This window comes from Thermanaerothrix sp., from assembly GCF_056331585.1.
The window spans coordinates 14,721-95,898 of the sequence record NZ_JBWGPQ010000007.1; the positions used below are offsets into that span (position 1 = coordinate 14,721).

The window sequence follows — 81,178 nt, forward strand, 5'->3', positions numbered from 1 at the left end:
TTGTCAATCCCAACAAACGAAATACAATCCATCTAACTTTTTGGCTTATAATTCTCTTTTTTGTTCAGACCGCTTTTTGATACACCCCCATGGGCACTGGGTGAGATGAGACATAAGTTCCGCAGGCAATCAACACGGGGTGTGCAACGATGGGCAGGGCGCTTAACTTGGTTCGGACTTGGGATGCGGTATAACTATAATTGATCATCATAAAACTAATATCAAACCAGACGGGGGACCTCCAGCATGCTTAGCCACTGGGATCCTAACCACCGCCCGAAGGAAAAAAACATGCCCAACGTCACTCATTGTTTCGCCCAGGTCGAGAACCTGCGCAAAGAATGCCGCTACCCAGGGGCCGCGCCGATCTTCACCACCTTCTGGCAGCAACAGCCCGATCCCCGCGTGGGATGGCACCTGGCATTCTGCCAGCGCCAACAGGGGTGCCTGGATCAAGCCAAGGCGGTCGCGCGCAAGGCCTTGGAACTGGCGCCCGGTGATCCCTACATCCAATCTGAACTGGGGTGAGTGCTTGACGAACGTTACATCAAGCCGCCTGGAAAACCGGTGATCTGGGGTGCGCGCTTTTCGGGGCCCGCCAAATCCCGGACCTGAATCCCCAGGCCTTACTGCTCAAACTGGTGAGCCAGGCGGTGATGAAGGTTGCTCAAGATCGAGGCAGTGGGCAGTGGTCGAAGAATGGTCGGCGCGGCTCGCCCTGGGGATTTGGAGAAAGAGGCGCGCGAGATCAACGGCAAGAAAACCATGTCTGAGCGCGAGGTGTGGTACATCCAGCGGGCGCAGGCCCTGCTGGAACTGGGGCGCTATCAAGAAGCGCTTGAAACCGCCCAAGCCGGATTGCCAGACGTTGCCGACGAATTCTTCCTCCAGCGCATCACAGCCCAAGCGCGCTGAACTAGGCGGCCTGGGCGAGGGCATCACCCAATTTTGGCGCCTGCTCAATCACCCCTGTGCGGACTGGTCCTTGTATGCCGACCTGGCAAGCCTAGAAGCCCGCACTGGTCAGCAGGATGAGGTATAGCGCCATTTTTGCGCTGCGCTGCTTTCGACCAACCAGGGGGTGGAATACAAATTGGGTTATCTGATGGCGCTAGCCGACCTGGCGTTGAAACTTAACCAACCCGAGGTAACAGCGCTACATGTCGCCCGGGTCCAAGCTGTGCGGATGGAAAAGGGGTGGAAGGTGCCGCCCGAAGATCAGGAAGCTGAACAGCGCGTGCGCCAGGCTCTTGCCGAACAGGTCTCGACCTGGCCCGATTTACCACAAGATAGTAAGGAGCTGGAAGCGCGTTGCCGTCAGATATGGAAGGAAGGCCAGACCCGCGGCCTGACCTTTTGTACCGGTATGGTGAAAGAAGCTCCTGAGCAACGCCAATACACCTACATTCAACCGGACGGGGGCGGGGAAGAGGTCTTTGTGCTGGCGCGCGACCTGCTGCACGAGTGTCAAACCAAAGGTTGTCGCGTGCGCTATGCCCTAGAAAAAACTTTGACCGTAAGAAGAACCGCGAGGCTTGGCGCGCGGTGCAGGTTAGCCGCCTGAGAGAGACCTGATCCGCGCTTTCTGGCGCGGCGGTTAGGTTAACTCTCTCCAAGCCACAACAGCGCTACCCCTAGCACGACGCCCAGTGTTGCCAGGGCCTGGGCACGGGTGGGCTTTTCGCCCCGCCACAGGCTGAGACCCAGCACGAAGAGGGGCGAGGTGTCAGCCAGGGCTTTGACCACCGCCGGGGCTGCCCCTTCCAGCGCGTAGAGCAGCACCAACCATTGTGCGATCACGACTGCCGCGCGCAGGGCTAGCCCACGCATCAGACCGGCTGGCAAACCACGCCAGCGGGGGCGGCTTAGCGGCCAAGCCAGCAGGGCAATCACCGCGGCGCGAATGAGATAATACGTGGGTGGATTGGTGTAACCAGCGGCAAACAGATGTTGGGTGGGGTAGAGGCTCAGCCCGAAGAGCGCCGCTGCAACCAGGGGGTAGGCCAATGCGCTTGGGGCCGGGCGTGGACAAGCGCACAAAAGGGAGGGAGCGGCGTTTTGGGCCCGAGTGATAACCAGCACGGCCCCGCTACACAACACAACTCCCAGGATTTGAAACCAGCCCAGCGGTGGCGAGATCGGGCTGAGGAATGGCGCTGCTAGCAGAGTGAAAAGCGGGGAAAGGGCGAGGAGCGTGCTGGCAGTAAGGACATCCAGGCGAACGAAGGACTGAAAATAGGCGTAATTGGCCACGGCATCCAGTCCGATGGCGAATGCTAACCACCCCAGCGCGGGGGGTGAGACCGCTAGGAAAAAATAAAACGGCGCAAAGGGGAGCAGCCAGGCCAAGATCAGGGCAAAATTGAGCCCGAAAATGGCGCGCAGGGTCGTCTGGCGCAAGAGGGAGCGTGCCATGAGGTTAGCCAGCGCGCCTCCCAAGGCCGAGAGCAGGGCCAGGAGCAAGCCGTTCATCCTGGTATAATCCCCTTTACATGAGCATCCGTCTTTCGCGCCGTGAGTTTTTGCGCCTGATGGGCTTGGGCCTGGGCGCACTGGCTTTTCACCCCAGCGGGGGTGTGCTCCAGGATGCCACGCAAGAGGACTTGCTGCGGGTGACCGTGCGCTCGGTCAGCGTTTATAGCCAGCCCTCGGACCAAAGCCGCATCCGCTTCCAGCGCTACCGCGATGAACTGGTCAATATTTACGCCGAGGTAGAGTCGGAGGCCGGTCCGGCCCATAATCCGGTTTGGTATCGGGTGTGGGGTGGCTATATTCATCGCGCCAATACCCAACGTGTGCGGATTCAATATAACCCGGTGCCGGCGGAGTTGCCCGCAGCGCTCGTCCTGGCTGAGGTCACGGTGCCGTATACCCAGGCGTTGCGCTATACCCGCGCCCAGGGCTGGCAGCCATTATACCGCCTTTACTACGAATCCACACATTGGGTGGTAGGGATTGACGAAGGTCCAGATGGCAGCCCCTGGTACCGGCTCAAGGACGAACTGCTCGAACTTGAGTACCACGTCCCGGCGGTGCACCTGCGTCTGTTCAAGCCGGAGGAGTTCGCTCCCATTTCACCTGAGGTGCCGGCGCATCAGAAATGGATCGAAGTCTCAATTGCCCGCCAGAGCCTGACTTGCTACGAGGGCGAGACACCGGTCTTCCGGACCAAAATTTCCTCGGGCCTATTTCGCTCGCCACCGGGGGAAATCCCCTGGGAGACACCCAAAGGGGAGTTTAACATCTTCTCCAAGATGCCTTCCAAACATATGGGCGAGGGACGTTTGACTGGCAATCCGGAGGACTACGAATTGCCAGGCGTGCCCTGGACGTGCTTCTTCGAAGCCACCGGAGTGGCGTTCCACGGCACTTACTGGCACACCGACTTCGGCACCCCGCGCAGCCACGGGTGCATCAACATGCGCACCGCCGAGGCGCGCTGGCTCTACCGCTGGACGACGCCGGTGGCTGGCCCGGAGGACATTGAAAAGCGCGGCTACGGCACACGAGTGGTGGTGATCTGAACAGGCAAAAATTCCCCTGCCCTTGTCAGAAAAACGACTATGTTATAATACCCCCTGCCGCGATACCTCACGGCATATTTTTAGGATGAAGGTCTATGAGTCCAGAGGAAACGACCAAAACGAAAGTATGCCCCATTTGCGGGGCCCGCACGAGCGAAGGGGCAACGCGCTGCCTGGTCTGCGGCCATACTTTTACTCCCGAGGGCGGCAAAAAAGGCAGTCTGCTACAAGGGCCGCGCCTGCCCGAGATTACCCTCTCCCTGCCGATTGCATTGGGGCTGATGGTGCTCTTGCTCGCCATCGGCGCCGGGACGGTCTTTGCCGCCTTGCAGAGCACCGGGCGGGTCGTTGAACCGACCGCCACCCCCACGCTGACCGTTACTCCCACGATCACCTTTACCCCCACGGCCAGTCCCACGCCGACCCTGGAGCCGACGTTCACCCCCCTGCCGCCAATTGAGTACACCGTGCGCAGCGGCGATAACTGTATCACCATTGCCTATACCTTCGGGGTTTCGGTCTCCAGCATTATTGCCTTGAACAACCTGCCGGTGGCCTGTGATAACCTGGTGGTGGGGCAGAAATTGCTCATTCCGCAGCCCACGCCGACCCCTTCACCCCAGCCCACCAACACGCTCAGCCCGGCAGAAGCCACCGAGGCAGCCTGTCAGAAACTCGAATATACCGTCACCGCCAACGATACCCTGAGCATCATTGCCGCGCGCTATAACGTCTCGATGGAGTCCATTAAATCCTACAACGGCCTGACCAACGACATCGTCTATGAGGGGCAAGTTCTGCAGATCCCGCTGTGTGAGCGCCTGCCAACCCCCGGCCCGACTCCCACGCCAACGCCACCCCCGCCCTATCCGGCGCCCAACCTACTCCTGCCGGCCAATGGCGCCGTCTTCACCGCGGCGAATGACACCGTGACGTTGCAATGGGCGGCTGTGGGCACCCTGCGCGATAACGAGGCCTACGCGGTGACCATTGAAGACCTGACCGAGGGCAAAGGGCGCCGCCTGGTGGAGTACGTGACCGATACCAAGTTCATTGTCCCGGCGGCCTTCCGCCCGGTGGATACCGTCCCGCATATCTTGCAGTGGTTCGTGGTGCCGGTGCGCCAGACGGGGACCTCACTTGACGGCAAGCCCATTTACGAACAGGCCGGCGCGCCTAGTGCGTTCCGTGTGTTTGTCTGGTGGGCAGCGGGCGCAGTCACACCAGCACCCTAAGTGAGACATACAGCGGTCGAAACAAAAGGCTGCCCATTTGATGCGGCAGCCTTTTTGAGCTTTGCTTGCAAAGAGAGCAACTCGGGTTATCCCTCTTGCTCCTGCAAGAAACGCACCGCCATCATCGCAGCAGCAGCTCCCATTCCAGCGGAGGTCACGACCTGGCGAAAGTGCGGATCCATCACCTCACCGGCGGCGAACACCCCCGGCACGTTGGTGCGCATTAACGCATCGGTTTTGATATAGCCCTGCTCATCCAGGTCGAGTTGGCCGCGGAAGAGGGCGGTATTAGGCCTGTGCCCGATGAAGATGAACACGCCATCGGTTGGACGCTCCCAGATCTCGCCGGTTTGCACGTTCTCCAAGCGCACGGCTTCCACGGCGGCATTGCCGCGAATCTCACGTACAACGGTATTCCAAATGAACTGGATCTTGGGGTTTTCGCGGGCGCGGCGCTGCAGGATGGCGCCGGCGCGCAGTTGGTCGCGGCGATGGACAATGGTCACCTGGCGGGCGTAGCGGGTGAGGAACAGGCCTTCCTCCAGCGCGCTATCGCCCCCACCGACCACGATCACATCCTTATCTTTGAAGAACCAGCCATCGCAGGTGGCGCAGTAGGAAACGCCGCGCCCGGTGAATTCGGACTCACCGGGCACCTCAAGATGATTGGGACTGGCGCCAGTGGCGATGATCAAGGCACGGGCCAGGTATTCCTTGCCGTAGGTGCGCACACGGAACGGATGTTGAGAGAGGTCAACGGCTTCGGCGGTATCAAATTCCAGGCGGGCACCAAAGCGTTCAGCCTGTTTTTGAAATAACTCGCCTAACTCCATCCCGCCCACCCCTTCGGGAAAGCCGGGGTAGTTTTCAATGGTGTGGGTCAGCGCAGCCTGCCCTCCTAATTCGGTACCGGTAAGCACCAGCGGCGCCAGTTCAGCCCGTGCAGCATATAACGCCGCCGCCAGACCGGCCGGGCCGGCGCCGAGGATGATCACATTTTCAACCGGGTTGGACTGGGGTGACGACGGTGAGGCGATTGCGCCCAGATTGATCTCCATAGTTCACGCTCCTTGAGGAAATTTTGGATGTATTGTATCCGAACAAATTACTCTTATTTAGATGCACCTGGTACTGACAAGGTGACACTTATTCCGTCACCCCGCGGTCGGTGATCTGCAGGCCTTCGTCCAGGATGGCAAAGCCCTCGGCCAGTTGTTCCGGGGTGATGATCAGAGGTGGGATGATCAGGATGACGTTCCAGTGGGTATAAAGGAACAGGCCGCGTTCGAGCAAGAAACGGCGCAAGGCGGTCATCTCCGGGCTGGTGCCGTTATAAGGGGCAAGCGGCTCGCGCGTCCGGCGGTTACGCACCAGTTCAATCGCCCCGAAGAGGCCGATCGAGCGTACCTCGCCTACCGAGGGGTGGCGATCCATCAGTTCGGCAAGCATCTCGGCCAGCATCTCGCCGGTGGCGCGGGCGCGTTCCACCAGGTGGTCTTCTTTCATCACCTCAATGGTAGCAATCGCCGCCGCCAGGGAGATGGGGTGTCCGTTGTAGGTCAGCCCGCCTTGATACACGCGTTCGTTGTAGAAAGCGGCAATCTCCGGCTTCATTGCCACTGCCCCTAGCGGCGCGTAACCCGAAGTCAACCCCTTGGCCATAGTCATCAGGTCGGGCACGACGCCATAGTGATCCACGGCGAACCAGGCGCCGGTGCGCCCAAACCCACTCATCACCTCATCGCAAATCAGCAGGATGCCGTAGCGGTCGCATAAGGCACGCACCCCTTGCAGGTAACCTTGGGGTGGGATGATCACGCCGTTAGTGCCGGTGATCGTCTCGATCAGGATGGCGGCGATGGTGTTTGGGCCTTCGTAGTGGATGATCTCTTCGAGGTGGTTGAGATAATCCTGAGTGAATTCGGCTTCAGGCAGGTCGGGCTGGGTACGGTGGAAGGTGGAGCGGTAGCGGTAAGGATCCAAGAAATGCACCACCCCAGGCATCGTTAGCGGTTCCCAGGCCAGGCGGCGCGGGTCGCCGGTGGCAGCAATAGCGCCGTAGGTTGCGCCGTGGTAGGAACGGTAGCGGGCGAGGATTTTCCAGCGCCCGGTGTAGCCGCGTGCCAGTTTGATCGCGTTTTCGTTGGCATCGGCCCCGCCCAGGGTATAGAGGAATTTGGTCAGGCCGGGCGGGGTAATCTCGGCCAGCAGTTGGCCCAACCGGGCGCGCGGGCGGGTGGCCATGTGCGGCCCGGCAAAGGGCAGTTCACGTGCCTGGCGAACAATGGCCTCGATGACCCGTTCATCCCCGTGGCCGATGTTGACGCACATGACCATGGAATTGAAATCCAGGTAGCGCTTGCCGTGGATATCCCAGAAGTACACGCCCTTGGCATGGCGGACGGGGATCGGCTCAACCTGAGCCTGGGCGGCCCAGGTCCAGAAGTTGTGTTCCAGGCACAACGGCACAAGTTCAGAATCGGGGAGTTCGGACATAAAGTGGAACCTCAGGAAGAATGGACTTTAGTGGCTCTTATCCCATCGGATCGGGTGGCTTAGCCGCGGTTAAGTGCCTTCGGCTAACTGCATCAGGCTCTCTCGATCAATCAGTACCAGTTCAGTGCGCGTGACATCAATGATTTTGCGGTCTGCCAGGTAGTAGAGCGTGCGGCAGGCGACTTCGCGCGTGGTGCCGATGCGGGCGGCCATGTCGTCCAAGGTCAATATGCGCGGAATGGCCGGGCCCTCGGTGCTCTGGAAATGTTCCAGAAGTAAGCGTGCCAATCGCGCCGTTACCGGTTGAAAGGCCAGGCGCTCCAGCAGGACATTGGCGCGCAACATGTAGCGCAACATTAACCGCGCTAACGCCCAGCCAATTCCCCCTTTGGCCAGCAAGGGTTCCAGGGTCGAGCGCGACCATACGACCACCATAGTGGGTTGATTGGCCTCCAGGGAGACGGGCAGGGGCAGATCGGCCTCAAAGAAGGCTGGCCCCCAAAAGATATCGCCCGGAACAAAGGTAGTGACGATCAGGGGGCGTCCTTCGGTCGAGATCTTGATGGCTTCAATTTCCCCCTCCAGGATGAGAAAGAGGTACGGCCAGCAATCCCCTTGGGTTGCCAGATGTTCTTCTCTAGACAGTCTGCGCACCAGGGCGTGTTGGGCCAGAAAGGCTCTTTCTTGCTCTGAAAGGGGCTCAAAAAAGGGATGAGAGGCAAATCTATCCGCGAGTTTCATCACGATAATTCTATCTTAGGTTTTGCGTTAAGTTAAAGCCTTGAGGGGATTCATTGTGCTATGTTTCACATGAAAAGGAGGGCTTATGCTGAACAGAAACAGATGGGTATTTCTGGTGGTTATTTTACTCGCCGGGCTTGGGTTGGTGGACTGTCAGTCTGAGAGTAATCCCTGCCGCCGTGAAGGGACTTCACTGCCTTATTTAACGGCGTTACCCACTGAGGTGCCTCAGAGGACGGCGACACCCGGACCTACACCCACGCCCATCCTGGTCGAGATTAGAGGGAAAAAGATTGCAGTGGATAAGGTAGTAGAAGGCCCGCTGTGCCATGATACTTGGCGCGGTACCGTTTATGTAACCTGCAACGTGCAGGTGAGGGCGTGGGAAAAGCGGCCTGATTTTTTGAAAGGGTGCAATCTAACCATTGAACCGGGCACCGTGGTCTATGTGGCGGCGCATAACGATGCCGCCTATTACAACGGTTGTTCCTGCCACTTCGGCGAATAGTTCTATCTAATCCTTAAACTACGAGGAGGTTGTCATGAAGAATCGTCAGACGTTGGGGGGCATCCTGGCGCTCATTGCGGCAGCCATGGGGATCATCGGCCACATTGTGCTTTTCCTGCAATGGTATCGCATCGGGATGAGCGCCGAATCGGCCGAGCCCGGGTGTGAAATTCTGCTCAAATACATTCATCCGGCCATGGCCGATTTCGGCCTGCTGGCAGGGGTGCTGTTCGCTGTGAGCGCCTACGGCTTTTTCAGTGGGCGTAACTGGGCGTTCTTCCTCACCACGATTGGGCTAGTGCTAGCGTTGTTGGGATCGTGGTTTGTCAATGTGCCCTACATGGCCGCTGGCTTGCCCCCGGTGTACTTCCCGCTCTTCTGGCCTTACCTGTTGTTGTATTTTCTGTTCTTGCGCCTGGTCGGTAGGGTCACCTGGCGGCAAACACTGCTCGCACTCTTTACTGGCATGGCTTATATCTTCTGCTGGATGAACGGGGTTTCGAGCACTAGCCGTATCCTCACCCACGGCGATCCGATCTTCACCTTGGTCCAACGCTTGCATTGGGTAGCGATGATCGGTTGGGCAGTGGTGACGATTGCCGTGATTCATAAACCGCGCGAGTGGGTGCGGGTGACCGGCCTGGTGGCGGCGACAACCGAATTGGTGGTTGGCATTCCCCTGGCGGCGGTAACCGCTCAGCAGTTGGGGCGCTTCTCGCTCTTTGCGCTGGCACCGCTGGCCAGCCTGGGTTTGCTGATCCTGTTGGTGCTTCCCAAAGCCTGGGACTATTTTGTTTCCACCGGCCAGTAACCGGTGTGGGTAACCGTGTCCCGAGCACACGCTTCTGCTCGGGGCATAAATGTTTTCCTTCCCGGTTAGTGCAATTTAACTTTGGTCAAAGCCCTAGGACGGCTTTGTGATTATTCTAACAAATAGGGCTTGACGGTACCCCAGGGCTAAAGCGAATGGGAGATTGACATATGCGCGAACTCGGCAAACGCTTGGCGTATCTGTTCTCGTCCACGAAAGGGTTAATTCTGGTCGCAATTGCCGTGATTGCGCTGGAAACAGCGCTGTTTGGCCTGCTTTCCGGCCCCATGGCCGAAATAGGGGTGCGGGATTGGGTGATTAAGACCTTGGGGATGCGCCTTTTACCCGCGGAACGCGAGGGGCGCATCATTATCCTCTATCACACGATTGCCATGGCCGTCATTGCCATTGAAACATATCTGCTCACGGCCTTGGTGGGTATGGCGTCTTTCTATCGTACCGCCGTGCGCCTGCTGATCACGGTGGGATATTTGACGGCCATGATCTTCGGCTTGGGCTTTGCCTATTGGGGGCATAACTGGGCGTTTCATGGCCTATATCTGGCCGGTCTGACGTTGATCTTCTTTGCCGGAGTGCTGTTGTGCATCGGGTTGTGGCCATGGAACAAGGCTTATTTGGTTCGCGATCCGGCCTACGCTCATACCCGGAGCGGCATAGATCTGGAACGGGTGGCTTTTTTTGCTACGGCGCTTACCACGGTCATCTCAGCGCTCTTCGGGGCGGTGCCGGGGGCCTATTATGCCAACGGATTCCAGACGTTTTTGGCCGAGGATATCCTCCGTTGGCCGGAGAAAACCGGCTTGCAGTACGCCGTTATTGGTCATTTGCATATCATGCTGGCGCTGATTGCGATTATGCTAACCCTGATCATCGGGCGGTGGGTGGATTTCAAGGGCATTTTGCACAAAATTGCCATGCCGCTGATGATCCTGGGTATGCTTGTCCTCAACCTGGGGGTCTGGGGCGTGGTCACGCCGCTGGAACCCATTGCGCATATGATCATCTACGTGGGGGCAACGCCGGCGATGCTGGCGGCCCTGATGCTGGTAATCTTTGGGTGGGATCGCTTGATCCGCGAGGGCACCCGCGATGTGCCCAAGCCCAATGTGTGGCAAAAATTGCGCGCCCTGTTGCGCGATCCCTTGTGGTTTGGGCCGCTGTGGCAAATGGTGTTTATGAATTTCACGGTTAGTGGGGTAGGCATTTTTGTCGCCGTGCGCCTGGATGAAATCTTCCGCCAGTGGCCAGCGCGCGAAGAGCGTTTGATCCTCACTGGGCACTGGCATGTGCTCTCGGCCATTATTGCGACCATCATCCTGCTTTACTACGGTGACCTGATCGGCTTGAAAGGATGGGTGCGCCGCCTTTATGGTTGGGGAATTATTCTCTTCTCTGATCTGGCGTTTGCGGCAGTTACGGTCTATGAACTCAAACGCCTGGTGGTTAGTGAGGCTCGTCAGCAGCCGCTGGTGAATACTGTCTTGCAATTGGTGGATATTGGGCTGGGGATGGTGTTGGTAATCCTGGCGATGTTGCTCATCTGGCGGTTGCTGGATCTGTTCCGGCGGGAGGGACGCTGGACGGCTGAAGCCGCTCAAAAAGATCCGGTGGAAATGGAGGTCGAGGCATGAAACGGCCGATGCGGTGCGGGTTTCGGGCACTTTGGGCACGGTGGGGAATAATGCTTACGTTGATGTTGGCGGTAACTGCCTGCCAACCAGTGGTGGCAGCCACGCCGCTGCCGGATTACGACACCGGGGTTGACCCTGAGGCCTGGATGGTGGTGCCAGCAGGGCCGTTTTTGGCAGGTCAGTTTAGCACCCCAACCCATCTTGCACATGCCTTTGCCATCATGGTCACGGACGTTACGGTGGAACAGTATGTGCGTTTTCTTAATCAGGCCCTGGCCGAGGGCGCACTGCGCGTTCAAGGTAATCATGTGGTGGGGTTTTATCCGGGTGATCCGTTTCACAGCGCCAAGCATGAAGAAGAAATCCCGCCTCAAGATTACGTTTACGTCCCACTTAATGAACCTGATGCCCCATTTGTTTATGCTGAGGGTGTCTTTACGCCCAAAGCCGGTTATGCCCGTCACCCCATGACCTACGTCACATGGTTTGGGGCATGGGGATACTGCCGCTATTACGGCTACCGCCTACCCAGTGGCTTGGAGTGGGAAAAGGCCGCCCGCGGCGAGGATGGACGCCCATACCCCTGGGGGTGGGAGCTTACCCCGGCGAATGCCAATTACTATCGCAGTGGCGATCCCTTCGAAGCGATGCGCACGGTAGGATCGCGCACTACGCCGGTCGGCTTTTACAACGGAAAGATCTACGATGGTTTTGCAACCCTGGATTCGCCCAGCCCGTATGGGCTTTACGACATGGCAGGCAACGTATGGCAGTGGGTAGGGGACATTACCGAAGGGATGCACTACCGGTTCATGCGCGGCGGTTCCAAAGATAGTTATCCACCTGATCTGCGGGTATGGGCGACCAACAACGCCACGCCGCGATATCTTGGGCCGGGGACGGGTTTTCGCTGCGTACGTGAGCCTTGATCGCGCGGTGGAGAGGAGAAGGTCGACGATGGTGAAAGAGCGCATTCGGCAGTATTTTTCTTTGATCAAACCCCTGCAAACAGGACTGCTTTTAGCCACCGGTCTGGCGGGGTTTATGAGTGCCCGCTGTCCGATCTTTAACCTGGGAACACTGCTGGGGTTGGCGGGCAGTCTGTTCCTGACGATCAGCGGGAGCACGTTGCTCAATATGTGGTGGGATCGCGATATTGATGCCAAAATGGGGCGCACGTGTCGCCGCCCGCTGGCCGCCGGCGCTTTATCCCCAACGGAAACCTTGTGGGTGGGGACAGCCCTTTCGGTGGTGGGGGTAGGATGGGCGTGGTGGCTCTATCCTGTTTATGGGGGATTGGTCTGGGCGGGCTGGTTCTTCGATGTGGTGGTGTACACGCTGTGGCTCAAACGCCGTACCTGTTGGAGTATTGTGTGGGGCGGCGTAGCTGGGGGCATGCCGGTGTTGGCCGGGCGCACCCTCGGCGTAGGTCAGGTGGATACCATTGGTATTCTGCTGGCGCTGGCAGTGCTGTTGTGGATTCCCACCCATATCATGACCTTTTCCCTGCGCCACGTTGAGGATTATCAAGCCGCCGGCGTGCCAACGTTTCCGGCCCGCTACGGCGCCGCCGCCACGCGCGCGATCATTTCGATTTCCAGCCTGCTGGCGTCCGTGGCGATTACCCTGGCAGCAATATTGTTAGGAATGGCCTGGGGTTACCTGCGTTTGCTGGCGGTTCTCTCCGGCGGGTTGGTGGTATTAGCCCTGGGAGTGTGGTTCAAACCCACCGAGCGGGTCAATTTCAGTTTATACAAGTATGCCTCCTTGTATATGTTGGCGGCGATGTTGCTTTTAGCGTTATAGGCAATGACAGCGGTAACTTTGACCTCATGGGCTTATCGCTTTGCGCTTCTGCTCACGGCGGTGATAGCAGGATGGCAAATCGTCTATGGCCTTCCTGAGGACGCTCCTTTGCCCCTGGTAGCATATACGGTGGGGTTCGGGGTTCTCTTGTTGGCATGCTTGTGGCTGACCCTGATGGGGCTTGAGATATTTCAACATCCCTTGGCGGCGGTTGTGGCGGCACTGGTGCCATTAAGTTTTTCATTGGGTTTGGTGGGGGAATATTGGCCGCAGGGGGTACCCGTTTTCCTCGCCTTTGCGTTGGTGGGGATGATCGGTATTGCTTACAGCCGTATGGGCAAGGCATCGTCGCGGTTGGGTGTGCTTATGGTTGCGCTGGTTTACGGTGTGGCTGGTCTGGTCACTGTGGGGGTGCCGGTGTGGGCGTGGGGACAGGGCCTGGCCCGACCGAGCATTCTGGGAATCAGTGCCGGGGCCGTGCTGATTGGCCTGAGCGGACTAGCCCTGCTCGGACAGCGTTTGCGATGGATCCCGGACCAATGGGAAGGGGTCGCACAGTTATTATCTTGGTCGTTATTGCTAACCCTGGTATTCTTGGTGATCGGGTTTAATCTGCGTTAGGCCTCACCCCAAACGCATCTCACGTTAGGGAGGAAGACATGGAGACTTATCCAAAGCAGTGGCATCCGGTACGCGGCATCGCTATTGTGTTCTTGGCGGTTACTGCGCTGTTTACCTTGGCCAGCGGTTTGGGCACGTCTTGTGTGGCGATCAACCCGACCGGTTTCGGGCCTTCGATGGCACCGCTGGCGCGCTATCAGTGGCTCTATATGCTCTTTATGGTAATCACCACACTGCTGGGCGTGCTGGGCACGGTGGCTGTGGTGCAACTGATCCGTAGGCGCAGGAGGGCGTATCGCCTGGCGCTGGTTGCACTCGGTGGTGGAGCGGTGATTGGTGTGATTCATATGCTCGTCTCGCGGGCTTTGCGCGGAAAATCCATGCCGGTAGATGCGGTGGTCTACATCACTGTCTTCACCCTGGCTGTGTTCCTGATCCTGGGAGGGCGAAAATGGCGCGGTATCTTTGAGCCGCAGGGAACACCCCCCACGGGTGCCGGTGGTTCTCTGCTTGCCGCATTGACCCTAGTCGTTGGCGGCGCCCTGACGCTAGGCCTGCCGCATCTCATGGCCGCCACCCATACCTGGAACGGGGTCAACTGGGCGGCAAGTTTTCCGGCCCTGACCCTGGGTATGGGTTTGGGTCAAATAGCGATGGGACTCAGCATGCTGGGCTGGCGCGTTCTTCGCCAACTACGCGATAAGCGCTTGCTTACAGAAGGCAGGGTTTCCACGGTCTCATCTTCCTAACCAAAAGCCTTTGGTTGTCTTTGTCGTCGCGCCCGTAAATGTCGGGCGCGACGATGTTTTCCAAGGGGTGAGGCTGAAAATCACCCCTTTTTCCTCCATGATTATACAAAAGGGCTATACAAAGTCGGTATATTATGCTAAACTCTGTACAACAGATCGGCAGATGTTTCGGCGCTACCCAAAGGAGGAACCGATGCCCACCATTCTTGAATTATCCGATGAACCCAAATACACGATCAAAGCCGTAAGTGCCCAAACCGGCGTGCGCCCGGTGACCTTGCGCGCCTGGGAGCGCCGTCATGAGGTGCTCACTCCCCACCGCTCGGAAAACCGCTATCGGCTGTATTCCGAGCGCGATGTGGCCATCCTACGCTGGCTCAAAGACCGCACCGATAGTGGTCTCAGCATTAGCGAGGCCGTGGCAGAACTACGGCAAATGGTGCGCAATGGCCTGTGGCCGGAAGCCGTGCCTACTGCGCCGCAAGCCAAGACGCAGGCCACAACGGTTGGCCCGGAGGTCTATGCCAACCAGTTATATAAGGCGTTGATCCGCCATGATGAGATGCGCGCGGGGGAACTCTTCCGTGAAGCCCTGGCCGGCTACGATTTGCCTGTCCTCTTCGAGCAGGTGCTTGTCCCCTGTCTAACCCAAATTGGCGAGGCGTGGTATCGCGGCGAGATTCGCGTCACCACTGAGCACTTTGCCAGTTCATTTTTGCGCGGGAAGTTGCTGACCTTGTTCCAAACCTATCCCATTCGCCGCGGTAGCGCCTATATCATGGTAGGCGGCGCGCCGTATGAACAGCATGAATTGGGCAGCCTGATGTTTGCCATCCTGCTGCGCAGCGAGGGTTATCGCGTGGAGTACCTCGGCCCAGACATTCCCCTCGATGATCTGGTGGACTATGCGCGCGAGGAACGCCCGGCACTGATTGTCCTGACGGCCTCATCAGAGGAATCCGCATTGGCCATGCGCCGCCTCCAGGAAAAACTGGCCCGTCTGCGCCCGGCGCCACTGTTCGGCTACGGCGGCGCCGCTTTTAACCAACGGCCGGATTTAGTCCAGCGCGTGCCGGGCATCTACCTGGGTGCAACCCTCTCAATTGGGGTTGAGAAAGTCCGTACCCTGTTTACGGCTGTTTCTCGTACCGGGCGTTAGAAAATCAGGTCTACCAACCTTATACGCAGGTCATACACGAGCCGTTGCGCGTGGTAAGATAACGCTAATGATCTTATTGGTTAAGTTAGCGTTGTGATAAAGAGTCTAAATGAACGCCTCCGAGATAAACCACGATCCGTATACCCCGGTCTATAACATTAAGGCGGTCTCGCGTTTAGTGGGGTTGTTGCCAGTGACTCTGCGCGCCTGGGAGCGGCGTTATGGTTTGCCGCGCCCTAACCGTGGGCATCAGGGATACCGCCTTTATTCCGAATATGACCTGCGCCTACTGCGCTGGCTCAAGCAGCAGGTGGAAGCTGGATTGAGCATTGGTCGCGCGGTGGAATATTGGCACGAACTACGGGCGCTGGGGCGCGATCCGGCTGCGGAACAGCTCGCTCCTGCAGCAGTGATCGAATCCGTCTCGCCTTCTTACCTAGCCCAGGAACTTTATGCCGCCCTGACCCGTTTTGATGAGGAAGCCGCAGCAGAGGTGGTGCGCCGCGCGTTTGCGCTCTACACGGTAGATCAGGTGCTCACCGAGGTCATCCAGCCAATGTTGGTGACGATCGGTGAGGCGTGGCATCGCGGTGAATTGCCGATTGCGGTGGAACATTATGCGACGCAGTTTTGTTTACAACATCTCATGAGCATGCTGGCAGCCTCGGCACCCCCTAGTCGTCCAGGTGTCATTGTAGCGGGGTGTGCCCCTGGTGAGCTGCACCAGATTGGCTTGTTGATGCTGGTGGTTATGCTGCGTTGGCGGGGATGGGATGTGAAATATCTGGGCCAGGATCTTAAACTCGAGGGCATGGCTGAAGCCCTGGCTCTGCTTAAACCGCGCTTGTTACTCTTTACCGCCACCCGCCCCGAGTCGGCGCAGAATCTGCTCGGCCTGCCCGATGCCCTGGCGCGCTTTCCGGAGCCTAAGCCCTGGGTAGTGTTGGGCGGGCAGGCGTTTGAATCCCTGCGCTTACCGGAGAACGTTCCGGCTATTTACCTTAATGCACCCCCTTCGGAGACGGTGCGCCTTATCGAACGTCTGATGCAGGAACATACCCCACGCAGAAGGATCCACTAACCATGTTGCGTCAAAATCGCCGCTTATTCGCCATTTTTCTAATCGTCTTTATTGATTTACTCGGCTTTGGGTTGATCCTGCCCCTGCTGCCCTATTATGCCGAAACCTTTGGGGCAACCGATTTTCAGGTTGGCCTGTTGGTGGCCGTGTATGCGGCGGCACAATTCATTGCCACGCCAATCTTAGGGCGCCTCTCCGATCGGGTTGGGCGGCGACCGGTTTTGTTGATCAGCATTGCCGGCAACCTAGCCGGTTTTATCGTTCTAGGGCTAGCCCGCTCGCTGGGCATGCTCTTTGTGGCCCGGGTGATTGCCGGCTTCACCGGCGGTAACATCAGTGTTGCCCAGGCCTACATCAGCGATGTGACCGATGCGCGCAGCCGTGCCCGCGGCCTGGGCCTGATCGGGGCAGCGTTTGGCCTGGGCTTCATCATCGGTCCGGCGCTGGGTGGCGTGCTCTCGCAGTGGGGTTTTGCCGCGCCCGCCCTGGCTGCGGCAGCCCTTTCGACCCTCAACTTTATCCTGGTGATGGCCTGGTTGCCCGAATCGTTGACGGAGCAGGCGCGTCGGGATGCCCGGGAACGGCCGCCGCTGACCCTGGGGGCAATGGTCGAGGCCTTGCGCAAACCCCTGGTTGGGCCGTTGCTCCATACGCGCTTCTTTTTTGCGATGGCTTTTTCGACTTTCCAGACCATTTTTGCACTCTATGCTCTGCGCCGTTTCAATCTCGGCCCGCGTGAAACGGGCTACATTTTGACCTATGTAGGCGTGCTCTCTGTATTGGTGCAGGGCGTGGCGGTAGGAAAACTCACTCAGCGTTTCAGTGAACGGGCGCTGATTCTGGCGGCCACTGCTCTGATGGCGCTCTCGCTATTAGGGTGGGCATGGGCGCCAAGTGTGCCGATATTACTGGTAATCCTAGCCCCCACAGCTTTGAGCGGCGGCGTGCTCAATACGGTGATCAACAGTGCGATTAGCAAAGTGGTTGCCCCCACCGACGTCGGGGGGACACTGGGCATTGCTTCCGCCCTCGAAGCGCTCACCCGCATCCTTTCCCCGGCATTGGGCAGTTTGCTATTGGAACAGTTTGGACCGTGGGCGCCGGGGCTGGCCAGCGGCGTTTTGTTGCTCTGGCTAACCACTTACGTGTGGCGATATGTCTATCGCGTTGCCGCGGCGCCGGCGGAAGTAACAATCAGGCCAGACTCGTCTCCCCAACTGGAGCGTCTGTCGGATTAACCATGCCTGAATTCCGCATCCGTTACAGGGTGAAAGCACCCCTTTCGGCAGTAGTCAAATTTCATGAGCGTGAGGATGCTTTAGCGCGCCTTACTCCGCCTCCGTTACGGTTGGACGTGCTCGCGCGCGAGCCGCTGGCCGAAGGATCGCGCCTGGTTTTTCGCCTCGGTTTGGGGCCATTTGGGATAACCTGGGAAGCCATCCACCAAGATGTGGGTCTGCAACGCGGTTTTACTGATGAGCAACGGCGTGGTCCGCTTCAATTCTGGCGGCATCGGCATAGGTTTTTCCCTCAATCTGACGGATATACGGTGATCGAGGAGCACGTTACTTACGCTTACCGCCCGGGTTGGCGTTCGCTTTGGACGTGGCTGGTCTTTTCACCTTTGGGGTTACACCTCTTATTTGCCTACCGCCGTTGGGCGATAAGACGAGCACTGGAACAGGCATGATGGACGGATACGTATGGCAGGGGGCATAACACGTCATCCAAGGGAGACGCGCACTGCCCTTATCATAGGGGCGGGGATGGGGGGACTAACCGCAGCGGCGCTGTTGCTCAAAGCCGGCTGGCGGGTGGTCGTTCTAGAAGCCCAGACCTACCCGGGCGGCTGTGCAGGGACGTTTTACCACCGTGGTTATCGTTTCGATGCCGGGGCAACGCTGGCAGGTGGCTTTGAACCCGCCGGTCCACACACTCGTCTGGCTGAGACTCTCGGCCTGACCTGGCCGGTGCAGCCGCTTGACCTCGCCTGGGTGGTTCACCTCGACGGGCATCAGATTCACCAATGGGCGACGCGCGAAGCGTGGCGTGAGGAGCGGGCACGGTATTTCGCCGAGGGAGAGTCCTTTTGGCAAACTCAAGAACGCCTGGCCGATGTGGCTTGGAGAGTCTCTCAGCGCCACTTTCCCTGGCCGCCTCTAACCCCCAATGATGTCGTTGCCCTTGCGCGCGCTACCACTCCTGCGGTCATCAGGGCGGTGCCAATGGCTTTCAGGTCCGTAGCGCACCTCTTGCCCCGTTCAGCCTCTTCTCAACTACGCGTTTTTTTAGACGCTCAGTTGCTCATCTCCGCCCAAACCACAGCGGGTTCGGCCAATGCCCTATATGGCTGTGCGGCGCTCGATCTACCTCGGCGCGGGGTGTGTTACGTGCGAGGGGGGATGGGAAACCTGGCGGAAACGCTGATAACCTGGATTCGCGCGCACGGCGGTGAGGTGCACTATCGTCACCCGGTGGAGCGTGTGGTGGTGCGGAATGGACGTGCTGTGGCGGTGGTGACCAAGGCTGGGGCCATCTTTGAAGCCGATGTCATTTTAGCCAATGTGACGCCGTGGTCATTGCGTCAATTGCTCAACGGCGCGGTACCACCTGTGTTACGCCGAGAAGTGCAGCATCGCCCACCGACTTGGGGCGCCTTTACCCTTTATGTGGGAGTGCGCGCCGAAGCCTTGCCGCCTCGTACTCCAACTCACCATCAGGTCATCCTGGATCCTGGGGCACCGTTGGGTGAGGGCAATTCGGTATTCATCTCTATTTCACCGGCTGACGATCCTACCCGCGCGCCGGCCGACATGCGCGCACTCACCCTCTCGACCCACACAGCGGTGGCGCCGTGGTGGCGACTTGACCCCGAAGCCTATCTGCGGCGGCGCGAGGCTTATACCCAACGCTTGCTGGAGGCGCTTGAGGTGGTTTTTCCGGGGATAAAACCCGCACTTCATCTCTGTTTGCCAGGCACACCCCGCACGTTTGCTTTTTATACCCGCCGTTGGAGAGGGATGGTGGGCGGTTTTCCTCAAACGTCATTATGGCAGGCCCGTGGTCCTCAAACCGGCTTGCCCAACCTGTGGTTGGTGGGTGACTCAATCTTTCCGGGCCAGTCTACGGCAGGGGTGATTTTAGGGGCAGCACGGGTGGTCGGTCATCTGCTGGGTTATTCGGTCTTGGCATAAAGCCTTCGTCTTGTATGGTTATTTTACAATCCTTATACACCAAACGGTACTGCGGATGGGGGTGTGCTATAACTAGGTTATCAAGGAATCTGGGAGGCTTTTTGCTATGTCTAAACGCATCATTGTCATTGGCTCCGGCTTTGGTGGGTTGGCGGTGGCCATTCGTCTGGCCGCACGGGGGTTTCAGGTCACCATTCTAGAAAAGCGGGATAAGCCCGGCGGACGGGCGTATGTGTATGAACTGGACGGCTTCAAGTTTGACGGTGGCCCAACCGTAATCACGGCGCCGTTTCTTTTCGATGAATTATTCGAATTGGCCGGGCGCAAGCGCGAGGATTATGTCACCTTCGTGCCTGTTAACCCCTTCTATCGCATTTTTGACCCGGAAGGTCGCGCCTTTGACTACAATAATCAAAACGATTTCATTTATGCCAACATTGAACGCTGGAACCCAGCGGATAAAGAGGGGTATCGGCGCTTCCTAGAGAGCACCCAGCCGATCTTTCAAAAGGGGTTTTTGGAATTGGCGGATAAGCCTTTCACCCATCTGACCGATATGCTTAAGGTGGCGCCGGATCTGGTGCGACTGCAGTCCTACTTGAGTGTTTATCAATATGTGTCACGCTTTATCCAAAACGATTTTCTGCGCCAGGTCTTTTCGTTTCATCCCCTGCTCATCGGTGGGAATCCCTTTGATTCCAGCAGCATCTATGCCATGATCCACTACCTGGAACGCGAATGGGGGGTTTACTTTGCCCTGGGTGGTACCGGTGCGCTGGTCACTGCTCTAGTGCGCTTGTTTGAGGAATTGGGTGGAACTCTGGTGTTCAATGCCGAAGTAGATCAAATCCTGGTGGATGAACGGCAGCGACAGGTGCGCGGGGTGCGCTTGAAGGATGGTACCATCCTTCCGGCGGATATCGTCATTTCCAACGCGGATGTGGCATTTACCTACCGGTACCTGATCCCTGAGGCCCATCGGCGCAAGTACACCAACCGCCGCCTTGAGCGCATGCGTTACAGCATGTCGCTGTTTGTGATTTACTTTGGAACCCGGCGGCGCTATCTGGACAGTCGCCTGGCACACCACAACATCATCCTCGGCCCGCGTTATAAGGGCTTATTGGATGACATCTTCAAACATAAGGTTTTGGCCGAGGATTTTTCGCTTTATCTGCACATGCCGACCATCACCGATCCCTCACTGGCACCAGAGGGACATGAAGCGTTTTATGTCCTTTCGCCGGTACCGCATCTGGGCGGGAACGTCAATTGGGAAGAGACCGCCGAGCCGTACAAGAATCGCATCCTGGAATTTCTGGAAGATAACTACCTGCCCGGCTTGCGCGAAAACCTGGTGGTGGAGCATTACATTGACCCATTGCACTTCCGCGATGTGCTCAACAGCTACCTGGGCTCGGCCTTCTCGGTTGAGCCAATCCTGACCCAATCGGCCTGGTTCCGTCCGCATAATCAGTCCGAAGAATTTTCCAACCTTTACTTCGTGGGTGCCGGCACCCACCCCGGCGCTGGCTTGCCGGGCGTAGTGTCCTCGGCCAAAGTCGTGGAGAAACTGATCCTGCAATCGCGCTAATTGCCGGAGGAAGTTACCATGCTTCAGAATGCCCTGCAACGTTTGCCCGCGGTTACCCACCCTCAAGAAGCCTTTCGCCTTACCGAGGCGGTGATCAAGGCACATTCGCGCACCTTTTTCTTGGCCACGGCGTTGTTGCCGCGGCGCGAACGACAGGCGATCCGCGCGCTGTATGCTTTTTGCCGCGCTACCGATGACTTGGTGGATTCGCAATGCGCTGGACGTGCCGACCTGGAACGCTGGCGGGCGCAGGTGGCTTTGCCCCCTGAAGCCCAGGCGAATCCTCTGCTCTACGCCTGGGCTATCGTACGTCAGCGCTACCATGTAGACCCCCGTTATGAGCAGGACCTGCTAGATGGGGTGGCGATGGATCTGGAACACTGCCGCTATGCCACCTGGGAGGAATTGCGCCTTTACTGCTACCGCGTGGCTTCGACGGTGGGATTGCTTTCCATCCCGATTATCGGGTTGGTGCGCGGGGTGACCTTTGAGCAGGCCGCTCCGTTTGCCATTGAATTGGGCATTGCACTTCAACTCACCAACATCCTACGCGATGTGGGCGAAGACGCGCGCAAGGGACGGGTGTATCTGCCGCTCGATGATCTGGCCGCCTTTGACCTGACCGTGCAGGATATCTTGGATGGGGTAATGGATGCGCGCTTCGTTGCGCTGATGCAGTTTGAAATCGCCCGCGCGCAGGCACTCTACCGCCGCGCCTTGCCGGGCATTCGCCTCTTGCACCCCCGTGCCCGCCCGGCAGTGGGAGCGGCAGCGTTGCTCTACGCGGCTATCCTGGATGAGATTGAGCGCCTGGGCTACCAGGTGCATACCCGGCGCGCGCACACCTCCACGTGGCGTAAACTGCGCCTCTTACCCACCATCTGGGTGCAAATCGGGCGTTTGCCACCCCTCGAACGTGTTCTCGCCACCTCGCTGCCCCTATAATTAATTGAATTAGTGCGGAATTAATGCGGCGTGACTCCACGCCCCCAATGCCGAAAGTGAAAACAGCACCGTGTATGCGGACGGCGCGTTACACCTCACCGATTTTGGGGTTATACTAATACGAAGATGTCAGACAAATAAGCGAGGTGGCCCATGGGCAGTGAAAAACCGATTGAGTGGCTGATCAACCCGCGTGCTCGCGCCGGTTTTGATCCTCAGGTCGTGCAGGCATTAATCCCGCCGGAGGTGCCCTGGCAGGCGCGGCGCTTTCATCGTCAGTTGCCGGGCTACCGTATGAGCCCGCTGGTGGGCTTGCCCAACCTGGCGGCGCGGCTGGGGCTGGGGGGCATCTGGGTGAAGGATGAATCCCAGCGCTTGGATTTGCGTTCGTTCAAGGTGCTGGGTGGCTCATACGCCATTTACCAGTGGGTGCGCCAGCGCCTGGGCATCACCGACCGCGAACTTTCGTTCGCCGAACTGACCAGTGACGAATTGCGCGAGCGTCTGGGCGATATTACCTTTGCCGCCGCCACCGATGGCAACCACGGTCGTGGGGTGGCCTGGGCGGCAGCGCAGATGGGCTTCAAGGCGGTTATCTACGTGCACAAATTGACCTCACAACAACGTATTCAAGCCATTGAGCAAACCGGGGCAAAGGTGGTGGTGATTGATGGTACCTATGATGATGCCGTGCACCAGGTTAACGAGGATGCCCAACGCTACGGCTGGGTGGTCATCTCGGATACAGCCTGGGAAGGCTACGAAGACATCCCTAAGTGGGTGATGCAGGGCTATACCACCATGCTCAGCGAGGCACAGGAGCAACTGGCTGCGCAGGGGTTGAGCAAGCCCACGCATGTGTTTGTCCAGGCTGGTGTGGGTTCACTGGCGGCGGCCACGCTGGGCTATTATGCCAATTTGTTCGGAGCGGAGCGCCCGTTGGGGGTGGTGGTGGAGCCAACCAAAGCAGCCTGCCTCTACCTCTCGGCACAGATTGGAGACGGCCAGCCGCACAAGTTCGAGGGCGAGCTGGACACGATCATGGCCGGGTTGGCCTGCGGTGAACCCAACCCCATTGCCTGGCAGGTGCTGGAGCGAATCGCCGATGTGTTTGCCATTTGCCCGGATTACGTCGCGGCCAAGGGCATGCGGGTCTATGGGATGCCTCTGCGCGGTGACCCGATGATCATCTCCGGCGAATCGGGTGCGGTGACGCTGGGGGCGCTGCTCTTCATCATGGAATACCCCGGCGCGCGTGAACTGCGCGATTATCTCAGCCTTGGCCCGAATTCGCAGGTGCTGTTGATCAACTCTGAGGGCAATACCTCACCGGATGACTTCCGTTATGTGATGTGGGAGGGCGGTAACCCGGTGCCGGATGAGTACAAGATCTTTCGCAGCAGTCTGCGTGGTGAGTAGGGGATATTGCATCTATCCGGGTGATGCTCCGGCGTCCTTGCCAGCCGAATCACCCCTCGCCGCCCAGGGGGTAGGTGACCTTTTCGGCTACAATTAACACCTGGCGGGTGTGTTTTTGTGGGTGGTGGCGCCTGAACGTTGCAGGCGCAATGCCGGGATCTGACGTCGTCAATTGCAGCCGGAGTGCCGATGAGTTTTGCGGTAGAACTGTATTTCGATCCCACCACGGACGCTATGGTGCGCCAGGCCTGGGATTACCTGGCCGAGGCTGGGGTGAGCACGGTAATGCGTGAAAGCGGCTACCGCCCCCACGTGACTCTTGGAGTCAGTGAAAGCCTGGATCTGGATGGCGCCGGTATTGCCTTGGAAGCTCTGGCCAGGCGTTACCCCCCTTTTGAGCTGACGCTCTCGAGCCTGGGGGTTTTCCTCGCCTCCGAGGCAACCGTCTTTCTGGGGGTCACGGTGACTCAAGCCCTGCTGGCATTGCATGCCGAATTTGAGGCTTGTATTCAGCCCTATGTCCGGGGAATTTGGGATCATTACCGCGTGGATGCCTGGGTGCCCCATTGCACCCTGGCGTTTAACTTACCCCCCGCGCGGGTGCCTGAGGCGGTGGCAATCAGTCAACAGATCCTTCTACCCATCCGGGCCCAAGTCGTTGCACTGGGAATCACCGTGCTTTCTCCCGCTTCCAGCGAATTGCTGCGCCTTTTTTCCCTGGGCGATCCGCCGATTCTCGTCGTGCCCTGAGCTGCTCACACCTATCCAGGTTTTGGAGGTGCCCGATGCGACAAGTTTCCCGCCGATTTACAGGATGGATGCTGGTCAGTACAGCTGTCCTAGGCCTCTTGATCAGCCTGATGGGGGTGGTGGGAGTATGGTGGGTGCGCCCACCGCTGACCCGTGCGCTGACCTCAAGCACCGGGTTGGCCATCGGTGCTCTGGAAACCACCTCACAGGGATTGACAGTGGTGGCGCAAGCCCTCGACCTGGCCGATAGCAGCGTGGCCCGCCTGGAAGAGGCATTTACCACTCTGGTGACCTCGTTGGGCAATACGGTTGATGCGCTGGATACGCTGGTAACGCTGAGCGGGCGTGGCTTGCCAGCCACGGTACAAGCAGCTCAAGTGTCCCTGCGTGCCGCCCAGACCAGTGCACAGGTGCTGGAAGGGATGCTTTACGCGGTAACGTCAATTCCCTTCTTTCCGGGCCAACCCTACAACCCTGAGAAACCTTTGCATCAATCTCTCGGAGAGGTGACCACTAGCCTGGAGGGGCTGAATACGTCCTTTACCACCCTGGAGAAAAGCCTTGAGCAAACCGGGAGCAACTTGGGGCTGATTAAGACCGAGATCAAGCGCATGCAAGAGGACATTCAGCACATCCGTGAGAGCTTGCAAGGGACACGGGATGTGGTCAGAAAATACCAAGATGCTGCCACGCGCCTGTTGGAACGTCTGCACTGGCTGGAGGTTAACCTGCCGCGGCTGACCACGCTGGCGGCTATTGGCCTGACCATCTTCCTGATCTGGTTGGGGTTCAACCAGGTTGCCATGCTTTTGCAGGGCCTGGAATGGCTGCGCCGCAATCTCTCGATAACGGATGCCTGAGTCAATGACTTTTTCCAACGTCATCATCAAAGGGTGACATTCCGCACTGGACGGCAGGGGGTAAATCCTCTAAAATTCTATTCGTTCTTTTGAATGCAAATCTTAGCCCAAGGTGACTTGCATATGGATGAAACCCCGGTGGTAACCTCTTTCGACGGTGCTGTGCTTCAGGCCCAGGTGCACGCCCTGGCCACGTTGATTCAGGAAACGAATGTGTATCAGGCTTTTGTGCACGCTTATAAAGCTGCCAGCGAGGACGCGCAGGTGCAACACCTGGCGGCTCAAATCCGCGAGCACAACCGGGCACTACAATGGGCTGAGGGCGATTTTTTGGCTCATCAGCAGGCACTGGAAGCATTGCAGGCAGAGATGAACTCACTCCCACTGATGCAGACATACCGTCAGGCCGAGGCCGATTTGGTGCGACTATTCGCCGCCGTGGATCGGGAAATCAGCACGGCGTTGGGTGTGCCATTCGCGCGCAATGCCCGTCGCAGCGGGTGTGCCTGTGGTCGTTAACCCTTTTAATATCAGGAGGCAAGGATGACATTGAGCCCCGAGATTATCGCGGCAGCGTGGGCGTTGGGCGAAAGCCTGCGTCAGCATCCGTTGGTTCAGGCTTATCACGAGGCGGTGGTGCGTTTTGAAGCCGACCACGAAGCCGTGGACTTAGAACGCCGGTTATATGCGTTATATGCCGATTTGATCCGCCGCCAGGAGGAGGGCGAAACCCTCTCTCGCGCTGAGGTGCAGTTCTTCAATGATCTTAAACAGCGCGTTTATCAACATCCCACCATCCAAGCGCGCGAGGCTGCCCTGTCCGCTCTCAAACCCTACCTGGCGAGCGTTGCCGATGAATTGACGCTGCGTCTGGGGGTGGATTACACGGCGGTTGTGCTCGCTGCCGGAGATGAGGAAGCAGTCTGAGAAGGTTGGACAGGAGGGAACGCCGATGCTCGATGTGAAAGTCTTAGGACCCGGTTGCGCCAAATGTTATGCCCTGGAGCGGGCTGCGCGGGGCGCTCTGGAACAATTTCTGCAGGAGCAACCCGGTCTACCCGTGGCCTTTGAGCATATTGAGGATGTCTTGGCCATTGAACAGTATCCGGTGCTGTTCACCCCGGCCCTTGTGATCAACGATAAGGTTGTGTGTGCCGGGCGAGTGCCCAAGCGGGAGGAAATCCTGGCCTGGTATTGCCAAGCCGTGAATGCCCGGGGCGGGAATTGAGTATAATAAATCTGTGCGAAAGAAGGTTTTTCTGGCTCTGATCGGAATGCTGGTGGGGGCAGGTTGCGCGGTGGTGACCCCTTCCGCCCCGCTGGCAAGCCCGACTGCCCTGCCCCCGACCTCAACGGTCACCAGGTTACCTTCTCCCGGTCCCACCATCCTGGTATCTACGCCAACGCAGATGCCTTCGCTTGTGCCAACCACGATGGTGGGTGCGCTGGTTCGGGGTGATTTAACGGCGGTGATGGCTTATACCCGCCAGGCGGTGGAGAACAACCAACCCGCCGCTCTGGCCGATCTAATCAGCGCCGAGGGGGTGGGGTTTGCACCGTTTGCCGTGGGCGCGAACCCACCTGGCTATAACAATGCGGCAGAAATCATAGCCGCGCTGATGCCGGCTATGGCGGCTGGAAATCCCACCTGCCGCGGTTATAACTCAACTTATGGAGAAAGTCCCGCCAAAGCCTTGGTGGTGTTTGAGAATCTGGATCTTGATTGGGAAGCCCTAAACTTAGACACCAAAGACATCGTCGCGACCGGTTTCATCTTCTATCGCCGTGCAAGCGGCTGGGAATTAACCTTCATTGTGCCCCTGCCCAATTGGGCCTGGGAGACCCTGGTGACCACCTTGCAGCCCTGCCCGTAGATCATTCAGGGAACGGGGACAACACGGTAAATACGTAGGCCTTTGTCGTCGGAGATGTACATGGCTCCCCCCGGGCCAAAGATGACATCGGCAGGACGGCCGTAGGTAGCGGCATCCGCACAAGGCCTGCCAGGGGCGCGGAAGCCGGTCACAAACGGCTCGGCGGCAATGGGCTGGCCGACCTCGTTCAAGAGGATGCGCTCCACTTTGCAGTCACGGATGTTGTCGACAGTGGTGTTCCAGGAGCCGTGATAGGCCACATATAGACTCTGGCGGTAGGCGGGTGGGAAGAGCGTGCCCTCGTCCAGGGTCATCCCCAGGGGGGCACTATGGGCTAGGGCGGTAAAGCGCGCTGGGACCGCCTGATCACAGGTCAGCCCGGTGGGTAGGGCAATGCGGGTGTCTTGAACCTCCGGCCCGCTCACCACTCCCACACCAGGGGTGTAGCAGTACGGCCAGCCATGCCAGGCACCGCCTTGTACCGGGATGACGATTTCCTCCGGGGGTAAGTCATCGCCCAGCCCGTCACTGCCGTTGTGATCGGCCCACAATTCACCGCCCGGTGTCCACAGAAAATCCACGCTATTGCGCAGCCCCCAAGCCCACAATGGGCGGCGGCGCGGGTCGGGATCAGTAGCAAAGGGGTTATCCCCCGGAATGCTACCATCAGGATTGAAACGTAGGATGGCTGCGCGACGGGGATCATCCTCAACACAATAATTGCAACTGGAGCCCGCGCTGACATAGAGTTTTCCATCCGGTCCGAAGTGCAGGGTACGACTGCTGTGACCAACTGGGGCGGGGATGTTGTCGGTGATCAGTTCGCGCGTTTCCAGGCTGCCATTGCCATCCCCATCACGCAGGCGCTCGATGCGATTCCCTTCGGCGACGTAGAGCCAGCCGTCACGCCATTCCAGCCCATGAGGTAGGTTCAAATCGCTAGCGACGATCTCTATGGTATCGGCGCGACCATCGCTGTTGCGATCAGGCAGGCGGGCAATCTGGCCGCTGTTCATCAGGCTGACGTAAAGCCAGTCGTCCGGCCCGAAGGCCATGAAGCGCGGGCGTTGGGGCAGGTTCTCAGCGAAAATGCGAATGGCAAACCCGGGTGCTACCTGTAAACGCCGCGCCGCCTCATCTTCGGGGGGCAAGGGCGGGGCTTTACTGACCAGCGGCAGATAGAGCGTCATTCCCCCACCGCTTTGTGCTGCTGCCGAGCGGCCCACGACCGTCCACCCAATACATAGAATTACAACGATAATCCACCACCGCCACATGTCCTGCCTCTGCTCTCACACACCGAGCAATAAAAGTTTAAACACCGCTGCGCGGTGTTATGCGATTTATTGCATCTATTTTATCCTAAAACAACGGGGCTTAGGGTTGCACTTGTAACGTAGCCAGGCGGTCAGCCAGGGCAACAAAGTCCTGCCAGCCCCAGTTGCGCCCGCTTTTGAGCGGGTATTCGCCGCGTAAATTCAGTCGCCATTCCTCGGGGATGGCCTCTATCCCGTAGAGGGCACCGGCCAGCGCGCCAGTGACGGCACCAGCGGTGTCCGCATCCGCACCCAGGTTGACGGCTTGGATCAAGGCGTCGGCGAAGGAATGGCTGTTAAACAGACTCCAAATGGCAGTTTCCAGGGTATGGCGCACCCAACCGGTGTTGCGCAATTCTTCGCGGCGGCGGCGCGGGGCCAGGCGGATGGCGTAAGCCAGGCCTTCGGGCAACGGCGAGGCCAGAGTAAAAGCGGTCTCGAGGGCCTGTTCCAGATCGGCGCCGCGGATTAGACTGCCAAGCATGGTGTTCAGAAAGACACACGCAGCTACGCACTCGGGGTGACGGTGGGTGACGCGGCATTGGGCAATGCTGGCCTCGCGCAAGGCATTCGTGTCGCGCCAATAGGCCAGTGCTACTGGCCATGAACGCATCAGGGCGCCGTTGCCGGCGCTTTCGGGACGCTCGCGCCAGACAGCTTCGGCGGCGGTGTCCCAGGGCTCGCCCGCGATTAGACGGCTGAGCACGGCCTGGGTATGGATGCCGACATCGGGCGGTTCGCTGGAATACCAATCAGCAAAGCGCTGAGCCAGGTCGTCGGGTTCCAAGTGGCCGCGCTCCACCAGGGTGGTGGCGACGGCCAGAGCCAACTCGGTATCATCGGTAAAATGTCCGGCCGGCAACCGTCCGGGCAACATGGTGCGGATCAACGCTCGCGGGTGCGAGGCCAGGCCAAACTCCAGCGGCATACCCAACGCATCCCCCACGGCGGCACCCACGGCTACACCGCGCCAGCGGGATCGTTCAAGCCCTTCTTCGCTCATGAAAACCTCTTCTTAAAAACCCAAATGGAGATGAGGACGAGGACAGGGATAATTCTAATCGGAAACGCCGAATTGGGGGAAAAATTCCTGCACCTGACGGCGCACAAGGTTGATGTCGGCACGGGTTTGAATCACCTCGCGATTGTAGGCAGCGGCGCGCTGACGTAATACAGGATGTTCCAGCGCCAACACGACTGCCTCGGCAATGGCCCGTGGCTGGCGCAGGTCCACCATTAGGCCGTTGACCCCGGGGCAAATCCATTCGCGCAGACTTTCCAGATCCCCCACAACCGGAAAACAGCCCCATGCCATGGCTTCTAACAGAGTGTTGGGGGTACCGTCATGGGTAGCCAGGGAGATCATGACTTCGGCACGGGCAAAGAGATCCCATAATTGCCCTTGAGGCAGAGATGGAAGCAGTACGACTGCCTCATCCAGGCGCAGGCGGCGCACCCACGCCTCGGCCTGAGGTTGACCGGCCATACCTGGACAAAGGAACCTTACATCGGACAGGCGCTCCCGCACCAGGGGGATAATTTGAAAGAACAGGTCGCTCAACACATACTGGCGGATGCCGCGCGGGTTGAGCACCCAGTGGGTTTCATCACCTTGCAGGCGGGCTGCCCAGGGCTCGCCCAGCGGGTTGCGTTGTGTCGGCAGGCGTTCTAAGTCAAGCCCGCCGTTACCCGGCACGACTAATGTGGGGCGTGCCGGGTCAAACCCCCAGAGGCGAGCCAGACGCAGGTCGCGACGGCAGTCGGTGATCAAGCCGTTGGCACGGCGCAAAGCGCGGCGAGTGAGTCGCCTCATCCAGGGTGAGCCATAGGCATGCAGGGTGAGGTCATTCCCCCAAATCGAGAGTACCAGCGGCAGGGTCAAACCGGCCGCTGTGGCTAACATGCCCTCATAGGGAATGCGCAGGGCATGGACAAGGTCAGGCTGCCACTCTTGTACCAGGCGGCGTAGGCGTGGGGCATAGAGAGACAGGCTCAGCGGTCCCAGCCAGTAACGCAGGATTTGCAGGGGGTGACGCAGGTTCTTGCGAAAGGTCGCGCGTCCCTGTCCTCCAGAAGCCGTCCCCCCGGCGGCGCTAAAGGCCACCGGCAGTACCGCGAAATGCGCCACTTCGGGCGGGGCCGGGCAGGGGTAGGTGGAGACCAGGCTCAAGCGCCATCCCAGCGGGCGCAACATTGCCAGCCAGGCGCGGGTGATCGGACTGCGGCCATCGGCGACCAGCATCAGGTGCATGACGGACCTCCATGGCGGTACTCCCAGGCCAGGTAGATTGCCTGCATAAAGGCAGCCACCATGGTATCCAGGTTGATTTCCTCGCTCACGATGCGAAACGATTCCAACCCCATCTGGCGCAGACGAGCAGGGTCAGAGAGCGCATTGGCCAGCGTCGCCGTCAGCGCGGGCAGGTCATCGGGGGGTACATGCCAGCCGTTACCCGAGCGCACCAAGTCCTGCTGGGTGCCATCCCCCGCTGCAACGATCACCGGTAAGGCGTGCGCCATGGCCTGCTGCACCGCCAACCCACCGGTACCGGGCAGAACGAAAAGGTCGGCCTGCTCAAAAATGGGACGGAGGGCTTCACCGTGAACGGCGCCCAGGAATTCTGCCGCGGGATAAACCGCCTGAGCGAGTTTTTCGAGTGCCGGGCGCGCCGGCCCATCGCCGACGAGGTACAAACGTGGTTGAAGCGCGGGGGGCAGGGCGGCACAGGCGCGAATGAGCAGGTCTACCCGCTTGCGTGCCTGCAAACGCCCGACGAAAAGCACGGTGGGGCGTCCTTGGGGATAGGCGGGCGGGCGCTGGGGCGGGACCCAGGTAGGACGCGGCGTGGCGGCATTAGGCGCGACCACAATCCGCTGGGGGTCAAAACCGAGCGCCGCGTATTCAGCGGCACCGCGCCGACTGTAGGCAATAAGGGCATCAAACTGGGCTAGAAAACGCCGCCGCCAGGCGCGGCGCAGGCCGGCCAGCAGGGGCAAGCGGCGGGTTTCGGGAGCACCCAACCCCCAACCGATCACCACACCCCCGTGACGGCGCATCCACCGCACGCCCCAAGGCGTGCTGAGGTAACGCGGGTTGGCTTCGACGATCAGCACCTGGGGTTGAAAGTTTGTTAGCCAGGCCGACCAGCCTGCTTGCCAACAGAGATAGAGCGGGCCGTCGAGAAGGTGGACGTTGCGCGCCGGAAAAAGGGTGGCTCCCTCCACGGCACGGGTGCTCTCGATCGCTTCTTGTGGGCGTGGTTGGCCGGTAAACAAGCCCAGCCCGCCCTCGCACACGTGCGCCAGCGCGGCAAAGAATGGCGCGCGGTAAGTAGGGAATACGCGCTGCTGCACGCCAATCCGCCAGGGAATGCGATTCACGCCGTCCATAATCGGATCTGGGAGCCTTGGGGGGTCTTTTCGATTTCCAAGCGGGCAGGGAACTGATCCTTCAATTCGTCCAAGTGAGTGATGACCAGGATCTTGGCGAAATCTTGGCGCACCAGGCTCAACGCCTCGATCAGGCGTTGGCGGCCTTCCTGATCCTGACTGCCAAAGCCCTCGTCAATGACCAGCGTTTGCAGGCGCGCGCCGGCCCGTAGGGCCAGCACCCGCGCCAGCGCTAGCCGGATGGCAAAGTTGATGCGGAACGCCTCACCTCCGGAGAACATTTCATAAGGGCGAATGCCGGCGCCATCGCGGATGATGATATCCAGGGTTTCTTTTTCTCCTTCTTTGCTTTTATATTCGCGCTGGGTTTCGAACGCCACTGACATCATGCCGTTGCTGAGGCGTTCGAGCAGTTGGTTAGCCTGAGTTTCGACTTCGGGCAGGGCTTGCTCGATCAGCAATGCCGGCACGCCGTCTTTGCTGAAGGCTTTTTCCAGTGTCTTAAGGCGTGCGATCAGTCGCTGGGTTTCATCGCGCTTTGCAGTGAGTTCGGCACGGCGTTTTTTGAGTTGCGGCAGTACCAGCACCTTTTGCCGCGCCGCACCAACTTCATCCCGCAGTTGGTTCTCGCGCAATTTCAGGTCGCGCACTTCGCGTTCCAGCGCCTCAAGGTCGGGCAATTCGGCGGCGTCGCGCTGGTAACGCGCCGCGGCATCGTGATATTGGGCTTCTAACGCGGCGACCTCGCGTTCACGCTCTTCACGCTGTACCTCCAGGTGGACAATTTCACGTTCCAGGATGGCGACCTCGGCCCGCGCCTTTTCCAGATTGCGCAGGGCTTCTTCGCTAGCGCGCAGGGTTTGCTCACGCAGCCGCGCCGCTTCGTGCCCCTGTGGGTCGTACCCCAGTTCGCGGCACTGGGCATCTAGGGCGGTCAGTGCTGCCCGCGCGGTGAGGGCAAAACGTCCTTCCTGCAAAAGGGCGGCGACTTCGGCCAAGCGCGGCGCTGTGCTGGTCTGCCAATCCTGAATCTGCCGGCGCGCCAAATCCAGGCGCTCTTCTTCTTGGGCGACTTGCATGGTGAGGTTTTTTACCCGCCGTTCGACATCTTCTAACTCGCGTATTCGGGTTTCGAGGGCGCGCATTTCGTCACTGAGGGCCTGAATGCGCGATTTATTGGAGCGGAAGCGATCCCCCAGAGCTTTGCCTTCCTGCTGCAGTTCCTGGATCAGGCGCTGGCGTTCGGCAGGAGGTAGGGGCTGGCCGCAAAGGGGACAAATCGCCCCGCTCACCACCTGCAAGTTCTCAATGCGCGCCTTGATCTCATTCATCTGCACGGTGAGTAATTTATTTTCAGTTTCGAGTTCGGTTTTCTCTTGGGTGCAGGCTTCCTTTTGGCGTTGAAGGGTCTCGCGGGTGGCTAAACGCGCTTCCAGTGCCTCCAATTGCTGACGCCGTTGCGCGCGGTTCGCCTCCCAGGTCGGTAGCACAGCCTGGAGGAGGTGGATCTCGCGCTCTTGTTGTTGCAGAGTGTGGTATTCGCTCTCCAGGCGGGTCTGTTCTACAGCGATTTCCTGGCGCAGGGCCTGACGCTGGGCGTCTAAATCGCGGAAGCGCGCGGCCAGTGCATCCCAGGTCTCCAGGTCGCGCCGCGCGGCTTGCCATTCGGCATAGGCTGCCTCGATCTCCGTGGCCTGGGCGAGCAGGTTTTGGGCGGCAGCATGTTGAGCGCGTCGCTCGGCTAAAGTAGCGAGGTGACTTTCCAGGGCCTGCTGGGCTTTCTGCCACTGAGCCTGTAGAGTTTCGACCAAGCGACGTTGCTCGGCCAGCGCAGCGGCTACTTTTTGCGCCGAGGCCAGCACATCCTCGCGGGCGCGGCGCAGTGCTTCGGCCTGTGCTAGTTGGGCTTCTAAAGCCGTCAGGGTGGTATTGCGCTCGTTTTCCTCAGCCAGTTCGCGTTCAATCTCTTGGATCTGGCCGTCAATCAGCGCTTGCTCTTGCTCAGCCATCTTGCGCTGGTTTTTGGCCGTCTCTTTGTAGGTCTCCCACACCTCCAACCCCAGGATGCTCATCAGGATTTGCTTGCGTTCGCTGGGGTTTTTGATCGTGAACTGATCGGCCTTGCCTTGAAGGAAGAATGAAGCATTGATAAAGGCCTCGTAATCCATGCGCAGCAGATGTTGAATGCGCGCCTGGGTATCTTTGAGTTTGCTCTCGGTCAGGGGTTTCCAGGTACCGTCCGAACCACGCACGAAGAATTCCAGCAGGGTGGTTTTACCGCGCACCCGTGCCCGCTGGACGCGGTAGAGATGTTCCTCATACTCAAAATCGAGCACCACCTCGGCGCGATCGCTCTGATCATTGATAACGGCATCATGCTCGGCACGCGCCTTGCCGAAGAGTGCCCAGGTCAGAGCATCTAGCAAGGAGGATTTGCCAGCACCGTTATGCCCACTGATGCAGGCCAGATCAAAGGCGGTGAAATCCACCTCTTGAGGTTGCCGATAGGAAAGGAAACCCTCTAAGCGCAGTCGAACCGGGATCATGTATCCTCCTGGGATGACAATGGAATGCGTGAGACCAGGACTTTGTCAATACGGCGTCCATCCATATCTACGACCTCAATACGTAGCCCGTTCCACTCAAAGGTTTGGCCAGCGGTGGGGATAGCCCCTAACTGGCTAAGGATGAAGCCGGCCAGAGTTTGATACCCAACCCGCTCTTCATCCGGCAAGGATTCGAGGTTGAAGACCTCCTTGAAGCGGTCAATAGGTAGTAAGCCGTCCATAAGCCAGGAACCATCCTCGCGCTGCACCAATAGCGGTTCCTCGCTCTCGCCAGCCTCGCCCAATTCGCCCACGATGGCCTCAAGCACGTCGTAATGGGTAACCATGCCCAGCACCCCACCGTATTCGTCAATCACCAGCGCCAGTGAAACGCGGGCGCCTCGCAGAGCTTCGAGCACTTTGAGCACCGTCATGCTATCGGGGACGAAGAGTGGGGGCTTTAGCCAGGGCTGCAGATCGAACTCGCCGCCGCGCAGGAACTGTGCCAGCACGTCCCGCGCCGAGATCACCCCCAACACGTTGTCCAAATCGCCCCGTGCAACCGGGAAACGGGTGTGGCGACTGTTAAGCACCTGTTGCACAATCTCCTGTGGGCTTTCATCCAGGTCAAGCCATTCGATCTCAGTACGCGGGGTCATAATGGCATCCACGGTGCGGTCGCCGAGGCGAAAGACACCCTCGACCATGCGCTGTTCGCTGCTTTCAAAGATGCCCTCCTGGGTGCCTTGCTCGATCAGACCGCGGATATCTTCCTCGGTAAATTCGGGTTCTGGGGCCGGCCGGACACCCAGCAGGCGCAGGCCGGCTTCAGTTGAAGCACTGAGCAGTTTAACCAGCGGCGCCGTCAACTGTGCAAGCACGACCATGGGACGGGCGACGGCAGTGGCAATTTTCTCCGGGTAATAGAGCGCCAGGCGCTTGGGCACCAACTCACCCAGCACCAATGAGAAGTACGTGGTCAGCAACACCACCATGGCTAAGGCGAGGGCCTGGCTGTAGGGTGCCAGGGCGGGCCACTGCGCCAGCCAGCGCGCCAGATCACCGGAGAGGGTGGCACCACCCAGGGCACCGGCCAGAATGCCGATGAGGGTGATGCCGATTTGGATCGTAGAGAGGAACTGGTTGGGCGATTCGCTCAGCGCGAGGGCGGTTTTCGCCCCTTTTTCACCCTCTTCGGCTTTTTGTTGCAGGCGCACCTTGCGCGCTGAAACCAGCGCCATCTCGGACATTGCGAAGAAACCGTTGATCAAGATAAGCAGAAGGATGATGAGGATTTCTAAAATACGACTACCTTCTTCCATTCCGAAATAAGTATCCTTCCCCCGGTTAGTCCAATAAATTCTCAGCCTGTGCCAGCACGCGTTCGGCCAGGGCTTGCAGGGCTTGAATTTCTTGCGGTGGTAAAGAGAGCGACTTCCAGTAAAGTTCAAGTAATTCCAACGGAGAGCGTTGGGCGACGGCGGTATCGCCGGCCAGGCGCAGGCGCATTTCGGCGCGGGGTTGACGCACCAAATGCACTTCTAAGGCCGGCTCGAGCCATTTGCGCAAGGCGTTTTCGTCCAGCAAGGATTCCCAGGCACGCGGGTATTCCAACACCAGGCGCACCACGGCCCCTTCTACCTCGGACGGTGCAGGCAGACACTGGCGGATATATTCCATGAGCACACCGGGCAGAGGTTTTTCACCGCTTGTGTTTTCTAATGACTCGAGGTTGATGCGTTTATCAATGAACTTGCGCCCGTTAAGGCGTTGCCAGGTGTAGCGGGTGGCGCGGCGCTCAACCTCAACCATCACGAAACCCTTTTCATCGGCGGCCTCGCCAAAATCTACCCGCTCGATCGAGCCGGCGTACACCACCGGGGGATAGCCGCCGGGGTTCAAATCCTGGTGCTTGTGGATATGGCCCAGTGCAACGTAATCCACGGCGGGGTGCACCAGCAGACCGCGCGGCAGGACAAAATCATTGCCTAGCATGATCAGGCGTTCACCGCCATAAACAGCTCCTTCCACCGAGGCGTGGGCGGTGATGATTAGTGGAAGGTCCGGGTCAGCCTGAGCTAGAAATCGCTCCACAAGTTGGGACAAAATCTCCTGCAGGCGTTCATAGACGCGCTCGGGTTCGCGCCCGCTCAATTCTTCCAATCCCATCAGGTTGGAGCGTGAAATCCAGGGGATGGCCAGTACTTGCAGGGGCAGTCCCCATAAATCGGTGGGCTTGAGGAAGGTCGGGCGGTTGAGGACGCGCACGTTGGGCACGTCCAGCGTTTCATATTCCTGCAGGGTGTGGGCGCGTCCCAGCGCGGGCGAGATATCGTGATTACCTACGAGCATCAAGGTGGGAATGCCAGCACGGGAGAGGCGGATGATGCGCTTGCCCCATTCGCGCTGGAAGGTTGGCGCGGGGGTGCGGTCTTTGTAGGCATCACCGGCGAAGAGCACCAGGTCTACTTTCTCGCGGATGGCGGTCTCGACAATGGTGTCTAGAGCGGTCAGAAAATCCAGCACCCGGACGGGCAGTCCAGTTTGGGGGTCTTGGCGTCCGCGGTTGGCGATATCAATGTGAGCATCGGCAAAGTGAAGCACACGCACCATAAATCTCTCCCCTTTAAGGCTGCAATTGGAGCGCTTGGGCCAGTTCCACCGCCGGAGCAAAGCCGGGATGATAATCCAGTGCGGTACGGACGTCATCGGCGGCGCCGGCGGTATCGCCCAGCGCCAGGCGGGCGCGCGCCCGCCAGATGAACGATTCCTCAATATAAGGCTGGTCGGCGGCGCCGATGGTGGTCTCGGCCAGGCGGATGACATCCCAGTAGCGCCCGGTGTAGTAATAGGCAAAGTACGGCCCGGTCTGGTACCACATAATACGCCAGGGGCGTTTATCCTCGGGTAGGTTGGCCATCAGGGTGAAAGCCTGGTCGTAGGCACGCGCCGCGCCAGCGTAATCCTGTAAATTGACCAGGTTGGTGCCGTAGTTAAAGAGAGCGAAGAACTGCTCCAGGCCACTCAGAACACTGGCTTCGTATGAGGCAATCTCCATGGCACGGCGGTAACTCGCGGTCACATCCGCGTATTGCCCCAGCGCAGCCATCAGGTCTGTCTCACGGTCGGGCGGATAAACGACCAAAAAGGTGTAATTGAACGAACGCCACTGCCACAGTAAATCGTCATAGGTGATCGGGTAGTCGGGTGAGAAGTAGGCATCCTGGGTGATAAAGCGTCGGGCAGCCTCTTCGTAGCCGCTGACCACAGTGTAGTGCCCCATCCAACCCAACCGGCCATTGTAATCGCGCAGGTAGACCCCTTTTTCAATCACCACCGGGAAGCCTGCCGCCAGGAGGTTTTTGAGCAGTTCAAGCGTCCCACCGGCACGCACCAGCGCGCGCAGGTCGGTGTAGTTTTCGACATAATCTGCCAGTTCATAGGGCATGACATTCTTGTCCTTCTCGAACGGCTTAACCACCCGCCCGATGTCGGTGCGGTCGCCCTGCCAGCCCCAGTAGGAAAGCGCAATGGCTAGGGTAGCGGGGGCACAATAATTCCACAGCCCATGCTGGTCATAGTAACGCCCACCACTGATGTGCACCTCAGGTGGCAAAGGAGTTGGGGTGGGGGTGGGCATCGTGGTGGCAGTAAAGTGGGGATGGGGCGCCTCGCCGGAGGGGCGCGTTGGGGTTGTTGTGGATAGCGGGATGGGGCTAAGAAGTACGGGCGTGGTGGGCAAGGTGGAAGCGGGCACGAACACGGCTTCCTGCGGGGGTTTGAGGGCATAGCGCACCTGCACCCGCCAGGCTTCCAGATGCCAGAGCACCCGTTCGCGCACGTTAGGAATCATCCACAGCCCCCCCAGGCTCAGCCCGCCAATGAGCAGAAACACACCGGTCAGCCGCCAGAATTTGGACACATATCAGATTATAACATGGGAGGTAGATGCACTTTTTGGGGAGCCAACCCCGCCAAACCACCGCGCCCGATTGACAGCCAGCCCAGAGGAAGGTATGATTAAGGCGCGTTCGGGTGGGACCGGCGCGGCAGAAACCGCCGAACCCTGTCAGGTCCGAGAGGAAGCAGCAGTAAGGCGGCCCTTCTGGGCGCCGCCGGCAAGCCTGCCCGACGCAATTTTTTGCTCTGATCATCCGCATGGAAACACCCCCCATCTGCAACTACGAAGGTTCTGATTACCAGCGCTCGTTCTGGGAACAGGGCGGGCGCGCTTATGAGGACGCGGTTGAAGCGCTGGCTCTGCGCCGTCTGCTACCCCGCGAGGGCGGGCAGTGGCTGCTCGAAATCGGCGCCGGCGCTGGGCGCAATACCCCGCGTTACCATGGCTACCAGCGTGTGGTGCTGCTGGATTACTCCCGTACTCAATTGCAGCAGGCGCAGGAACGCCTGGGCCGTGACGGACGCTACCTCTACGTGGCTGGCGATGCCTACCGTTTACCTTTCGTCAGCAGTTTCTTCGATGCAGCGACCATGATCCGCACCCTGCACCATATGGTAGAGCCACTGCGAGTGCTGGAAGAGGCGCGGCGGGTGCTCCGCCCGCGTGGAATCTTCATCCTCGAATTTGCCAATAAATGCAACCTCAAAGCTATCCTGCGTTATTGGCTGCGCCGCCAGGTATGGAGCCCTTTTACCCCCGAGCCGGTGGAATTCGCCCCGTTGAATTTTGACTTTCACCCCGCCACCGTGCGCACCTGGCTCAACCTGAGCAGCTTTGCCATCGAACGGCAGTTAACCGTCTCGCATTTCCGAATCGGGGTGCTCAAACGCGTGGTACCGTTGCGGTTATTGGTCTGGCTGGATGGCCTGGCGCAGTGGACAGGGGATTGGTGGCAACTCTCGCCCAGCGTCTTTGTGCGCGCCCGGGCGCGCGGTGAAGGTGTGGTAACCCCTACTTTTGCCTTCCGCTGCCCGGCCTGTGGGCACGAACCGCTGCCCGATACGCCACCGGCTATCACCTGCCCGACCTGCGAACGCACCTACGCGGTGGAAGACGGTATTTACGACTTTCGTCTGCGCTAGGCGGCGGTCTTCTCCAGCACCCAGACGTGAGAAAGGCCGAAAACGCGCAAGGGCGTCTTTTCCAATCCCTGCAAGAATCCCCGTAGGAACCTCCCCAGCTGCGGGAAGCGGGCGATGATGTTATCGTACGCGCCGAAGATCACCGTGCGCTGCACTACGCGGAGCGGCAGGCCTTCCAGCAGGCGCGCCAATTCGCGCGCGGTATAGACGCGAACATGCGGCGCCAGGCGGTCGCGCCAGCGCCGCGGCAGGTAATTCACTAGTGGGATGTTACCGAAATAGTAACGCCCGCGCCAGTAAATACCGTGGGTTTCAAAGGGATAACCGCGGTTGGGGCAGAAGAGCACCAGCCGCCCTCCTGGCGCCAATACCCGCGCAATCTCGGCCAGGGTTTGACGGTCATCGGCCACGTGTTCCAGCACCTCGTGGCTTAGGACGAGATCAAAGGACGCAGAGGCAAAGGGCACGTGCTCGCCCGCACCGCACACCACCCGCGGATGACGGGCATACGCTTCACGGGTGCGCTCCCACTCGATATCCAGCCCCACCGCTAGCGCCGCCGTCTCGGCCAGGCGGACCAGGTATTGCCCCACCCCACAGCCATCCACAAACACTCGTCCCCGCTCGCGCCCTGCCGCCGCTGCCAGGATCATTTGCAGGCGACGTTCCTGGCCAGCGCGCCAGACATACGAGGGCGCACCGCGCAGGGCAGCCTTATCGGGATCAAACATTGGGAAGGACGAAGGGGAAGGATGATTCACGTGTGTGCCCAATGAATAGCAATGGTGCCCATCATTTTATAAGTAAACCGCACCTCCGTAAACCCCGCTGCCACCAACGCTTGCGCCAGTTCCGGTGCGGCGAGGAAGGTGGCACTGGAATGGGCTAGATACTCGTAGGCATCGCGCTGGCCGGTGAGTGCCCCGCCCAGCCAAGGGATCATCTTGAACATCAGCACATCACGCAAAGGGCGCAGAGGATGTGGCGTGGGGCGGGTGGTTTCCAGGATCGCCACCTGCCCACCGGGCTTGAGCACGCGTGTCATTTCGCGCAGGGTCTGACCCAAATCGGCTACGTTGCGCAGTAAGAAGGCACACACCACGGCATCGAAGGTACCGTTGGAAAAAGGCAAGGCTAGGGCATCCGCCGCACACCAGACCGGCGGACGCGGAAAGCGCCGCCGTTGTCCTAGTTGCAGCATAGGTAGGGTGAAATCGGCCGCCACCACGTGAGTTGTGGGCGATTGACGCATCACTTCGCGCGTCAGGTCACCGGTGCCACATCCGAGGTCGAGCACACGCGCCTCATCCGGCAGGTGTAAACCACGCACAGCCTCGCGGCGCCAGCGCACATCGAAACTGCCAGTCATCAGGCGGTTGGTCAGATCATAACGTGGGGCAATCTGCCCGAACATGCGGCGGATGCGCGCAGCACGCTCCACCGGATCGGTGTTACTCATCATTTGTTAACGGCACCCAGGCCAGAATCGTGGTGCCGGCGCCGGGCTCGGAGATGATTTCTATCTCACCGCCGGCCTGGCGGGCACGGGTACGCATATTCGAAAGGCCATGTCCGATGGACTGGTTGACCTTGTCTGGGTCGAAGCCACGCCCATCATCATGCACTTCCAGCAAGACGCGGTCAGGGGTCTTCCACACCGAGACCGCGACATGGCGGGCCCGAGCGTGCTTGGCAATATTGGCCAGCGCTTCCTGGCAGATGTGGAACAATGCCACCGCTTGCAGTTCGGGCAGGCCGGCCAGATCGTCCTCGGGGCCTTGTAAATCTACGTTCAGCAACGTGTTGGCATGAAATTCTTTGACCAAGCGGCGAATGCCCTGCATCAGGGTCTCATTTTGGAGTTGGCGCGGGCGCAGGTCAAGGATGTAGGCACGGATGTCGCGAATGGTGCTATCAATATCGCGGATGGCCTGCTCGATGCGCTGCAACGCCGCCTGGGGGTCTTGATGGATCAAGAGGCGAGCGTGTTCCAGCGTCAGCCCCACAGCGTAGATGGACTGAATCACACCGTCATGCAGGTCCATGCCGATGCGTTCGCGCTCTTCCAAGATGGCCAGGCGACGACTTTGCAGGTTCAACCGCACATTCTCAATCGCCAGCCCAATCCAGGAGCTGATAGTTGCCAGGAACTGCATCTCAAGGTCGTCCAGCGGGCGAGCGTGGCGGCTGGCTACGCACAACACCCCCAGCACGCCTTGACGGCCTCGGATGGGCAGGCAGGCTACCTGGCGGAAATTCTGCAACAGCACCTGCGGGTGCACGCCTTGCCCATCGGGCGGGGCAGGTGAGAAGACAACCGGCTGATCACGCTTGGCGACCTGGCCAACAATGCTCTCGCCAAGTGCGAATTCTTCGCGTTGCCAGAGTGCTTCCACCATTGACCCGCGATGGAGCATGCGCTGCAAGGTGCGCCCACCTTCCTGACGCAGATACACCTCCCCTACTTCTAGTTGGAGGTAATCCAAGACCTGGGTGAGGGCTTTATCCAGAATCTGATCAATGTCTGACGATGTCGCTAAGGTTGATGCCAGTTCATTGAGCAGTGCCAGGTTCTCGTTGCGGCGGGTGAGGATACGGTCGCGCTCGACCAATTGGCGGTAGATGCGCGCGTTGGTGATCGCCACGGCGGCATAAGCCGCCAACATTTCGATCAGTTGCTCATCTTCCGCGCTGAACTCCGGCGCATCGCGCTTGTTGGTGAGGTAAATCTGCCCTAACTGGCGGTTACCCTGGCGGATGGGCACGCCCAGGAACGACGTCATAAAGGGGTGATGGGGGGGGAAGCCCACACTGCGCGGATCGTTGCTCACATCGGGCAGGCGGATGGGCCGATCACTGCGCATCAGCGCCCCGATCAGCCCCAAACCGCGCGGTGGGTGTGCCATGCGGCGGATTTCCTCTTCGCTCATCCCCACCGGGATAAAGGCTTCCAGTTCACCGTTGGCGCCAATAACCCCCACGGCAGCATACTGGGCATTAACCTGCTCGCAAGCCAGGCGGGCAATCTTTTCCAACAGCGATTCGAGCGAAACGTCGCGTACCAATTCCAAACTGGCGCGGTGCAGCGCCAGCAACCGTTCTTCCAATTGTTCCCGGGTTAGATGGGCTGTGCTCATAGGATTCCTTTGGCTTTCACTATTTTACTGGTCATTGTCCGTTTTCGTCAACTTTGTTACCCTATTCACAAAACCCTCACTCCCGTAAACCAGCCATCTTCAAACCCTTTTCGTCATCTCTTCATAAATTCTTCACACCCTTTTGCTATCCTTACGGCTGCAAGATAAGACAATACCCTTTATAACGGAGGTCGCTAGTATGAGTAAGAACATTCTATTATTCGGATTAGGCGCTTTAGTGGTGGTGGGATTGCTCTTCGGAAGCGTCGCCTGGGTGTATGCCCAAGCACCGACCCCGACCACAACCCCTTCTACCAATGAAACCACCCTTGTGGCCCCCGGCTGGGGCTGGGGGCGACACGGCTGGGGCATGATGGGCGGACGAGGTATGTTTGGTGCGTGGGGCGGCTACTTGCAGGATGAGATGCTGACTGCCCTGGCCAATAAACTGGGAATGAGCGCGGATGACCTCAAAGCCAGGATTCAGGCCGGCATCACCCCGGCGCAATTGGCCCAGGAAAAGGGTCTGACCGCGGCGGAGTTCCGCACCCTGATGCAGGAAGCACGCAATGAAGCCCTCGACCTGGCAGTGAAAAACGGCAAACTGACCGCCGAACAGGCCGAGCAAATGAAACAGGGCACCTGGGCTTTGGGTTCGTACCTCAAAGATACTTTCTTCGCCACGCTGGCCGAAAAATTGGGCCTGACGACAGAGCAACTGCAAGCCAAGATTGATGAGGCCCGCAGCGCTACCTTGGACCGCGCTGTCCAAGAGGGCAAACTGACCAGCCAGCAGGCCGAATGGTTGAAGCAGAACGCCCCGCAGGGCGGCTTGGGTGGCTTCGGTTGGGGCTGCCACGGTGGTCCGTACGGTGGACGGGGTTGGGGCTGGTAAAAGTAGACCAAGCCAACCCCCACGCGTCACCCCCGCTGACGCTGCAAGAGCGGTTGCCGTACTCCCGGCAGCCGCTCGCGGTTATTAACAGTTATCCATAAGACAACATTTTATCCCGGTGTGCTCAATGAGCCATCAGGTAGTGGGCTAAACGTTTTGCTAAGGCGACGATGGTCAGGATAGGGGGAAGGCCAGGAGATTGGGGCAACACACTGGCATCGCACACATAAAGATTGTCAATCTCGGTCATCAGATCCGAATTGACAATACGACCAATGGCTGCCGTGCCGCCAGCATGAGCGCCTTGAGGCAAAGAATGGCGAATTGAATCGGGCCGCGCACCGGCGCGAATTAAGATGTCCTTGGCCATCTGGGTGCCTGTCCTGAGTTTCTCCTGATCCGCCAGAGTGACCGCTTTTGAAACTGTGCTATTGGCAAATACCTGGCCTGAAGCCTCATCAGAGATCTTTGTCATTAGTCCGATCAGACGGTTAGCTGGTAACGTGTAGCCCTCGATTCCAAGCTCAATCAGGCGCACCTCGCGGGGGTGGTTGATATAGGTCGAAAGCAAGAATCCCTGTTCCGCATGGTGTTCCAGATCCACTAGCGCCATTTGCGGCTCGTTGAGCATGCTAAAGTCTTCGGTTACCCCGTAGGTATTGACCAGCAAATCCACAAACAGGTTACTACCTGCCGCGGTAATCCCTGTCTTTTGAAGGATGATGGGTGTCCCAATGCCACCTGCGGCTAAGATAATAGTTTCGGCATAAATCTCGGTTTCACCGTGGGGACTTTTCACAGCAACGCCGATAGCCTTTCCATTGTGGGTTAGCACATGTTGGACGGTAGTGTTAAATATCACCTCAGCCCCCAGTTGTTGGGCTTCGAGCAGGTAGTCTAATGCTGTCCACTTTGCGTTTTTTGAACAGCCAAGTGAGCAATGTCCGCAGGCCTTGCAGATTTCCGGGTCTATGAATTTAGGCATGGCTTCCATGTGGTGCCCCAGAGCCTGAGCAGCGGCGCGGATGCGGTGACCACCGGGGGATAACAAATGCTCTGGGAGAGGTGCAACCCCCGTTTCATGCTCGGCTTCCGTAAACTCCTTATCCAGATTTATGCCATAATTTGCTAACTCACGCTCAAGACAGCGCACACCGTTACCAGCGGAGACCATGGTGGTACCTCCAGCCATAAGAGTACGCCAAAGAATAATGCCTTGCTTGGATTTTTTGGGAATGCGGATAATCTTATTGGCATCAAAGAATGACAACGCACTTAGGAACGTACCCACTGAGGTCTCAATTTTGCCCCTCTCAATGATCATCACCGATTGCCCCCGTTTAGCCAACTCACGGGCCACCGTTGCGCCACCTGCGCCCGAGCCCACAACCAAGTATGGATAAGTTGGATTTGACATGGTGGTTTACCTTTCGAATCTCTTGGCCATAAATCCCCCCTCTCCCCCATACCATGGATGTTTTTGGGGTCGAAGATGATACATCTCAAGCATAGCACGAGATGGGGGTAATTTCAATAATTTGTCTAGACATTATTTCTGTTTTGTTGAGGTTTCCCTTACACTTCTGCAAGGCCAGCGGAGAGCGCGCTTGACACCAACCTGAGGCTATGCTAAATTAGTAAGCGTCAAACTCGCTTCCCCGTTATCCGTGTGAATTTAGCATAAAAAGGAGTTGCCGCCTTGACCAAGTCTCGCACTCAACTCATGGTGGAGCGGTTACGTGAACTGCAGGCATCCTCGCCCGATATCGAAGCTTCGGCGGTAGTCAGCCTGGATGGGCTGACGATTGCCTCGGCGCTCCCCCAGGGCGTGGAAGAGGATCGCGTCTCGGCTATGTCGGCGGCGATGCTCTCGCTGGGTGAACGCATCGCCAATGAATTAGGGCGGGGAGCCCTGGATCAGGTGTATATCAAAGGCCAAAAGGGCTATGTGGTGCTGATGTCGGTCGGCGAAGAAGCCGTGCTTACCGCCCTGGCGCGCGAACAGGCCAAACTGGGCTTGATCTTCCTGGACATGCGCCGCGCCGCCGAAGACCTCGCCAAGTTGATCTGAGTCCTGACCATGGAAGCAATCCCGAAAAGCGGTTATTACTATCCCAATAAGATCGCCCGCATTGCTCTGCTGGCGCTAGAAGACGTCATGGGGAAGAACGGGGTTAATGCCATCCTCAACCTGGCTAATCTTCAGCACCTGATTGATAACTACCCCCCAGATAACCTGGAACGCCAGTTTGACTTTGCCGACTTCTCGGCCATCAATGGCGCACTGGAAGAGATGTACGGTCCACGCGGCGGCCGTGGGCTGGCTCTGCGCGCCGGACGGGCAACTTTCCAAGACGGCCTGCGCCATTTCGGCGCCCTGGCCGGCGTAGGTGACTTAGCCTTTAAAGTCCTGCCACTGCAGGCGAAATTGCGCATCGGCCTGCCAGCAATGGCCAAGATTTTCAGCACCACCAGCGATCAATACTCCACGGTGGAGGAAAAAGATACCCACTTTGTCTACACCATTCACCGCTGTCCGGTCTGCTGGGGGCGCAAGAGCGACCGCCCCGATTGTTATATGGCGGTCGGCCTGCTCCAAGAGGGCCTAAAATGGGTCTCAGGCGGACAGGAATTCCGCGTTAATGAGTCTAAGTGCATTGCCATGGGCGATGCGGTGTGTGAGTTCATCATCTTCAAAGAGCCGCTCGGCTGAGCATGCGCGAGACCCTTGCTACACTGTTGATTGTTGAAGATGACCTGGACGTGGCCGAGATGCTAGCCACGTTTTTCGCCGCGCAAGGTTATCGCGTATTAACGGCTAACTGGGGTGAGGACGGGGTGACCACGGCCATCGAGCAGATGCCCCACCTGGTGATCCTCGATATTCGCTTGCCGGATATTGATGGGTTTGAAGTCGCGCGGCGCTTGCGGTCACAGCGCCGCACCCGCCACATCCCGATCCTCTTCCTGACCGAGAAGCGCGAACGGCGCGATAAACTGCAAGGACTCCAATTGGAAGCCGATGACTATATCACCAAGCCTTTCGACATCCGCGAACTGGGGTTGCGAGTTCGTAATGCCCTGCAACGGGCCCGACGCGAATCGCTCACCCACGCGGTGACCGGGCTGCCACAAGGCGTGCTGGTGGATGAGGCCCTGGCCCAGTGGCTGGCCAGCCAACCTGCTCCGCCGCTGTGGGTGGTGGGATTGCGTCATTTGGATGCCTTCCGCGAGGCCTATGGCTTTATCGCCGCCGATGATGCGCTGCGGGCTGTGGCGCTACTGTTAGGACGGCAACTTTCCAGCGGCTCTGAGAATACCGTCTTCTTGGGGCATCTGGATAGCACGGTGTGGGTGTTGATTGGTGCCCCTGAAGCCAAAAGCGGCTTTGGCGAGCGCCTCACGCGGCAGTTGGAACAAGCCCTGCGGCTCTTTTATCGCAGTGATGACCTAGACGCCGGGCGCTTCGAAGGCGCGCGCCTGGATGTGGTGGTCAAACCTTTTGCCTCGCCAACCACCCCGACCACCGTCACCGCTTTACGTACGGCCTTGTTGGGGCTGATGGAGACCGATAATAAATGAGAATCACCCTGGTCATCCCCACTTACAACGAAGCTGAAAACCTGCCCCACCTGGCCGAAGCCCTGTTTGATCTTCCCCTTCCTGAACTGCGCCTGCTGGTGGTGGATGATGCCAGCCCCGACGGCACCGGGCAAATTGCTGAAGGTCTCAACGCACGCTGGCCGGGGCGGGTGCGCGTGCTACACCGCGCAGGCAAACTCGGTCTGGGCACGGCGTATATCCAGGGCTTTCGCCTGGCTATGGACGAGGCTGACGCCATCGGCCAAATGGACGCCGATTTTTCGCACTCGCCAGTCAAGGTGGTGGAATTGGCAGCAGCGCTTGAGACCTGTGACCTGGTGATTGGGTCACGCTATGTGCCCGGCAGCTCACTGGACGAACGCTGGCCATTCTGGCGGCGCTGGCTCTCCGGTTTCGGCAACGCTTACGCGCGCACCATCCTGAGCCTACCGCTCCGGGATGTCACCGGTGGCTTCCGCTTGTGGCGGCGCGAGGCGTTGCAGCGCCTGCCCTTGGAACGCGTGCGCTCGAACGGTTACATCTTTCAGGTGGAAATGGCTTACCTGGCGCACTTGTACGGGCTACGCATCCGCGAAATCCCGATTCATTTTGCTGACCGACGCTGGGGGCAATCTAAGATGAACCTGCGCATCCAGATCGAAGCCGCCTACCGGGTATGGTTACTGCCGAGCCAGTACGCCGATGTGCGACAGCAGCAGAAGTCGGTTCAGAGCAGACCCTCCTTGCGTTAACCTTCCAAGCGGTGATACGCCTGGAGCACCCGCCCCCATTCCTCTAAACTGAGCGTCTCGGCACGGCGGCGCGGGTCAATCTCCGCTCGCTGAAGCAGGGTTTCGACCCGCGCGGGCGGCCACCCCAATCCTGCCGCCAAGGCGTTGCGAAGCGTCTTGCGGCGCTGGGCAAACGCTGCCTGCGCCAGGGAAAAGAAGGTCGGCAATTCCTCCGCCGGCAAGCGCGGCTGGGGGTATAAATCCACACGCAAAATGGCCGAATCCACCTTGGGCGGCGGGTAAAATGCACCAGCCGGGATGCGCCCAACCGGGCGAGGTTGGCCGTAGACCTGCACACTGAGCGCCAGCAGGCTCAAGTCTCCCGGCGCGGCGCAGATGCGTTCGGCGACCTCGCGCTGCACTGTCAGCACCAGGCGCTGGGGGCGCACCGTGCCCTCCAATAAGCGGCGGATGAGCGCCGACGTGATGTAATAGGGAATATTGGCCACCACCAGCAGGGGATTGGCGTCCACCAGCCAGGGCGCCAGGTCGAGGGTCAGGATATCACCTTGGAGCAGGATGACGTTGCTTGCCCCTGCCAACACCTCGTGCAGAAGCGGGATCAGCCGTCCATCCAGTTCTACCGCCACCACGCGTCGGGCGGTGTGAGCCAGGTAACGGGTCAAGGTGCCCAGCCCGGCCCCAACTTCTAACACGGTGGCGTGGGGGGGAATTTCCGCTGCGGCAACAATGCGCTGCAAGATGTGGGGGTCATAGAGGAAGTTTTGCCCCAACGACTTTTTGGGCTGCAGGCCGTGCTGACGCAGCAACTGCGGCACGTTGAGCGGGGGCAACGCTACGGCAGGATCCATGGGATGGCACTCGGTACCGGGGTGAGAAAATAGATCGTCACATACTGATGCCAGGGCTGGTAGTCGTCATCGCTGTAGCCCAGGTCAATCCAGTAGCGCCCGGGTATGCCTCCACCGACATCGGCCACCACACCGATGCCATAACCGGGCACGTACAGGCGCTGGCCCAACATCCAGGAATACCAGGCGCGGGTCACAGCAATAATGCCGTGTTGGAGGGGCAACCCACTGGCGGTCGCGGTCGAACAGCGCGAAACGCCCAAGCGGCAGGGGGAATAGGACGTGGCATACACGGTCACCGCACGCCAGTATTCCAACGTGCCCTGCGGGGTCTCCAGGGTGCGGATGACCACTTTGGTGCCGTAGCCCATGCGCTGGGGCTTGGGTTCCTTGGCCACCCAGCGTGCCTCCAACGTTCGTCCCACTTCCTGACCATCCTCATAACGCACGCGCAGGCGCGAGACTTCAATGCCGTATTCACCGGGCGCGATCACCCGGCGCTGGTCTAACTCGGTTTCAGGGTCGGGCTCATATTCATTTTTGAAGGGCAGTATCTCTTGTTCTAAAACCACTTCCTCGCGCACGCGCACTACGCGGATCCAACCATCCACCGGCACGGGCTGATCCTCTGCAGGTTGGCTGTAATCCAACCCTTGCAGGGCGATACCAGCGGCGGCCAGGGCATCGCCTACCGTGGCAGCAGCGCTACGCAGAGTCAGGGTTTGTCCATCCACCTGGATCTGAAGGGAGCGCGCCCGTTGCAACGTCACCATCAAATCGGGGGTGAGCGGCGTTTCGGGCGCCGGGCTGATCTGATCCCCCGGATTCAGGTCTAGCGCGCATTCGGCCAGCGCCTCGCTCAGGGTGAACGCCGCCGAGTAGCAAACCCCTGCTGTGCCATCGGCCTGCCAATGGATGGGTACGGCGCGGCGCACCATCAAATGATAATCCGGGGCGGGGGGCAAGGGCAGATAGGGGTCAACCATCTGTCCGTCCCGGTAAATGCGGTCACCGGGGAAGAGGCGCACGCCCGCCTGTTCGAGCAGATTGGCTGGGATGCGTTCGACGCTGCGCAACGCAATGCCCTGCTGTTCCGGCCAGACTGTCAAGGTCACCGGGCGGGCATGTTCCAGGCTCAGCGTGCCCTGCCACCAGGGTGCCCACAGCGGACGCGCCGGCAGCCAGCGATCACCAGACTGGGGCGATGCCACCGCCTCTAACACCTTGCCCAGGGTGAGCGCGCGTGTGCGCACCACCCACCAGGTGCCATCCACACGCAGGGGGATGTCACGCTCCAGCCCAAACCAGAGCAACGCCCCGCCCGCCACCACGCACAGCAGGCCGAGGACCAGCACACGTTGCCAGGAATGCCTGAGGAAGGCTTTCATGTCCCTTATTGTACCTTGAAGGCGGTTAGCAGGGTTCATCTAGGGATTTAGGTAATCCCCGCGCTGCCGCACCAACGCCGGCAACTGCGGCGCAAAGGTACGCAAGTTGGTGCGCAAGGTGGCCGCTGTATCGGCGCGGGGCGCCAGGAAGGTGACCGTATCATCGCCGCAGACCAGGTTCTCGGGGATGGTCCACTCCCCCACGATTTGCCACGCGGCGGGTAATTCTTCCGGAAACCAAGCGGTGTAAATCATCGCTACGTCAGCCTGGCGGGTGAGGTCGGATATCATCTGAGGCCCAAAGGTGCCGTTCAAACGGGCCAGGGTAACCTCTCGCGTCGCCAGCCCGGCCAGATCCATCACGTGGGCATCGGTAAAGTAAGACACGGCGCCGATGTCGTTCAGCACCACCGTGCTCTGGTTGTAAAACTGGCGCACAAAGCGCGCCATCTGCACCTGCTGGTAATAAATGTTCGTGGTCGCGCGCGGCGTGTTCAATGTCATGTAGCCGCCGGCCAGCACCGCCAGCGCTAAGACCAGCGCCACTACCAACGCCTGGGCCGTGTGCGCTAGGGCCGGCGTGGAGAACCAGCGCCGCAGGTCGAGGGTGAAGAGCGGTCCGGCTAAGACTAACAGGTTGCTCGCCACCAGGTAAGCCTGATAGCGCATCATCGAGCCCACCGCGGCCAGGGCGAGGTGGAGCAGAGAGGTGCCCAACACCACCAGCGTGAGCATCACCTCACCATTCAGACGCTGGGCGCGCTTCCACTGGGTTATTAGACCGATCAGCGATCCCAAGAGCAGGAAGCCCATCTGCGGCGCTAGGGCCAGGTTAGTTAAAAACCGCCTTAGAATGAGCAAGAACAGGCTGGCCGGCCCCAGTCCGCTACCCAATGATCCCTTGACCAGCACTGAACTGGGCAGGAACCACCAGCCCTGCCGGACATACCACAGGCCAAGCGCGGCCACCGGCAGTGCCGCCAGCGCCACCAAGCCCACCCCTAGCCCCCAGCGGCGGCGTAAGATCAACAGTCCTGCCGTCACCACCACCAGGAATAATCCCTCGTAGCGTACCAGCGGCAATAGCGCCGCTAATCCTAAAAGCAAGCCCCGCCTCTTTGGCGCCTGAGGGGTCTCCCAGACAGTTTCCAGGGCCAGCAGGAACGCCAGCATGACCACGGTGTGTAGAATATGTTCCATGCCGCTAAGGACCATGGGCACAAGGGGCATAGCGACGATCAGTAAGCACAACGCCAGCACCCGTTGGGGGACGGTTAACCCACGGCGACGCAAGAAGCGTTCGCCCAGGATCAGCAGTGCTACCCCCAGCGCCAGGTTGTACCAAAAGGGCAGGCTGACCCGGTTGCCGACCAGGCGCATTCCCAGCGCCAGCATGGCCGTCCACAGTGGCGAGGACGAGGAAGCCGAGAACGCGTAACGCGTCACCCCCCACACGCCGTGAAAGGCCAGGTTTTTGGCCATGGCCAGGTGAATGTAAGCATCGTCTTGGGCGTAGATGAGATGACCATCACTACGCCGGAGGGCGATCAGTGTGGTCACTGCAGTAAGCAGGCCGAAAACGCCCACTGGGATCAGCCAACCCCAGATGTTACGCGAATGCGAAGGCGTTTCCTTTTGACTCATCACCCGAATTTTACTATCATAAATACATGAGAATTAGCGATTGCCTGCGACTGGATTGATGTAAAGGAGTTGCGCCCATGCCCCCTTTACCCTTTAATCTTCCTCCGGTACCACCCTTACCGTTTTATATCCATCCTCTGGTGTTTTGGACCATTGTGTTGATTGTCGGCATCATTTTTGCCATTACTTTTATGCGTTTCTTGTTCGCACCAGCCGAAGAGAAAAGCAGTGCTCTGGTGATTTTCATTCTGATGGTTGTGGGGGTGGTGCTGATCTACCTAGCGGTTCTGAATGCGCCGCAGATTGTCTATCAATTCAAGCGTCTAACGGCGCCCATTTTCCGCTGGTGAGGGGGGGGCTCCGCCGTCATTGCTGTTCAGGTCGCCGTAGGCCAGGAACAGCGCCATCTGGGTGACGGCGGCATAGGTGGCTTCGAGTTGTGCGCTCAGGCTCAAGCCGGCGGCAATCTCCGGGTCGCCCAACCGTTTCAGCAGAGGTTGGGCAATGGTTGGCGATTGCATCTGGAACGGCAGATGATCAAGGTCATCATGCAGGCTCCAAAATGTCTCCCAATCGGCCTCCAGGGGTTGGGGATGCTCCCGCCTCAGGGATGTGGGCTGCATCGCACGCCGTGCTGTGTTCCCCGGCGTTATCCCGCGCCGTTGGCGCAACTCTTCCAGGATCTGGTCCTGGCTGCGCCCCCGCATGCGGAAAAGCAGGAAGGGATCTTCATCGAAGCGTTCGCCCAGGATGTAATGGGTGGCGGCGATGTGCTTGCAAGGGTTCGCCGAGTCTGGGCAAGAACACGAGGTGAAGAGGTCACCGCGGGCGATCGGGAAGAGGTTCACCCCCGCTGCGGCAAAGGCTTCTTCGATGTTCGGGGGCATCTCGCCGGCCAACAGTTGCGCCGCAAAGACGGCCTGATCGGCTAACACATCCAGTACCTTCTCCCACTGGCGCGGCGTCAGTGGGGTCAGACGAATGGTGACTTTATAGGGACGGGGACGGGTGCCTTGGACTAGGGCTTCAATACCGCCCTCGCGCTCTTCGATCTTCAAAACCTGGCCGGTGCGGGCGTAGATTTGGCCGCGCTGCAGGCGGCGCAGGTCAGTGATCTGCTCCAGGGCTTGAATCCAACGCCGTGACCACCAGTTTTTACCAAACTCACCACGCGTACTGATGGCTTTGATGCCGCCCCTGGCTTTGCGCGGCTGCCGCGGCCCCCACGCGGTAAACTCATGATCCTTAGCATCATGATATTGGCTCATACGTGGCTTTCCCCTGCGGGCGTAACATCACCAGATCACGCAACTGCTCGTTGCTCAATTCGGTCAACCAGGACTCATCCTCGCCGATAATGGATTGGGCCAGGCCCACCTTGGATTCGATCAGGTCATCAATCCGTTCTTCCAACGTGCCCTGGGTGATCAATTTATGCACCTGGACGTTGCGCGTCTGTCCAATGCGGAAGGCGCGGTCGGTGGCTTGGTTTTCCACCGCCGGGTTCCACCAGCGATCAAAGTGGAAGACGTAGGTGGCACGGGTAAGGTTCAACCCCAACCCACCCGCTTTGAGCGAGAGGATGAATACCGGTGGGCTGTGGTCATCCTCTTGAAAACGGCGTACCATCTGCTCGCGCTGGCGTGGCGGTGTACCACCGTGCAGGAAGTAAACCGGAACGTTTAGGTGGAGAGGGATTGCCTGGGCCAGCAGTTCCCCCATCTCGGCAAATTGAGTGAAGACCAACGCACGATCGCCAGCGGCGATCACCTCATCCAGCATCTCAATCAGGCGGTTCAGTTTGCCGCTGCGCCCGTTCAACATGGCACTATCCCGATGGGGATCCAGCGGCTGGTGCAGGAACTGGGCAGGGTGATTGCATACCTGCTTCAATTGGGTGATCATGCTCAGGATCAGGCCGCGTCGTTGCATGCCCTCACTTTCTTCGATCCGTACCAGGGTCTGGTCCACCACCGCCTGGTAGAGGGTGGCTTGCTCTTCGCTTAAAGTGCAATACTGCTTAATCTCAATCTTCTCAGGCAGGTCCTGGATAACACGCGGATCGGTCTTGACCCGGCGCAAGATGAACGGGGCAACCATACGCCGCAAGCGTTGGGCCGCCTCGGCACTACCAAAGCGCTGCACCGGCAGGACGAACTCACGGCGGAAGGTTTCCAACGACCCCAGGTAGCCCGGGTTGAGGAAATGCATGATAGACCAGAGGTCATCCAAACGGTTCTCAACCGGTGTGCCGGTTAGCGCCACCCGGAACCGGGCTTTAAGGCGGCGCGCAGCCTGGCTCTGGCGCGCCGAGGGATTCTTGATATTTTGCGCCTCGTCCAGAATCACGCCAAACCATTCCAGCGATTCGAGCAGGGCCTGATCCTGGCGCAGCAGGGCGTAACTGGTAACCACCATGTCCACCGTTTGGGCTGCCTGATGGAAGGCCTCTTCGCGCAGGCGGTTCGGCCCTTGATGGATCAGCAGGCGCAGGGAGGGAGCAAAGCGCTCCGCCTCGCGCTGCCAGTTGGTGACTACCGATGTGGGGCACACCAACAGCACCGGGGCCGGCAACTGCCCGTACTGCTCTTTCTCGTGCAGGAGTAGTGCCAGGGTCTGGATGGTCTTGCCCAGCCCCATGTCATCGGCTAAACACGCCCCCAACCCGTAGCGGCGGAGGAAGGCCAACCACGAGAAGCCCACACGCTGATAGGGGCGCAATTCGCCGCGCAATGAACGTGGTGGGGGTAGTTCGCTCAGGCGCTGGGGTTCTTTAAGCCGTTCCAGCCACTCGGCCAGCCAGCCCTCCGCCTGCACGTCGTCCACCGGCAAATCGTGCACCTGAGCGGTGCCCAGCGCCAGGCGGGTGGCTTCGAGCAGGGTGACCGGCGCGCTCTGGCGTTGTTTTTCCCAAAAGCGGATCGCGGCCTCGACCTGTGCGCTATCCAACAACACCCACTGGCCGCGTACCTGAACCAGCGGGGATTTGAGTGCCACCAGCGTTTCAAACGCCTCGCGGGTGAGGATGGTATCCCCAAGCGCAATTTCCCACTCAAACTGCACCAGCGAGCGCAAGTCGAGCAATCCTGTTCCCGTTGAGGGTGACTGGGCTGTGGCCGGCTTGAGGCGCACGCGCACCCCCAGGCGCGCCCCGCGCTGGTTCCACCACGGCGGGGTCAGGATGCCAAACCCGGCCTGTTCCAGGATCGGCACCACCTCGCGCAGGAAGCGATAGGCCGCCGGCGTATCCAGGCTGATGCCGGTAGGATGGCGGGCGGCCAGGCTGGTGAGAATGGGCGGGAAGAAGCGTGCGGCATAACCCAACCCCGCCAGTAGTCGCTCCTGGGGGGCAATCAAGCGGTCGCTCAGTTGGGCCAGTTCGCGCGGGGACTTGAACCAGATATCCTCGGCCGAGATGAGCAGACTGGGGTCACTGCGCGATTGGAGCAGGTAGTGCAATTCCCAGGTGCCTTCGGCGCTGGGTTGTTCGGATGCAGGCGGGGCTTCGAGCAAAAATGCCACGCGGAAGTGCTCATCGCCGGCCACGTGCAGGTTGCGTAGCCAGGCCTGCAGGGTGCTGTGGAGGGCGCGTACCTGAGCCAGCGACGCCCGCACCATTGGGTCAGGACAGAAGAGTGCTTCCAGCCAGCGATCCTGCACCTGATCGGAGTCCGGGGGGATAAGGGGCATCTGGCTGCGCCCCCAGGTGCGAACCAGGGTATCGGTGGCATAACGGATGAAGTCATCTAACAGAGCCCGCGGCGAGGGGAAAAACGGCCGGCCACGGGGGTGAGGGCGGCGCTCGGCACGGCACAGCGGTGGCATGGCTTGCTCCAGGCGATCTAAACGCTGGGCATCGTTGGGGCCATCCAATACCGGCAGCCAGCGCGCCAGGTAGTGCCCGCGCGGGCCGTCCGGTGGCTGTAAGGTGGGCAGGTATTTCTGCTGGGCCAGGATCTCCAGCACCAGGTTACACACCACCTGCCAGTAGCGCGTATCGGCGCCGAGGCGAAAGACACCCACCACGCCCTCGGTAGGGAGAGTCGTTAGAATGGTAAACGCCTTCGCCAGTGGCAGGGTAAGACCTGTCACCTGCCATTGGCGCAGCCGGGGCGTACTGGCCTGATCCATCTCATAAAGCGGGTGAAGCGTGGGTGAAGGCCAGGGCCGCTGATCATCCGAAGGCAGGTGCAAGACAGCGGTTGCCGGCTGGGCTTCGGACAAAGGGGTGCCTTCGCCCAGGCGCTGGCGCAGAGCCCCGGGCGGCACGCAAAACGGATGCGAGGGCGTCTTCGCCGCGGCATGGTCACCCGGTGCGGGCAAAGCGGTCAGTGCGGCAAGGTCCTCGGCCCAAAAGAGCACCTCGCCCGAGTCGGCCTGGCGTTTAGGCGGGCGCCAATGCGTATGCAGAACCCACATAAGGGTATTTGGCCATCCTTAATTGAAATCTGAAGGGGAAGAACCCACTTGAACCAAGGGTGAACCTAAAACGTTAGAGGCTTATTTTCCTACCCGTGCTTGGGGCGACCAAAACCCGGGCATTGTGCGCGAAACAAGGATGAAGATCAATAAGTTCAATCATACACAAGCGCAAAATAGACTCTGCGCAGGAAATTTCATTCTGGTTGGTTCTAATTATAACTCACTCTCGGCTTGTCAAGGGGGAAGGTGGCGCACAAGACGCCCAAGCGGGGTCCAAAGACCCTATTCCCACCCCAGCAGCCAGGCCCAGAGCGCGCCGCTCACAGTCAGGGCTATCAGGTGCGTGCCGTTCCCCGTCCATACTAACCCTACCACGTCGTCGCCCACCGCCAGATCGGCCAGGCGTTTGCCATTCAAAGCTAGGATTTCGACTCGCCGCCCGACCTGCGGCCGTTCGAGGTTGGGGCGGGCCAAGACTCCCCGTAGAGGCAGGTAGGCCTCATCCCCGCGCGCCGTCACCGCAGTGGGGGCGTGCCCGCCGCCGGGCACATCCCAGAGGTAAAGGCGCGTATTGTTCTGCGCGGCGTGAGTGAGTAAGGTGTGGGCATCCACCCAGCCGATCAGAGCCTGTTCAGGCAGGTCCAGAACCACGGCACCCCGGATGAGATCCACCACCCGCACCCTCATGGCGCTGGCCTCAAAGGTGGGCATGACCTCGAGCGCCACCCAGCGCCCCTGCGGGCTGAATGCTGCCAGCGCCGGCGCGGGGAAGGTGGTGCGCACGGATTCGCTCTCGCCCTTTAACCACCAGGTACCCTCAAGGCCCTTCTGCCACACTAACAGGGTGCCGGCCTCCTCACGCCCGGGCACCCCGCTGGCGGCGGCCAGGGCGCGTCCATCTGCGCTCCACAGCACGCGGGTGATCACCTGGTAGGAGGGGAAGCCTTCCAGTACGGCCTCTTCCACCCCTTCCGGTAGGCGTACTACGCGCAGGCGCGCGCCATCGCCGTAGGCGAGACGGCGGCCATCCGGGGAGAATGCGGCCCCCTGGGGACCGCGCCGGGCGCCGGGCAGGGTCAGCGTCAGGTAGCCATCGCTCCGACGGTAGAGCAGACTGGAATCGTGAGGTGGATAGGCCAACAGCACCCATTCGGCATCCGGGCTGAGCACCGGGTGCTGGAGGGGGGCCTCGAAACGCAGGGTGGGCTGGTCACCCGCAGCCACCGCCCACAGCGCCGCCCCGCCGGTCGTCAAATCGGCGGCAACCCAGCGTCCATCCGCGGAGGTCGTCAGGGGTAACTGCGGCCAGTTTACCGCAACGCGGTAGAGCACCTGCTCGACGGCCTCGCGTTGGGCATATGGCCAGCGCGTCAGGCGGCCATCGGCGTAGAAGAGGAGCAGCACACCCTCATCGGCGGAATCAAAGGTAAGTGCCAGAGGAGGCGCCCCCTCGTGGGAGAGGTCTGCCAGGCGGCGGCGCGTGCTCACCTCCCACACCTGGGTGGGGATGTCTCCCATCCCGGTTGCGCCCAGAGCGGCCAGGCGCGTGCCGCGGGTCGAATAGACCAGGCGCTGGGTGGGCAAGAGGTAGGGCGGCGGCGCAAAAACCGCCGCAGCGCCCTCAAACTGCCCCAGGACGGCTGCGCTCCGCCCGTCCAGCAAAGTAACACCGTCGTTCGTACCCACTGCCAGCGCTCGCCCGCCGGGTGTCCAGGCCAGGGCATAGGAAGAGAGGCACTCCCCCGCTGCTTGTAAGCTCAGGCGCGGTTCACCGCTGACGCGATCCAGGAAGCGCGGGCAGGGTTCGCCCAGCGCGGCCAGGAGCACTGCTTGTCCGTCGGGCGTCCACTGCGGCCAAGGGGTGGTTGAGGAAGAGATCCTTGAGTTCGGGACCGAGACAACCGAGCCGCTGGTGAGGTCGAGGAGGAAGATGGGGTCGCTTTGTCCCGGGCGGATGCACTGTACCGCTAGCGTCTCGCCCCGGGGTGACCAGGCCAGGCCGCAGGTGAAGGCGTCCGGCGCGGTGACGGGGTAGGTTTGCATGGCGCCATTCGCCAGGGTGAGGACGGCAACCCGGCCGTTTTCCAGCGCCGCGGCAACCGCGATCCCACGGGGATGAAGGGCCAGCGTCCGTAAGGGGGCCCCGAAGTCGCGGTAGCCCCGTTCACGCAGTTCCAAGCCGCGGTCGGTGGGGCGGAAGGTGTACCATGAGAGGCCGTGCGCCCAGCCCAGCACCAAGCCCTGGCCCTCGGGGAGGAAAGCGGCGGCCAGCAAGCCACCCCGACCCAGGGCAAAGGGCTGACCTACCGTAAGGGCCGGGGCAGGGGATAAGGCGGGGGTGGGGGGCGCGGCAATAGGCGCCATGGAAAGGGTGGGGGTAGGTGGCTGGGGTGAAGGCGAAGAAGAGGGCGTCGGTGCGGTGCAGGCGGCAAGCATAAACACAATTAAACCCCCGCTCCAAAGCCATCGGTGAACTCTTGGAAATTTTCGGATAAGTCGAATCATTGGGAATACGGGATCAAATGTCTGTACCAAAAAATTATATTGATGATTAAGCACGATGAAAAGATGACCCCTGGTGACTTGCAACACTATCCTGTTTTCATCATAATTAAAGATGACATAAGTGTTTCCCGAAAGGGCAAACCCACTGCGAGGTGGGGGCGCAAAGTCATGGACCTGCCTGGCACGGCAGGCCGCCAGACTGCCGAAGGAACGTGTTCCCGTCGGCAGTTTTTGCCTTTTTAATCCCCGTGGTTTTACTCGATAAGGAGGTGTCACGATGAAACGTACGTTGTGGTCGGTTCTGGTAATCCTGGCGCTGAGCAATTTAGCCACCCTCGGCGCTGCCCCGCCTGCCCCCAAGGGCGATCCTATGATCGGGATCAACGTCCTGCTCAAGACGGAGGTCACGCCGAATGTGCTCAACGACCTGGGCCAGTACGGCAAGGTGCGCGATGTGGTCACCGAGATTAAAGCGGTTACATTGCAGGCGCGCGCCAGCCAACTGTCGCTCATCCGCGGTTTGCCCTACGTCGCCGCGGCCAACCCAGATGCCGAGCGCCAGGGCGCCCCGGTGGATACGGTGGCAGTCGAGGACTTCGCCAACGGTTTGAGCACCTGGGACCTGGATGCCATCAACGTGACCGACTTCGGCTTTAATAACCGCCAGGTGGCGTATGACGGCTCGGGTGTCTATGTGGCGGTGCTGGATACCGGCCTGCTCGATTCGTGGCGGCAGTACTTCCCAGAGGAGCGCATTGCCACCGAGTACGCCATTTCCTTTGGCGGGGGCGGCGGGGAGATGGGCTTCGTCTCCACCCAGCCCAATAAATGGGAGCACGACCAGAACTCGCACGGCACCCACGTGACCTCAACCATCATCGGCTACAGCCTGCGTGGCATACCGGTCAACGGGGTCGCGCCCAAAGCCAAGATCATCCCAGTCAAGGTGCTCAACCAGAACGGCTCCGGCTGGTCCTCGGTGGTGGCGCGCGGCATCGTCTACGTGGCGGATCTCAAGGCCGGCCCGCTCGCGAACTACCCGGTGGTAATCAACATGTCGCTAGGCGGCCCGGAACTGGATGCGGTGGAGAAAGCGGCGATTGATTATGCCATCTCCAAGGGCGTGATTCTGGTCGCTTCGGCCGGCAACAGCGGAGAGGCCGGCATGGGCTACCCCGGCGCGTACGCGCCGGTGATCTCGGTTGCCGCCTCCGGCTGGGTGGGCGAGTGGGTTGGGGGACGTACGTGGTGGTATAACCGCAATGTCCCCGACCCAACCAATGCAAATGACTATTACATCACCGACTTTTCCAGCCGCCAAAAGCCTGGCCAGGACTTGGACGTGGCGGCGCCCGGCTCGTGGGTGGTCGGCCCGTATCAACTCCAAAGCGGCAAGATCTCGTACTACTTCCTCGGCGGCACCAGCATGGCCAGCCCGCACGTGGCCGGCATCGTGGCGCTGATGGCGCAGAAGAACCCCGCGCTTACCGCCGCTGATGCCGAGAGCATCCTCGAAGGCTCGGCAATTTACCTTGCCCCTGGCTGCCGCACCATTTACACTCCCTACGGCACAACTGAAGAGGTATGCTGGGGTGCGGATGCCACCGGCGCCGGCTTGGCAACCGCCGATGCCACGTTGGCGGCAACGCCGTAACCCCAACCTATCCCTGGGATAGGCTGACCCGCCGGGCCGACCCCCAGCGGGTCAGCGTCGTTAATTGATAAAATGCCAACGTTTTGTTAATAAAATTCTTGCATTCTTAGGGTATGGTATAGGACGAAGCACTTATGCCCGAATTCATCTTGGAACGAAAGGAGAGGTAACCGATGGGAAAGGTTATTGGTATTGACTTAGGCACCACCAACAGTGTGGTCGCTGTGATGGAGGGAGGCGAGCCAGTGGTGATCACCACGGCTGAAGGGTCGCGCTTGTGCCCTTCGGTGGTGGCGTTCACCAAGACGGGCGAGCGCTTAGTCGGCATTCCGGCCAAGCGCCAGGCCATCATCAACCCTGAAAACACGGTTTATTCGATCAAGCGCTTCATGGGCCGCCGCTTTGAAGAGGTGGAGCAGGAGCGCAAGATGGTGCCCTATCAGGTGGTGCGCGGTCCGGCCGGCGACGCCCGCGTGCGCATCCCGGTGACCGGGCGTGAATACACCCCGCAGGAGATCTCGGCAATGATCCTGGCCAAACTTAAGGCCGATGCCGAGGCATACCTGGGCGAGCCAGTGACGCAGGCGGTGATCACCGTCCCGGCCTACTTCAACGACAGCCAGCGCCAGGCCACCAAGGATGCCGGCAAGATCGCTGGGTTGGAAGTCCTGCGCATCATCAACGAGCCGACAGCGGCGGCACTGGCCTACGGTTTGGATAAGAAGAAGAACGAGAAAATCCTGGTCTGGGACCTGGGTGGTGGCACGTTCGATGTCTCCATTCTGGAAGTCGGCGAGGGCGTCTTCGAGGTTAAGTCCACCAGCGGCGACACGCACCTGGGCGGTGATGACTGGGATCAGCGCATCGTCAACTGGGCGGTCGAGGAATTCAAGAAGGAGCACGGGATTGACCTGCGTGAGGACCGCCAGGCACTGCAACGCCTACGCGAAGCGGCGGAGAAGGCAAAGATCGAACTCTCCAGCATGATGGAGACCGAGATCAACCTGCCCTTCATCACCGCCGACGCCAGCGGGGCCAAGCACCTGCAACTGCGCCTGACCCGCGCCCGCTTTGAGCAGATGACCAAGGACCTGCTCGAGCGCTGCATCCCGCCGTTCGAAAACGCATTGCGCGATGCCAACCTGCGCCCGGACCAATTGGATGAGGTGATCCTGGTTGGTGGCGCCACCCGCATGCCTATGGTGCAGGACCTGGTGCGCCGTCTAACCGGCAAGGAGCCTAACAAGAGCGTCAACCCCGATGAGGTCGTGGCCATCGGCGCTGCCATTCAGGCTGGCGTGCTCTCCGGCCAGGTCAAGGACATCCTGCTGCTGGATGTGACCCCGCTCTCGCTGGGTGTGGAGACGCTGGGCGGCGTGATGACCGTGATCATCGAGCGCAACACCACCATCCCGGTGCGCCGCTCGCAGATCTTCTCCACTGCCGAAGATAACCAAACCGCGGTGGACATCCACGTCCTGCAGGGTGAGCGACCGATGGCGGCGGATAACATCAGCCTGGGCCGCTTCCGCCTGGATGGCATCCCGCCCGCACCGCGTGGCGTGCCGCAGATCGAGGTAACCTTCGATATTGACGCCAACGGCATCCTCAACGTCTCGGCGCGGGATAAAGCCACCGGGCGCGAGCAGAAGGTGACCATCACGGCCACTACCAACCTCTCGAAGGAGGAGATCAACCGCCTGATCGAAGAGGCGCGCAAGCACGAAGCCGAGGATCGCCGCCGCCGCGAACTGGCCGAGGCGCGCAACATCGCCGATAACGCCATCTATCAGGTCGAGAAGACCCTGCGCGAGCGCGGTGAGAGCTTGCCTGCCGACCTGCGCCGCGAGGCGGAGGACAAGGTCAACGACCTGCGCCAGGCCATGAACGGCGACGACATCCAGCGCATTCGCAACCTGACCGAGCAGGTCAACCAGATTTATGGGCGCCTGCTCCAGGTCACGCCGCAGGCCGCGCCCAGCGGTGACGGCCAGGCGCGCCAGTCCACTACAGAAGGGGACGTGGTCGAAGGCGAATTCCGCGAGGCCTAAGCCTCCCGCTTTTCCCCACAGCGACCCCCACCGCTCTCCCCCGAGGGCGGTGGGGCGTTTTTTGTCACCTAACGCACGGTGAAGTGGATTTCGGCACTGGAAGCCCGGTTGCCAGCCAGGTCTTCGGCAGTGACCTGCAGCGTATGATCGCCGCGGACGGCTTCCCACAGCAGGACGTAAGGAGGGGAAAAGGTCTCACCGATCATGCGCCCGTCCAGGTGCCAGATCAGGCGGTGTATCCCGTAGGTATCGCTGGCTTCGGCATAGAGGCCGAGCACGCCGTTGGCCGGGCGCAACAGGGTCTCACCCGCGCGGGGCAGGCGCACCTGCACCTCCGGTGGGGTGTTATCCACCGTCACCTGACGCAGAGCCGTCTCCACCCGCTGATCCTGGTGCACCAGCGTCAACCGCAGGATGTAAACGCCGTCGGGCAGGGTGGTGGTCTCCCAGGTGGCGAGCACCCCCTCATCCACCGGCGCTTCCCCCGTGGCCAGGGTGACCCAAGCCCGCGGGTTCAAGCCTTCTCCCACCTGGACGCGGTAAGCGGCAAAATCGGGGGCCGTAGCACTACCCTGCACCGTCACGGTTCCCCGGACGTAGGCCAGGGGTGGCGGCTGGCTGAAGCGCACCTGCGGGTTGCTCGGTGCACTGGGAATATTGTCGTATTGGGTAGGGGGTAAGGGTAAGCCGGCCTGTGCCGCCCAGGTGGCGGCTTCGGGCGGTACCACCATATAGACGCGCTCTTCAATCAATTCCGGCGGGGTGAAAGCCGTCGCCAGGCGTCCGGTCTCGCGGTTTACCGCGTAACGGCGGTAGAGGTTATCGTACTGAGTGGGTAAGTTCTCGCTGAGGAAGATCTCCCGCACCACTTGAGGACAATCGGCGGTCGGCAGCAGGCCGGAGGGGTCGCAGACATTGAGCAGGGTGATCCCCGGTGGGGTCGGCCAATCCTGCGGCGGCAGGTCGCGGTGGAGATAGCGCATCAATCCCTGCCACAGGCCAGCCGCGAGGGACGGGCTGAGCGCAGCCCCCGTTTCACCGGCGCGGTAGCCCACCCACACCGCCACCAGGTAGTGCGGCGTGTAACCGACCGCCCATACCGTCTGCCCATCCTCCACCTGCCCCACTTTGACCGCGACAGGACGCCCAAGGGAAAGCATTTCGGCGTTTTCCAGGCGCTGGCGGCGCGCTTCGCTATCGCCGAGGATGTGATGCACCAGGTAAGCCAGTTGGGCGCTGATCAGGGGGCGCACGGCGGGCGTTTCACCATCCAACCACAGCGTGCCATCGCTGCCTTCCAGGCGCAGCACACCCAGCGGCTGTGAGGCCGGCCAGCCGTCCACATGGTAGCCCAATCCCAGGGTAGCGAAGGGCAGGTAGGCCCGGGCAATTTCGGTTAAGGTGAGTGGGGCGCCCTGGGTTAAGAAGGTCGTGGCCTCTATCTCGGTCAGGGGCAACCCCAGAGCGCGAGCGGTTTGCACCACCGTAGGTACACCAAGTTGAGCCATCACCTTGTCCAGGGCCGCCCGATCATCGCCCACCAATGCCAGGCGCAGGCGCTCTGGCCCGTGGTAACGCGCAGCGGAGACAACCTCTGCCTCGGGAGTCGCAGCGGGGATGTCCCAGACCAGGGTGGCCGGGCTCATCCCGCGGGCAAAGGCGGCCAGCGCCAGGAAGGGGGTGAGCAGGCTGCCGCTGGGGCGGCGGCTGAGGGCGGTGGCATAACGCCCCTGGGCATCCATTTCAACCAGTGCCAGTGTCTCGCCCCGGTTCACATCCACGATGATGGCACCGCCAGCCAGCGCGCCGGGTTGAGGGGGAAGCAGAGCTGTCGGCAAGAGGGGTAAATCACGTGCCGCCGCACAAGAAGCGGCTTCAGCCCCACTGCTTGCTGACAGGTTTTGAAAATAAACCCGCAGAGCGCAGGCCAGTTGCACTTGCAGATGGCGATCCAGCGTCGTAAGCAGGCGCAACCCGCCACGCTCCAGCACCTCGGCCGGGTAGGTGACTGCCAGTGCCGCCTGCACCTGCGCTACAAAAGCATCGTCCAGCGTGGCGGGCGTCTCGCGGCGCGGGAGCAAGGTGGGAGGATGTTGCCGCGCCTCGTCGTAGGTGGATACATCAAGCACCCCTGCCTTCAGCAAGCGCTCCAGCACCTGTTGCTGGCGTTCCAGTGCCGCCTCAGGGGTGTCTAGCGGATTGAGGGCAGGGCTTTCTAACGCCGCCAGTAAGAGCGCCACCTCGCCGGCGTTCAGGTCGGTCGCGGTCTTGCCGAGGTAGCGCAGGGCAGCTTGCTCTGCACCGTAGATTCGAGGACCAAAGCGGGCACTATTGAGGTATGCCGCCAGCACCTGCGCGTGCCCGTAACGGGTAATCGCTTGCCAGGCCAGCAGGCGCATGCGCAACGTCCGCCGCAGTGAGGGCGGTTCGCGCCAGAGCAAGAGATCGTTGACCAGACGCTCGGCGAGGGTTCGCGGGTTGGGGTCAAGGCTGAAAACAAACCCCGGGTTGGTCCAAAAATCGGGCTGGTGCAGAGCGAGGATGGATTGCACCAACAGAGGACTGAACGCTTCGGGCGAGCCCGGTTCCATGGTGCGAAAGCGCCGCGCCCCCATGCCGCTATCCAGTGCCGCCAGCACCTGAGTGCCGCTACGGTCATACAGACGGGTGGGCTGGATGAGGCGCCCGGTATTTGGCGCCAACAAGGCGCTCAAAGTTTCCATGGAAGGCAAGTCGGCAGTGAGGACGGCGTAACCCAACGCCAGTCCCAGGCTGAGGATTACCACGCTCAGGGCGACCACCAGCGTGATGCCCATCCCAATCCGTAAAACGCGCCGACTGAAGGCACGCCGGCGGCGGGCTTGGCGGATACGGCGAGCTTGCAGGATATGATGGACCCACAATGCGCGCATGCTGGTTTTCTTAGCGGGTGGCGGTGACCGCCCGGGTTGGGGTGGGCGGGGTGTCGGTCTGGGTGAGGGAATGGAGTAAGGTGGGCGTGGGAGTAGCCAGGCGCGCCAGGGCTTGCTGGGCTTGGGTGCGCCAGGCGACGGGCACAGCCTCTTCTGGGAGGGTGAGCAGGCGCTGCCAATCGGCATAAGCGGCACGCGGGTCTAAGGGTTCCACAGCCTGGGCGCGCCAGTAGTATACGGCGGCTTTATCGGCGTCATTACGTGCCAGTCCCTCAGCCTTGCTCAATTGCATGTAGGCGTCGCCATAGGCTTCCAGGCCTAACAGTGCCCGCCCGCGTCCCAGGCTGGCCTCAAATGAGCGCGGGTTGAGGTTGAGCGCCTGCTTGAAATCATCCAATGCGGCTTCATACGCTTTGGCTTCCAGGTTGATCTCGCCGCGCTGCAACCACAGAGCCAGGTTTAGGCGGTCAGCGACCAGAGCGCGGTCCAGCAGGGCTAGGGCTGGCTCAACGCGCCCTTGGCGGGCATAGGCTTGTGCCAGCCAGCTCAGCACCTCGGTATCGGAAGCGACAGGCCCGTAGGTCAAGTACACTTCCAGGGGCGGAATAGCCAGCGCGGGCTGGTCCTGTAAGAGATAAATTTGCCCCAGCAAGCGGTAAGCCGGCAGCAAGGTCACATCGCGTCGTAACGCTTCCTGCGCCTGGGCTAACGCGGTCTCCAGGTCGTTTTGGCGCAGGGCAATCCAGGCGCGGTAGTAAGCTATCCAGGGTGACTCGGGGATCAGGTTGGCAGCCTGCTCAAGGTAGTTGGCAGCCCCTGCGTCATCCCCTTGCGCGACAGCCAGGGCAGCCAGTTCGAGGTAGGCTTCAGCCAGGTTGGGGTCAAGGCGTAGGGCCTCTTTCAGGTTACGCGCGGCTTCATCGGCCTGGCTGGGGTTGGCGCCGAGCAAGGCGCGCGCCCGTCCAAGGTAGGCCGGGGCGTAGTTTTTATCCACCTTGAGCGCCGCATTGAAGGCGTCTAACGCCTGGGCATAAGCGCCTTGTTTCAGGTAAATTTGCCCGATCAGGGCGTAGATATCGGGGGCGGGCTGGATTTGTGCGGCCTGATCCAGGTATTGGATGGCACGATTATCATCCCCCCGTTCGAAAGCGCGCACACCCAGGCTGTAGGCTTCAATAATCGGATGAGGGGTGCGCCCATAGGCGGGGGTAGGGGTATAGATGGCTTCCAGCGCCGCCCAGGGCGGGGTAATGGTGGGAGTGAAGGCAGGGTTGGGGGTGGCATTAGTTTGTCTCTGTGGCAAGGGGGTAGCAGTAGGGAGGGGCTGGAAGGAAATGGCGGCGCGGGTAGGCTGAGCGCGCTGGCGGAGGCGGTTCACACTGAAAATTCCCGCGGTCACTAATACCAGGACCAGCACCACCAGACCGCCGTAGAGGGCGATGCGCCGCCACAGGTGATGGGTGGCTTCATCGCGCGGTTTTTCCAGTTCCACCTGCCAGGCGCGGCGTTGTAGGGCTGCCGGGACGACCAGGCGCTCGTCACGCGGGAGTGCGCCCATCAGGATCAAACCCCGCCGTGCATCCTGGTTGTCGGGGTCAAGGCGCAGAACTTCGCGCAGGCAGTACAGGCGCTCTTTGGGCGTCTCCACCGCGGCGCTCATCCACAGCCAGTACTCGGGCTGGTTGGGATCGCGGCGTAATAACCGCGTCAGCAGGTCGCGGGCGCGGGCACGCTGTCCCTGTGCCAGGGCGTTGCGCACTTCGGCCAGGATTTGCTCATCTACCATGCTGGTGAAAAGTGTAGCACAGCCTTCCCGAGCGGGCAAGGAAGGCAGACGCGGGAAATGGAAACAGGAACGAATAAATGAATTATGGCTTTGGTTATGGAACAATCAGAGCAGGTGGGGATTAGGCTAATAATGCCAGTGTTGCACGTTTCGTACCTTTTGAATACAATACAAACCAAGACTTGAATCGAGAAGTTGGGGTCAACGATTTCGGCTACGCCAATGTCATACCAGCCTGGTGGTTAAAGCCAAAACCCAGATAACACGGGGCGTGGGGATACCGCAACTTTATTCTCTGTAAGGTGATTTTAATTATCGGATTATTGATGACCCTTCCCCTATATTTTCACAACGGCACGGAGGTAATGTCATATGCCTACCTCATTCCGCATGTTTGGTTTCGGTCTGTTGCTATGGGCGTTGCTCAGCCTGGCGTGCGGCCTGTTGCCGCGTCTGAGCCTGGAGACGACTGCGCCAACCCCATCGTCTGCCTCGCCCTCCAACCTGCACGGCACACTAGCTGCCCTGCAGACCCAGGTCGCCCAATTGCAAGCGACCTACCCTCCTGAAACAACGGCCTCACTGGTTCCCACGCGTCCGTTGGAGACCCCGCTCCCGCCTTCCTCATGGCAAGCCGTGACCCTGGGACCACTGCGCCTCAATGTGCCGGCAGAGTTAGCCCTCCAGGTGGATGTAGAAGCCGTGCCCGCTGTTGACGAAACCGAGGCGTTTGGCCCTTGGGAGGTGGCTCCAGCCCACTGGCGAGCACGCTTGTGGGATTATCCCCTTATCGAGCATGCTCATGAACCCTGGATTTGGGTTTACCCGGCGCGCGACTATATGCAAATGAACCCCGATGCCGACCGCGCGATCCAGACGTTAGGAGTACTGCTAAACCAACCGTTTGTGCTCAACCAGCCCGAAGACCTGCCGCATCCCGTATTTGCGAGCATGGCGGCGCGGGTTATCGCCACCGATGTGCAACGCCTGGATTTCAGCGGTGGGAGCGGCCTTCGGGTAATCACCTATTACGCGCAGAATGTCACCCCCATCGAGAACAGCGACCTGCTTTATGAGTTTCAGGGGCTCAGCGCAGATGGTGCCTGGTATATTGTGGCCACCATGCCCCTCAGCCACCCCGGCTTGCCGGCGGCAGATGTGGGCGTGCCTGACCTCAACGATCCTAATGCAGATTGGATGGGGTATTATGCCGCGGTGATGGCTTACCTGGAACGCCAGCCAGCCACCTCGTTCACGCCGACCTTAGCCTCTCTCGATGCGATGTTCCGCTCCCTCCAGGTCATGCGCTAAAGCCGGTGGCCGGTCACGCTCAGGACAATGCCGAGGGAGGGGCTGGGTAGAGGCTTCATCCAGCAGCAGGTCAATCCGCCCGGTGGCGCCGTCCAGGCGTATGCGCTGCCCATTATGCAGGCGCTGGGTGGCGCGATCCACGCCGACGACCGCCGGCAGGCCATATTCCCGCGCTACCACCGCGCCGTGCGTCATCATTCCACCCACCTCCATGATCAATCCGGCGGCAGAGAGGAAAAGCGGCGTCCAGGAAGGATCGGTGCCGGGGCAGACGAGGATCTCGTCCGGTTGGAGATCGGCTTGGCGCGGGTCAAAGACAATGCGTACCCGCCCCTCGGCGATGCCTGGTGAGACTGGGCTACCCCACAATGTGGTCTCGCTTTCTTCTTTTACGCTTATTCCAGCGTAAAACGCGCGCCCATCACTGAGTAACAGGCGTGGCACCTGACGCCGTCGCATTTCGCGTTCATAGACCTGCCGCCGCTGAGCAATGCGCTCGTGCCAAACGGCACTGCCGGGGTCGCGGGCAAAAGCGCGCAGTTCGTCCAAGGTCAGGAAAACTAGGTCATCCGGTTGGCTCAACACCCCCTGGGCACACAGCTCGCGGCCAGCGGCGAGCAAGACCTCGCGGATCGCACCCATCACACGCACCAGGAAAAATTTGGGGTATTCGCGCAACCCCAAGAGTCCCCGCACGCGGCGGCCGAAGAAACGCACCAGGTGAACCTTGAGCCATCCCAGCGGCCTAGGGCGGATGCCGGCTTCAAGGAGCGTCAGGGCGTGGTGAGCGCGGGCTTCGCCCTGGGCAGTGACCTGATCGGGGATGGGTTGCTGCTCATTCCAGTTCAAATACGTTTGGAGAATGGCGAAGATCGGAGAGGGGTCTTCGTTCCACCGCGGGCGTCCGAGGTCAAACTCGGCCAAGCCGCGGCGGCCGTAGCGGGCTAAAAATTGGCTTACCTGCTGTTGCGTCTCCGCGGCCAAGTGGCCGGCCCGATACGCCGCAGCCAGGGCTACCGGGGCAAGGGTAGTGAGTTCCTCCCGGGCAAGGGGGTTTTGCCTCAGCGCTTGGGCCATCGCCCATAACGCCAGATCCATGGCTGTGGTCGGGTTATAGGGCAGGGAACGTGTCAATTCCAGCACCAACGCATCCCATTCCTGCCGTGATCGTCCCTGCGTGCCGGCGGGGATTTGGGCCGCCAGCAAGCGCAGCAGGTTCAAGCTCCCGATCCCGGTGGCGACGATGGCGATGAGCAAGCGCACCTTGCCCGGCAAAGCGTGGAATAAATGGGAAATGGCATCGCTCAGAGCCTCCAGCTTAGCCCGCGGGTCCGTCGGAAGACGCTGCAAGTCGGTTTCCAAGGTGTTAAGGAAGTCTTCAAAGCGCGCGATGAGCGCTTCTCGGCGATGATCTGGGGTCAGAAGGTTTAGGAACACATTACCCAATAGCGGCAGGCCGAAACGCAGCAGGCGCAGGCGGGTGCTGAGGCGCACAGGGGTATCCCACCCGATCTGTGGGTCATCCAGCAAGTCCTGCACCGCCTGCTGGGTCGAAGGTTCAATTAGGCCCAGCATCAGGGGTACAAAGCGCCGCCCGACCCGCGTATGCAGCAGGGGGGTCAGATTAACCCATAGGCGTTCACCCGCGACCCACACAGCGCGCTGGGTGGTTGGGGTAAGGTGGTAACCCAAGAGCCGTCCTCCGGCGACGAACAAGTGCAAGATGATTTCTCGCCCCAGGGGTGTGATAGGGTCTAACATCCCCTGCACGGCGCCCATGGAGAAGAGCACGTGCAGCGGTTGTTCAGGTAGTCCATCCGGCAAAGGGTATAACGCGGTGATCGGACGAGACTGGAGGATATAAAAAAGTCCATCTACCCAGGCCCACTCGATATCTTGAGGGAAGTGGTACAGAGCTTCAATGCGCTGGCCCAGTTGTGCCAGGGTCAGAATGGCTTCATCGCTCAATGCTTGGACTGGGGGTGTTGCCTCAGGCGGCGTGAGCCTCCCTACTGCCGCGAAGGGGACTTTGCGCCCCAATGATTTCTTGAGGATGCGCTGAGCACGAGTATCCACCACATACTCATCGGGCTCCACCCGCCCCGAAACCAACGCCTCGCCCAGGCCAAAAGCCGCATTGATCACGACCTCGTTGCGCTTTCCGGTCAGGGGATTGGCGGTAAACATGACTCCCGCCACCTGACTGGGCACCATCACCTGTAGAATAACCGCTAGTGCCAGGTCGTGCTGGGGGACGCGATGGTATAAGCGGTAGCCAATGGCACGCGCCGTCCACAAACTACTCCAACAGCGTACCACGGCTTGGAGCAGGGCATCTTCACCTTGCACATTGAGAAAGGTGTCCTGCTGACCGGCAAACGAGAGGCCGGGTAAGTCTTCGGTAGTCGCCGAGGAGCGCACCGCCAGCGAAGGTCGCCCGGCCTGCCGATACCACCCCTGGATGGCGGCGGCAATTTCGGTTGGGATCGGCGCGGCATGGAAGGCCTGACGAATGGTCACGGAGAGAGCTTCTAGGTCGGCAAGGGGAACGTTCGGGTCGGCCTGCCAGGCCAGGGCAAGCACAGCTTCGAGGTGGTTGGCGCGCACAAATTCGCGGTAAGCCGCGGTGTTCAACACCACGCCATCTGGCACGGGCAATCCGGCTTGGATAAGGCGTGCCAGGTTTGTCCCTTTACCGCCGCTCAGGTTCAGGTCTAAGGCTGCGGAGGAGGTCAGGGGCAGCAGGTAAGACATGGACATGTGAATTTACGAAGGGTACGCAAGATTAAAATAGTGTATCAGGGTACACTTGCGGTTTAGGGAAAGGGAATTTTCAACCACGACTCTGGCTTATGTGGCGCTGGTTGTTGCGATGTTTTTCGTCCCAATTTGGCAGCAAATAAGTGAGCAATTAAGTGAGATTTAAGGCGCTCAATCACGGCTTCTTTTTTGAGATTCGCAAATTTAGCCATCCCCCAGGCCGCGCGAAACTGGACGATTCTCAAAAATTTATGTTATACTTGGACGGCTATCCGCTCAGGATAGCCTATCATCTCTCACGCGGTCAGACCAATCCTGGCGTGCCCCGGTTGGGGTGAGGGAATGGGAGGAAGCCGCGGAGGAATAACGCCAAACCGAAAGGAGTTTTTGTAATGGCTAATGTCATTTCCATGAAGGCTCTTCTCGAAAGCGGGGTGCATTTTGGCCACCGCACCAATAAATGGCATCCGGCGATGCGCCCCTACATTTTCACCGAGCGTAACGGAATCCACATCATTGATCTGCAACAAACTGTCAAAGCCCTCAATGAGGCCTACAAGGTGGTCGTGGATACGGTATCCAAGGGTGGAACGGTGCTTTTTGTGGGCACCAAACGCCAGGCTCAGGATACTATCCGCGAGGAAGCTCAGCGCTGCGGCATGCCCTATGTGGTCGAGCGCTGGCTACCCGGCACCCTGACCAATTGGATTACCATCTATCAGCGTATCCTGGAATTGGATCGGTTGGAAAAAATGCGCGATAGCGGCGAACTCCAGGCTCGCACCAAGAAAGAACGCCTGCTGATCGAGCGCGAGATCGTCCGCCTACAGACCCGCCTCAGTGGTCTGCGCACCATGAAGCGCTTACCCGACTTACTTTTCGTGGTGGATGTGTGCCGTGAAGCCACCGCTGTGCACGAGGCCAATCTCAAGAACATTCCGGTGATTGCCTTGGTGGACACTAACTGCGACCCCACCGGGGTGGACTATGTCATTCCTTCTAATGATGACGCTATCCGCGCTATCAAACTGCTGGTAGGCAAAATTGCCGATGCCGTGCTTGAAGGCAAGGCCCTGCGCAAAGAGGAAGCGGTGGAAGAGGAGGTCGAGCCTACCTTTGCGGTTGCATCTACCGCCGTTCGCTACACCATGCTGGATGAAGAAGAAATCGGCGATGAGGATTTACTCGGTGATGCGACACTGGCGAAACTGAGCGGCCGCCCTGCGCGCAAGGCGATTGAGGACGAAGAAGAGGAAGAAATCGAAGACATTGAAGAGATCGAGGCTGAGGACGAAGAAGAAGCCTGAGCCGATCATACATCGTTATTTGCAAATCTTTGGGTGAGAGGATTAGATCGTATGGCAACCATTACTACGGACATGATCAAGCAACTGCGCGAGGCGACCAATGCCGGCATTTTAGACTGCCGCAAGGCCCTGGAGCAGGCTGAAGGCGACTTTAAAAAAGCGGTGGATATTCTGCGCGAGAAGGGGTTGGCTTCCGCCGCCAAGCGCGCCGACCGCAAGGCGTCTGAGGGCGTCATTGAACTGTATTCCCATGGCAATGGGCGCGTGGGCGTGATGGTCGAGGTCAACTGCGAGACCGATTTCGTCGGCAAGAGCGAGAAATTCCGCCACTTTGCCCACGAATTGGCCCTTCAAATCGCCGCCAGCGCTCCGCTTTACATCCGCGAGGAGGATATTCCGCAAGAGGTGCTTGACCACGAGGCACAAATCGCCGCGGCCAAGGCGCGCGAAGAGGGCAAGCCCGAGCACATTATCCCCCGCATTGTCGAGGGGGCCCTGAATAAATTCAAGGATGAGACGGTGCTCTTGCGCCAGCGCTACATTCGTGATGAGAGCCTGACCATTCAAGATCTGCTCAACGATGTGCGCGTCGCCTTGGGTGAAAATATTGTCATTAGGCGCTTCGTACGCTGGGCGCTGGGCGAAACAACCGAAGAGGCGTAATGCCATCTCGGAGGCCAACCGTTACGGTTGGCCTCTTTTTTGACTGGAGGTGTCTGCGCAATGGAAGGATTGAAGTACCGCCGTATTCTGCTCAAACTGAGTGGGGAGGCGTTGGCCGGACCACAAGAATATGGCATTGATCCCAAAGCCGCCGATGATATTGCTCAACGCATTCGCGAGGTGCGCGAGATGGGGGTGGACGTGGCCATTGTTATCGGCGCTGGCAATCTGTGGCGCGGGAAGGTTGGGCTGGAGGCTGGGATGGACCGCGCCACTGCCGATTATATGGGCATGCTTGCCACCGTCATGAACGCACTGGCGCTAATGGATGCTCTGGAACGCTTGGGCGTGGTGGTACGGGTGCAATCGGCAATCGAAATGCACGCCGTGGCCGAACCGTATATTCGCCGCCGCGCCATCCGCCACCTGGAAAAAGGGCGTGTGGTCATCTTTGGTGGCGGCACCGGCAACCCCTACTTCTCCACCGATACCGCCGCTGCTCTGCGCGCGATGGAGATCAACGCCGATGTGCTGATCAAAGCCACTAAGGTGGATGGCGTTTACGATAGCGATCCCAAACGCAACCCCAATGCCATTAAATTCGACCGCCTGACTTACATCGAAACCCTTAACCGCCGCTTGGAGGTGATGGATAGCACCGCGATCAGCCTGTGCATGGAGAATAAACTACCCATCTTGGTACTCAACCTGTGGGATCCAGATGCCTTGCGCCTCTCGCTGTTGGGTGAGATTCGTGGCACCCTAGTCCACGCTGGCTAACCTCAATCCCAAACGGGTGGCCTAAAATCTTTCGCCCCTTCCCGCGCAGGGCGGTGTCGAGTACAATCCAGAAAACCGTTGCACTGACTCAGGGAGATGACATGGATGCCCTGCCAAAGATTCGCACCCTTGCCGTGATGACCGCTGGTGGTGATGCTCCGGGGATGAACCCCTGCATTCGCGCTGTGGTGCGCACAGCTTTACATTATGAGATGAAGGTTTTGGGGGTGATGGGAGGGTTTGATGGCCTGATTCGCGGGAACCTTATACCCTTGGGTGCGCGCGATGTGGGGGGTATCCTGCAACGTGGCGGTACCATTTTGCAAACGGCGCGCAGTAAAACCTTTCTGGAACCCGCAGCTCAACAGGAAGCCCTGCGCCAATTGAACGCTGCCGGTGTGGATGCCCTGGTGGTCATCGGAGGCGGGGGCAGTCAGCGGGGCGCTTTGGCTTTGCACCAACGCGGGGTGCCGGTAGTGGGTGTACCGGCCAGCATTGATAACGACATCTACGGTACCGATATCTGCATCGGTGTAGATACGGCGCTCAACACGATCGTGGATGCCATTGATAAGTTGCGCGATACGGCTTCATCGCATAACCGCGCCTTCCTGGTTGAGACCATGGGGCACGAATCGGGTTACTTAGCGTTACAAGCCGGCATTATTAGCGGCGCAGAACTGGTGCTCATCCCTGAAATCGAGACCTCGGTGGAAGCGGTTGCCCAGGCGATTCAAGACGCCTACCGCCGTGGCAAGACCCATGCTATCATCGTGGCAGCGGAGGGCGCCCGTCCTTCGGTGACCCAACTGGCCAGCCAGATTGATGAGATGGAGGTGGGCTTCACCATGCGTGTGACCATTCTGGGGCACATTCAGCGTGGGGGCAAGCCCAGTGCCTTCGATCGCCTGCTGGCCTCGCGCTTAGGTACCAAGGCGGTGGAATTCCTGCACCAGGGACGTTTTGGTGTGATGGTGGGGTTGAGCGGTCGCGAGGTTGTGGCAGTGGATCTGGCTGAGGTAGCTGCCCGCAAGCGCGATTTGCCGCTGGAATATTACCAAATGGCAATCACGCTAGCGCGCTAGAACGAGATCTTACCCCCATAGAGGGGGTTATACGTTTTAAAGGGTTTTCATCGTCCTTACCCGCCACCTGCCGATGGAAAAAGAGTTCTTCTCATCATGACGTACGAATTAAGCGCACATAAAGACGGGGATATGTAGAAAGTACAGGTGTGGAGTGAGTTTTCCCCTGGATACATTAACCGGCGTTTATTCCCGCGGTGCGCTGATGCCGTTGTTGCAAGCGGCGCTGGCTCAGGCACAATCGTGTGAGCAACCACTGACGTTATTTTTTCTGGACCTGGATGATTTTAAATCCATCAATGATGCTTTCGGCCATGCGCGCGGCGATGTCATTCTGGCCGAATTGGGGTCGTATCTGCGTGCTTTTGTGGGTGATCGGGGCCAAGTTGTGCGCTATGGCGGGGACGAGTTCTTAATCATCCTACCGGCTGTGGATTCCGACGCGGCGGTGGCGCTGGGGGAAGCCCTGGTCACCGCCATTCAGGAACAAGACTTTGATGGTGACCCTCCCTTGCGTCTGCGCCTGAGCCTGGGCGTAGCGTTGTTTCCGCAAGATGGGATGGATGTGGAAACACTGCTCGAAGTGGCCGACCGCCGCCACTATCAGGCTAAACGCAGTGGTAAGGGGCACGTGGTGGGGCCGAATAACCCACCGGCAGAATGGCACCGCCACCCTTTAATGCCACCACGACTGATCGAGCGCGAGGCGGCACTGGATGCTCTGCGCTCATGGCTCAACGATTTAGAGGTGCATCATCATGGGGTCCTGCGCATTGAGGCGCCCCCTCGGGGTGGTAAAACGCGCTTTCTGGAAGAAGTGCAGCGCCTGGCGCGTTTACGCGGATTGGCCGTGCTGGCGTTGAGCGGTAACCCAGCCCGTTCGCGCCGCTACTTGGGGGTGCTCAATGAGGCGGCTCGCGCCTGGCCGTTAGAGGTGCTTCCCACCCAGGGATTAACGCCATTTTTTGCCGCTCTCTTTCGTGAAGTGGCCCGGCAGAATGCACGTGGGCTGCTAGTCACCCTGGACAACCCGGCCTGGATGGATGCGGCTTCACTGCAGGCAGTCCGAACGTTGCTGAGTGAGGCTACCCCCTGGCCGCTTGGGATTGCTTACACCACATCGGCCATGGCCGGCGATTTCCGCGCACCGCTGTTTCGTGTGATCCAGTTGCAACCGCTTTCGGAATACGGCACGCGCTTGTGGGTACGCCAGATGTTGCAGATGGAACCCCCAGCGGCAATTCTAGCCTGGCTACATGCGGCGAGCGGTGGCTTGCCCGGGGCGCTGGAAGACCTGATTGAGGGATTGATGGCACATCAGGTGCTGCTACCCACCGCAGAGGGGTGGCGATTCCAAATGTCATCCGCCTGGCCGACGTTCAATCCGGCGCAATTACGCCCGGTGCGTTCGTCCCATAACCTGCCCGAACCGCTGCTTTGGCCGCCCCTGGTGGGACGTGAAGAGGAGATATGGGCGTTAGAACGGCAACTGTTCCAGCGTCGCCTGGTGGTCGTGCTCGGCCCAGGTGGAGTGGGCAAATCCCGTCTGGCAATGCAGGTGGCTTGGGAACACCTGGAAGATTTTCCGGATGGGGTCTTTCACTATTCGGTAACAGGAGATCGTTCCCTGGATGAGGTGGCCATCGGTTTGGGCGAGGTGCTAGGCCTGACGTTTCAAACATCCTCCATTTCTCCCTGGGATCAGTTGCTTGAGCACCTGCGTACGCGTCACACATTGCTCTTGTTGGAAGATGTGGAACAGCATCCTGAACTACGCACCTTCTTTTGGCAATGCTTGAATAGGGCACCGCGGGTCTATCTTCTGGCAACCAGTCGTGATGCGTTGTATCTACCGGCGGAATGGCTCTTTCCACTGCGAGGATTAGCCTGCCCTCCTTCGTCGGCCATTGAGGGATTGGAGGCCTATCCAGCCGTGCAGTTGTTCCTACAGCGAGCGCAGCAATTGCAGCCTGCTTTTGGCATAGCTGTGGATAATCACCAGCACGTGGTTGAACTCTGTCAGATGAGCGGGGGATTACCCCTTGCAATTCAGATTGTGGCTTCCTGGGCTGCTTCGTTGGGTCTGGCCGAGGCTGCTCATCTCATCCGCCAACGTCCACCCTGGATGGAGCAAGGCGGGACGGATCGTGCGGGCGAGCAACGCTTACAGAATGTCTTGGATGGATTTTGGAATCTCTTTTCCACTGAAGAACAGCGCGTTTTACTGCGCTTGAGTGTTTTTCGCGGAGGTTTTACCGCCGAGGCGGCAAGGGCGGTTGCGGATGCTTCGATCTTCTTCTTGGATGGATTGGTGAGCAAGGCTTACCTCAACTTAGAAACTGAAGGGTGGTATCGTGCCCATCCCTTGTTGCATCAGTACGCCGAGGAGCGCCTGCGTGCCTTCCCTACACTGGCCGAAGAGGCCCGCCGTCGCCATGCAGAGTGGATGCTGTCGCAGGTAGCCCAGATTGGCCATGCCCTGTATGGGGCCGATCAAGCCCGGGTGCTTCGGATGCTGGAGCAAGATTATCCCAACCTGCGCCATGCCTGGGGATGGGCATTGGGTCACCAGCGTTTTGATTTGCTTCTGCCAGCGCTGGATACGCTTAGCAGTATGCTGGGCACGCGGGGGCGCTTTATGGAGGCAGCGCATTGGTTGAATGAGACACTCCAAGCCCTGACGGAAGTGGATACCGCTAACGAAAGTGAGGTGCAGCGCTTCTTGGGACGGGTGCTGGTGCGGCGAGGCGAGTTTGCCTATCATTTGGGGGACTATCCGGAGAGCCTAAAGATGCTGGAGAGAACCTTGGAATTGCTCCAAATGGAAGCGGAAACCCAAGCCTACGCCACTGCGCTGGACAGCCTGGCCAATACCCTGCGCGCGGTAGGACGGCTGGATGAAGCCCAAGAAAGGTTGCAACAAGCATTGCATTTTTTCCGGCGCATCGGCGACCTGCGCGCAGTATGCGAAGGTATCAATCACCTGGGAGTGGTGGCCTACCAGCGCGGGGAAAACTCCCTGGCTGCCCATTACTTCCGCCAAGCGTTGGATGTGGGGCGTACCCTGCATTATGAGGGACAGATCGCGCGAGCGTTGAACAACCTGGCCAATGTAGCCTTAGAGAATGGGGACTATGTGCAAGCCCGTGCGCTACTCAACGAGAGTTTGGAGATGGCGCAGCGGGTGGGGGCGGCCGCCCTGCGCGCGGCGGTGCTCGATTCGCTGGGTAAGGTAGCGCTGGGATTGGGAGAACTGGAAGCGGCCATTGATGCTTTTGGGCACGGGCTGGTTGTTGCCCTGGAGAGCCAGGCCTGGCCCCTGCTGTTGGAGATTCTGACCAACCTGGCCGGAATATGGGAGCGCCAGGGGAAAGTAGCACTGGCGCTGGTCCTGCTCGAACAGGTGCAGAGCCATCCTCAGGCGGTTTACGAGATTCGCCGCCGCGCCGAGGTGTTACGCCAGCACTTGGATCTCAGCGTGTTGAGCGCAGACGACCTGGCTGCAGCGCGCGCGGATTGGGAAGGGCTCTCGGTGGAGGGAATGGCGCGCCGTGCGTTATATCTGATTGGAGGAGCCAGGTCTTAAAATTTTTGCGCTGGCTCGCCATAATAACTGTTTGCTATTAAACTAGAGCCGTCTAATGCTTTTTGACCTGGGAGAAGTAAACGTGGCAACGGCAATGGTTGAATGGATCGGCGGCAAGCGCTTTGTGGGGGTGGATTCGACCCAGCACAGCGTGGTGCTCTCAACCCCGGATGAAGGGGTGGGGATGAAGCCCTCGGAGTTACTTCTTGTCGCGTTGGCGGCATGCACAGCGGTAGATGTCGTGGAGATCTTGCGCAAGAAACGCCTGGATTTGCAGGCCTTGCGGATCACGGTCCGGGGGGAGCAGGATAACGATCCTCCGTGGACCTTTCGCCGCATTCATATCCACTATGCGCTGCAGGGGGATGGGCTGACTGCCGAAGCGGTTGAACAGGCGATTCGACTCTCAGAAGAGAAGTACTGCTCGGTGGCGGCTACGGTGCGCGGCGTGGCCGAAATTACGTATGACTATGCCATCGAAGCGGGCTAATAAGCCTATCATTTCTCGGGACAGGCTCATCTCTTCCGGCCCGCAAGCAACGCCGCCAGCATTAACCCGCACAGCAACTCAACAGCTTCACGTCTTTGGAGAAGGAGAGCAGAGCCAAGCGAATCCCTTCTACGTTAGTAAGGTAAGGGAAGAGGGTCTCTTGCAGGGCTTGGACCGAAATTCCAAAACGAAGTGCCAACACAGCCACCTGGATCATTTCACCTGCTTCCGGCGCCAAGATATGGGCACCTACCAGTTTACCGGTGGATTTGTCCATGATGAGTTTGATTAGACCGCGTGGATCCCGGGCTACGAAAGCACGCGGCACATCCTGCATTGGCAATAGTGTAGTTTGGATATCTAATCCCGCCTGGCGGGCTTGCGCCTCGGTCATGCCAACGGAGGCGATTTGAGGATCGGTGAAGGTGACGCGAGGGATGGTGGTAGTATCATATACACGTCCCGCACCGGTAAGCGCATTCTCGGCTGCCAGACTCCCGGCATAGGCAGCTACATAAACGAACATGTCCCGCCCGATCACGTCCCCGGCCGCAAAGATGTCCGGATGCGCTGTTTGAAGCAAAGCATTGACGGGAATTTCACCTCGTTCGCCCGGTTTTATCCCCACGGTTTCCAATTCTAGCCCGGCTGTATTGGGGCGGCGCCCGGTTGCCACCAGCAATTGTTCCGCAGAAAAGGATGCAACCCGTCCACCTTGCTGTCCTTTTAGCGTGAAGCGACCATTCTGATAGGTGACTTCCGAGGCGTGAAAATCAGCGATCAGCGTGAGTCCTTCTTCTACCATGTATTCTGCCAGGGTGCGGCGGATATCCTCATCCTCAAAAGGTGCTATGGAAGGCATAACTTCTAACACGGTCACATAGGTGCCGGCGCGGGCAAACATCTGTGCCAGTTCCAAACCCACTGCATTGGCACCCAGAACGATTAAGGAGCGCGGTAATTCGCGGAGGCTGAGCGCGGTGGTACTGGTTAGGTAGGGGGTATTGGCTAGGCCGGGGAGGGGCGGAATCCAGGGGGAAGCGCCAGTCGCAAGGATGAGTTTTCGGTAGCGGAGCGATTTTCCGTCCACGTAAACCTCGTGCTGAGGGCCCAGGCGCGCCTGTCCCTCGATCAACTTAATCTGGGGATAGGCTTTGAGGACATCGACATACTTACGCTGGCGCAATTCTGCGACGAGTGCCTCTTTCTGAGCGATGACTTGCGCCCAATTCAGGTTACCGGCGACGGTCTGGATGCCCTGAAAGGGATGGCGTCCTGCCTGGTAATAGGTCCCCACAGCGCGGATCAGGGTTTTAGAGGGCACGCAGCCCACATTAACGCAGGTCCCCCCAATTGGGCCGGCATTTATGATAGCCACCGATGCCCCCAACTCACTGGCGCGGATGGCGGCCGCGAAGCCAGCCGAGCCACCGCCAACAATGATCAGGTCAAAATCGGGGTTTAATGCGTCAGGCAATGAACTGGCAGACTGTGGCGAAAGGGAATTCACGGCTCGCACGGTGGCGGTATAGCCTGCGCGCGCCACTGCAGTGATTAGTTCATCTAGGTTAGTTTCTGATGTGGCTATCACATCTGCCTGCCCGGATTGCCAGCCTGGCACCACGACACTTTGTACCCCCGTCACAGATTGCAAGGCGTGCTGCACATGCCGTTCACACGCTTCACACGACATCCCCCGAACGTCCAGTTCAATTTTATAAACAAAAGGCTCGTTCATTCTGGCTCCTCGTTTGGAATGGTAAAAGTCGGATCGGGTTGCGCGCTAATAAGATGGCAGATACAGTCTTTGCCCTCGATGTCATTTAGCGACAAGGTGATGCCTAAGGCATGCAAGGCGCGCAATTCCTGCTCAAGGTGTTGTAAGTCACGGATCAGGTGGGCGATTTCTTCGGCTTTGTGCTCCAGCATAATAAGCAGGGTACGGCAAGGGGCCTCATGGCGATCGCGCAGGGCTAATATTTGGCGGATATCCTCTAATGCGAGACCCAGGCGGCGGGCACCAGCTACCAGGCGCAGCCGCTCAACATCTTCCAGGGTGTAATCGCGATAACCATTGGGCTGGCGTTGTGGAGGGGGTAGGAGACCAATGGTCTCATAAAAACGAATGGTCCGGGCCGGCACCCCTGTTTGTTGGGCTAGGGCTTGAATACGCATAGAGAACCTCCTTTCCCATGGGATCAGTATACACCTTCCAGTTACTGGAATGTCAAGGACATACGGGCGGGGGCAGCAATTCTCAATATGCGCAATCGGGCAGTGTTATGGGCGGGAGGGTGATGGGT

At 59.7% G+C, this 81,178-nt stretch carries 69 protein-coding genes, 1 other RNA gene and 1 riboswitch; of the genes, 43 read left to right on the forward strand and 27 right to left on the reverse strand.

Annotation, left to right across the window (positions count from 1 at the left end):
* The first annotated feature begins 291 nt into the window (after positions 1-291).
* From AC01YT_RS04235 to AC01YT_RS04245, 3 genes are all read left to right on the forward strand, one after another.
* On the forward strand, positions 292-528 hold the full coding sequence (locus tag AC01YT_RS04235) for a tetratricopeptide repeat protein (RefSeq protein WP_424912640.1): 237 nt from the start codon (positions 292-294) through the stop codon (positions 526-528).
* 135 nt (positions 529-663) lie between these two features.
* The gene (locus AC01YT_RS04240; protein WP_476672998.1) at positions 664-915 is read left to right on the forward strand and encodes a hypothetical protein; all 252 of its coding nucleotides are present in this window, start codon (positions 664-666) and stop codon (positions 913-915) included.
* 166 nt (positions 916-1,081) lie between these two features.
* The gene (locus AC01YT_RS04245) at positions 1,082-1,564 is read left to right on the forward strand and encodes a hypothetical protein (RefSeq protein WP_476673000.1); all 483 of its coding nucleotides are present in this window, start codon (positions 1,082-1,084) and stop codon (positions 1,562-1,564) included.
* 38 nt (positions 1,565-1,602) lie between these two features.
* On the opposite strand, the gene AC01YT_RS04250 is transcribed toward AC01YT_RS04245, so the two are convergent.
* Positions 1,603-2,472: an EamA family transporter gene (locus tag AC01YT_RS04250; protein WP_476673002.1), complete on the reverse strand. Its 870-nt coding sequence runs from the start codon at positions 2,470-2,472 to the stop codon at positions 1,603-1,605.
* Positions 2,473-2,492: 20 nt separating this feature from the next.
* On the opposite strand from AC01YT_RS04250, the gene AC01YT_RS04255 reads away from it, so the two are divergent.
* Positions 2,493-3,524: a L,D-transpeptidase gene (locus AC01YT_RS04255; RefSeq protein WP_476673004.1), complete on the forward strand. Its 1,032-nt coding sequence runs from the start codon at positions 2,493-2,495 to the stop codon at positions 3,522-3,524.
* Positions 3,525-3,619: 95 nt separating this feature from the next.
* Positions 3,620-4,759, forward strand: coding sequence for a LysM peptidoglycan-binding domain-containing protein (locus AC01YT_RS04260; protein ID WP_424912504.1), 1,140 nt, complete (start codon positions 3,620-3,622; stop codon positions 4,757-4,759).
* Positions 4,760-4,845: 86 nt separating this feature from the next.
* Here AC01YT_RS04260 and trxB read toward each other — a convergent pair whose 3' ends face one another.
* From trxB to AC01YT_RS04275, 3 genes are all read right to left on the reverse strand, one after another.
* Positions 4,846-5,817: a thioredoxin-disulfide reductase gene (gene trxB / locus AC01YT_RS04265; RefSeq protein WP_424912505.1), complete on the reverse strand. Its 972-nt coding sequence runs from the start codon at positions 5,815-5,817 to the stop codon at positions 4,846-4,848.
* 88 nt (positions 5,818-5,905) lie between these two features.
* Positions 5,906-7,255 carry an aminotransferase class III-fold pyridoxal phosphate-dependent enzyme gene (locus AC01YT_RS04270; RefSeq protein ID WP_424912506.1) on the reverse strand — a complete coding sequence of 450 codons (1,350 nt, stop codon included), beginning with the start codon at positions 7,253-7,255 and terminating at the stop codon, positions 5,906-5,908.
* A 69-nt stretch (positions 7,256-7,324) separates the two neighbouring features.
* Positions 7,325-7,996 (reverse strand): Crp/Fnr family transcriptional regulator, encoded by a 672-nt coding sequence (locus AC01YT_RS04275; RefSeq protein WP_424912507.1) that lies wholly within the window; start codon positions 7,994-7,996, stop codon positions 7,325-7,327.
* An 85-nt stretch (positions 7,997-8,081) separates the two neighbouring features.
* On the opposite strand from AC01YT_RS04275, the gene AC01YT_RS04280 reads away from it, so the two are divergent.
* From AC01YT_RS04280 to AC01YT_RS04380, 21 genes are all read left to right on the forward strand, one after another.
* Positions 8,082-8,504, forward strand: coding sequence for a hypothetical protein (locus AC01YT_RS04280; protein WP_476673007.1), 423 nt, complete (start codon positions 8,082-8,084; stop codon positions 8,502-8,504).
* Positions 8,505-8,538: 34 nt separating this feature from the next.
* On the forward strand, positions 8,539-9,315 hold the full coding sequence (locus AC01YT_RS04285; RefSeq protein ID WP_424912509.1) for a hypothetical protein: 777 nt from the start codon (positions 8,539-8,541) through the stop codon (positions 9,313-9,315).
* A 170-nt stretch (positions 9,316-9,485) separates the two neighbouring features.
* On the forward strand, positions 9,486-10,967 hold the full coding sequence (locus AC01YT_RS04290; RefSeq protein WP_476673009.1) for a hypothetical protein: 1,482 nt from the start codon (positions 9,486-9,488) through the stop codon (positions 10,965-10,967).
* The gene (locus AC01YT_RS04295; protein ID WP_476673011.1) at positions 10,964-11,896 is read left to right on the forward strand and encodes a formylglycine-generating enzyme family protein; all 933 of its coding nucleotides are present in this window, start codon (positions 10,964-10,966) and stop codon (positions 11,894-11,896) included. The genes AC01YT_RS04290 and AC01YT_RS04295 overlap by 4 nt, the downstream gene beginning before the upstream one ends.
* A 28-nt stretch (positions 11,897-11,924) precedes the next feature.
* A complete protein-coding gene (gene cyoE, locus AC01YT_RS04300; protein WP_476673013.1) occupies positions 11,925-12,773 on the forward strand; it encodes a heme o synthase in 849 nt (282 codons plus the stop codon).
* Between the two features lie 3 nt (positions 12,774-12,776).
* The gene (locus AC01YT_RS04305; protein WP_476673015.1) at positions 12,777-13,394 is read left to right on the forward strand and encodes a hypothetical protein; all 618 of its coding nucleotides are present in this window, start codon (positions 12,777-12,779) and stop codon (positions 13,392-13,394) included.
* A gap of 38 nt (positions 13,395-13,432) precedes the next feature.
* On the forward strand, positions 13,433-14,143 hold the full coding sequence (locus AC01YT_RS04310; protein WP_476673017.1) for a hypothetical protein: 711 nt from the start codon (positions 13,433-13,435) through the stop codon (positions 14,141-14,143).
* Positions 14,144-14,336: 193 nt separating this feature from the next.
* On the forward strand, positions 14,337-15,302 hold the full coding sequence (locus AC01YT_RS04315) for a MerR family transcriptional regulator (protein ID WP_476673019.1): 966 nt from the start codon (positions 14,337-14,339) through the stop codon (positions 15,300-15,302).
* Between the two features lie 109 nt (positions 15,303-15,411).
* Positions 15,412-16,383 carry a MerR family transcriptional regulator gene (locus AC01YT_RS04320; RefSeq protein WP_476673021.1) on the forward strand — a complete coding sequence of 324 codons (972 nt, stop codon included), beginning with the start codon at positions 15,412-15,414 and terminating at the stop codon, positions 16,381-16,383.
* Positions 16,384-16,385: 2 nt separating this feature from the next.
* Entirely contained in the window at positions 16,386-17,621 is a 1,236-nt protein-coding gene (locus tag AC01YT_RS04325; protein WP_476673023.1) for an MFS transporter, read from the forward strand.
* 2 nt (positions 17,622-17,623) lie between these two features.
* Positions 17,624-18,073 (forward strand): SRPBCC family protein, encoded by a 450-nt coding sequence (locus tag AC01YT_RS04330; RefSeq protein ID WP_476673025.1) that lies wholly within the window; start codon positions 17,624-17,626, stop codon positions 18,071-18,073.
* 13 nt (positions 18,074-18,086) lie between these two features.
* Positions 18,087-19,577: a phytoene desaturase family protein gene (locus AC01YT_RS04335; RefSeq protein ID WP_476673027.1), complete on the forward strand. Its 1,491-nt coding sequence runs from the start codon at positions 18,087-18,089 to the stop codon at positions 19,575-19,577.
* Between the two features lie 106 nt (positions 19,578-19,683).
* The gene (locus AC01YT_RS04340) at positions 19,684-21,171 is read left to right on the forward strand and encodes a phytoene desaturase (protein WP_476673029.1); all 1,488 of its coding nucleotides are present in this window, start codon (positions 19,684-19,686) and stop codon (positions 21,169-21,171) included.
* An 18-nt stretch (positions 21,172-21,189) separates the two neighbouring features.
* Positions 21,190-22,116 (forward strand): phytoene/squalene synthase family protein, encoded by a 927-nt coding sequence (locus AC01YT_RS04345; protein WP_476673031.1) that lies wholly within the window; start codon positions 21,190-21,192, stop codon positions 22,114-22,116.
* Between the two features lie 153 nt (positions 22,117-22,269).
* Positions 22,270-23,535 (forward strand): diaminopropionate ammonia-lyase, encoded by a 1,266-nt coding sequence (locus AC01YT_RS04350; protein ID WP_476673033.1) that lies wholly within the window; start codon positions 22,270-22,272, stop codon positions 23,533-23,535.
* A gap of 189 nt (positions 23,536-23,724) precedes the next feature.
* Complete coding sequence (locus tag AC01YT_RS04355; RefSeq protein WP_476673035.1) at positions 23,725-24,285, forward strand: 2'-5' RNA ligase family protein; 561 nt, start codon at positions 23,725-23,727, stop codon at positions 24,283-24,285.
* 35 nt (positions 24,286-24,320) lie between these two features.
* A complete protein-coding gene (locus tag AC01YT_RS04360) occupies positions 24,321-25,145 on the forward strand; it encodes a hypothetical protein (protein ID WP_476673037.1) in 825 nt (274 codons plus the stop codon).
* Between the two features lie 123 nt (positions 25,146-25,268).
* Positions 25,269-25,664, forward strand: coding sequence for a YlbF/YmcA family competence regulator (locus tag AC01YT_RS04365; protein ID WP_476673039.1), 396 nt, complete (start codon positions 25,269-25,271; stop codon positions 25,662-25,664).
* A gap of 24 nt (positions 25,665-25,688) precedes the next feature.
* Positions 25,689-26,072: a YlbF family regulator gene (locus AC01YT_RS04370; RefSeq protein WP_476673041.1), complete on the forward strand. Its 384-nt coding sequence runs from the start codon at positions 25,689-25,691 to the stop codon at positions 26,070-26,072.
* 25 nt (positions 26,073-26,097) lie between these two features.
* Positions 26,098-26,373 carry a thioredoxin family protein gene (locus tag AC01YT_RS04375; RefSeq protein WP_476673043.1) on the forward strand — a complete coding sequence of 92 codons (276 nt, stop codon included), beginning with the start codon at positions 26,098-26,100 and terminating at the stop codon, positions 26,371-26,373.
* Between the two features lie 13 nt (positions 26,374-26,386).
* Entirely contained in the window at positions 26,387-27,019 is a 633-nt protein-coding gene (locus AC01YT_RS04380; RefSeq protein WP_476673045.1) for a hypothetical protein, read from the forward strand.
* A gap of 5 nt (positions 27,020-27,024) precedes the next feature.
* On the opposite strand, the gene AC01YT_RS04385 is transcribed toward AC01YT_RS04380, so the two are convergent.
* The 8 genes from AC01YT_RS04385 to AC01YT_RS04420 form a co-directional block, all read right to left on the reverse strand.
* A complete protein-coding gene (locus AC01YT_RS04385; RefSeq protein WP_476673047.1) occupies positions 27,025-28,296 on the reverse strand; it encodes a PQQ-dependent sugar dehydrogenase in 1,272 nt (423 codons plus the stop codon).
* Positions 28,297-28,396: 100 nt separating this feature from the next.
* Positions 28,397-29,338: an ADP-ribosylglycohydrolase family protein gene (locus tag AC01YT_RS04390; protein WP_476673049.1), complete on the reverse strand. Its 942-nt coding sequence runs from the start codon at positions 29,336-29,338 to the stop codon at positions 28,397-28,399.
* Positions 29,339-29,392: 54 nt separating this feature from the next.
* Entirely contained in the window at positions 29,393-30,586 is a 1,194-nt protein-coding gene (locus AC01YT_RS04395; RefSeq protein ID WP_476673051.1) for a glycosyltransferase family 4 protein, read from the reverse strand.
* Positions 30,577-31,725 carry a glycosyltransferase family 4 protein gene (locus AC01YT_RS04400; protein WP_476673053.1) on the reverse strand — a complete coding sequence of 383 codons (1,149 nt, stop codon included), beginning with the start codon at positions 31,723-31,725 and terminating at the stop codon, positions 30,577-30,579. Before AC01YT_RS04400 ends, AC01YT_RS04395 begins: the two co-directional genes overlap by 10 nt.
* The gene (locus AC01YT_RS04405) at positions 31,713-34,271 is read right to left on the reverse strand and encodes an AAA family ATPase (protein WP_476673055.1); all 2,559 of its coding nucleotides are present in this window, start codon (positions 34,269-34,271) and stop codon (positions 31,713-31,715) included. Before AC01YT_RS04405 ends, AC01YT_RS04400 begins: the two co-directional genes overlap by 13 nt.
* Entirely contained in the window at positions 34,268-35,593 is a 1,326-nt protein-coding gene (locus tag AC01YT_RS04410) for a hemolysin family protein (RefSeq protein ID WP_476673057.1), read from the reverse strand. The genes AC01YT_RS04405 and AC01YT_RS04410 overlap by 4 nt, the downstream gene beginning before the upstream one ends.
* A gap of 25 nt (positions 35,594-35,618) precedes the next feature.
* The gene (locus AC01YT_RS04415) at positions 35,619-36,884 is read right to left on the reverse strand and encodes a metallophosphoesterase family protein (protein WP_476673059.1); all 1,266 of its coding nucleotides are present in this window, start codon (positions 36,882-36,884) and stop codon (positions 35,619-35,621) included.
* A 13-nt stretch (positions 36,885-36,897) separates the two neighbouring features.
* Entirely contained in the window at positions 36,898-38,193 is a 1,296-nt protein-coding gene (locus AC01YT_RS04420) for a C39 family peptidase (RefSeq protein ID WP_476673061.1), read from the reverse strand.
* A 111-nt stretch (positions 38,194-38,304) separates the two neighbouring features.
* On the opposite strand from AC01YT_RS04420, the gene ffs reads away from it, so the two are divergent.
* Both ffs and AC01YT_RS04430 read left to right on the forward strand, forming a co-directional pair.
* Positions 38,305-38,404, forward strand: an RNA gene (ffs, locus tag AC01YT_RS04425) — signal recognition particle sRNA small type.
* Positions 38,405-38,429: 25 nt separating this feature from the next.
* Positions 38,430-39,314 carry a methyltransferase domain-containing protein gene (locus AC01YT_RS04430; RefSeq protein ID WP_476673063.1) on the forward strand — a complete coding sequence of 295 codons (885 nt, stop codon included), beginning with the start codon at positions 38,430-38,432 and terminating at the stop codon, positions 39,312-39,314.
* On the opposite strand, the gene AC01YT_RS04435 is transcribed toward AC01YT_RS04430, so the two are convergent.
* From AC01YT_RS04435 to AC01YT_RS04445, 3 genes are read right to left on the reverse strand one after another with little or no spacing between them, the layout of a single operon-like run.
* Positions 39,311-40,075 carry a class I SAM-dependent methyltransferase gene (locus AC01YT_RS04435; RefSeq protein ID WP_476673065.1) on the reverse strand — a complete coding sequence of 255 codons (765 nt, stop codon included), beginning with the start codon at positions 40,073-40,075 and terminating at the stop codon, positions 39,311-39,313. The two genes, AC01YT_RS04430 and AC01YT_RS04435, sit on opposite strands and share 4 nt — an antisense overlap.
* Positions 40,072-40,776: a ubiquinone/menaquinone biosynthesis methyltransferase gene (locus AC01YT_RS04440; protein WP_476673067.1), complete on the reverse strand. Its 705-nt coding sequence runs from the start codon at positions 40,774-40,776 to the stop codon at positions 40,072-40,074. The genes AC01YT_RS04435 and AC01YT_RS04440 overlap by 4 nt, the downstream gene beginning before the upstream one ends.
* A complete protein-coding gene (locus tag AC01YT_RS04445) occupies positions 40,766-42,451 on the reverse strand; it encodes a sensor histidine kinase (RefSeq protein WP_476673069.1) in 1,686 nt (561 codons plus the stop codon). The genes AC01YT_RS04440 and AC01YT_RS04445 overlap by 11 nt, the downstream gene beginning before the upstream one ends.
* A gap of 199 nt (positions 42,452-42,650) precedes the next feature.
* On the opposite strand from AC01YT_RS04445, the gene AC01YT_RS04450 reads away from it, so the two are divergent.
* Positions 42,651-43,346 carry a phage protease gene (locus AC01YT_RS04450; RefSeq protein WP_476673071.1) on the forward strand — a complete coding sequence of 232 codons (696 nt, stop codon included), beginning with the start codon at positions 42,651-42,653 and terminating at the stop codon, positions 43,344-43,346.
* A gap of 124 nt (positions 43,347-43,470) precedes the next feature.
* Here AC01YT_RS04450 and AC01YT_RS04455 read toward each other — a convergent pair whose 3' ends face one another.
* On the reverse strand, positions 43,471-44,763 hold the full coding sequence (locus AC01YT_RS04455; protein WP_476673073.1) for an FAD-dependent oxidoreductase: 1,293 nt from the start codon (positions 44,761-44,763) through the stop codon (positions 43,471-43,473).
* Positions 44,764-45,069: 306 nt separating this feature from the next.
* Between AC01YT_RS04455 and AC01YT_RS04460 the strand changes: the two genes are divergently transcribed.
* The 4 genes from AC01YT_RS04460 to AC01YT_RS04475 are packed head-to-tail and all read left to right on the forward strand — an operon-like array spanning position 45,070 to position 47,680.
* A complete protein-coding gene (locus AC01YT_RS04460) occupies positions 45,070-45,417 on the forward strand; it encodes a roadblock/LC7 domain-containing protein (protein ID WP_054521866.1) in 348 nt (115 codons plus the stop codon).
* A gap of 9 nt (positions 45,418-45,426) precedes the next feature.
* Positions 45,427-46,059 (forward strand): V4R domain-containing protein, encoded by a 633-nt coding sequence (locus AC01YT_RS04465; protein WP_476673075.1) that lies wholly within the window; start codon positions 45,427-45,429, stop codon positions 46,057-46,059.
* Between the two features lie 2 nt (positions 46,060-46,061).
* Complete coding sequence (locus AC01YT_RS04470; RefSeq protein WP_476673077.1) at positions 46,062-46,928, forward strand: response regulator transcription factor; 867 nt, start codon at positions 46,062-46,064, stop codon at positions 46,926-46,928.
* Positions 46,925-47,680 (forward strand): polyprenol monophosphomannose synthase, encoded by a 756-nt coding sequence (locus AC01YT_RS04475; RefSeq protein WP_476673079.1) that lies wholly within the window; start codon positions 46,925-46,927, stop codon positions 47,678-47,680. The genes AC01YT_RS04470 and AC01YT_RS04475 overlap by 4 nt, the downstream gene beginning before the upstream one ends.
* Here AC01YT_RS04475 and rsmA read toward each other — a convergent pair.
* Genes rsmA through AC01YT_RS04490 form a run of 3 tightly spaced genes read right to left on the reverse strand, consistent with a single transcriptional unit; the run spans position 47,677 to position 51,563 of the window.
* Positions 47,677-48,531, reverse strand: a complete 855-nt coding sequence (gene rsmA / locus AC01YT_RS04480; protein WP_476673081.1) for a 16S rRNA (adenine(1518)-N(6)/adenine(1519)-N(6))-dimethyltransferase RsmA — start codon at positions 48,529-48,531, stop codon at positions 47,677-47,679. The genes AC01YT_RS04475 and rsmA overlap by 4 nt on opposite strands.
* Positions 48,516-49,919 (reverse strand): ubiquitin-like domain-containing protein, encoded by a 1,404-nt coding sequence (locus tag AC01YT_RS04485; protein WP_476673083.1) that lies wholly within the window; start codon positions 49,917-49,919, stop codon positions 48,516-48,518. Before AC01YT_RS04485 ends, rsmA begins: the two co-directional genes overlap by 16 nt.
* Positions 49,920-49,958: 39 nt before the next feature.
* A complete protein-coding gene (locus AC01YT_RS04490; RefSeq protein ID WP_476673085.1) occupies positions 49,959-51,563 on the reverse strand; it encodes a hypothetical protein in 1,605 nt (534 codons plus the stop codon).
* A 77-nt stretch (positions 51,564-51,640) separates the two neighbouring features.
* On the opposite strand from AC01YT_RS04490, the gene AC01YT_RS04495 reads away from it, so the two are divergent.
* Positions 51,641-51,913: a hypothetical protein gene (locus AC01YT_RS04495; RefSeq protein ID WP_476673087.1), complete on the forward strand. Its 273-nt coding sequence runs from the start codon at positions 51,641-51,643 to the stop codon at positions 51,911-51,913.
* On the opposite strand, the gene AC01YT_RS04500 is transcribed toward AC01YT_RS04495, so the two are convergent.
* The 3 genes from AC01YT_RS04500 to AC01YT_RS04510 form a co-directional block, all read right to left on the reverse strand.
* A complete protein-coding gene (locus AC01YT_RS04500) occupies positions 51,887-52,831 on the reverse strand; it encodes an SWIM zinc finger family protein (RefSeq protein WP_476673089.1) in 945 nt (314 codons plus the stop codon). The genes AC01YT_RS04495 and AC01YT_RS04500 overlap by 27 nt on opposite strands.
* Complete coding sequence (locus tag AC01YT_RS04505; protein ID WP_476673091.1) at positions 52,815-55,982, reverse strand: DEAD/DEAH box helicase; 3,168 nt, start codon at positions 55,980-55,982, stop codon at positions 52,815-52,817. Before AC01YT_RS04505 ends, AC01YT_RS04500 begins: the two co-directional genes overlap by 17 nt.
* Before the next feature lie 285 nt (positions 55,983-56,267).
* Positions 56,268-58,427, reverse strand: coding sequence for a hypothetical protein (locus AC01YT_RS04510; RefSeq protein WP_476673093.1), 2,160 nt, complete (start codon positions 58,425-58,427; stop codon positions 56,268-56,270).
* 188 nt (positions 58,428-58,615) lie between these two features.
* A riboswitch (cyclic di-GMP riboswitch) is annotated at positions 58,616-58,697 on the forward strand.
* Positions 58,698-58,767: 70 nt separating this feature from the next.
* Between AC01YT_RS04510 and AC01YT_RS04515 the strand changes: the two genes are divergently transcribed.
* Together AC01YT_RS04515 and dnaK are read left to right on the forward strand one after the other, a co-directional pair.
* Positions 58,768-60,144 (forward strand): S8 family peptidase, encoded by a 1,377-nt coding sequence (locus tag AC01YT_RS04515; RefSeq protein ID WP_476673095.1) that lies wholly within the window; start codon positions 58,768-58,770, stop codon positions 60,142-60,144.
* A 173-nt stretch (positions 60,145-60,317) separates the two neighbouring features.
* The gene (gene dnaK / locus AC01YT_RS04520) at positions 60,318-62,195 is read left to right on the forward strand and encodes a molecular chaperone DnaK (RefSeq protein ID WP_476673097.1); all 1,878 of its coding nucleotides are present in this window, start codon (positions 60,318-60,320) and stop codon (positions 62,193-62,195) included.
* 68 nt (positions 62,196-62,263) lie between these two features.
* Here dnaK and AC01YT_RS04525 read toward each other — a convergent pair whose 3' ends face one another.
* The gene (locus tag AC01YT_RS04525; RefSeq protein ID WP_476673099.1) at positions 62,264-65,107 is read right to left on the reverse strand and encodes a transglycosylase domain-containing protein; all 2,844 of its coding nucleotides are present in this window, start codon (positions 65,105-65,107) and stop codon (positions 62,264-62,266) included.
* A 10-nt stretch (positions 65,108-65,117) separates the two neighbouring features.
* A complete protein-coding gene (locus AC01YT_RS04530; RefSeq protein WP_476673101.1) occupies positions 65,118-66,932 on the reverse strand; it encodes a tetratricopeptide repeat protein in 1,815 nt (604 codons plus the stop codon).
* 333 nt (positions 66,933-67,265) lie between these two features.
* Here AC01YT_RS04530 and AC01YT_RS04535 point away from each other — a divergent pair, with 333 nt between their 5' ends.
* The gene (locus tag AC01YT_RS04535) at positions 67,266-68,204 is read left to right on the forward strand and encodes a hypothetical protein (RefSeq protein ID WP_476673103.1); all 939 of its coding nucleotides are present in this window, start codon (positions 67,266-67,268) and stop codon (positions 68,202-68,204) included.
* Here the strand turns inward: AC01YT_RS04535 and AC01YT_RS04540 are convergent.
* A complete protein-coding gene (locus AC01YT_RS04540) occupies positions 68,157-70,964 on the reverse strand; it encodes a PEP/pyruvate-binding domain-containing protein (RefSeq protein WP_476673105.1) in 2,808 nt (935 codons plus the stop codon). The two genes, AC01YT_RS04535 and AC01YT_RS04540, sit on opposite strands and share 48 nt — an antisense overlap.
* Positions 70,965-71,356: 392 nt before the next feature.
* Between AC01YT_RS04540 and rpsB the strand changes: the two genes are divergently transcribed.
* The 6 genes from rpsB (at position 71,357) to AC01YT_RS04570 (ending at position 78,875) form a co-directional block, all read left to right on the forward strand.
* Positions 71,357-72,271 carry a 30S ribosomal protein S2 gene (rpsB, locus tag AC01YT_RS04545; protein WP_476673107.1) on the forward strand — a complete coding sequence of 305 codons (915 nt, stop codon included), beginning with the start codon at positions 71,357-71,359 and terminating at the stop codon, positions 72,269-72,271.
* 51 nt (positions 72,272-72,322) lie between these two features.
* A complete protein-coding gene (gene tsf, locus AC01YT_RS04550; RefSeq protein WP_476673109.1) occupies positions 72,323-72,934 on the forward strand; it encodes a translation elongation factor Ts in 612 nt (203 codons plus the stop codon).
* Positions 72,935-72,994: 60 nt separating this feature from the next.
* The gene (gene pyrH, locus AC01YT_RS04555) at positions 72,995-73,714 is read left to right on the forward strand and encodes a UMP kinase (RefSeq protein ID WP_315624753.1); all 720 of its coding nucleotides are present in this window, start codon (positions 72,995-72,997) and stop codon (positions 73,712-73,714) included.
* Positions 73,715-73,815: 101 nt separating this feature from the next.
* Complete coding sequence (pfkA, locus tag AC01YT_RS04560) at positions 73,816-74,799, forward strand: 6-phosphofructokinase (RefSeq protein WP_476673111.1); 984 nt, start codon at positions 73,816-73,818, stop codon at positions 74,797-74,799.
* Positions 74,800-74,953: 154 nt separating this feature from the next.
* Positions 74,954-78,385: a diguanylate cyclase gene (locus AC01YT_RS04565; RefSeq protein WP_476673113.1), complete on the forward strand. Its 3,432-nt coding sequence runs from the start codon at positions 74,954-74,956 to the stop codon at positions 78,383-78,385.
* 82 nt (positions 78,386-78,467) lie between these two features.
* Entirely contained in the window at positions 78,468-78,875 is a 408-nt protein-coding gene (locus AC01YT_RS04570; protein WP_424912863.1) for an OsmC family protein, read from the forward strand.
* A gap of 61 nt (positions 78,876-78,936) precedes the next feature.
* Here AC01YT_RS04570 and merA read toward each other — a convergent pair whose 3' ends face one another.
* Positions 78,937-80,613: a mercury(II) reductase gene (merA, locus tag AC01YT_RS04575; protein WP_476673114.1), complete on the reverse strand. Its 1,677-nt coding sequence runs from the start codon at positions 80,611-80,613 to the stop codon at positions 78,937-78,939.
* Positions 80,610-81,050 carry a heavy metal-responsive transcriptional regulator gene (locus tag AC01YT_RS04580; protein ID WP_424912241.1) on the reverse strand — a complete coding sequence of 147 codons (441 nt, stop codon included), beginning with the start codon at positions 81,048-81,050 and terminating at the stop codon, positions 80,610-80,612. The genes merA and AC01YT_RS04580 overlap by 4 nt, the downstream gene beginning before the upstream one ends.
* Positions 81,051-81,178: the final 128 nt, after the last annotated feature.

Excerpts from the sequence above, each read along its gene's own strand:
- AC01YT_RS04430 (WP_476673063.1), top strand. The coding sequence starts at position 38,430 with ATGGAAACACCCCCCATCTGCAACTACGAAGGTTCTGATTACCAGCGC.
- AC01YT_RS04260 (WP_424912504.1), top strand. The coding sequence starts at position 3,620 with ATGAGTCCAGAGGAAACGACCAAAACGAAAGTATGCCCCATTTGCGGG.
- AC01YT_RS04235 (WP_424912640.1), top strand. The coding sequence starts at position 292 with ATGCCCAACGTCACTCATTGTTTCGCCCAGGTCGAGAACCTGCGCAAA.
- AC01YT_RS04270 (WP_424912506.1), bottom strand. The coding sequence starts at position 7,255 with ATGTCCGAACTCCCCGATTCTGAACTTGTGCCGTTGTGCCTGGAACAC.
- AC01YT_RS04350 (WP_476673033.1), top strand. The coding sequence starts at position 22,270 with ATGGGCAGTGAAAAACCGATTGAGTGGCTGATCAACCCGCGTGCTCGC.
- AC01YT_RS04310 (WP_476673017.1), top strand. The coding sequence starts at position 13,433 with ATGGAGACTTATCCAAAGCAGTGGCATCCGGTACGCGGCATCGCTATT.
- AC01YT_RS04485 (WP_476673083.1), bottom strand. The coding sequence starts at position 49,919 with ATGAAAGCCTTCCTCAGGCATTCCTGGCAACGTGTGCTGGTCCTCGGC.
- AC01YT_RS04400 (WP_476673053.1), bottom strand. The coding sequence starts at position 31,725 with ATGGACGGCGTGAATCGCATTCCCTGGCGGATTGGCGTGCAGCAGCGC.
- AC01YT_RS04385 (WP_476673047.1), bottom strand. The coding sequence starts at position 28,296 with ATGTGGCGGTGGTGGATTATCGTTGTAATTCTATGTATTGGGTGGACG.
- AC01YT_RS04460 (WP_054521866.1), top strand. The coding sequence starts at position 45,070 with ATGGTGGAGCGGTTACGTGAACTGCAGGCATCCTCGCCCGATATCGAA.
- AC01YT_RS04415 (WP_476673059.1), bottom strand. The coding sequence starts at position 36,884 with ATGGTGCGTGTGCTTCACTTTGCCGATGCTCACATTGATATCGCCAAC.
- tsf (WP_476673109.1), top strand. The coding sequence starts at position 72,323 with ATGGCAACCATTACTACGGACATGATCAAGCAACTGCGCGAGGCGACC.
- AC01YT_RS04540 (WP_476673105.1), bottom strand. The coding sequence starts at position 70,964 with ATGTCCATGTCTTACCTGCTGCCCCTGACCTCCTCCGCAGCCTTAGAC.
- pyrH (WP_315624753.1), top strand. The coding sequence starts at position 72,995 with ATGGAAGGATTGAAGTACCGCCGTATTCTGCTCAAACTGAGTGGGGAG.
- rsmA (WP_476673081.1), bottom strand. The coding sequence starts at position 48,531 with ATGGATCCTGCCGTAGCGTTGCCCCCGCTCAACGTGCCGCAGTTGCTG.
- AC01YT_RS04395 (WP_476673051.1), bottom strand. The coding sequence starts at position 30,586 with ATGCACCTGATGCTGGTCGCCGATGGCCGCAGTCCGATCACCCGCGCC.
- AC01YT_RS04580 (WP_424912241.1), bottom strand. The coding sequence starts at position 81,050 with ATGCGTATTCAAGCCCTAGCCCAACAAACAGGGGTGCCGGCCCGGACC.
- AC01YT_RS04370 (WP_476673041.1), top strand. The coding sequence starts at position 25,689 with ATGACATTGAGCCCCGAGATTATCGCGGCAGCGTGGGCGTTGGGCGAA.
- AC01YT_RS04390 (WP_476673049.1), bottom strand. The coding sequence starts at position 29,338 with ATGAGCGAAGAAGGGCTTGAACGATCCCGCTGGCGCGGTGTAGCCGTG.
- AC01YT_RS04290 (WP_476673009.1), top strand. The coding sequence starts at position 9,486 with ATGCGCGAACTCGGCAAACGCTTGGCGTATCTGTTCTCGTCCACGAAA.
- AC01YT_RS04335 (WP_476673027.1), top strand. The coding sequence starts at position 18,087 with ATGGCAGGGGGCATAACACGTCATCCAAGGGAGACGCGCACTGCCCTT.
- AC01YT_RS04320 (WP_476673021.1), top strand. The coding sequence starts at position 15,412 with ATGAACGCCTCCGAGATAAACCACGATCCGTATACCCCGGTCTATAAC.
- AC01YT_RS04250 (WP_476673002.1), bottom strand. The coding sequence starts at position 2,472 with ATGAACGGCTTGCTCCTGGCCCTGCTCTCGGCCTTGGGAGGCGCGCTG.
- merA (WP_476673114.1), bottom strand. The coding sequence starts at position 80,613 with ATGAACGAGCCTTTTGTTTATAAAATTGAACTGGACGTTCGGGGGATG.
- AC01YT_RS04525 (WP_476673099.1), bottom strand. The coding sequence starts at position 65,107 with ATGCGCGCATTGTGGGTCCATCATATCCTGCAAGCTCGCCGTATCCGC.
- AC01YT_RS04505 (WP_476673091.1), bottom strand. The coding sequence starts at position 55,982 with ATGTGGGTTCTGCATACGCATTGGCGCCCGCCTAAACGCCAGGCCGAC.
- AC01YT_RS04405 (WP_476673055.1), bottom strand. The coding sequence starts at position 34,271 with ATGATCCCGGTTCGACTGCGCTTAGAGGGTTTCCTTTCCTATCGGCAA.
- AC01YT_RS04315 (WP_476673019.1), top strand. The coding sequence starts at position 14,337 with ATGCCCACCATTCTTGAATTATCCGATGAACCCAAATACACGATCAAA.
- AC01YT_RS04280 (WP_476673007.1), top strand. The coding sequence starts at position 8,082 with ATGCTGAACAGAAACAGATGGGTATTTCTGGTGGTTATTTTACTCGCC.
- AC01YT_RS04340 (WP_476673029.1), top strand. The coding sequence starts at position 19,684 with ATGTCTAAACGCATCATTGTCATTGGCTCCGGCTTTGGTGGGTTGGCG.
- trxB (WP_424912505.1), bottom strand. The coding sequence starts at position 5,817 with ATGGAGATCAATCTGGGCGCAATCGCCTCACCGTCGTCACCCCAGTCC.
- AC01YT_RS04490 (WP_476673085.1), bottom strand. The coding sequence starts at position 51,563 with ATGAGTCAAAAGGAAACGCCTTCGCATTCGCGTAACATCTGGGGTTGG.
- AC01YT_RS04440 (WP_476673067.1), bottom strand. The coding sequence starts at position 40,776 with ATGATGAGTAACACCGATCCGGTGGAGCGTGCTGCGCGCATCCGCCGC.
- AC01YT_RS04360 (WP_476673037.1), top strand. The coding sequence starts at position 24,321 with ATGCGACAAGTTTCCCGCCGATTTACAGGATGGATGCTGGTCAGTACA.
- rpsB (WP_476673107.1), top strand. The coding sequence starts at position 71,357 with ATGGCTAATGTCATTTCCATGAAGGCTCTTCTCGAAAGCGGGGTGCAT.
- AC01YT_RS04325 (WP_476673023.1), top strand. The coding sequence starts at position 16,386 with ATGTTGCGTCAAAATCGCCGCTTATTCGCCATTTTTCTAATCGTCTTT.
- dnaK (WP_476673097.1), top strand. The coding sequence starts at position 60,318 with ATGGGAAAGGTTATTGGTATTGACTTAGGCACCACCAACAGTGTGGTC.
- AC01YT_RS04410 (WP_476673057.1), bottom strand. The coding sequence starts at position 35,593 with ATGGAAGAAGGTAGTCGTATTTTAGAAATCCTCATCATCCTTCTGCTT.
- AC01YT_RS04475 (WP_476673079.1), top strand. The coding sequence starts at position 46,925 with ATGAGAATCACCCTGGTCATCCCCACTTACAACGAAGCTGAAAACCTG.
- AC01YT_RS04295 (WP_476673011.1), top strand. The coding sequence starts at position 10,964 with ATGAAACGGCCGATGCGGTGCGGGTTTCGGGCACTTTGGGCACGGTGG.
- AC01YT_RS04275 (WP_424912507.1), bottom strand. The coding sequence starts at position 7,996 with ATGAAACTCGCGGATAGATTTGCCTCTCATCCCTTTTTTGAGCCCCTT.
- AC01YT_RS04465 (WP_476673075.1), top strand. The coding sequence starts at position 45,427 with ATGGAAGCAATCCCGAAAAGCGGTTATTACTATCCCAATAAGATCGCC.
- AC01YT_RS04500 (WP_476673089.1), bottom strand. The coding sequence starts at position 52,831 with ATGAGCCAATATCATGATGCTAAGGATCATGAGTTTACCGCGTGGGGG.
- AC01YT_RS04445 (WP_476673069.1), bottom strand. The coding sequence starts at position 42,451 with ATGAGCACAGCCCATCTAACCCGGGAACAATTGGAAGAACGGTTGCTG.
- pfkA (WP_476673111.1), top strand. The coding sequence starts at position 73,816 with ATGGATGCCCTGCCAAAGATTCGCACCCTTGCCGTGATGACCGCTGGT.
- AC01YT_RS04455 (WP_476673073.1), bottom strand. The coding sequence starts at position 44,763 with ATGTCAAATCCAACTTATCCATACTTGGTTGTGGGCTCGGGCGCAGGT.
- AC01YT_RS04495 (WP_476673087.1), top strand. The coding sequence starts at position 51,641 with ATGCCCCCTTTACCCTTTAATCTTCCTCCGGTACCACCCTTACCGTTT.
- AC01YT_RS04355 (WP_476673035.1), top strand. The coding sequence starts at position 23,725 with ATGAGTTTTGCGGTAGAACTGTATTTCGATCCCACCACGGACGCTATG.
- AC01YT_RS04345 (WP_476673031.1), top strand. The coding sequence starts at position 21,190 with ATGCTTCAGAATGCCCTGCAACGTTTGCCCGCGGTTACCCACCCTCAA.
- AC01YT_RS04515 (WP_476673095.1), top strand. The coding sequence starts at position 58,768 with ATGAAACGTACGTTGTGGTCGGTTCTGGTAATCCTGGCGCTGAGCAAT.
- cyoE (WP_476673013.1), top strand. The coding sequence starts at position 11,925 with ATGGTGAAAGAGCGCATTCGGCAGTATTTTTCTTTGATCAAACCCCTG.
- AC01YT_RS04365 (WP_476673039.1), top strand. The coding sequence starts at position 25,269 with ATGGATGAAACCCCGGTGGTAACCTCTTTCGACGGTGCTGTGCTTCAG.
- AC01YT_RS04255 (WP_476673004.1), top strand. The coding sequence starts at position 2,493 with ATGAGCATCCGTCTTTCGCGCCGTGAGTTTTTGCGCCTGATGGGCTTG.
- AC01YT_RS04375 (WP_476673043.1), top strand. The coding sequence starts at position 26,098 with ATGCTCGATGTGAAAGTCTTAGGACCCGGTTGCGCCAAATGTTATGCC.
- AC01YT_RS04330 (WP_476673025.1), top strand. The coding sequence starts at position 17,624 with ATGCCTGAATTCCGCATCCGTTACAGGGTGAAAGCACCCCTTTCGGCA.
- AC01YT_RS04470 (WP_476673077.1), top strand. The coding sequence starts at position 46,062 with ATGCGCGAGACCCTTGCTACACTGTTGATTGTTGAAGATGACCTGGAC.
- AC01YT_RS04450 (WP_476673071.1), top strand. The coding sequence starts at position 42,651 with ATGAGTAAGAACATTCTATTATTCGGATTAGGCGCTTTAGTGGTGGTG.
- AC01YT_RS04305 (WP_476673015.1), top strand. The coding sequence starts at position 12,777 with ATGACAGCGGTAACTTTGACCTCATGGGCTTATCGCTTTGCGCTTCTG.
- AC01YT_RS04285 (WP_424912509.1), top strand. The coding sequence starts at position 8,539 with ATGAAGAATCGTCAGACGTTGGGGGGCATCCTGGCGCTCATTGCGGCA.
- AC01YT_RS04535 (WP_476673103.1), top strand. The coding sequence starts at position 67,266 with ATGCCTACCTCATTCCGCATGTTTGGTTTCGGTCTGTTGCTATGGGCG.